At 46.8% G+C, this 115,343-nt stretch carries 108 protein-coding genes and 1 tRNA gene (1 of these 109 running past the window's edge); 22 read left to right on the top strand and 87 right to left on the bottom strand.

What is annotated here, in order from left to right; translation table 11 throughout:
• Nucleotides 1–957, bottom strand: partial view of a HEAT repeat domain-containing protein gene (locus AC1DE7_RS20525; protein WP_036614555.1) — the 5' portion only. It extends 252 nt beyond the left edge of the window; 957 of the gene's 1,209 nt are visible here — the first part of the coding sequence; the start codon lies at nt 955–957; its stop codon lies off the left edge, out of view.
• A gap of 35 nt (nt 958–992) precedes the next feature.
• A complete protein-coding gene (locus AC1DE7_RS20520; protein WP_477535067.1) occupies nt 993–3,212 on the bottom strand; it encodes a hypothetical protein in 2,220 nt (739 codons plus the stop codon).
• A 172-nt stretch (nt 3,213–3,384) separates the two neighbouring features.
• On the opposite strand from AC1DE7_RS20520, the gene AC1DE7_RS20515 reads away from it, so the two are divergent.
• The 3 genes from AC1DE7_RS20515 (at nt 3,385) to AC1DE7_RS20505 (ending at nt 5,652) form a co-directional block, all read left to right on the top strand.
• The gene (locus AC1DE7_RS20515; RefSeq protein WP_076250913.1) at nt 3,385–3,576 is read left to right on the top strand and encodes a hypothetical protein; all 192 of its coding nucleotides are present in this window, start codon (nt 3,385–3,387) and stop codon (nt 3,574–3,576) included.
• A 493-nt stretch (nt 3,577–4,069) separates the two neighbouring features.
• Nucleotides 4,070–5,314, top strand: a complete 1,245-nt coding sequence (locus AC1DE7_RS20510; RefSeq protein WP_036614560.1) for a DNA polymerase IV — start codon at nt 4,070–4,072, stop codon at nt 5,312–5,314.
• Complete coding sequence (locus AC1DE7_RS20505) at nt 5,311–5,652, top strand: YolD-like family protein (protein ID WP_036614562.1); 342 nt, start codon at nt 5,311–5,313, stop codon at nt 5,650–5,652. Before AC1DE7_RS20510 ends, AC1DE7_RS20505 begins: the two co-directional genes overlap by 4 nt.
• Before the next feature lie 216 nt (nt 5,653–5,868).
• Here the strand turns inward: AC1DE7_RS20505 and glsA are convergent, their stop codons facing one another.
• The 10 genes from glsA to AC1DE7_RS20455 form a co-directional block, all read right to left on the bottom strand.
• Nucleotides 5,869–6,810 (bottom strand): glutaminase A, encoded by a 942-nt coding sequence (gene glsA, locus AC1DE7_RS20500; protein ID WP_076250906.1) that lies wholly within the window; start codon nt 6,808–6,810, stop codon nt 5,869–5,871.
• A gap of 143 nt (nt 6,811–6,953) precedes the next feature.
• Nucleotides 6,954–7,436, bottom strand: coding sequence for a GNAT family N-acetyltransferase (locus AC1DE7_RS20495; RefSeq protein ID WP_477535066.1), 483 nt, complete (start codon nt 7,434–7,436; stop codon nt 6,954–6,956).
• 261 nt (nt 7,437–7,697) lie between these two features.
• Nucleotides 7,698–8,933: an L-lactate MFS transporter gene (locus AC1DE7_RS20490; protein ID WP_036675050.1), complete on the bottom strand. Its 1,236-nt coding sequence runs from the start codon at nt 8,931–8,933 to the stop codon at nt 7,698–7,700.
• 180 nt (nt 8,934–9,113) lie between these two features.
• Complete coding sequence (locus AC1DE7_RS20485) at nt 9,114–9,914, bottom strand: LytR/AlgR family response regulator transcription factor (RefSeq protein WP_047843671.1); 801 nt, start codon at nt 9,912–9,914, stop codon at nt 9,114–9,116.
• A 10-nt stretch (nt 9,915–9,924) separates the two neighbouring features.
• Nucleotides 9,925–11,577: a sensor histidine kinase gene (locus AC1DE7_RS20480; protein WP_036614944.1), complete on the bottom strand. Its 1,653-nt coding sequence runs from the start codon at nt 11,575–11,577 to the stop codon at nt 9,925–9,927.
• Nucleotides 11,578–11,931: 354 nt separating this feature from the next.
• Nucleotides 11,932–12,123 carry a hypothetical protein gene (locus AC1DE7_RS20475; RefSeq protein WP_477535065.1) on the bottom strand — a complete coding sequence of 64 codons (192 nt, stop codon included), beginning with the start codon at nt 12,121–12,123 and terminating at the stop codon, nt 11,932–11,934.
• Nucleotides 12,120–13,673 (bottom strand): alpha-L-rhamnosidase-related protein, encoded by a 1,554-nt coding sequence (locus AC1DE7_RS20470; RefSeq protein ID WP_477535064.1) that lies wholly within the window; start codon nt 13,671–13,673, stop codon nt 12,120–12,122. The genes AC1DE7_RS20475 and AC1DE7_RS20470 overlap by 4 nt, the downstream gene beginning before the upstream one ends.
• A gap of 13 nt (nt 13,674–13,686) precedes the next feature.
• Nucleotides 13,687–14,523: a carbohydrate ABC transporter permease gene (locus AC1DE7_RS20465; protein WP_127545475.1), complete on the bottom strand. Its 837-nt coding sequence runs from the start codon at nt 14,521–14,523 to the stop codon at nt 13,687–13,689.
• Nucleotides 14,520–15,398 (bottom strand): carbohydrate ABC transporter permease, encoded by an 879-nt coding sequence (locus tag AC1DE7_RS20460; protein ID WP_036614579.1) that lies wholly within the window; start codon nt 15,396–15,398, stop codon nt 14,520–14,522. Before AC1DE7_RS20460 ends, AC1DE7_RS20465 begins: the two co-directional genes overlap by 4 nt.
• An 84-nt stretch (nt 15,399–15,482) precedes the next feature.
• Nucleotides 15,483–16,814, bottom strand: a complete 1,332-nt coding sequence (locus AC1DE7_RS20455; protein WP_127545472.1) for an ABC transporter substrate-binding protein — start codon at nt 16,812–16,814, stop codon at nt 15,483–15,485.
• 131 nt (nt 16,815–16,945) lie between these two features.
• Here AC1DE7_RS20455 and AC1DE7_RS20450 point away from each other — a divergent pair, with 131 nt between their 5' ends.
• A complete protein-coding gene (locus tag AC1DE7_RS20450) occupies nt 16,946–18,754 on the top strand; it encodes a sensor histidine kinase (protein ID WP_127545469.1) in 1,809 nt (602 codons plus the stop codon).
• A 7-nt stretch (nt 18,755–18,761) separates the two neighbouring features.
• Nucleotides 18,762–20,342: a response regulator transcription factor gene (locus AC1DE7_RS20445; RefSeq protein ID WP_477535063.1), complete on the top strand. Its 1,581-nt coding sequence runs from the start codon at nt 18,762–18,764 to the stop codon at nt 20,340–20,342.
• 522 nt (nt 20,343–20,864) lie between these two features.
• Here AC1DE7_RS20445 and AC1DE7_RS20440 read toward each other — a convergent pair.
• The 5 genes from AC1DE7_RS20440 to AC1DE7_RS20420 form a co-directional block, all read right to left on the bottom strand.
• Nucleotides 20,865–21,152, bottom strand: coding sequence for a stage VI sporulation protein F (locus AC1DE7_RS20440; protein WP_036614589.1), 288 nt, complete (start codon nt 21,150–21,152; stop codon nt 20,865–20,867).
• A 115-nt stretch (nt 21,153–21,267) separates the two neighbouring features.
• Nucleotides 21,268–23,313 (bottom strand): ATP-dependent DNA helicase RecG, encoded by a 2,046-nt coding sequence (gene recG / locus AC1DE7_RS20435; RefSeq protein ID WP_477535062.1) that lies wholly within the window; start codon nt 23,311–23,313, stop codon nt 21,268–21,270.
• 10 nt (nt 23,314–23,323) lie between these two features.
• Nucleotides 23,324–24,187, bottom strand: coding sequence for a DegV family protein (locus tag AC1DE7_RS20430; protein WP_076250889.1), 864 nt, complete (start codon nt 24,185–24,187; stop codon nt 23,324–23,326).
• A gap of 28 nt (nt 24,188–24,215) precedes the next feature.
• A complete protein-coding gene (locus AC1DE7_RS20425; protein WP_282320821.1) occupies nt 24,216–26,027 on the bottom strand; it encodes a DAK2 domain-containing protein in 1,812 nt (603 codons plus the stop codon).
• A gap of 62 nt (nt 26,028–26,089) precedes the next feature.
• Complete coding sequence (locus tag AC1DE7_RS20420; RefSeq protein WP_155985128.1) at nt 26,090–26,263, bottom strand: hypothetical protein; 174 nt, start codon at nt 26,261–26,263, stop codon at nt 26,090–26,092.
• A 401-nt stretch (nt 26,264–26,664) separates the two neighbouring features.
• Between AC1DE7_RS20420 and rpmB the strand changes: the two genes are divergently transcribed.
• On the top strand, nt 26,665–26,853 hold the full coding sequence (gene rpmB / locus AC1DE7_RS20415) for a 50S ribosomal protein L28 (RefSeq protein ID WP_017687459.1): 189 nt from the start codon (nt 26,665–26,667) through the stop codon (nt 26,851–26,853).
• A gap of 194 nt (nt 26,854–27,047) precedes the next feature.
• Here the strand turns inward: rpmB and spoVM are convergent, their stop codons facing one another.
• From spoVM to AC1DE7_RS20320, 19 genes are all read right to left on the bottom strand, one after another.
• Complete coding sequence (gene spoVM / locus AC1DE7_RS20410) at nt 27,048–27,128, bottom strand: stage V sporulation protein SpoVM (RefSeq protein WP_017687458.1); 81 nt, start codon at nt 27,126–27,128, stop codon at nt 27,048–27,050.
• Between the two features lie 167 nt (nt 27,129–27,295).
• On the bottom strand, nt 27,296–27,547 hold the full coding sequence (locus AC1DE7_RS20405) for a hypothetical protein (protein ID WP_047843680.1): 252 nt from the start codon (nt 27,545–27,547) through the stop codon (nt 27,296–27,298).
• Nucleotides 27,548–27,550: 3 nt separating this feature from the next.
• Nucleotides 27,551–28,210 carry a ribulose-phosphate 3-epimerase gene (gene rpe / locus AC1DE7_RS20400; protein ID WP_017687456.1) on the bottom strand — a complete coding sequence of 220 codons (660 nt, stop codon included), beginning with the start codon at nt 28,208–28,210 and terminating at the stop codon, nt 27,551–27,553.
• A gap of 1 nt (nt 28,211) precedes the next feature.
• The gene (gene rsgA / locus AC1DE7_RS20395) at nt 28,212–29,120 is read right to left on the bottom strand and encodes a ribosome small subunit-dependent GTPase A (protein WP_339283406.1); all 909 of its coding nucleotides are present in this window, start codon (nt 29,118–29,120) and stop codon (nt 28,212–28,214) included.
• 61 nt (nt 29,121–29,181) lie between these two features.
• Entirely contained in the window at nt 29,182–31,392 is a 2,211-nt protein-coding gene (gene pknB, locus AC1DE7_RS20390) for a Stk1 family PASTA domain-containing Ser/Thr kinase (RefSeq protein WP_477535061.1), read from the bottom strand.
• On the bottom strand, nt 31,389–32,165 hold the full coding sequence (locus tag AC1DE7_RS20385; RefSeq protein ID WP_017687453.1) for a Stp1/IreP family PP2C-type Ser/Thr phosphatase: 777 nt from the start codon (nt 32,163–32,165) through the stop codon (nt 31,389–31,391). Before AC1DE7_RS20385 ends, pknB begins: the two co-directional genes overlap by 4 nt.
• A gap of 7 nt (nt 32,166–32,172) precedes the next feature.
• On the bottom strand, nt 32,173–33,213 hold the full coding sequence (gene rlmN, locus AC1DE7_RS20380) for a dual-specificity RNA methyltransferase RlmN (protein WP_017687452.1): 1,041 nt from the start codon (nt 33,211–33,213) through the stop codon (nt 32,173–32,175).
• A gap of 252 nt (nt 33,214–33,465) precedes the next feature.
• A complete protein-coding gene (gene rsmB / locus AC1DE7_RS20375; protein ID WP_477535060.1) occupies nt 33,466–34,944 on the bottom strand; it encodes a 16S rRNA (cytosine(967)-C(5))-methyltransferase RsmB in 1,479 nt (492 codons plus the stop codon).
• On the bottom strand, nt 34,941–35,894 hold the full coding sequence (gene fmt, locus AC1DE7_RS20370) for a methionyl-tRNA formyltransferase (RefSeq protein WP_340028882.1): 954 nt from the start codon (nt 35,892–35,894) through the stop codon (nt 34,941–34,943). Before fmt ends, rsmB begins: the two co-directional genes overlap by 4 nt.
• A 12-nt stretch (nt 35,895–35,906) precedes the next feature.
• Nucleotides 35,907–36,395, bottom strand: coding sequence for a peptide deformylase (gene def / locus AC1DE7_RS20365; RefSeq protein ID WP_017687449.1), 489 nt, complete (start codon nt 36,393–36,395; stop codon nt 35,907–35,909).
• A gap of 116 nt (nt 36,396–36,511) precedes the next feature.
• Complete coding sequence (gene priA, locus AC1DE7_RS20360; protein ID WP_036614614.1) at nt 36,512–39,061, bottom strand: primosomal protein N'; 2,550 nt, start codon at nt 39,059–39,061, stop codon at nt 36,512–36,514.
• A gap of 3 nt (nt 39,062–39,064) precedes the next feature.
• Entirely contained in the window at nt 39,065–40,300 is a 1,236-nt protein-coding gene (gene coaBC, locus AC1DE7_RS20355; RefSeq protein WP_405157559.1) for a bifunctional phosphopantothenoylcysteine decarboxylase/phosphopantothenate--cysteine ligase CoaBC, read from the bottom strand.
• A gap of 300 nt (nt 40,301–40,600) precedes the next feature.
• The gene (gene rpoZ, locus AC1DE7_RS20350; RefSeq protein ID WP_036614619.1) at nt 40,601–40,813 is read right to left on the bottom strand and encodes a DNA-directed RNA polymerase subunit omega; all 213 of its coding nucleotides are present in this window, start codon (nt 40,811–40,813) and stop codon (nt 40,601–40,603) included.
• 157 nt (nt 40,814–40,970) lie between these two features.
• On the bottom strand, nt 40,971–41,543 hold the full coding sequence (gene gmk / locus AC1DE7_RS20345) for a guanylate kinase (protein ID WP_017687445.1): 573 nt from the start codon (nt 41,541–41,543) through the stop codon (nt 40,971–40,973).
• A 13-nt stretch (nt 41,544–41,556) separates the two neighbouring features.
• Nucleotides 41,557–41,817 carry an extracellular matrix/biofilm regulator RemA gene (remA, locus tag AC1DE7_RS20340; protein ID WP_006209218.1) on the bottom strand — a complete coding sequence of 87 codons (261 nt, stop codon included), beginning with the start codon at nt 41,815–41,817 and terminating at the stop codon, nt 41,557–41,559.
• A 51-nt stretch (nt 41,818–41,868) separates the two neighbouring features.
• Entirely contained in the window at nt 41,869–42,768 is a 900-nt protein-coding gene (locus AC1DE7_RS20335) for a YicC/YloC family endoribonuclease (protein WP_076211386.1), read from the bottom strand.
• A 19-nt stretch (nt 42,769–42,787) separates the two neighbouring features.
• A complete protein-coding gene (locus AC1DE7_RS20330) occupies nt 42,788–44,677 on the bottom strand; it encodes a bifunctional homocysteine S-methyltransferase/methylenetetrahydrofolate reductase (RefSeq protein ID WP_047843687.1) in 1,890 nt (629 codons plus the stop codon).
• Between the two features lie 214 nt (nt 44,678–44,891).
• Nucleotides 44,892–45,725, bottom strand: a complete 834-nt coding sequence (gene dapF, locus AC1DE7_RS20325) for a diaminopimelate epimerase (protein WP_340017921.1) — start codon at nt 45,723–45,725, stop codon at nt 44,892–44,894.
• A 182-nt stretch (nt 45,726–45,907) separates the two neighbouring features.
• Nucleotides 45,908–48,766 (bottom strand): calcium-translocating P-type ATPase, SERCA-type, encoded by a 2,859-nt coding sequence (locus AC1DE7_RS20320; protein WP_127545444.1) that lies wholly within the window; start codon nt 48,764–48,766, stop codon nt 45,908–45,910.
• Nucleotides 48,767–49,122: 356 nt separating this feature from the next.
• Here AC1DE7_RS20320 and AC1DE7_RS20315 point away from each other — a divergent pair, with 356 nt between their 5' ends.
• Nucleotides 49,123–50,895 carry an Rqc2 family fibronectin-binding protein gene (locus AC1DE7_RS20315; protein ID WP_282320814.1) on the top strand — a complete coding sequence of 591 codons (1,773 nt, stop codon included), beginning with the start codon at nt 49,123–49,125 and terminating at the stop codon, nt 50,893–50,895.
• 207 nt (nt 50,896–51,102) lie between these two features.
• Entirely contained in the window at nt 51,103–51,549 is a 447-nt protein-coding gene (locus tag AC1DE7_RS20310) for an N-acetyltransferase family protein (RefSeq protein ID WP_477535059.1), read from the top strand.
• Nucleotides 51,550–51,692: 143 nt separating this feature from the next.
• Here the strand turns inward: AC1DE7_RS20310 and AC1DE7_RS20305 are convergent, their stop codons facing one another.
• From AC1DE7_RS20305 to AC1DE7_RS20270, 8 genes are all read right to left on the bottom strand, one after another.
• A complete protein-coding gene (locus AC1DE7_RS20305) occupies nt 51,693–52,562 on the bottom strand; it encodes a PHP domain-containing protein (RefSeq protein WP_338706544.1) in 870 nt (289 codons plus the stop codon).
• A 66-nt stretch (nt 52,563–52,628) separates the two neighbouring features.
• Complete coding sequence (locus AC1DE7_RS20300) at nt 52,629–53,552, bottom strand: selenium metabolism-associated LysR family transcriptional regulator (RefSeq protein WP_036614641.1); 924 nt, start codon at nt 53,550–53,552, stop codon at nt 52,629–52,631.
• Nucleotides 53,553–53,684: 132 nt separating this feature from the next.
• Entirely contained in the window at nt 53,685–54,122 is a 438-nt protein-coding gene (locus AC1DE7_RS20295; protein ID WP_017687436.1) for a hypothetical protein, read from the bottom strand.
• A 165-nt stretch (nt 54,123–54,287) separates the two neighbouring features.
• Complete coding sequence (locus AC1DE7_RS20290) at nt 54,288–54,551, bottom strand: YlbG family protein (RefSeq protein WP_026080981.1); 264 nt, start codon at nt 54,549–54,551, stop codon at nt 54,288–54,290.
• Between the two features lie 30 nt (nt 54,552–54,581).
• Complete coding sequence (locus AC1DE7_RS20285; protein ID WP_036614642.1) at nt 54,582–55,019, bottom strand: YlbF/YmcA family competence regulator; 438 nt, start codon at nt 55,017–55,019, stop codon at nt 54,582–54,584.
• 152 nt (nt 55,020–55,171) lie between these two features.
• On the bottom strand, nt 55,172–56,890 hold the full coding sequence (locus AC1DE7_RS20280) for a helicase-associated domain-containing protein (RefSeq protein ID WP_477535058.1): 1,719 nt from the start codon (nt 56,888–56,890) through the stop codon (nt 55,172–55,174).
• A gap of 36 nt (nt 56,891–56,926) precedes the next feature.
• Nucleotides 56,927–58,621 (bottom strand): DNA repair helicase XPB, encoded by a 1,695-nt coding sequence (locus AC1DE7_RS20275; RefSeq protein WP_477535057.1) that lies wholly within the window; start codon nt 58,619–58,621, stop codon nt 56,927–56,929.
• 193 nt (nt 58,622–58,814) lie between these two features.
• Complete coding sequence (locus tag AC1DE7_RS20270) at nt 58,815–59,984, bottom strand: M20 family metallopeptidase (RefSeq protein WP_076318910.1); 1,170 nt, start codon at nt 59,982–59,984, stop codon at nt 58,815–58,817.
• A 210-nt stretch (nt 59,985–60,194) separates the two neighbouring features.
• Here AC1DE7_RS20270 and AC1DE7_RS20265 point away from each other — a divergent pair, with 210 nt between their 5' ends.
• Nucleotides 60,195–60,542, top strand: coding sequence for a YugN family protein (locus AC1DE7_RS20265; protein WP_036614650.1), 348 nt, complete (start codon nt 60,195–60,197; stop codon nt 60,540–60,542).
• A 13-nt stretch (nt 60,543–60,555) separates the two neighbouring features.
• On the top strand, nt 60,556–61,845 hold the full coding sequence (ftsW, locus tag AC1DE7_RS20260; protein WP_127545425.1) for a putative lipid II flippase FtsW: 1,290 nt from the start codon (nt 60,556–60,558) through the stop codon (nt 61,843–61,845).
• Between the two features lie 128 nt (nt 61,846–61,973).
• On the opposite strand, the gene AC1DE7_RS20255 is transcribed toward ftsW, so the two are convergent.
• Entirely contained in the window at nt 61,974–62,336 is a 363-nt protein-coding gene (locus tag AC1DE7_RS20255) for an Asp23/Gls24 family envelope stress response protein (protein ID WP_017687428.1), read from the bottom strand.
• Between the two features lie 183 nt (nt 62,337–62,519).
• Between AC1DE7_RS20255 and cax the strand changes: the two genes are divergently transcribed.
• Nucleotides 62,520–63,590, top strand: coding sequence for a calcium/proton exchanger (gene cax / locus AC1DE7_RS20250; RefSeq protein WP_036674882.1), 1,071 nt, complete (start codon nt 62,520–62,522; stop codon nt 63,588–63,590).
• A 186-nt stretch (nt 63,591–63,776) separates the two neighbouring features.
• Here the strand turns inward: cax and AC1DE7_RS20245 are convergent, their stop codons facing one another.
• The 5 genes from AC1DE7_RS20245 to AC1DE7_RS20225 form a co-directional block, all read right to left on the bottom strand.
• On the bottom strand, nt 63,777–64,070 hold the full coding sequence (locus tag AC1DE7_RS20245; protein WP_036614657.1) for an Fpa/YlaN family protein: 294 nt from the start codon (nt 64,068–64,070) through the stop codon (nt 63,777–63,779).
• A gap of 225 nt (nt 64,071–64,295) precedes the next feature.
• A complete protein-coding gene (locus tag AC1DE7_RS20240; protein WP_036614658.1) occupies nt 64,296–64,541 on the bottom strand; it encodes an HPr family phosphocarrier protein in 246 nt (81 codons plus the stop codon).
• A gap of 96 nt (nt 64,542–64,637) precedes the next feature.
• Nucleotides 64,638–65,753: an aminopeptidase gene (locus AC1DE7_RS20235; protein ID WP_076328038.1), complete on the bottom strand. Its 1,116-nt coding sequence runs from the start codon at nt 65,751–65,753 to the stop codon at nt 64,638–64,640.
• Nucleotides 65,754–65,864: 111 nt separating this feature from the next.
• Nucleotides 65,865–66,755 carry a hypothetical protein gene (locus AC1DE7_RS20230; protein ID WP_477535056.1) on the bottom strand — a complete coding sequence of 297 codons (891 nt, stop codon included), beginning with the start codon at nt 66,753–66,755 and terminating at the stop codon, nt 65,865–65,867.
• A gap of 102 nt (nt 66,756–66,857) precedes the next feature.
• Nucleotides 66,858–68,849: a sensor domain-containing diguanylate cyclase gene (locus tag AC1DE7_RS20225; RefSeq protein WP_477535055.1), complete on the bottom strand. Its 1,992-nt coding sequence runs from the start codon at nt 68,847–68,849 to the stop codon at nt 66,858–66,860.
• Between the two features lie 465 nt (nt 68,850–69,314).
• Here AC1DE7_RS20225 and rpsD point away from each other — a divergent pair, with 465 nt between their 5' ends.
• The 3 genes from rpsD to AC1DE7_RS20210 all read left to right on the top strand — a co-directional run bounded on the left by rpsD (nt 69,315) and on the right by AC1DE7_RS20210 (nt 75,533).
• On the top strand, nt 69,315–69,914 hold the full coding sequence (gene rpsD / locus AC1DE7_RS20220) for a 30S ribosomal protein S4 (RefSeq protein ID WP_017687421.1): 600 nt from the start codon (nt 69,315–69,317) through the stop codon (nt 69,912–69,914).
• 188 nt (nt 69,915–70,102) lie between these two features.
• Entirely contained in the window at nt 70,103–72,208 is a 2,106-nt protein-coding gene (locus AC1DE7_RS20215; RefSeq protein WP_477535054.1) for a methyl-accepting chemotaxis protein, read from the top strand.
• Between the two features lie 229 nt (nt 72,209–72,437).
• Nucleotides 72,438–75,533 carry a transglycosylase domain-containing protein gene (locus AC1DE7_RS20210; protein WP_477535053.1) on the top strand — a complete coding sequence of 1,032 codons (3,096 nt, stop codon included), beginning with the start codon at nt 72,438–72,440 and terminating at the stop codon, nt 75,531–75,533.
• A gap of 237 nt (nt 75,534–75,770) precedes the next feature.
• On the opposite strand, the gene acsA is transcribed toward AC1DE7_RS20210, so the two are convergent.
• Nucleotides 75,771–77,495, bottom strand: a complete 1,725-nt coding sequence (gene acsA, locus AC1DE7_RS20205) for an acetate--CoA ligase (RefSeq protein WP_477535052.1) — start codon at nt 77,493–77,495, stop codon at nt 75,771–75,773.
• A gap of 298 nt (nt 77,496–77,793) precedes the next feature.
• Here acsA and AC1DE7_RS20200 point away from each other — a divergent pair, with 298 nt between their 5' ends.
• Entirely contained in the window at nt 77,794–78,426 is a 633-nt protein-coding gene (locus AC1DE7_RS20200) for a GNAT family N-acetyltransferase (RefSeq protein ID WP_101313583.1), read from the top strand.
• Between the two features lie 110 nt (nt 78,427–78,536).
• Here the strand turns inward: AC1DE7_RS20200 and AC1DE7_RS20195 are convergent, their stop codons facing one another.
• From AC1DE7_RS20195 to AC1DE7_RS20180, 4 genes are all read right to left on the bottom strand, one after another.
• A complete protein-coding gene (locus AC1DE7_RS20195) occupies nt 78,537–79,232 on the bottom strand; it encodes a 5'-methylthioadenosine/adenosylhomocysteine nucleosidase (RefSeq protein WP_253501826.1) in 696 nt (231 codons plus the stop codon).
• A gap of 120 nt (nt 79,233–79,352) precedes the next feature.
• On the bottom strand, nt 79,353–80,366 hold the full coding sequence (gene ccpA / locus AC1DE7_RS20190) for a catabolite control protein A (RefSeq protein WP_036614690.1): 1,014 nt from the start codon (nt 80,364–80,366) through the stop codon (nt 79,353–79,355).
• Between the two features lie 92 nt (nt 80,367–80,458).
• Nucleotides 80,459–80,806, bottom strand: a complete 348-nt coding sequence (ytxJ, locus tag AC1DE7_RS20185; protein WP_036674876.1) for a bacillithiol system redox-active protein YtxJ — start codon at nt 80,804–80,806, stop codon at nt 80,459–80,461.
• A 122-nt stretch (nt 80,807–80,928) separates the two neighbouring features.
• Nucleotides 80,929–81,432 (bottom strand): hypothetical protein, encoded by a 504-nt coding sequence (locus AC1DE7_RS20180; protein ID WP_179086481.1) that lies wholly within the window; start codon nt 81,430–81,432, stop codon nt 80,929–80,931.
• 186 nt (nt 81,433–81,618) lie between these two features.
• Between AC1DE7_RS20180 and AC1DE7_RS20175 the strand changes: the two genes are divergently transcribed.
• Entirely contained in the window at nt 81,619–82,143 is a 525-nt protein-coding gene (locus AC1DE7_RS20175; protein ID WP_036674874.1) for a type 1 glutamine amidotransferase domain-containing protein, read from the top strand.
• Between the two features lie 120 nt (nt 82,144–82,263).
• On the opposite strand, the gene ptsP is transcribed toward AC1DE7_RS20175, so the two are convergent.
• The 4 genes from ptsP to aroA form a co-directional block, all read right to left on the bottom strand.
• Entirely contained in the window at nt 82,264–84,024 is a 1,761-nt protein-coding gene (gene ptsP, locus AC1DE7_RS20170; protein WP_036674873.1) for a phosphoenolpyruvate--protein phosphotransferase, read from the bottom strand.
• Complete coding sequence (locus AC1DE7_RS20165) at nt 84,021–85,901, bottom strand: glucose PTS transporter subunit IIA (protein WP_036674872.1); 1,881 nt, start codon at nt 85,899–85,901, stop codon at nt 84,021–84,023. Before AC1DE7_RS20165 ends, ptsP begins: the two co-directional genes overlap by 4 nt.
• 196 nt (nt 85,902–86,097) lie before the next feature.
• Nucleotides 86,098–86,532: a CoA-binding protein gene (locus AC1DE7_RS20160; RefSeq protein ID WP_076250843.1), complete on the bottom strand. Its 435-nt coding sequence runs from the start codon at nt 86,530–86,532 to the stop codon at nt 86,098–86,100.
• 61 nt (nt 86,533–86,593) lie between these two features.
• Complete coding sequence (gene aroA / locus AC1DE7_RS20155; RefSeq protein WP_282320799.1) at nt 86,594–87,889, bottom strand: 3-phosphoshikimate 1-carboxyvinyltransferase; 1,296 nt, start codon at nt 87,887–87,889, stop codon at nt 86,594–86,596.
• Between the two features lie 105 nt (nt 87,890–87,994).
• On the opposite strand from aroA, the gene AC1DE7_RS20150 reads away from it, so the two are divergent.
• Nucleotides 87,995–88,300 carry a rhodanese-like domain-containing protein gene (locus AC1DE7_RS20150; RefSeq protein WP_017687407.1) on the top strand — a complete coding sequence of 102 codons (306 nt, stop codon included), beginning with the start codon at nt 87,995–87,997 and terminating at the stop codon, nt 88,298–88,300.
• A 136-nt stretch (nt 88,301–88,436) separates the two neighbouring features.
• Here the strand turns inward: AC1DE7_RS20150 and AC1DE7_RS20145 are convergent, their stop codons facing one another.
• The 4 genes from AC1DE7_RS20145 to AC1DE7_RS20130 form a co-directional block, all read right to left on the bottom strand.
• A complete protein-coding gene (locus tag AC1DE7_RS20145; protein WP_477535051.1) occupies nt 88,437–88,946 on the bottom strand; it encodes a shikimate kinase in 510 nt (169 codons plus the stop codon).
• A 593-nt stretch (nt 88,947–89,539) separates the two neighbouring features.
• Nucleotides 89,540–90,949, bottom strand: coding sequence for an NADP-dependent phosphogluconate dehydrogenase (gene gndA / locus AC1DE7_RS20140; protein ID WP_036614715.1), 1,410 nt, complete (start codon nt 90,947–90,949; stop codon nt 89,540–89,542).
• A gap of 172 nt (nt 90,950–91,121) precedes the next feature.
• Entirely contained in the window at nt 91,122–91,721 is a 600-nt protein-coding gene (locus AC1DE7_RS20135) for a hypothetical protein (RefSeq protein WP_036614719.1), read from the bottom strand.
• A gap of 253 nt (nt 91,722–91,974) precedes the next feature.
• Nucleotides 91,975–93,267: an MFS transporter gene (locus tag AC1DE7_RS20130; RefSeq protein ID WP_127550832.1), complete on the bottom strand. Its 1,293-nt coding sequence runs from the start codon at nt 93,265–93,267 to the stop codon at nt 91,975–91,977.
• Nucleotides 93,268–93,443: 176 nt separating this feature from the next.
• Here AC1DE7_RS20130 and AC1DE7_RS20125 point away from each other — a divergent pair, with 176 nt between their 5' ends.
• The gene (locus AC1DE7_RS20125; protein WP_026080977.1) at nt 93,444–94,919 is read left to right on the top strand and encodes an aminotransferase class I/II-fold pyridoxal phosphate-dependent enzyme; all 1,476 of its coding nucleotides are present in this window, start codon (nt 93,444–93,446) and stop codon (nt 94,917–94,919) included.
• Between the two features lie 207 nt (nt 94,920–95,126).
• Here the strand turns inward: AC1DE7_RS20125 and AC1DE7_RS20120 are convergent, their stop codons facing one another.
• From AC1DE7_RS20120 to AC1DE7_RS20080, 9 genes are all read right to left on the bottom strand, one after another.
• Nucleotides 95,127–95,444: a DUF1292 domain-containing protein gene (locus AC1DE7_RS20120; RefSeq protein ID WP_036614722.1), complete on the bottom strand. Its 318-nt coding sequence runs from the start codon at nt 95,442–95,444 to the stop codon at nt 95,127–95,129.
• A 97-nt stretch (nt 95,445–95,541) separates the two neighbouring features.
• The gene (locus AC1DE7_RS20115; RefSeq protein WP_036614723.1) at nt 95,542–96,096 is read right to left on the bottom strand and encodes a copper amine oxidase; all 555 of its coding nucleotides are present in this window, start codon (nt 96,094–96,096) and stop codon (nt 95,542–95,544) included.
• Between the two features lie 474 nt (nt 96,097–96,570).
• Nucleotides 96,571–96,750 carry a hypothetical protein gene (locus AC1DE7_RS20110; protein ID WP_017687398.1) on the bottom strand — a complete coding sequence of 60 codons (180 nt, stop codon included), beginning with the start codon at nt 96,748–96,750 and terminating at the stop codon, nt 96,571–96,573.
• A gap of 142 nt (nt 96,751–96,892) precedes the next feature.
• Nucleotides 96,893–97,312, bottom strand: a complete 420-nt coding sequence (locus AC1DE7_RS20105; RefSeq protein WP_017687397.1) for an organic hydroperoxide resistance protein — start codon at nt 97,310–97,312, stop codon at nt 96,893–96,895.
• Nucleotides 97,313–97,726: 414 nt separating this feature from the next.
• Nucleotides 97,727–98,413 carry a hypothetical protein gene (locus AC1DE7_RS20100; RefSeq protein ID WP_127550829.1) on the bottom strand — a complete coding sequence of 229 codons (687 nt, stop codon included), beginning with the start codon at nt 98,411–98,413 and terminating at the stop codon, nt 97,727–97,729.
• 2 nt (nt 98,414–98,415) lie between these two features.
• Nucleotides 98,416–99,414: a glycoside hydrolase family protein gene (locus AC1DE7_RS20095; RefSeq protein ID WP_282320794.1), complete on the bottom strand. Its 999-nt coding sequence runs from the start codon at nt 99,412–99,414 to the stop codon at nt 98,416–98,418.
• Complete coding sequence (locus tag AC1DE7_RS20090) at nt 99,401–99,673, bottom strand: hypothetical protein (RefSeq protein WP_282320793.1); 273 nt, start codon at nt 99,671–99,673, stop codon at nt 99,401–99,403. The genes AC1DE7_RS20095 and AC1DE7_RS20090 overlap by 14 nt, the downstream gene beginning before the upstream one ends.
• 182 nt (nt 99,674–99,855) lie before the next feature.
• Entirely contained in the window at nt 99,856–102,066 is a 2,211-nt protein-coding gene (locus AC1DE7_RS20085; RefSeq protein WP_477535050.1) for a M1 family metallopeptidase, read from the bottom strand.
• Between the two features lie 188 nt (nt 102,067–102,254).
• Nucleotides 102,255–102,327 (bottom strand) — tRNA-Val (locus AC1DE7_RS20080).
• Between the two features lie 640 nt (nt 102,328–102,967).
• Between AC1DE7_RS20080 and AC1DE7_RS20075 the strand changes: the two genes are divergently transcribed.
• The gene (locus AC1DE7_RS20075; protein WP_036614958.1) at nt 102,968–103,411 is read left to right on the top strand and encodes a GNAT family N-acetyltransferase; all 444 of its coding nucleotides are present in this window, start codon (nt 102,968–102,970) and stop codon (nt 103,409–103,411) included.
• Nucleotides 103,412–103,523: 112 nt separating this feature from the next.
• Nucleotides 103,524–103,760: a DUF3892 domain-containing protein gene (locus AC1DE7_RS20070; protein ID WP_017687389.1), complete on the top strand. Its 237-nt coding sequence runs from the start codon at nt 103,524–103,526 to the stop codon at nt 103,758–103,760.
• 75 nt (nt 103,761–103,835) lie between these two features.
• Here the strand turns inward: AC1DE7_RS20070 and AC1DE7_RS20065 are convergent, their stop codons facing one another.
• The 4 genes from AC1DE7_RS20065 to AC1DE7_RS20050 all read right to left on the bottom strand — a co-directional run bounded on the left by AC1DE7_RS20065 (nt 103,836) and on the right by AC1DE7_RS20050 (nt 105,201).
• Entirely contained in the window at nt 103,836–104,117 is a 282-nt protein-coding gene (locus AC1DE7_RS20065; protein WP_282320791.1) for a hypothetical protein, read from the bottom strand.
• Entirely contained in the window at nt 104,101–104,322 is a 222-nt protein-coding gene (locus AC1DE7_RS20060) for a hypothetical protein (protein WP_017687387.1), read from the bottom strand. Before AC1DE7_RS20060 ends, AC1DE7_RS20065 begins: the two co-directional genes overlap by 17 nt.
• Before the next feature lie 193 nt (nt 104,323–104,515).
• On the bottom strand, nt 104,516–104,836 hold the full coding sequence (locus AC1DE7_RS20055) for a DUF3889 domain-containing protein (protein WP_036614744.1): 321 nt from the start codon (nt 104,834–104,836) through the stop codon (nt 104,516–104,518).
• A 56-nt stretch (nt 104,837–104,892) separates the two neighbouring features.
• Nucleotides 104,893–105,201 (bottom strand): hypothetical protein, encoded by a 309-nt coding sequence (locus AC1DE7_RS20050; RefSeq protein ID WP_282320790.1) that lies wholly within the window; start codon nt 105,199–105,201, stop codon nt 104,893–104,895.
• 261 nt (nt 105,202–105,462) lie between these two features.
• On the opposite strand from AC1DE7_RS20050, the gene AC1DE7_RS20045 reads away from it, so the two are divergent.
• Nucleotides 105,463–106,365, top strand: coding sequence for a manganese catalase family protein (locus tag AC1DE7_RS20045; protein WP_036614750.1), 903 nt, complete (start codon nt 105,463–105,465; stop codon nt 106,363–106,365).
• Between the two features lie 139 nt (nt 106,366–106,504).
• On the opposite strand, the gene AC1DE7_RS20040 is transcribed toward AC1DE7_RS20045, so the two are convergent.
• The 8 genes from AC1DE7_RS20040 to AC1DE7_RS20005 all read right to left on the bottom strand — a co-directional run bounded on the left by AC1DE7_RS20040 (nt 106,505) and on the right by AC1DE7_RS20005 (nt 113,642).
• On the bottom strand, nt 106,505–106,942 hold the full coding sequence (locus AC1DE7_RS20040) for an Imm8 family immunity protein (protein ID WP_282320789.1): 438 nt from the start codon (nt 106,940–106,942) through the stop codon (nt 106,505–106,507).
• Between the two features lie 102 nt (nt 106,943–107,044).
• Nucleotides 107,045–107,473, bottom strand: a complete 429-nt coding sequence (locus AC1DE7_RS20035) for a DUF5071 domain-containing protein (protein ID WP_477535049.1) — start codon at nt 107,471–107,473, stop codon at nt 107,045–107,047.
• A 48-nt stretch (nt 107,474–107,521) separates the two neighbouring features.
• Nucleotides 107,522–108,091 (bottom strand): DUF3221 domain-containing protein, encoded by a 570-nt coding sequence (locus AC1DE7_RS20030; RefSeq protein ID WP_127550809.1) that lies wholly within the window; start codon nt 108,089–108,091, stop codon nt 107,522–107,524.
• Nucleotides 108,092–108,216: 125 nt separating this feature from the next.
• Nucleotides 108,217–108,546: a hypothetical protein gene (locus AC1DE7_RS20025; RefSeq protein ID WP_036674865.1), complete on the bottom strand. Its 330-nt coding sequence runs from the start codon at nt 108,544–108,546 to the stop codon at nt 108,217–108,219.
• A 236-nt stretch (nt 108,547–108,782) separates the two neighbouring features.
• Nucleotides 108,783–110,498 (bottom strand): ABC transporter ATP-binding protein, encoded by a 1,716-nt coding sequence (locus tag AC1DE7_RS20020; protein ID WP_076250814.1) that lies wholly within the window; start codon nt 110,496–110,498, stop codon nt 108,783–108,785.
• A gap of 44 nt (nt 110,499–110,542) precedes the next feature.
• Nucleotides 110,543–111,574: a FecCD family ABC transporter permease gene (locus AC1DE7_RS20015; RefSeq protein ID WP_036674863.1), complete on the bottom strand. Its 1,032-nt coding sequence runs from the start codon at nt 111,572–111,574 to the stop codon at nt 110,543–110,545.
• Nucleotides 111,575–111,576: 2 nt separating this feature from the next.
• Nucleotides 111,577–112,632: a FecCD family ABC transporter permease gene (locus AC1DE7_RS20010; RefSeq protein WP_036614761.1), complete on the bottom strand. Its 1,056-nt coding sequence runs from the start codon at nt 112,630–112,632 to the stop codon at nt 111,577–111,579.
• A 272-nt stretch (nt 112,633–112,904) separates the two neighbouring features.
• Nucleotides 112,905–113,642, bottom strand: coding sequence for a glycerophosphodiester phosphodiesterase (locus AC1DE7_RS20005; protein WP_127550803.1), 738 nt, complete (start codon nt 113,640–113,642; stop codon nt 112,905–112,907).
• Between the two features lie 231 nt (nt 113,643–113,873).
• Here AC1DE7_RS20005 and AC1DE7_RS20000 point away from each other — a divergent pair, with 231 nt between their 5' ends.
• A complete protein-coding gene (locus tag AC1DE7_RS20000) occupies nt 113,874–114,140 on the top strand; it encodes a hypothetical protein (protein ID WP_036674861.1) in 267 nt (88 codons plus the stop codon).
• Nucleotides 114,141–114,358: 218 nt separating this feature from the next.
• On the opposite strand, the gene AC1DE7_RS19995 is transcribed toward AC1DE7_RS20000, so the two are convergent.
• From AC1DE7_RS19995 to AC1DE7_RS19985, 3 genes are all read right to left on the bottom strand, one after another.
• A complete protein-coding gene (locus tag AC1DE7_RS19995; RefSeq protein ID WP_255319930.1) occupies nt 114,359–114,487 on the bottom strand; it encodes a hypothetical protein in 129 nt (42 codons plus the stop codon).
• Nucleotides 114,488–114,607: 120 nt separating this feature from the next.
• Nucleotides 114,608–115,192 carry an LOG family protein gene (locus tag AC1DE7_RS19990; RefSeq protein WP_076250810.1) on the bottom strand — a complete coding sequence of 195 codons (585 nt, stop codon included), beginning with the start codon at nt 115,190–115,192 and terminating at the stop codon, nt 114,608–114,610.
• Between the two features lie 51 nt (nt 115,193–115,243).
• On the bottom strand, nt 115,244–115,339 hold the full coding sequence (locus tag AC1DE7_RS19985; protein WP_477535106.1) for an IS3 family transposase: 96 nt from the start codon (nt 115,337–115,339) through the stop codon (nt 115,244–115,246).
• Nucleotides 115,340–115,343 lie beyond the last annotated feature (4 nt).

Genomic DNA, 115,343 nt, shown 5'->3' with positions numbered 1-115,343 from the left:
CTTGCTCAGACTCTCCGCACTGTTATATCGAACTCTCCAGTCTTCATCCCGAAGCGCTTTGCGCAGCAGTGGAATGCTGCCAGATGCATGCTTGTAACCAAGCGCTTGTACCACTTCGGCGCGAACTTCCGGATCGGGGTCCTGGATCAGCTTCAGGATTGTCTCATCCCGGAGTGCCGGACTTGCGCTAAGATACAGCTTCACCGCCTCGGCACGTACATCCTGATGTTCTGCGCCTACCAGTCTGTCGAGTGCAGGCATCACTTCAGGTACAGCCTGTCCCCACATGGCAACCAGTCCGACTTTGACAAAATCAGGATTCCGGTCTTCCAGCAATTCAATTAGAATTCTGCTCGTATCCAGACTCGTTTCGAGCAGAATATCTGCTGCCAGATGGTGAATGGACTTACCTTTGGTTAACAGCAAAGCGAGCATGTCTTTCAGTTCACCTTGCCGAGTCGTACATCTGGAGATGGATCGACCAATCATAATGGCCATCGGGCCCGGTTTCTCATCCTTCAGTAATTCCATCAAACCCGGAACGGCTTCGGGACAACGCATGCCACCCAAGCGATAAGCTGCATCAATCTGGCGACCATAACGCAGACGGCCCAGTTCCTTCAGATCATGCTCTACGAATCCTGCTTCACGGCACAGTGCGATTAATTTGTCGCGATACTCACCCTTGAACTGGTCGATCCATTCAATCAGTCTGTCCTGAATGACTCTGCGTTCCAGCGGAGCCAGTTTGCCTGGTGGCAATCTGAGTGGACTATTCTCAGTCAAGGCTGTTTGCAGATAGGTGAAATAGTCACGCTGCTTCAATTCATAAAATGCCGTCTTACGTCGTTTGCCATTGTGGGACATTTTCATGGCAAACAATACGATGACGCCTACAACAACAAGTGCGATACAGATGTACAAAAACAGATAGGCCAAAGCCAAACTTGGAAACATGTGAAAAGGTCCTCCTTTATACTCATTTATTCGATCTAAAAACTAGGAATTTTTTCATAACTCTTCTTCATTTTTTCGTAGCTTAGCTTCAGGCGTTCACTATACTGCACCTGCTCCCAAGGCTGCCAGCTATATACCGGCAATGTCTTCAGATCCAGGGTCGTCTGTTCCCCCCCAGGCCAAGATACTTTCTTCGTGGCGCGGTCCGTTAACCACGGAATGAGGGTAACGCCTTCCACAGCAACTGTGGAGAACTCACGTCCATTCTTGAGCGGTCCATAGTCGATCGCTTGCAGCGAACTCGGATCACCGAACCCAAGCAGCATCCAGGGAATTCGCATCTCCACCTGATTGCCGTTATACTGCCATGACGTTAATGAATCCGTATCAGGCTGGCCGGGAGCCGTCGTTCCTCGCTTCAATGTTCCGACCTTTTCATTCATGAACGGTTGAGCAGATCGGGTATCCGGCGGTGTCATCCTCAGGCTGACTGCCAGATTCCATGGGTGGAACGGATTATCTGCGGAATCTGACTGCTGATCTGGCAGCATATCGTATCCTTCTTTGCCGTACAGACGCTGATTAAAGTCATAATCCTTGGCAATCTCCACCTGTGATTCTTCATCCTGCCCCAGTGTAATCACTGTCTCAAGACCATCACTGAGTGTCCGGCCCGGGAGTAACTTGTCAGGCTGACTGCCTCCAGCAAGTGTATCTGTGCCAATTCGCAGCACTGTCTTCTCCGGGTCAAACGGTTGATCCAAGGTCAGCCCAATATACAGATAGGCTTCATCATGAGTCATCTTCATTTCCTGAATGCCGTCCACTTGGCCCTGCCAGGTCGTGACCTCTTCAACCTTCAGATCATCCCAGTCATCCAGTGATCCGTCGATGGTCAACTGTTCCTGTTTACCCGGGTCCATGGCAAGCAGACCAAACATCTTCTCGTTTGTCAGTACGTTCAGCCAATATGCACGGCGATCAGCCGGGATTTCCAGTGGCATTGTGTTCCATGTTTTTTTGAACCATTCATCCTGCCACATGAACACAATCGCTCCCGAGTATCCTTCATCATAGATATCCTGCGTCAGTGACGCGTCAATATCTCCCTGCTCTACTTCGTTATGTCCACCCTGATTCCGTCCTCCCATACCCAGATGGGAAATACCAAGAGAAGAGGGTACGCCATACTCTGTAATCATTACAGGCATATCGGAAAACTCGGCTTTCAGCTTGCGCAGATAACTTTTGTACGTGTTGTACTCACCGTTCTCATCCTTGATGGTTTGGAGCGTTTTATCGATATGGAACAGATCCGGGTAATACGGGTACACATGGTAGGCTGCAAAATAACCTCCCTGCCACGCCTCCGGCTGAATATGTCGGGCATCCACACTGACGAGATCCTCTTCATACAGCGGCTCGCCGGGATGATCCAGCACATCGGTAGTTACCCAGTTGGTGAAAGTCATCGGATGCTCCCATCCATACTTCTTCTCCAGGACCGCTGTATGATCCAGCAGTTCTGCGAGCCAGTTCTCGAACGGTGACGCTTCTGGACTCGCCGAGAAATGAACTCCCTTGTACTGCGGCACGTCCGCATGTTTTGCGTTTGTGTTGTCTACCATCGCCGGGTCCCATTCCGTCCCCACATGCCAGGCCATCAGGTATTTTCCTGCATTCGTTTTGTATTTGCCGCTGGACTCTCCCTGCTTGGCAGGAATGTCCGCATCGCCATAGACAGCAGATACGGCCTTTTCAATCTCCTGCTTGAACGTCTGCTCAATATGGGCCGCGTAGGCATCCTGTTTCTCAATCAGCTCTTCTTCAGGTGACCATATGCCCTGTATAAAATATAACGGTTGCTCCCGGCCGCGGTTATATTCGACTAATGCGGAGTAGAAAATCGGTTCGTGAACCGTGTATACCCGGATTACATTGGCTCCCAGATCCTCGATCTGCTGGAACCACCGCAAGTAATCCTCTTTGGTCAGCGGGAATTCTCCCGGGTAATGCCCCGGTGAAGTTGCGCCCAGGTTGACACCTTTGACGAACATCTCCCTCCACGTTCCATCTGGCCCGTATTCCATGAACCGGTCTCCATCGGTCTTGAATTTCATCTCCGTGCCGTTCTCCGCTGTGTACGTAACGAGCTTGGGTTGCATATAGTGCCATCCGGCAAATATTCCACCGGTCACCACCACTGCTCCTGTCAACACCGTTAATAACCAGCGTCTTCGTCTTTGTCTGCTCATGTCTTTAGATTGCTCACCTCTCTAATATGCATCCTGCTTCAACATCGAATGGTCCAACATGAAGTTTACGAATCTTTCCGCTTCGGATGTCCGCTTGGTAGAGATGTCAGCGGTGTAGTTCTCACTATAGCGCTAAGACTCTGCATTTGTAACTAGGCTGATGGAAGCAAACATGAAATGGAACATTCTGCCCATAATTCGTAAAAAGCGCCATCAACTAGCACCCGAAAGCCTCCAGGATACGACTGATTCCCAAACGCTAATATTTGCTGGAATCGCATGGATTAAATGGCCTGCTGATCTTGCACTTCTGGAACCTTTATTGTTATGTGCAACGCGGGTACAGGCAACGTTTGCCGTTTGAACACATACCCCATTAAACGCGAGTCATATGTTAAAGTTGCGGACCTTTTTACAGTATTAACCATAAAGATTACAAAATTGATACTATAGTCCGATAACGCATCAGCGATATTCCGCGTCACATCAAGGTTTTCTGAAAAATGCAGAAAACCAAAAAAGGACGTCAGTCCCCCTCTATAGGACTGTACCCATTTATAAACCTTTTACAAAAACCTAAATGAACGCCCGGTCATCACCCAGAGGTCACAGATCTCTCACATTAAATGTAAAAAAGCACATCTTATTTCCTAATTTCTGCCTCTAATATGGCTAACCCATAATTGTGTCCAATTTGCAAAATAATTCCGGTTGCCGCATTTCGAATTGTCAGATATGCTTATAAAACAAGAACACTTGTTCCATACTGTAAATAAACTGTTAATTATCGATGTTCAAATGAAGATCATTGATGCTTAACAGATGAGCTTAGCATCACGGATAAGGAGAGAAGTCTTATGCCTCGCCAAGACAGACGTGTCATCATGCTGGCAGACTGCCAGTCATTCTATGCCAGTGTGGAGAAGTCTGCACATCCCGAATACAAGGACCGCCCCCTCGTAGTCGCGGGAGATCCGGCGCGCCGTTCGGGTATTATTCTTGCGGCCTGTCCACTCGCCAAGTCCTATGGAATTACGACAGCAGAACGACTGGGCGAAGCGCTCGCCAAATGTCCAGATGTTGTTGTTGTTCGCCCCCGGATGGCCGAGTACATTCGGGTATCCCTTCATATTACGCGTATCCTTCAGTCTTACACCGATCTGGTGGAACCCTATAGTATTGATGAACAGTTTCTCGATGTCACCGGAAGCCTGGATCTGTTCGGCAGTCCCGAGACGATTGCGCGCAGCATTCAATCGAGGGTGATGGATGAGACGGGTGTATACATTCGGATCGGCATCAGTGATACCAAAGTCGTTAGCAAGATGGCCTGCGATCTGTATGCCAAAAAAGTCCCCGGAGGCATCTGCACGTTGCCTCGCAAAGATCTGCCGTCCACCATCTGGCAGAAGCCTGTACGAGACATGTTCATGGTAGGTTCCCGCATGGCGCAGCATCTCTATAAAATGGGGGTCCATACGATTGGTGATCTGGCCCAGACCCCTCTGTCCCGACTGAGAGAACGTTGGGGTGTGAATGGCGAGGTACTGTGGCGTATCGCCCGTGGTATTGACGATTCCCCGGTCAAACCCGGGACCTATGCTCATCAGCAGCAGGGGATCGGACATCAAATGACGCTGCCCCGGGACTATGACTCCTGGGAAGATATCAAAGTGGTACTGCTTGAACTGGCGGAACTCGTCAGTCGACGTTCCCGTGACAAATCACTCATGGGCCATGTGGTCTCGGTTGGATGTCGCGGACAGGATTATGATCGGCCAACCGGTTTCTCCCGCCAGATGAAGGTGAATGAACCCACCAACATTACGGATGAAGTATACGATGCGGCAGCAGCTCTGTTCCTGCGCCATTGGGACGGATTACCCATCCGCCGCATCAGCGTGTCATTGACCGGACTTGTACCCGATTCCGAAGTGCAGCTGTCCTGGTTTGATGACCGCGAACGCAAAAGAGAACTGGAACGTGCCACGGATGATATCAAGCGCAGGTACGGAGATACTGCCATTATGCGGGCATCTTCCCTCTGCTCGTCCGCGCAAGCCCATGAGCGTTCTCATAAAATTGGAGGTCATTATAAATGAGTAAAAAATTGCAGCAAAACGGTATCTTCGAGTCCTCACGCATGATGCTCCCCGAACACCGGGAAGCTTACATTCTTCATCAGGAACAACTTGCTCCTCGTACCCGCCCATCTCTGGATGCCCAGGCCGCGGAAGAAATGTCCCGTTTGCTCAGCAACTCGATGATGCTTGGAGATAGGGTCATTATTACGTTGTTTCACGAACATGATGATATTCGTTACACGGGGCAAGTGCTTCGACTGGACCGTCCGGCTCGTACCCTCAGACTGCTGATGGAAGATGGGTCCCGGGATATTCAGATGAACCTCATTACAGATGTGGCCCTAGCCGATGACTGAAGGGAGATATACCCACCCCGTTGTTGCGGATGTTCCATGAAAGGTGCAGCATTGCCGTTGCCATGCAGGACTGTCTTCCTACACTTCCAGGTGAATACCAAAAGCAGCCGACGAGACATATCCAGACCATTCGCTTCGTTCTAAAGAAGCAAAATATCAGATATGTGATTCATCGGCTACATATAAGGGTAAAGCTTCTTTTTTCTGAAAAACTTCTTAGAAAAAGCTCCAGTCAAATTCCTTTGACAGACGCTCCAGCAGATGCACGCCGGCAATACTGTTGCCTTTGCGATTCAGAGCCGGGCCAACAAGACCTATGCCGAATTGTCCCGGTACAAGGGTCAGAATTCCACCGGATACTCCACTTTTAGCGGGCAATCCAACCTCGATGGCAAATTCGCCTGATGCATTATACATACCACAGGTGGTCATGAAGGTCTTGGCAATCTGAACATAGCGACGAGGGATGAGTTCTTCTCCCGTAATTGGATCTGTTCCATTATAGGCCAAAACGAGTGACATTCGAGACAGATCTGCACACGTCACTTCAATGGAGCAATGACGGAAATACACGGCAAGCACGTCTTCAACGTCATCCTTAATGACCCCGTTGTGCTTCAAAAAGTAGCCAAGTGAACGATTCATATGACCGCTCTCCGATTCGGACTGAAACACCTCTTCGTTATAGCCCAGCTGATCATTATTCGCCAGTTTACGGAAAAACTCCAGAATGCGGCGTGATTTCTCTTCCTTACAGTCTCCTCCAACAAGCGAGGACACCGTAATCGCACCCGCATTGATTAATGGATTAAACGGAATACCGGGTTCGACTAGTTCAAGCTTGATCATCGAATCATAATCGTCGCCTGTGGGTTCTTTTCCTACATTAAAGAAGACTGCTTCTTCACCATGGTCCATTAAGGCCAGAATAAGGGTAAATACTTTGGAGATACTTTGCATCGTAAATGGGACACCGCAATCCCCTGCCGACACATAGTTCCCATCGGCGTCCATGATATGTATACCAAGCTCATCCTGAGAGGCTTTGACAAGCTCCGGGATATAAGAAGCCACCTTACCCTGCCCGGTGTGCAGACGACTGGTCTCCAGCCACTCCGGCAGTAATGCATTCAGACGTTCCATGGTTGAATTGCTCATATGTCATCTCCTCCACATCTCTATATAAGCAAGCATCTTGCATGAAATGTACATGGGTGAACCCATGCACCATGATGATAATGAGCTCCAGCCATCTCATGCAAGATGCCCTGTATTATCTGATTACCCTCAGAATAGTACCTTTACCGCTTCATTTGAAGATTTAACTCCAAAATCTCACCGGGAAGACCATCGTAATCACCTGTCCAGGTGGATACAAAGTTCTGTCTGGTCAAGATCCGCCGGGAAGCAGCGTTACCCGGATCGATAACTGCATAGAGTGATCCAATCCCTGCGGCTTGTGCCTGAATAATCAACCGTGACGCAATGGATGTGCCTTGACCTTTGCCCCAATGTTCAGGCAGGATCATGTAACCTATCTCAGCCTTGGTCGGGTCCTCCTGATCCGGAATCAATTTGGCATACGCCACACCGGCACCATCTTCACTAAATACCCGGTAATGTCCGCAAGTGGAACGCACATTAAAATCCAGCATGGACTCAAATTGCGTTCTCGCCTCTTGCTCAGGTATTGCACGTTCTGTAATCTGTTTCATTACTTCCATATTGGAAACCAATGCATAATAATCATCAAAATCAGGTTGTGTGTATTTAATGAACTTCATGATGTGCCTCCTCTGGGGTACATAACTTATCTTGGTCTTGTTGAATTCACCTAGAGTATAACAGATGCGAATGATGGAATGCACACAAGGCACCACGCTTGCAGGCAGCCAGATGGTCCGATAGGCCAACAGTCCGGCAAATCTGACAACTGTAGATACCAAAAAGCGGCCTCATCTGGAGACCGCTTTGTTTACTTTTTTTTTTAATTTGCTTTTTAAGATGAAGAAATATTCTCTGTTCCGTACTTCCAGTGTATGTTGTTAGCTTGCCCGTGATGAAGGGTTAAGGTTCATCTGTTTTTCACGTTGACGAGCACGACGACCTTCACCTGGAGGGGTGATGATCAGTGCGAGCAACAACGAGACAGCGCAGAGTACAGCAATCACAATGAAGGTCAGATGGAATCCGCCCAGCAGGGCGCTGATGAATGATCCAGCCAAAGCACCAAATCCAAATCCCTGATAGATGACGCCATAGTTTTTGCTCTGATTTTTCAGTCCGAAGTAATCGGCCACAATCGCCGGGAATACCGTAATGTTACCGCCAAAGCAGAATGCAACGGCCGCCACACAGGCGAAGAAGATCCCGAAGGTCAGTGGAACCAGACTAAGTGTCATGACAGCTACGGCTGTAACTAGCAGCGCACCAGCGATGACCTTCATTCGTCCTACTTTATCCGACAGCGCACCGAGAATAATACGTCCTGCCGTGTTAAAGATTGCAACCATGGCCACTGCGTTTGCAGCGGTAGCTACATCAAGTCCAGCGAGTTGTACACCGATATCTTTGACAATACCGATCAGATACAGGCCACTCATACACGCCGTGAAGAAAATAACAAACAGCATGTACGCTTCTTTTGTACGCAGCATCTCTTTCACCGTGTAATCATGACGTGCTACGACTTGTTTGGATCCTTCCTTGCTTGCCGGAGCCTGTTCCCGAACAACCGCTTCGCGGATCAGGAATGATCCCGCAACGACCAGAACCAGAACAATAATGCCCCAATACATAAATGCCTGAGCAGGACCAACAGCACCAATCAATGCTGTGTTCACATATTTGAACAATAAACTACCAGTACCAAAGGCTCCGACCGAGATCCCCGAGATAAGACCTTTACGCTCCGGGAACCATTTGATCAGATTAGACAGCGACGTAATGTACGCCGTACCATCTGCAAAACCAACGACAAATCCAGCCAAAATGTACAGCAGTGTTAGCGAAGTGACTTGGGAACTCAGAATAAGACCCAGTCCAAGCACAACCCCGGCTACACGGATCAGGCGCTGGAGACCCCAACGTTCCTGCAACCGGCCTGCAAACAATGTGGCAAATGCCAAAGCAAAACTGGTAATTGAAAAAGTTATCGCGACCGAGCTGACGTCCCATCCGAAACGATCAGACAACGGTTGATTAAATAAACTCCAAGTATAGATGGTTCCAAGACCCATTTGTACAATGATGGTCCCCAATACAATAAGCCAGCGGTTCATTTTTGTAGGTGCAGATGTTGATTCAGGTGTTGATGAAACGGATGAAATTATTGCTTTCATCGTGATCTCCCCTTTGCCGATGTCATATACATGAATGCGTTCACAAGCTAATCATACATGAAAGGGGATTCATCACACCGTTTTGAGCATGAGTTGCATCAGATGCGGAATGAAATGCTTCTAGATGCGCATGAGTTGCCTGAATTCTTTGACCTTCCCACGACTCACGGGCACTTCAGCTTCCAAATCGCGTAGACGGAGCAGATACGTATTGTTGAACCAAGGTACAATCTCACGGATTTGCGACAGATTTACGACATACGAACGGTGGCAGCGAAAGAACGTATCCTGTGGCAGACGGCTGTGAAAATCCGATATGCTCACTGGCATGGTGAACTCCCCATTTTTGGTATATACCTTCGTCACTTTCTCTTGTGCTTCCGCATAGTAGATATCTGCCGTATCCGTAACAATAATATTGTCATTCCGCAGCAAATTAATTCTTCTGTCTGTATGGGAATTCGTATCTCGTTCTCGTACCAGTTCACCATGCGCAGCAGATCCGTCCGCCGTAGGGGCTGGTCCATCCTCAACATGTTGCTCCACCGGCGCATGATCACGTTTGAATGCGAGCTCCAGCTTATGGAGCATTGCAGCAATTCGTTTCTCGTCATACGGTTTCAGAATATAATCAAACGCCTCCAACTCAAAGGCTTCCGCTGCATGTTCCTTATACGCCGTAGTAAATACAATATAAGGTTTCGTTGCAAATTTCCCAATATGATGGGCCAGCATCATACCGTCCAGCGAGGGAATATTGATATCAAGGAAAATGACATCTACTTCTTGTTCCTGTAAAAATTTCAGTACATCCAGCCCGTCTTCAAGGCGGTCCACCACTTCAATCTGACTATGTTCCTGGATTAAATAATTCAATTCCTCACTCGCCAGAATCTCGTCTTCCACAATAAGAGCTCTCATTGATCCATCATCACCTTGTTACGACATCTCCTTTGGGCACATCAAATAAAATATCCGTTCCTTGTTCCAGCCTTGTAATGGTTACACCTTGTCCGTAGATAAGCTTGACCCGGCGATGCACATTATATAGCCCGATCTGGTTACCAGGCATACGGTCGTGGTAGACCCGTTCAATAATATCTGCACTGATGCCTGCACCTGTATCACTGACACTGATTCGCACAAACTCCGGATAATCCTGTACCCGAATTCGAACAGTCCCGGGTCCTTTGACCTTGAGAATGCCATGAATAATTGCATTTTCGACGAGCGGCTGGATAACAAGACTCGGAATATGCACCGCGACTTCATCAATGTCATAGATCACGTTAAGTCGGCTGCCAAAGCGAGCTTTCTCAATCTCTACATAATTACGGACCTGCTCCAGTTCCTTATGAATATCAATTAACTCATCCGACAGCTCCAGATTGTAACGCATGTACCCGGATAGATTCACAATCAGCTCCCGAGCACGATCCGGTTTGGTTCGGATGGACGATGCAATCGCATTTAGCGCATTAAACAAAAAATGAGGATGAATGGTTGTCTGTAATGCACGCAGCTCTGCTTTGTTGGCAGCAGCCTTGATCTCTTCTACCCGCGATACCTCCATCTGGGTCGAGATGATCTGCGATAGACCTACAGCCATCGTTTGTAATGGATACGTAATTTTGTACGCTTTGCGATAATAAATTTTCAGCGCACCTGTAATGTCTCCTCGTTCTTTGAGCGGAATGATTAACAGCGAGTGGATATCGGGTGTTTTTTCATCAATCACATCATTACTGATCGTAATCTCCCCGCTGGATATCGTCTTCTTGGTCATCTCACTTATAATTTCATTACCGATATGATAGCGTTCCTCGCCAAATCCTACATACGCCAGTACATTCCGGGTATCCGTAATTGCAACCGCATCAGCCTGAATATCCTCCTGAATAATCCGGCAGATTTTGCGTAGAGAATCCTCATCAATCGAACGGAAATAAGGCAAGGTTTTGTTTGCAATCTCCAGTGCCAGCTTCGCCTGACGAGCTGCAATCATTTCCTTTTCCCCTTCAACACTCTGCACCAAGAGCACAATTAGCCCAATGTTGACTTCTCCCAGAATCATAGGCAACGCAATCTTCGAAACAATATCGGCACCCAGTGGATCGGGATAGGAAAATAGCAGGATTAATAACATCGTGAGCGCTTCACAGATCATTCCAGCACCAATACCGATGATCCACCGCTTGGGCTTGGGCGTGTACTTATGTATATATCCGGAGACCAGACCCGCCAGGATACTTGTGATCAGACACGGTATAGCTGTGACTCCATCCATATCAATCAAATACCGATGTACCCCTGAAACAATCCCCGTAATAATACCCACAGGCGCTCCGAACAAAATACCACCCGATAACACGGCGATGATCCGTACATTCACCAGTGAACCTTCAACATTAATGCCCGTATATGTCCCGAAAATGGCAAAAGCACAGAATAACAAGGTAACCGCAATAGACTCCTGCCACCTTAATTTCCCCTTTTGCAGAATCTGCCTAAACCTTGGCACCCTCGACAGAAAGAATAAAAATATAATCAACAGCGCCGCCCGTTCAAATAAACCTAGCAGCATCGTAAACATTTCCAATCCTACTTCCTCCACATCTGTCTGAAATAAAATGCATATCGACACAGCCACGCCTTATGGATTAATATCCAGGACATTAATCCATAAGGCTCGTATGCAACAGTTTACCGCTCCCCCCGGAGGAAAGCAAAGTCCATCCTGTGAAAATACATCAACTATATTGCACCAAGCACACCATAGTTCGTCCCTTAACTTCTATGGAAATGTCCGACTCCAGAAAAACCTATGTTATAATCAGTTGTCATTTTATTCCAATTATTCCCGATCGCTCATCGGCGATTGTCCTGCAAATAATCTTAAACATCTCAACTCTGACACTCATCGTTCAAGTCTACAACCTTAAAGGAAACCCATATACTTTATTTTAATATTCGTATTTATCGCTTCATTAATAGCCACTCGTTCTTTTATCGGTACGAACAAAAACAGATAATAATAAAAACAATAGGCCATGGCAGGCTCTATACGATCTGAAACTAATCCAAAAAGGCCAACCAGACGTACCTGGTTGACCTCAAGTCCAAAATTCATGAAAAATTTCGCCTGATAAAATAACTTGGTGTGCAGCTCCAAGCATGGCAATAACTGTTGACCAAATTGCTGCCATAAGGAGAATACGTTTTGTCGTCCGGGTCGTAGAGCTCCCAGAAAGTGTCCGCCCCATCCTTCAGCATACCGCCCCAATACCTTCGGATCTGTTCCATTGCCTGCTCCTCTTGCCCGCACATAATCAATGCATCAACATAATGATGAACCATGTACGGCGTGGTCATGCCAATAGCTTCTTCGTTACTCATTAACCGATCAAGTAATTGCCGGGCCGCTGGAGCATCCATGATCTCAGCCAGTACCATCCATACTTGCGATGCCCAGGATACCTGTCTTTTTTCACCACTGACGAAAAAGCCCTGTTCACCATCCCACAGATATGTGAGAGCTGCTTGCTCAGCGTCTTTGATGTGTGCGTTAATCCATTCCTCATACTCCGGCAGCCCTAGTTCTTTGGCAATCGACCTTCCCCTTTTCATACTATAGATGAGAACTGCCTGAGCACCCGCCTGTTTATTTAATTCTTCATGCCAGTCCAGAAAACAATACCATGTATCGTCATCCCTTACGATGCCCCGCTCATCAAGTCGTTTAAGCCCAATCTCAATCTGTTCTCTAGCCACCGGCCAAAGTTCTTCCAACGTTTCCCTGTCCTTGGTAGCTTCAAAATAGTCCCATAATGTCGCAATAAAGAACAACGCATAGTCATATAGGTAAATGTCGTCCACGTACGGTTCTGGTTGTTCGTACAAACAGGCTCCTACCTGGCCGCCTTCCAGTCTCGTTCCGGCAAAGAGATACAAACAGCGCTTGACGAGATCATTACAGCCGAATGTTTCATAATTGACGAGGGCCTGAAGGCGAAGATCTCCGATCCATAAACGTCGATCGCGCTTCGGTCCATCTTCGAATACCGTCTGCATGCAATCCCGGAGTGTCTTCACGGACACGCGATCTATTTCCAGCAGCTCCTTGTCGATACCTTCAGGCAATTGAGGTACTGCTCCTATGTCTGCTGAAGTCACCGTCAAGCAATATATATCGTTAATTCGAATATCGTAACGGATCGACGTTTCTACCACCTCGATTTTCAGATACCGAAAGGCATATCGACGGTTCAGTGTTAGCGTGCCAGGTAACACATTCATATTCACGATCTCGTCCTGAAGCCATGAACGGCTAAGCCAGCCCGAATATTCTGCAAAATTCTCACCGACCTCACAGGGCATTTCTCCAAATGTGAGCTTCAACCTGAGAGGTGCATCTGCATTGCTGCGTTCGTTAAGAAGCGACAAGGTCAGATAACCGACGAGATGCTCCCCGAAATCCAGCGTAACACTGTCTCCCTTGCACAACACTTGATCAGATAGTTGTTCTGCTAAGCCGAGTGGTTCGATACGCCACCCCTGAAAAGCCGACGCATCCGGAACTGCGCTCACGATATGTTCCGGATAGACCTTTTGCTGGTGAAGCTCCGGCATTAGACGCTGTGCTTTTTCCAGCCAGGCATTGTTTATCACTTTTTCATTCATTGCAGTGTCCTCCTTAACCTTTGACCGCCCCAACGGTCATACCACCGATAAAATATTTTTGCAGGAACAAGAACGCCAGCAGCAACGGTAGTGCGCACAGAAAGCACGCTGCAAACAGGACATTCCACTGCGTGGGATTTTGCTGATCGCCCAAAAATCCAAGCATGGCCAGTGGTAACGGTGAATCTCCTGCGCTGGAAATAAAGATCATATTGAAGAAATAATCGTTCCAGATCCAGACACCTTGTGTAATAATGACCGAAACCGTTACCGGAATGAGTAAGGGGAACACGACGGTCCAGAACCGTTGGAATAATCCCGCCCCGTCGATGTGCGCCGCTTCTTCTACCTCCTCAGGCACACCGCTTCGAATGAAGCCCGTGTACAGGAAAGTTGAAAACGGCAAACTGCACGTAATGAACATGAAAATAGGCGTATATTGATTTGTTGGAATATGCAGTGCATTGATCATTTGCACGATCGGTATCAATACCATTTGCGCAGGTACCACGAGTCCGGACAAAAAAAACAAATACATGAACTTGCTTAGCTTTGTTTTCAAACGGGCCATCGGGTAGGCCGCCATCGCCGCAAACAGGACAACGAACACGACTGATACGCCGGTTAACACCACGCTGTTCCATAGCGCTTCCGGAAAGTGCATGCGGTCGAAGGCAGCCTTGTAACTTGCAAAGGACATCTCCCGGAACAGGACCAGCGGATTTGTGTTGTTGCTTGGATCTCGGAGTGATGTCGAAAAGGCAATAATTAACGGAATCAGGTTTAACGCCATCACCAACAACACAACGACCTGAACGGACCCTTTCCCCAAAACTTTACGAAGCGTCATGCCGACACCTCCCGTTTGTTCATTTTCAGGACAAAAACAGCGGTAATGACGATAATCACGGCAAAGGAAATAACGCCAAGAGCCGAAGCTTTACCAAAGAGTTGTTCGGTAAATGCCATCTTGTAGATGGTATAAATCAGTGTGTTGGTAGCCGTGCCGGGACCGCCATTCGTCATGATAAACGGGAAGTCGAACGCTTTGAGTCCATTGATCAGACTTAACGTCACGTTAATTGTAATCGCTGTTGCCAGTAATGGAATCTTCACATGTCGCAGCAATCTCCATGAGCCGCAGCCATCAATCCGTCCTGCTTCCAAAAGGTCGCTTGGAACAGTCTGTAGTCCTGCAAGGAAGATAATCATTGTCGTTCCGATCGTCTTCCAGATCTCCACGAAGATAATAGAATACAGTGCGGTCGAGTAGTCACCCAGGAAATTCAGTTCATTTGCGATACCCAGTTTATCGAGAAAGGAAGAAATCAGCCCGTAATCCGGCATATAGACGTAACTCCACAAAAAGCCGACGACAATCGCACTGAACAAAGTGGGAATATACGCCAGGGAACGGTAAATCCCGGTTCCTCTTATTTTCATGTTTAACAGTAATGCCATTGCCAAACCGATGATATTGCCAGCTATGACGGTGACGAATGTATAGATCAGTGTATTTTTTAAAGAAATGCCTAGGATGTCGCTCCGGAACAATTCCTTATAGTTGTCGAAACCGATATAGTTATAGGCTTGGGCGTACCCGTTATAGTCCGTTATACTGTACTGGAACAACCGCAGGATCGGGAAGATCCAGAAGGTCAGGTAGAAGATCAATGCCGGCAAAGCAAACCAGTACATGGACTTTTTCATTACAGTAGAGCTCATCCTGCTCCATCCTTTCCAAGAGGGCCTGCGGCAAGGGAGAAGGACAATCATTCTCCCCTTTACAGCAGACAGCATCGTTTTGTTCTAGTTTTTCCACAGCTCTCTAAACTTGGTTTCCATGGCGTTTGCCACATCTTCTGGTGTTGTTTTCTGTCCAGCAATAATCTCGGCAAACTTTGCTTGCATGACGTCCGATACTCCTGCTGGCCACATCTGGTTGCTGAAGTAGATGGAATTTCCAGTTTGTTGATAATTGTCATTCACTTCCTTGAACAATTCATTTTCAAGTTCTACGTCCTTATAGACGCTGATGGAACTGTTGGCTTCCACAAATGCTTTGAACAGATCGGATTCACCATCAAACAGGTAGTTCAGTACTTCCTTGGCTGCATCCAGGTTTGCCGATTTGGCGTTCAAAGCGTATCCGGCAGATGTTGCAGCAGATACAAACACCGGCTGTTCCGGCTCGTTACCTGGCAATGAAGCGAATCCGCGAGTAAAATCGGTAGCGCCTTTGGACGTCATGGAGGCATAATCCCATGTTCCCGTAAAGGTCATGGCTGCTTTCCCGTCGATAAACAACTGTGCAGATTGGGCACTGCCAATACCAAGCGAGTTTTTGACAACGTAGTTGTTATCATAGAGCTCTTTGTATTTCGATATCGTTTGAACCCACTTTGGATCAGTCAGCGATTTTTCGCCGTTCTGCAGTTTGACATCAAAATCCAGCTCATTCGGATACACGACATTGGCCGCAATCGGATACATACCGAATTGGATCATCCAAGGGTCCTTGTCACCCATCGCAATTGGTGTTACGCCCGCTGCCTGCAACTTTTGGCATAAGTCCAGAAACGAAGGCCAATCCTTCGGAAACTCGGAATATCCCGCTTGTTGTAACAACTCCTTATTGTAGTAAACGCCCAAGAAGTCCAACCCTTCGGCCACCCCGTAAGGTTTACCCTCATAGGACATATCTTCCTTCGCTCCTTGGCTGATGTTGTCCCAGAACTTCAGATCTGACAGATCTGCAGCGAAACCAGCCTTTGCAAAATCAATGACACCGCCAGCCGCATTCTTCGGGAAAATCCAGAAAATGTCCGGTCCCTGTCCAGCCGCAAGCTTGGTTCGAACAGATGTATTGTATTGATCATCAGGCAACTTTTGTACTTCCAAGTTAATGTTCGGGAACTTCTCTTTGACTAGACGCGGCAAGGTCTCCAGCTCGAAATCCTCTCCCTCGGATGCTTTGTTTCCCGAAAGCATCATCGTCAGCGTAATTGGCTTCTCTGACTCATCTGCACTCCCGTTATTCGTATCCGTACCGCTCCCCTCCTCGCTACTGGAGCTGCATGCGCTCAGAAACATCATGAGCAGTACCAAAGTTAGGGACCACAGTCGTTTTCTTTTTTTCATCTTGTCATTCCCCCAATTCATGTTTATTCTTGCTTTGTGCACATTCTCATCATACGGTGGGCAAAAGTGCATTTGCTTTGGCTCGTATGGTGCACTATTTTTAGAATTGACAAATGGCGGGAGGAGCACGTATGATTCTGTTCAACATCAAAACTAAACTTTTTCTGGTCCTCGTCCTCGTATCAATCGTGCCAATTATCGTTGTTTCTGTCAGTTCCTATCGCAGTTACACGAAGCTGGTGAATGAGCAGACCTCTCTCGTGACGTCGACAACTATAGGCAATTCGGTCAAGAGCATGGAGGAAATTTTGCAGAACATCGACCGGATCTCTGTCACACTCCTTCAGCAGTCTTCCAATGCAACCGCTTACAGCACTGTGAGTGATGAACTAATCAAGTTGAACGGTACCAACGATCAATATGAAATCTTCATGATTCGCAGCAAATTGAAATTGATCTTTGAAAACATTCTGCTTGGTTACAATTACATCAATGGTTTGTACCTTTTCACACCTGATGGCAAATGGATAAGCTATGGCAGTAGCGGCACAGACCTACGCCTCGATTATGTCGCACTTCGCGATGAGTGGTATCTGGATACGATCCAGCGCAAAGGCGATTTGTATATTGGTGAAGTTGGCGTCAAACCTTACATCATTAACGCCAAGGAATCCATTGGCTTCTCCAGAGCCCTCTACGATCCCAACAACAACGAGTTCCTAGGCGTGTTTATGCTGGATTGCAGTATGAACATTTTTGATGGTCTAAAACGTAATCCGGCACCAAGCTTGTCCAATCTATATCTGGCGAACGACGCTGGCGAGATCCTGTACTCCAGCGACGGAAGTAGAGTTGGCACTCCTCTCTCCGATACTCTGGCTGCGGCAACGCATCAAGTCGGCAACAGTTCACAGTACAAATCAATCCAAGATAACATGATGACGGTAATCCAGAAAGTTCCCGGCCGCAATTGGAACGTGATTGCCAACATCTCTATGGATCGGCTGTATGAGGAGTACAACATCTCACAAAAGTTGCTGTTATACGTGGCCGTAAGCTGTGCCGTCATTTTCCTTCTACTTTCCTTTTTCTTGTCCAACCTGATCACCAAACCCATCATCGAATTGACCAAACTGATGCGCAAAACCAAATCTCATCGTTTTGTGACCATCAAGCCTCAAGTAACAAGGCAAGTCGACGAGATTGGAATCCTTTACCATGAGTTCAACAAAATGATGAAAGACATCGATACGCATATCCGAGAAAGTTACCAGAATAAAATCCTCATGCTGGACTCCCAGATGAAGGCATTGGAAGCACAGATCAACTCCCATTTCCTCTACAATACGCTGGAGTCGATTAATAGCATTGCCGAGATCGAAGAAGTTGAGAGTATTGTGGTGATGACCAAGTCACTCGGGGACATGTTCCGCTACAGCATCAAAACGGACAGCGAGCTGGTCGTGGTCAGCGAAGAACTTCAGCATGTAGAAAACTACATGGCCATCCAGCAGATTCGGTATGGTGACAAGTTCGCGTTCAACCTGAATGTGGACCCGGAAATTCGGAGTCGTCGCATGCTGAAACTTCTGTTGCAACCACTCGTGGAAAATGCCATCTATCACGGGTTGGAGAACAAACGTGGGAAGGGTACCGTTACCATTACCGGGTTGTTTCAGGGGGACAGCATCGTGTTCGAGATCTGGGATGACGGCGTGGGCATGTCCTCAACACAAGCGGAGGAACTTCGACAATTGCTCCAGCAGCCACCTGAATTCATCGCCGTTGGTCAAAGGCATAAACAAAGCATCGGCATCAAAAACGTGCATTCACGAATTGCTTTGTATTACGGAGAGGGTTACGGCCTTTCGTTTCATACCGTTTTGAATACAGGAACTCGAATTACACTCGAAATTCCGGCCAATTGGGAAAAGAGGTGACCAAGAGATGTACACGTATATCGTTGTGGACGATGAACCCTTGATCCGCAAAGGTTTGTTAAAAAAAATCGGGAATTTTGAGCACTCGCTTGAACTCTTAGGCGAAGCAGATAACGGCGCAGACGCCTTGGCTTTGATTGAATCGTTCAAGCCGGACATTATCTTTACGGACATGCGCATGCCTGAGGTCGACGGCAAGCTGTTGATCAGGACAGTATGCCAGCAATATCCGCGCATTAAGTTAATTGTCATTAGCGGACATACCGATTTTGATTATATGCAGGAGGCAATCTCTGCGAAAGTTGTAAATTACCTGCTGAAGCCTTTTAGCCGGGACGAGATCCACGGTACGCTTCACCAAGCCATCCAAGCCATCGAACAGGAGCGCTCTCTTCAGCGGGAAGTCGTTCTAAGAGAAGTAGAAACGGAGCAGATGAAAAGGGATGCAGACATGCAAGCCTTCCTGAATTACGTGCTGGCTCCCCATTCATCCATCAAAACACCTGTGTTCCGCTCTGCGGAATTTGCCGCCATCATGGCATCTGACCAGTTCATTTTATTGACGATTTATGGTCCTCAACCGCTTACAACACAGCAACTACCTACCTTTTCGAATGGCCTGTACATTCCTCATCCACAAACGGATCAGGTACTGTTTTTCCTGATGCATGATCTGGATTATTCAGGCCAGCTTGATTTGCAGAAAATGGCGGAACAAACTGCGAGTATCATTTTGACCAAATCTGAAACTACGGATTGTTGTGTGGGGATCAGCTTGCCTCATACAGGCATTGGTGGGGTCCGAGAAGCTCATCATCAAACGATCCTTGCGTTGGACGAACGAGCCTTTACCGATTTTGGCAAATGTTACGTATTTTCACGGGAGCAAATTCCACTACATCAACTGAAGTGGGCTCGAACATATGAACTGTTATTTTTTATAGAGAGCGGGAATGTGCCGAAGGTGGAAGAGGTCATCACCGATTTCTTTGCTTTCTACATACGCCAGCCTGACGCTTTGCTTGCCCACCTGAAAGAGCAGTGCAGAGACATTATCACGGAAACCAAACGGCTGCTGAGTAACTATATCCAGAACGGAGGCAACAGTAGCGCCTCTTCCAGCTTGGAGGCCGTCCTGAACGTCTCGTTCGATATGGAGTGCATTAGGCATTACATGGTAAAGGTGCTGACGGAAACAGCTCTTCTGCTTAAGGAAGACAACCCCTACTCATCAGATCAAGTGATCGACAACGTCAGGACATATATCGATAATCACTATACCAAGGATTTAACGCTGGAATGGGTATCGTCCCTGTTCTACCTGAACCCGAGTTACCTCAGTCATTTATTTAAAGAAAAGACATCCGAGAACTTCACTGATTACGTAAACAGACTACGGATCAGGCAAGCCAAGCAGCTTTTAACGAGCACAGACGATAAAATCTACCGGGTTGCCAAACAGTTGGGTTACGACAATCCAAAATATTTTTTTCGGGTGTTTAAAAAATTGACCGGTAGGACTCCAGAGGAATACCGAAAGCAACACAAATCCTTCACCGCAAACAACAAGGAACCAGGCCATGCATGATGGCCCAGTTCCTTGTTTTCGTTGTTGTGGCTCTTATCGATCATTCGGCAGGTACTGGCCTTCTTCCATCAGCCCATATTCCTTGAAGCTCGCAAGTACTAAGATGGTCGATTTAACCAACATAACATACTCAATGAAAATGCGGTAACACAAGCCAGGTCATGGGTCATTTCGATAACTACAACGAATATTCAACCGAGTACTGCCACAAGGCTTGTCCCTGGTTATTCAATCAAAAGGGCGTTCCATAAGTCATCTTCCTGACTTATAGAACGCCCCACCCACTAAAATTACTTCATAAACATTCGATGTAATTTGGTTTTGTAAAATAAATCAATTTACACAACAACGGAGAGGACAGAAATAACCTAAAGAAGCGAAGCGTGCGCCTTTATCACCGGATTTTACCCTTGGAAAGGGTCAATCAGAAAATCCGGGGATAACAGCGCTCGGAAGGTTATTCTGTCATCGTAGTGCCCTCGTGTAAACGAATGTTTTTTCCACCCACATTACATCGAATCCCTACCTAAACATCCCCCACAGCTTAATCAAATGAAACGTATTGTTCGGATCAATCTTCTGTGCAAGCACAAAAGCAACAAACTGCTCCTCCTGCGCCGGAGAGAAATTCTCATTCATAATGACTGCCGAAGACTTGACCAACCTTCTGACCTTGGCCTTATCTTGCAGATCAGACTTGGTCACGCCATCAATCAACTTTTTGATACGCTCTTTGACAGCGGGATTTTTCATCTTTAATTTGATCCGCTCCACCAGCTGCGGACTAATTCCATATTGTTGGTAACCCAAAACGTATAGCACCTCCCAAAAGAATGAACTCACTTCTTATTCATATGTCGGGAGGGCTTGTACACTTGTCTTTTTTTACAAAGGTAATACGAAAAACCCGCTATTATGGCAAGCTTTAGTCAATCAGATCACCCTTGAATACTTGCTGTTGCTGTAGGAAATCACGCAGAGGTGCATAGTCCATAGAGGTCCAGAAGGTCGCATCCTCAATTAAATGGGTCACGTCATCTCTGGCTTGTTCGAGCACAGCAAAATCGGCAACCATATCGGCAAGACGGAACTCGGGTAGTCCGCTCTGTTTGGTACCAAAGAAATCACCCGGACCCCGGAGATCCAGATCCCGACGAGATACCTCGAATCCATCCTCGGTTTCCGTCATGACCTTCATGCGTTCCTGTCCAACCTCCGTCTTGGGATCAGCAATGAGTACACAATAGGAAGCATGCGCACCACGACCGACCCGACCACGAAGCTGATGCAGCTGGGAGAGACCGAAGCGGTCCGCGTCCATAATGACCATCAACGTGGCATTTGGCACATCGACCCCAACCTCGACAACGGTGGTGGAGACAAGCAACTGAATATCATTGCTATAAAAGTCCCGCATCATCTCTTCTTTCTCCGCAGCCGTCATTCGGCCATGCAACAGACCTACACGATATTTTGGAAAGTTCTGCTGCATCTGCACATGCAGATCAATGGCATTCTGCACATCCAGCTTCTCCGACTCTTCAATGAGCGGACAGATCAGATAAGCCTGACGTCCCTGATCCACTTCTCTCGAGATAAAACCGAGCACCCGCTCCATCATATCGTGTTTGACCCAATACGTGGAGATGGGAATCCGCCCTTTCGGACGCTCTGAGATCGTGGATACCTCAATATCCCCAAAAGCTGTAATGGCCAGTGTCCGCGGAATAGGCGTTGCCGTCATCGTTAACACATCCGGATTATATCCTTTGCGTCGTAAAACGCTGCGCTGATTCACCCCGAAGCGATGCTGCTCGTCCGTCACCACAAGACCCAGATCACGGAAGAAAACATCTTCCTGAATCAGGGCGTGTGTACCCACCACAATATCAATCATGCCCATTTGCAATGAGGCGATCAGATCTTTACGTTTGCGTCCATTTACACTGCCCGTTAACAGCCCTACGGTTACCCCAAACGGTTCAAACAGCTTTTGCAGTGAGCGCATATGCTGCTCCGCCAGAATCTCCGTAGGCACCATCAGAGCCCCTTGGAAACCGGATCGAACAGTCGTGTATAGCGCAATTGCCGCAATAACCGTTTTACCCGATCCGACATCACCCTGTAATAACCGATTCATTGCATAGGGCGAAYGCATATCATGCAGAATTTCAAGCTCCACCTTTTTCTGAGCATCTGTCAGTTCAAAAGGTAAACTGCGTACAAACTCACGAATCGTCGTATTGTCCGTGGTATGCACTACACCATCCATGCGATTCCGGTTGAGCGCGCGATACGCCTGCATTTTCAACTGGAACAGAAACAGCTCTTCATACACCATCCGGTGTCTGGCCTGTTGACCTTCCCGGTTGTCCTGTGGACGATGAATTCCCGAAATCGCTTGTTTACGAGGCATCAAGCTGTATTTCTTCATCAAGGACTGAGGCAGAATCTCAGGAATCATATCTCCGAATTGAATTAATCCCTGATTGATCGTTTTCCGCATCCATTGTTGTGTCAGTTTGCCGGTTACCGAATATACAGGTTGCAGTGTACCTGAACGCCCATCGCCTTTATCGGGGAACTCCGAGTCAGTCACGGTCATCTGCATGCGTTTTTGTTCCCATTTTCCCGTAATCACAATCTCCCGATTGGGGGTTAGTTGTTCTTTGAGGAAATGGCGATTGAACCAGGTGGCTGTAATCATCCACTCTTCCGTCATGATCTTACAGGTAAGACGGGACTTTTTACCGTATCGTTGTAATACAGGAATACCCATTACCTGTCCCTGGACCGTAATCTTGTCCCCATCCTTCACTTCACTAAGTGAACGCAGACGATAATCCTCGTAACGGAACGGATAATATTCAAGCAGGTCTTTAACAGTAGAGATGCCAAAGGCGTGAAGCTCTCCCTCTTTGAGAGCACTCACGCCGTTAATTTGCTTAACTGATATTTCTTCCAATTTCATGTCTAATCCCTCATTCCGGAACAGGCCACATAAAGATCGCAATGACACCAGGCCCAACATGGCTGCCTATTACGGCTCCAATATTGGTATAGATCACTTCATTCAGTGTAAAATGACCCCGCAGCTGCTCTGCACAAGCGATCGCTGATCCCGGGTCAGCGGTATGACCTACCGCTAGGTTCACCCGTTTGCCTGCAAGATCCTTCTGGAACAGCTCAATAATGCGTGCCATTGCTTTTTTATGACCTCTGACTTTCTCAACTGCGTAGATAACGCCTTCTTCATCAATAGACAGGATCGGCTTAATGTTAAGCAACGTTCCCAAGATGGCTGAAGCTTTGCCAATCCGACCGCCCTTTTGCAGATACTCCAAAGTATCTACAAGAAAGAACAACTTGCGAGATTGTTGCATCCCTTCAATAGCAGCAGCGATTTCGACTGCTGACTTGCCCTGTTCGGCAAGTTCAGCAGCCTGTACTACCATCAGACCGTATCCATACGAAGCTGACTTCGAATCCAGCACGGTGATGTCACCCTCGCGCTCCAGCAAAGACTTGCCAAGCATGGCCGATTGATAGGTACCACTCATGCCGGATGACAGGTGGATCGATACAATCGGGCGTTCCGGGTTCTCATCAAGAAGTGATTGGTACACATTCATGAAATCGGTTGGAGATGGCTGTGAAGTTGTAGGCAACACAGATACCTTCTTCAACTTTTCGTAGAACTGTTCCGAAGTCAGATCAACGCCATCTGCATAGGTCTCTTCACCGAATAGAACACGTAGCGGAACAATATGAATCCCGTATTTGCGAATGAGTTCTTCGGGAATATCTGCCGTACTGTCTGTTACTATCGTAACCTTGTGGCTCATGACTCTCCTCCTCTTCGCTAGAGTGCTATTAGGACTCTACGGAGAACAGATAATAATACACCGGCTGTCCTCCAAGATGTACCTCTACCTCAGCATCAGGATACTGTTCTTCAAGCCATGCAGCGAGGGCAGCAGTAACCTCAGGGTCAGCTTCGTCCCCTTCAAGGATCGTCACCACTTCATCTCCACTCTCCATCATCTGTTTGAGCAGACCTTCACATGCTTGAAGCATGGTTTCATCCGTCGCTACAATTTTGGAGTTATGAATACCGATATAGTGCCCCGCCTTAATATCTAATTCATCATATTGCGTATCACGAACCGCATGAGTCACTTGACCGGACTGTACCCGGCTGATGGCCTCCAACATTTGGTCACGGTTTGTTTCCGCAGACTCATCTTCCTGGAAAGCAAAAGCAGCAGCCATTCCCTGTGGAATGGTCTTGCTTGGAATAACCGTAATCCGGCGCTCATCTTCAAGCAATTCACGAGCCTGCTCCGCAGCCAGTACAATATTCGAGTTATTCGGGAGTATAAATACCTGCTCCGCAGCAATGGAACGAACGGCTTTTACAAAATCCTCAGTACTCGGATTCATCGTCTGTCCACCGGACAGAACAACATCAACGCCAAGACTTTGGAAAATCTCTGCAATACCGTCACCGGAGGATACCGCAATAAAACCATACGGTGCCATCTCATCTGCAGGAAGCACAGCCTCTTCCATACTGCGCGCAGCCTCAGGTGGAATCTCTGCAAACAATTCAGGTGATGGAGCAATATCCATGCCTGCTGTCAGGAGATCCCGATGCTGTTCACGCATATTGAGAATATGAATCTGTGTAATCTCACCATAATGCAGCGCCAGGTTTAATACATCGCCTGGTGTCTTGGAATGGACATGAACTTTGATGACTTCATCGTCGGCAATGATGATGATCGAATCCCCATTAACTGACAACGCTTTCCGGAATGCTTCATCATCAAATGCCACTCCTGCGTTCTCTCCAAGCTCACGATTAATGAAGAATTCCATATCATACAGGAATTCAATATCTTCCGTTTCCAGTCTCGCCTGAGCAGACAATGGCATCTCCGGTGCAATCACCTGCTGCTGTGCAGGCTTCTTGATATCCACTTCTGTCGGTGCAGCCGGTTTCAAAGCAGATGCTACCACGGATGGGGTTACTTCTTTGTTCAGTGAAGTACGACTCCCTCCGTCACTTTGCAGCAATACTTCCATAAAGCCCTCGTAGATATATACAAGCCCCTGACCACCTGAATCCACAACACCAACCTGTTTCAGTACAGGCAGTAATTCCGGAGTCATTGCCAGTGCTTCTTTTGCTTTTAACAAAACTTCATTCATTAATTCAGTAATATCATTCGTCCGTCTTGCGTAGTAGTTGGCATGTTTCGCCGCTTCCTTGGCTACGGTAAGAATGGTCCCTTCAACGGGCTTTACGACTGCTTTGTAAGCTGCGTCAACACCGTTCTGCAGGGCTGCTGCAAATTGGAGCGTATTCAGTTCCTCATAGGGAGCAGCTGAACGACTAAAACCACGGAACAATTGCGACAGAATAACTCCTGAATTCCCCCGTGCGCCCATAAGCAGGCCTTTCGATAGAATACCGGCAGCTTCGCCGATGGAGGCAGAACTTTTTCTTTTAATCTCTGCGACTCCTGCACTCATTGTCAAATTCATGTTCGTTCCCGTGTCACCATCCGGCACAGGGAAAACATTCAGGGAATTGACGTGCTCTGCATGCTGTCCAAGTTGTTCCGCTCCGGCAAGTACCATTGCGGTGAAATCTGTTCCATTTAAAGAACGTATACTCAAGTGAGAATTCCCCTTCCTAGCTTGATACACGAACACCTTGCACCAAGATGTGTCTGGTCTGTTCATGCGCTAACGCGGACTGCGTTATTCTTCGTCCATACCTTGTCCGGCACAGGCATACAATACAACATGTCAGCCGGATTAACGGTCTGGGCGGCCGGGCTACCAATATCCTGCACTCTCTGCACCCCTAACTTCGGGGCATACGGATATGCACCGGTATCAAGAGCCGGCATGAATGCCGCACGGAGACTGGTGCCAATGATGGAATGCCGCAGCTCACAGCGTTGCCAAAAAGCAGACCACCGACCTCTAAGTACGGTTTATTCTCCGACTTCTTCGCGGCAACAGCCTGTTCACCACTGTATTATGGACTACTCAACATTGTACTATATTAGACAGGAGAAATAAATAAAGTTTTTGGATCAGTTGACGAAGCTTTTTTAATTATGATATTATATTCAAGTATTGTTTTATGCAGGTTAAGTAATGGAAATGATCCGGTTCATGCCGGCTTAAACAACGCCATTAGCTACTGAAACCTGATCTTTATGATCAGGAAGAACAATTTAGTCCTTATGGAATGACTTTTCGTTTCTGAAGGCAACTGGTTATTTTAGGATAGGAGGTGTAATCTATGTCTCGCAAATGTTATGTGACAGGTAAGAAACCGGGCACCGGTAACCACGTATCCCACGCTAACAACCGTAACCGTCGTACTTGGGGCGTAAACGTTCAGAAGGTCCGCATTCTCGTTGACGGCAAACCAAAACGTGTATACGTAAGCACCCGTGCACTGAAAGCCGGTAAAGTGACTCGCGTATAATCACGCAAAGCTACTATAAATCGGGTAAGCAAAAAGCACCTTGTTCCTTGCAGGTGCTTTTTTGGTATTCAAAAAAGGGATTCTTGAATACGCTCATTAAAATGTGAATGGCCGCCGCATGGCGCTTCGCAGGTACGAATTCCAGATAGGACTGAGCCGAAGCGGCGGTATTCCCTGTTACCTTATCAATCGGATCAGTGCTTTTGAAACGTATTAAGAATCGCCTTTACAAACCCTCCCAAAAACTTCGGCAGTTTGAATGTGTAAAATTTCATAATTCACCCTCCCCATCATGCTCATGCGTCCGCCGTATCCTATGCTTCAGGCCTTCTTTACCTCAAACACGACAAAAAAGGCTACATGAGAAACCTGCTCATGTAACCATATTTATGCGGAACCTTCGATCCCTATTCCACAATGACAAGCCCGAAGATCAGGTCATTTACGTTTGGGCAGGAATATATTGATAGGCAGCGATCATGAAAACACTCAGTAAATAATACAGTATGCCGAAAATGACAAAAGTAACCCGATGTCCCGTACGATCAAATTTGCGGAAATACATAATAACAACACCTACCCCGATTAATGACGTAATAGCATTAAACGGGGATTGAATAACCGCAAACAAAGCAAGCACAAGTCCCGTCACGAGACTCGCAGCCATCGTCCACAGTGTCTCCTTGAGGGTCATAGATCAGCCTCCGTAGCTACGGCGAATTTCAGTAATCGCGGCAGCACGATCCTCACGGCCAAATACGGCACTTCCGGCAACGAGCACATCTGCTCCAGCTTCCACCACAAGAGGGGCTGTATCGGCAGCAATTCCGCCATCTACTTCGATATGTACATCATGGCGTCCCTTTTCGTTTAACCAAGTACGAATCTGCTTGATTTTGTTCATCGTACCCGAGATGAATGCCTGTCCGCCAAAGCCAGGATTGACCGTCATGACAAGAACCATGTCCACATCATCCAGAACTTCGAGAATGGCAGATGCTGGCGTTCCTGGATTAAGGGCAACTCCTGCCTTCACTCCTTGCTCCTTAATTAGATGAATAACGCGGTGCAAATGCACACAAGCCTCAGCATGAACGGTAATTACCGCTGCACCCGCTTTGGCAAATTCCTCAACATAACGCTCCGGATTCTCAATCATCAAATGCACATCGAGCGGCAAGCTTGTATGTGGAGCGATTGCCTTCACAATCGCAGGTCCAAGCGTAATATTAGGGACGAAATGACCGTCCATAACGTCAACATGAATCCAGTCTCCTCCTGCAGCTTGAGCTTCTGCAACTTCCGCACCAAGGCGGGCAAAATCAGCTGATAATATCGATGGGGCAATTTTAATCATGTTAATACCTCCGCTTCTTATCTTTCATTTCGTTCAGGAACAGCACATAGTGCTGATATCGGCTTTCGGAGATCAGACCTTCCTCCTTGGCCGCAAGCACACGACAGCCTGGTTCATGTGTATGGGTACAACCTCGGAATTTGCACTGATCTGCAAACTGGGCGAATTCGCGGAAACAAGTGGAGAGTTCCTCCACACCGATCTCCAGAAAGTCCAGTTGGCTGAATCCTGGCGTATCCGCAACAAATCCACCATTATCCAACGGAATAAGCTCCACGTGCCTAGTGGTGTGTTTCCCTCGTCCTAGACGCATGCTGATCGCATTTGTCTCCAGCGTCAAGCCCGGCATCAATGCATTTAACATCGAAGACTTGCCTACACCGGATTGTCCGGAGAATACGCTGATCTTACCAGCCAGTCGGTCTCTGAGCAATTCACTGCCTTCACCGGTACGTGAACTTGTGGAGATCACTTCATAACCAACCTGCTCATACAATGCTTTCACTTCAGCAACAGTGTCTTTGGTTGGATCAGCCAAATCCAGTTTGGTCAACACAATGAGTGCATCCAGCCCCGCCTGCTCGATATGAACAAGGAACTTGTCCAACAGGTTCAGGTTCATATCCGGTTCCTTCACAGAGAACACAAGAACAGCCAAACTTACATTGGCTACAGGAGGACGGATAAGTTCCGTCTCACGCTTCCGAATTTCATCAACCGTTCCTTCTCCATTCTCAGTCAACATGTAGCTGACGCGATCACCTACAAGCGGTGACGTTCCCCGCTTTCTGAAGATACCTCTGGCTCGACATTGAACGGCGGAACCTTCAACCGAAGGAACCCCGTTGTCTTCCACTGGCATGACATAATAGTAACCGCTTAGCGCTTTAACGATGATACCTTCTGGCATAGCTCCGACGCCCTCCTTTAGATGGTGGTACATTTACTCCAGACGCCAGCATAAGCCGCCCTTATGGACGGCTTGATGCGTTAATGACTTCCTTTTTCTTCTCTTTTTCCTTGCCGTGCCCCTTACCATTATTCATGGCAGAAGTGTCCTCATCTACGCTGTCACCCTCACCGTCTGCCGGTGTGGACTCAGGTTCACCTTCCTGATTGGGATCAACACTTCCCTCATCAACGCTACCTTCACCTGGATCAGGCTCATTTTCTGGCGGCGTCTCAGTGCTTTGTTCCGGGTCAATGGAAGGTACGTTTACTGTTCCATTTTTGGCTTCACTGTAGGAGACAAGATACGTATCCAGGAACTGTCCATCACGATATACGGACACAGCCCCATTTTCATTTGGAGCGAGCACAAGTGGAATGGTCAAGGTCTGGGTTGAGTTCACGGTGCGTGTTCCCCATTCCTGATTCTTGCCACGTGCGTCTTCATATGTGATACGGATTTTACTGTTTTTGCCCTCTTCTTTGGGTGAGACATTGATATTAAAAGGATATTCCAGCGCTTCTGGCGGATACCCTGTACTGATAAAGATTGTAATCTTATCGCCAGGACTAACCTCTGCGCCAGCTTCCACAGGCCATTGCTGCGTCACTTTGCCCTGGTCCACCGTATAACTTGATTCTTCCTGCACCTGAGCAAGTACAAGTCCAACTGATTTAAGTTTTTCTTCGGCTTCACTGCGGGTATGATTTTTCAGATCAGGCATTTTGACCGTTTCAGTGCCTTTACTTACGGTTAACTCAATCTGAACTGTCACAGGATCGAATTCCTCATTCACACCCGGTGTCTGGGAAATAACAGAACCTGAAGCCACATCATTGGAGAACTCGTCTTTCCGCTGAATCTGATCTTCCTTAATGCCAAGCGCAGTCAACTTCTTGACAGCCTCATCATAAGTTTCTTTTTTGACATCAATCATCTTCACCAGTTCTTTTTTTGCACCAACACTGATCTGGACCTCGGAGCCTTCTTTGACAACATCGCCTTCTTTTCTGCTCTGGTCAAACACAATACCGGGTTCGACACCTTCCTGGTAAAGACGGATGACCTCATCACTGACGACGAGTCCTTTCTCCTCAAGTAGTTCCCGAGCCTTTTCTTCAGTCTGGGTGATCACGTTAGGTACGGTAACTTCAGGTACAACCAACATACCCTTGACATACCATACAACGCCCACCATGGCGATTAGAATAAGAACGGTTAATGAAATGAGTAGAGCTGGCTTCTTCCAGCTCTTCGATTTCGCTTTACCCTTGCCAGTTTCTTCGTCAGACTCCATCACAGGCACCGCACCCGTCGATGTAACTCCGCGCGGTTCAGGCTTGATGGCTGGCATAACGCGAGTCTGATCTATATCATCCTCATCCGGAAAATCAATCTTCGTTTCATTACGTCTCTCCGGCATCAGGCAAGTTTCCAGATCGGTCTGCATTTCTTTGGCCGACTGATAACGTTCCTGCGGATTTTTACGCATGGATTTTAAGATGACATTTTCCACACTTTGCGGAATCAATGGATTGAATTTGCGTGGTTCATCGAACTCTTCCTGCAAATGCTTCAATGCCACACTGATTGGACTTTCACCCAGAAACGGAAGTTGCCCGGTAAGCATCTGGTAAAGTACGATCCCAAGAGAATATAAGTCCGATTTTTCACCAGTAACGATGCCTTTGGCATGCTCCGGTGAGAAGTAATGTACAGAACCAACTACGGAACCCGTCTGCGTAATCGTTGTAGACGTAACGGCACGGGCAATCCCGAAATCCGTGACTTTCACGCGGCCATTCCGGCCAATTAATATATTGTGGGGTTTGATATCCCGATGAATGATTTGATTATGATGTGCATGATCAAGAGCATCTGCAATCTGGGAAGCGATTCGCACCGATTCGTCCACCTGCAGAGGGGCGCGTTCTTTAATAATTTCATTCAAGTTTTTGCCTTCCACGTACTCCATGACAATATAATGAACGTCATCTTCCTGCCCCACGTCATAAATGCTAACTACATTCGGATGAGACAGCGATGCTGCCGACTGTGCTTCCCTGCGGAAACGGCGAATAAACTCTTCGTCATGCACAAACTGTTGTCTAAGGACTTTGATCGCTACATTCCGGTTCAAGAGAAGATCCTGGGCTTTGTACACAAGAGCCATGCCGCCACCGCCGACACGCTCAATCACTTCATAGCGTCCGCCTAGTTGGTGCCCAATCATGACTCACACCCCGTTTCCGTATCCACGGAACCTTCCCTCTGCAACTCGAACAAAGCAAGCGTGATGTTGTCGTCTCCCCCAGCAAGTAAAGCCAACTGAAGCAGTCGGTCTGCACGATCTTCCAATGCCAGTTCCAGATTGCCGGCAACCTGAATAATCTGCTCATTGCTGACCAGGTTACTGAGACCATCACTGCACAGGAGAAGAACTTCGCCTTCCTCCAGCTTGACGGTATCCAGATCTACCTTCACCTCGGCATCTGTTCCAAGCGCACGAGTTAGTACGTTGCGACGTGGATGATGGGACACATCCTCTTTGCTAATCTGACCATTTTTGAACAATTCATTCACCAGTGTATGGTCCTCGGTTAGCTGGATCACAGCTTTGTTCGCAATTTTGTAGGCTCTGCTATCACCGATGTGTCCAATAACACCTTCCGTATCGTTCAATAAAGCCGCAACCACCGTTGTTCCCATGTTGTGATACTTGTCATCTGTTGATGCCGTGCGGAAGATAACTTCGTTGGCATGCAAAATAGCATCGCTGAGAGCCGCAGACAGAGACGCATGTGACAGACCTGGTTCCAGTGTTCCCAGATCTTTCACCAACGTCTCTACTGCCAAGCGGCTTGCCGTATCCCCTGCAAGATGTCCACCCATGCCATCGGCAACAATACCCAGAATATATCCTGTATCGAGATTACGAATCCAGGCTGAATCTTCATTCACCGAACGCACTCGTCCGATATGGCTCACATGAACTGTTTTGATCAAAACGTTCTCACCTCAACTCCATATGCTTTGCACGAAGCTGACCGCAAGCGGCAGCAATATCATGTCCCTGTTCACGACGAATGGTTACATTAACACCCTGTTCCGAGAGAATCTTCTGAAAATTGAAAATGTCGCTTCTCGATGTTCTAACGTATTTGCGTTCAGGTACATGGTTAACCGGAATCAGATTCACGTGGCACAACATGTTCTTAAGCACACTTGCCAGTTCTGCTGCATGCTCTGGCTGATCGTTTACCCCACCAATAAGTGCATACTCGAACGTAATTCTCCGACCTGTTTTGGCCAGATAATAACGAAGGGACTCCATCACGTCTTCAAAAGGAAAACGACGGTTAACCGGCATCAATTTCGAACGCAGTGCATCATTTGGTGCATGGATCGAAATGGCGAGGTTAATCTGTGTATCTTCATCTGCAAACTTGTAGATGTTCGGAACGATTCCGCTCGTGGATACCGTGATGTGACGCTGACCGATGTTCAGCCCTTTTTCATGAATCATAATGCGCAGGAAAGTCATCGTAGCTTCATAGTTTTCGAAAGGTTCACCCGAACCCATGATTACGATGCTGCTGACACGCTCGTTGCGTTCATCCAGAATTTTCTGAGCCTGCACAACCTGGGCAACAATCTCACCAGCCGTAAGGTTACGCTTGAGACCACCCAATGTGGATGCACAGAACGTACAACCAATACGACAACCAACCTGTGTGGTTACACAGATGCTGTTCCCGTAGTTATGCTTCATAATTACTGTCTCAATGGCATGATCATCATGGAGACCAAAGAGGAATTTAACCGTTCCATCCTTGGATTCAAACTTGGTAATTTCCTTAAGCGTTACGAATTCAAATTGCTCTGTCAGTTTTTCACGCAATGGCTTGGACAGATTGGTCATTTCACTGAAATCATTCACGCGTTTTACATAAATCCAGTCAAAGATTTGGCCACCGCGAAACGCCGGCTCCCCATTCTCAACAGCCCATTGCTGCAGTTGTTCCAGAGAATAATCATATATAAAAGGTTTCATTTTGTTGTCAACACCTATTCCTTCTTTTCTTTTCGTTGGCTTCCTTCTTTTCGTTCCATTCGTCCTATTCTATCACAAAGACCACGTTACATCCATGTATACCCTTGATATCTGTACTTCATGCATTATAACATCTCAATGCCGCCATCGCACCCTGTCATCACATTCTCTGACAATTATATCGAAGTCCCATCACAAAGAAATCCGCCGAAGTTCCCCTCGGCGGTCATACTTCCGTGCTCTATTAAACTGTTATTCCACTGTTTTTGTCAACCGTGCGATGAAAAATCCGTCACTGTGAGCGTATTGTGGCAAAATCTGAATACCACCGTTCACAACCTTCAAGTTCGCTGTCTCCGATTCAGACCAGACGGATGCTTCTGCTGGGCTGTATTCCGGATGTCGATTCAAGAAGTCTGCAACCATATCCTCATTCTCAGCAGGCTCAATCGTACACGTGCTATACACCAGAATACCACCTGGTTTTAACAACGGCGCAACATGATCAAGCAATTCACGCTGCAAGCCTGCGATATCTTCGATATCTTTTACGGTTTTGGTCCATTTCACATCAGGCTTGCGGCGAATAACACCCAGACCTGAACATGGTGCATCCAGCAAAATGCGGTCAAACGACGCTTCCGGATACCGTTCATTCAGGTCTAGCGCATCTCCAGTTACAGCATCGATACAAGTCAGACCGAGACGCTCTGCCTGATCCAGGATCAGCTGGCGCTTGTGAGCATGTACATCATTCGCGACAATACGACCGCGATCCTGCATTTTCTCAGCCATGTGAGCTGTTTTACCACCTGGAGCTGCGCAACAATCCAATACAAGTTGGTCTACTTCTGGCGCAACTGCTTCAGCGACAAGCATGGAACTTTCGTCCTGTACAGAGAACAACCCGTCCCGATACCAGGACGTTAGAGCCATGTTTCCGCCACTACGTACAAGAATTCCATCGGAACTCAGCTGAGAAGCTTCAACGACTGCACCCGTACTGGTCATCTCATGCATCAGTTTCTCCCGTGTGGTCATTGTTGTGTTGACCCGGACACTCACCGCTGGCGGCTCATTATTCGCACGACAGATCGCTTCCGCTGTCTCTTCGCCGTACTGGGCAATCCAGCGTTCAACCATCCATAACGGGTGGGAATGCTCCAGTGAAATACGTTCGGCAACGGGCAGATGTTCTGGAATACGAAGTTCATCCCGATTGCGGATCATATTGCGGAGCACTCCATTCACCATACCCGAGATTCCCTGATGGCCCAGTTTCTTCGCCAGATTAACCGCTTCGCTCACCACGGCATGTTCAGGAATACGATCCAAGTATATCATCTGATATACGCTAATTCGCAGCAGGCTGCGAACCCATGGTTGCAGTTTGGATACTCCTTTGGCGACGTAACGTTCCAGAAAATAATCAAGTGTATTCAATCTGGCGATTGTTCCATACACCAATTCGGTAGCTAGTCCAGCATCTGCGGAGCTTAGATCGGCCTCTTTCAGACGGCGGTTCAACTCCAGATTACTGTATGCTCCATCTTGCTCAACAGCACTCAGAACCTTGACTGCCAATGTACGAGCAGATGTTTTAGGTTGCTGGGAGCGCGATGCACCACCCGATTTACCCGAATTCGGACGACGGTTTCCTTCGCGTCCGGATGAATTTCCATTAGCTTGCTGGCCTTTTCCTGACGAACGACCTGGTATATTACCGCTCATCGCAGCACCGTTCCAGGTTTCAGTGTACCACCGCGAGCAAAGTCAGCGGCCTGCATCACCTTTTTACCTGCTGGCTGCACTTCAGTCAACCAGAGAGATCCATTGCCTGTGCGGACTTCAATCCCTGCCTTATTCAATTGTAGCACCGTTCCCGGCTCTGCTTGTCCAGCATCTGAAGAAGTTTCTAGGTCCACCTGATCGGGATTAGCCGCAGCCCAAACTTTGAAGACCTGATCATCCCACATCGTAAATGCACCGGAGAACGGTACAAGACCACGAATCTGATTGAACAGTTCACGTGAAGTACGACTCCAGTCCATTTTCTCGTCATCCCGAGTCAGATTGCGAGCATACGAAGCCTCAGCATCATCCTGAGGGACCGCCGTTGTCTCGCCTGCAATCAATCGTGGCATTTCTGCCTGAAGCAGTTTGGAACCAGCCTCACTTAATTTATCAAACATCGATCCTGATGTATCTTCATCCGTAATTGGCAGTTCCACACGCGAGATCATATCTCCGGTGTCCAAGCCTTCAGCCATATACATCAATGTGACTCCTGTCACGGATTCCCCGTTAATAATGGAACGTTGAATCGGTGCTCCTCCCCGATATTTCGGTAAAAGAGAGCCATGCACGTTCACACAACCACGAACAGGCATATCCAGCACGGCTTTGGGCAGAATCTGTCCAAAGGCCGCGGTTACGATCAGATCCGGCTTCCATTCAGCCAAGCGGGCTACCGCTTCCGGATCACGCAATTTAACAGGTTGAAACACCGGCAGACCGTGGCGTTCTGCCGCGGCCTTAACCGGTGTTGGCGTAAGTACTTTTTTGCGTCCCTGTGGTTTATCAGGTTGAGTCACCACACCCACCACATTGTACCCCTCTGCCATCAGCATATCTAGAGAAGGAACTGCAAATTCAGGTGTTCCCATAAAAACAATATTCAAATCGATCACTCCTTAATTACGACGCGGTCCCGTTTGATCGGCTGCAATTTCGTACACTTTCTCGGCGACATCCGTAAAGAGTACGCCATCCAGATGATCAATCTCATGCTGGAATGCACGGGACAGCAAGCCACTACCCGTAATAATCAGCTCTTTACCTTCACGATCCAGACCTTTAACTGTAACGGTCTCGAAACGACGAACATCACCATTAATTCCAGGGATACTCAGACAACCTTCAGGTCCAAATTGTTCTCCCTCACTTGCAATGATCTCCGGGTTAATCATCTTGATCAGCCCTTGCTCATCACCTGCGTCGATAACAATCAGACGTTTCAAAATACCGACCTGTGGCGCAGCAAGACCCACACCTTCCGCATCGTACATGGTATCAGCCATATCATCCAGCAATTTTTGTACATTTGGTGTAATTTTGGTTACTTCTTTGGCTCTCTTGTGGAGCACCTCATCTGGTTCTTGCACGATAATGCGAATCGACATGTTGTAAGCACCTTCCTAATCCTCATCATAATTTCAGGACGATATCTGTATTTTTGGGGTATTCATTTTAATCTATGTTTATACCGCTTGTTTACATCCGCATTGCTGCAAAATGCTTACATTAACATTTGCGGGTCTACATCCAGACTAATAAGCAATTTTTGCGCCTGAACATCATCGTCCATGCGCCGGGCCGTAGCCAGAGCGAGTCCTATGGCGTCTACATCCCCCCGCCATTTTATCATACATTGGAATCTGTATCTATTCTTGATCCGAGGAATCGGAGACGCTACCGGCCCCAGTACATCAAAGGCATCATTGCTGAATCGATCCAGACTGCCGAGCCATCCAGCCGCATTAGCCTTCTCTTTCAGTATTCGCGTATAGTTCTCGGCAAGACGAATCAATACCGGAAGTTGCTCATGCGAAAAGGTCACCAGAATCAGGCGACAGTATGGCGGATATTGCAAATTGCGACGGTGCAGCAATTCCTCACGTACAAACGACACATAGTCATGCTGACTCGCATGGCCAATGGAGTAGTGTTCCGGCGTATAGGACTGAACAAACACCTCACCAGGCAATTGGTGCCGACCCGCTCGGCCAGCTACCTGTGTTAGCAACTGAAACGTTTTTTCCGCAGCACGGAAATCAGGCAAATTCAACGCTGAGTCCGCTGTTATCACGCCAACCAGGGTTACATCCGGGAAATCAAGACCCTTCGCAACCATCTGGGTGCCCAGCAATACATCCGCCTTTTTCTCACGAAACTGTTTCAGTAGCTTCTCGTGAGCCCCTTTTTCCGTTGTTGTATCCACATCCATCCGAATGACCCGAATACCCGGGAAGAGCTTGGCAAGCTCTTCCTCGACTCGCTGTGTACCTGTACCAAAGTATCGAATATGCTCACTTCCACAGTCCGGACACACTTCCGGAGCCGCTTCCGCATACCCGCAGTAATGACAACGGAGATTATTCGAGCGCTGATGATACGTCAATGAAATATCACATTCAGGACAACCTGCCACATATCCACAACTTCGGCACATAACAAAGGTCGAATATCCACGGCGATTCAGCAGAAGCACCGTCTGTTCACCACGTTCCAAGCGTTCCTCCAGCCCTTTGTGCAAAGCCCTGCTGAACATGGAGCGGTTGCCATCCTTCAACTCTTCACGCATATCAACAATCCGCACTTCAGGCAGCTTGTTACCTAGTGCTCGCGTTGGCATCTCCAGTAAGAGTGGTGCAAAATCATCATTACTCTGCGAGCGTGCAGCGTAATAACTTTCCAGCGAAGGTGTCGCTGAACCCAGAACAACCACCGCCTGATGCTGCTGTGCTCTTTTTACCGCTACATCACGAGCATGATATTTCGGAGTTTCCTCCTGTTTGTAGGAAGTCTCGTGTTCTTCATCCATAATAATCAACCCAAGCCGACTGAATGGAGCAAATACAGCTGAACGCGCCCCAATTGCAACCTTCACCTGACCCTCACGAATCTTGCGCCATTCATCATAACGTTCACCGCCAGACAGACGACTGTGCATAACAGCAACTTGGTCTCCAAATCGCCCTTTAAAACGTTCTACCATCTGTGGTGTGAGCGCAATCTCGGGCACCAGTACGATAGCCTGCCGATCCTGTTCGATGCATTGTTGAATGGTTTGAAGATAGACTTCCGTCTTGCCACTTCCCGTAACACCATGTAACAAAAACACCCCATGGCGTTGTTCCTGCAATCGGCCATTGATATTGTCGTAGACAAGTTTTTGCTCATCGGTCAGAACCAGCGGTTCAGTCGCTTTGAACGTCCTGCCCTGATAAGGGTCACGGAAGACCTCAACGTCCTCGGTGACAATCAATCCCTTTTCCTCAAGCCCTTTAATCGTTGCGGCCGATACCTGTAGTGTAGATAACACTTCTTTCATCGGCATGGGCAGCAGTTCTTTCATTTCCAGCAAAAAAGTCAGAATCTCCTTCTGCCGCTGTGCTTTCGCCGGGAATGAAGCAAGTGCTTCCTGAGCAGCAGCAATATCTACAGCCAGATCAACGGACTTCATCGTTTTTTTATTTAACTTGTCCTTGATGGCCTGACTTTCCAGCAGTACACCACCAAGCAATAATTTCTTAATTAGTGCAGCATGATTGGGATATTTTCGACTCAGTTGTTGCAGCGGTACCTGACCCCGACTTTTGACAAAACGGATGATATCCTGCTGTACTTTCTCAGTCGTAGACTCTTCTCCCCAAACAAATAACACCTCATCATCCGGTTGTGCACCCGCCATCTGTCCATCAAGTGCATCTCCCAGCGAGATGTATCGCTCTGCTTTCCCTTTCAATGCCGTCGGCACCATGACCTGCAATGACAAAATCCGGTTACTGGCATAACGTCCACTCATCCATTCGGCCAACTCAACCAAATCCTTTGACAACGGGGGAACAATGTCCAGTAACTCCTGAATCTGCTTAAGCTTGAATGTTTCCTCTCCGGTACGCGGCACAAGATCAATCACGAATCCCTGCACCGTCCGATGACCAAAAGGCACACCCACCCGGCTGCCAATCTCGATCCATTCTCTCATCGATTCAGGTACCAGGTAATCAAACGGCCGATCTGTTTCCTTCACGGGAACATCGACTATGACCTTGGCAATCTCCATATCCTAATTCCTCCCGGCAATGCGCTCCGCCGCAATCTGGAGCAACCGATGAGCCACATCGTCCTTGGCCATCACTGGAAGCTCCTCCACCAAACCTTCCCGGTCATAGATATGTACCGCGTTGGTGTCTGTTCCAAATCCTGCACCCGTGCGGGTTACATCATTGGCTACGATCAGATCACAGTTTTTCCGTTCCAATTTCTCACGTGCATACATCTCAACTGACTGAGTCTCCGCAGCAAAACCAATCAAAAACTGATGGGTTTTCTGTTTGCCCAGTGTTTCAAGAATATCTATATTTTTAATAAGTTCGAGCGACAGCGTGTCGCCTTTCTTCTTGATCTTCTCGGTATAAACTTCCTTTGGACGATAATCGGCAACTGCCGCCGCCTTAACCACGATATCAGCATCGTCCCACTCGCGTGTTACCGCTTCATACATATCCTGTGCAGACTGTACAGGGATCAACTCCACGTTCTCCGGTGGCTTGGATTGGGTACTGCCCATAACCAATTTCACATCTGCCCCCAGATCACGCGCAGCTGCGGCTATGGCAAATCCCATTTTGCCAGATGAATCGTTCGTAATGTATCGTACTGGGTCAATGCGCTCAATCGTACCTCCAGCCGTAACAACAACCTTCTTGCCTTGTAACAATGGAGCTTGTCCCTGCCGACTAATGCCTGCAGACTCTCGCTGTTCAAAGAAACGTTCTACCACATCCACAATGCTCTCCGGTTCTTCCAGACGTCCCTTACCCACATATCCACACGCAAGCAGACCTTCACCCGGTTCAATCATCATAGCGCCCCGTTCAACAAGCAGGTTCATATTATGCTTTACAGCTGGATGATCATACATATGTACATTCATCGCTGGTGCAATCATGACAGGGGCTGTCGTCGCAAGAAGAGTTGTTGAGAGCATATCATCTGCCATGCCATGCGCCATCTTGGCAATCACATTGGCTGTTGCCGGAGCAACCAGAACAAGATCCGCCAGATCGGCCAGATGAATATGAGATACAACTGCTGGTTCACGCTCATCAAATGTATCGGTATATACGGTGTTTCTGGTCAACGTTTGCAGCGTCAATTCGGTAATAAACTGTGTAGCGGAAGCTGTCATAATCACATGAACATCCGCTCCCTTTTGCACCAGTCTGCTGCATAATGTTGCCGCTTTGTAAGCGGCTATGCCGCCAGTCACACCAAGCACGATTTTTTTACCGTTCAACATGTTTATTTCCCCCGATATTTATACGACGTCTAGGGCGCGTCTGAAAACTCCGAAGGAAGCAGATTTTCCCGAATTTTCGTTCCAAGCAAGGAAGTTTTCCGCAGGCGTGCCGGGGCACGCCAAGGGAAAGTGACGCAGCAGGGGGCGAAAAGGCGGTAAAAGATGCACTTCAGCGAGTTTTGAGACACGTCCTAAGTAAGATTCCGTTAAAATATGCTTATTCGTAAAAAAATAACAACCTCGCGGTTGTCAATTAATCCGGCTTGCGCCGTATGCAGTTGAAGAGCAGCCGCAGGCGGCTTACTCTTCTTCTTCGTCCTGTCCTTTGATGACAACGAGCAGGTCTCCATAGATTTCTTCCAGTGCAACGCCAACTTGTTTATGGGATCTCGCACCTCTTAAATCCGTTTTTTCACCTTCACGTAGCTGTCTAGCCCGGCGGGAAGCAGCAACAACAAGGGAATACTTGCTGTCGACTTTGTTCATCATTTCATCAATAGAAGGATACAGCATATTAACAAACACCTCTTCGCATTAGTATAATCGCAAGTTGCCGCCTGACAGAACTGATGTGGCATGTCTTCACACCCGGGCATTCCGAGAAGGAGTGCTTCAGTATATGATATGACAACTGCCCCACTTATATCGCATTCTGCAGCGGCAAAAGGGATTATTTATTGATCTTACAATGTTCGGCGATTATGATGCTTTCTATTCTCTTGCACGCCAAATCAATTTCATCATTAACAACAGCGTAATCATACTGCTCCAGCAGACTGATCTCATCAACCGCCACGGACATCCGGTGATCAATGGTCGCTTGGCTTTCGGTACCACGGCCCTGAATGCGATCTTTCAGCTCGTCCAATGAAGGAGGAAGCAGGAAAACAAAGATCCCTTCCGGGAATTTCTCTTTCACTTTTAACGCGCCTTGAACCTCAATCTCCAGAATGATGTCGCGGCCTTCGTTAATCGTTTTCTCTACAAAATCACGCGGTGTTCCGTAATAATTACCAACATACTCCGCATGTTCCAACAATTGATCTTCAGCAATCATGTTCTGGAACTCTTCATGACTTCTGAAGAAATAGTTCACACCATGTTCTTCACCAAGACGAGGCTGACGGGTTGTTGCCGATACGGAATAGATCAATTCCGGCACCCGTTTGCGCAAAGCGCTACATACAGTACCCTTCCCGACCCCAGATGGGCCGGACAACACTACCAGTAATCCCTTAGACATATTACACTCCATTTTATTCGTCGTTATCATCATCTTTCGAAGAAAGACGATGGGCGACCGTCTCAGGCTGAACTGCAGACAAAATGACATGATCGCTATCCGTAATAATTACGGCACGAGTACGTCTTCCGTACGTTGCATCAATCAGCATGTGACGATCTCTTGCCTCTTGTATAATTCTCTTGATCGGCGCCGATTCCGGACTCACGATGGATATAATCCGGTTCGCCGATACGATGTTACCGAATCCAATGTTAATGAGTTTGATTGCCATAATCAGGTTCTTCCCCCTATACATGCGACTCTTTTGCCGAAATGTGGCCGTTCATTCGATATTCGCCGCTTGCTCACGAATCTTCTCCAGCTCCGCCTTCATCTCGACAACACGATTCACCAGAGCCAAATGGTTGGCTTTTGATCCAATCGTATTGACTTCCCGATTCATCTCTTGAATTAGAAAGTCCAACTTACGACCTACGGGCTCATCACTCTTCAGCAGTTCCCTGCTCTGTCCAAAGTGACTCTGTAGACGCGTAAGCTCCTCTTCTATGTTAGAACGATCGGCAAACATTGCAATTTCCATACCCAATTTATGCTCATCAAAAGGGAAAGAGCCTTCTTCCTGCATTTCCGTAAGCCTTTGTCTTAGCTTGTTGCGATAATCACTTACCACAGTCGGTGCAAGATCAAGCATTTCGGTATGCAGTGACTCCAGACGGGTAATCCGCCGTTCCAGATCACTGGCCAGATGAAGACCCTCGCGAGCGCGCATCTGTTCAAGGCTGGACAGAGCCTCTTTCAATCCTTCCTGCAGAACTCGCTCCCATTCGTCCTTCTGCTCTTCGGGAATGGAACTTGTCCCATCCGAATGAACCATGACGTCCGGCAGACCAAGCATATCCACAATACTTGGTTTGCCCTGCATTCCATATTGGGTCTCCAGTTGCTCTGCAGCCTGCAGATAGGCCCTGACCGTCTGTTCATTCAGAACAGCGGGAAGAGCCTGGTCTTCCTCTTTTTCTTTCATTACATAAACATCAATCCGCCCACGTTTCAAACGACTCTGTACGATCTTCCTCAAACCGTCTTCATAATACGTCCACTCTCTTGGCAGACGCATCATCACTTCGCAATAACGATGATTAACAGATTTGATCTCTAATTGTACCTTATAGCCGCCAAAATGAAAGGCGGATTGACCGTATCCGGTCATACTGAATGACATCGGCATCACATCCGTTTTACTATTGTAATTGATTATTAGGGTTGAAACAAGTAGGACATTGATGCTCCGACTTCTCCCATACGTATTGAGTCAGTTCGGCCGTCATGCCGTAGAACATAAACGGTGTCATGAGATAGATGCCTTTGAAATGCGCTGTTGCTACGTCCAGCAGTTCTTTGGCAATTTTTACTCCCATCGCACGGCCTTCTTCGCCTTCCAGACCTGCCATACGGGAACGCACTTCATCCGAAAGCTGGATCCCGGGAACCTCGTTGTGTAGATACTCTGCATTCCGTCCACTCGCTAGCGGCATTACACCTACAAAAATGGGCACATCCAGGTGCTTGGTCGCTTCGTGCATTGCTACAATCAACTCAGGATCATAGATCGGTTGTGTCATGATGTAATCAGCGCCAGAGGTAATTTTCTTCTCCAGACGTTGTACAGCTTTCTCCAAATATTTCACATTGGGATTAAATGCTGCTCCGATTACAAAACCAGCTTTTTGCTTCAGTGGTTTACCTGAGAAAGCTACTCCATCGTTCAACTGTTTGATCATGCGTATGATTTCAAAAGAAGTCAGATCGTATACCGAGCTCGAACCAGGCAGATCGCCAAATCTTGCAGGATCTCCTGTTACAGCCAGTACATGATTAATACTCAAAGCATCAAACCCCATCATGTGGGACTGCGTTCCAATCAGATTCCGGTCACGGCAGGCAATATGCACCAGTGGACGAAGGCCCGTGCGATCCTGAACGAGGTGACCCAGCGCCATGTTGCTCATGCGTGTAACCGCGAGTGAATTATCGGCCAGTGTCAGGGCATCGGCTCCGGCTGCTTTCAGTGTCTCGGCACCTTTCATGAACTTGGCAATGTCCAAGTCACGTGGCGGGTCAAGTTCAACGATAACGGTGTGACGATGCTTGACCAGATCAACGATCGTAGGCTGTCCGCCACGTCCGGAACGCTCATCCACATTTTCATGCAACACAATACGCGGTTTGGATTCTGACGGATCAGGCTCCAGAATAGGCGAAGGCACATAGTCAGCAAGCGCCTCTTTCATAGCGGTGATATGATCAGGTGTCGTACCACAGCAACCACCGATAATACGAGCGCCCAGTTCAGCAAATTGCACTGCCGTCTGACCAAAGTACTCCGGAGTCGCACCATAACGGAACTCACCATCTACATAATCTGCTGCACCCGCATTCGGGTAGACGGACATTGGAATACCAATTCGTCCCGAGACGGTTTCCATGGCACGCATAATCCCGTTTGGACCTGAGCGACAGTTAAAACCAATGACATCCGCGCCCTGCTCCCGCATAATCCGGAAGGCTTCAGGCATTGTATATCCGTCCAGTGTGTGTCCTACATCCTCTACCGCGAACTGTCCAATTACGGGCAGATCACTTAGCTTGCGCGCTTGCAAAAGGGCAATATCCATTTCCTCGATATCATAGAAGGTCTCAAGCAAAATGCCATCCACGCCTTCATCTAGCAGTGCAGAGATCTGTTGTTGATAAAAGCGTTTCAGTTCACTCGTTGACACGTTCGTCCGCTTGCCACCTCGAATGGAACCAACTGCACCAAGCACATAACCGGTATCTCCAGCTACCTCTTTGGCGATGCGTACGCCGGCACGGTTCACGTCCTCCACCTTGGACTCCAGACCGAACTTGGACAACTTGTCGTAATTGGCAGAATACGTATTTGTTTCAAATATTTCTGTACCTGCATCCCGATAACGGCGATGTACATCCGCCACTACTTCAGGTGAAATCAAGTTTAATTCTTCATATGAAATCCCCACCGGGAACCCCATTTGGTACAGAAATGTTCCCATGGCCCCATCTCCAACGAGAACCCGTTCCTGCATAACTTTCCGCAAATCCGCCTTCATCCCATTTCCCCCCGCCTAGCTGTGATCATTTACATACTAATGTAACACAAAAAACGCTAAAAAACGAAGAAAAACACAGGTTTTTAATGAGTATCCAGCTCATATGGACTTTCTTGCCATACAGCCCCCAATATGTCTCTGTACAGGAGACACGACCTATCCTTTTTGACAAAAAAAGAGGCCCGCAGGCCCCTTTGGTTAAACCTTTCACTTTTTATGAAGTGATTCCTTTAAAAACAACTTCAGCAGGTCCAGTCATGTACACATGATTGTCAGCTTCATTCCACTCAATGTGGAGATCCCCACCCTTGAGGCTGATGACTGCTGTACGATCTGTATGTCCATTCAGGACAGAGGATACCAGTGTCGCACAAGCTCCGGTTCCACAAGCTAGTGTTGGACCCGCTCCGCGTTCCCATACACGCATGTCCACATATCCACGGTCACGAACTGTGGCGAATTCCACATTGATTTTTTTTGGAAACATAGGGTGCACTTCAAGAAGTGGTCCCCAAGTCGTGAGGTCAAAATTCACAGCGTCATCTACATAGATAACCGCATGCGGGTTACCCATGGATACGGCAGTGAATTTGAACGCATGTCCATTTGCTTCAATGTAGTGATCAACCACTGGGTTGGCATCCACCGTTGTAGGCACTTGAAGACCGTTCAGGATCGGCTCACCCATGTCGACACGTACCGTTTCCACTTTACCATCATGAATGTTGAGACTCACAGGTTGTACCCCTGCACCAATCGTTTCAATGGTGATCTGCTCCTGGCTCACGTGACCATGATCGTATACGTATTTGGATACACAGCGAATGGCATTACCGCACTGTTCTGCTTCCGAACCGTCCGAATTCATGATACGCATCTGAAAGTCCGCCTTCTCCGAAGGCAGTATATAAACCAGGCCGTCCGCACCGATGCCAAAGAAACGGTTGCACCATTTCACAGCCAACTCTGCCGCATCTGCCGGAAGCTCCTTTTCACCAAATACAACGATAAAATCGTTACCAAGTCCATGCATTTTCGTAAATTCCATAATCTTGCCCACTCCTTTTGGCAGTCTGCTGCCAAAGCTATATTCTTGCTCTTCTACAGGATTACCATAGAAATTCATATTCAGCATTTACACAAAAAAGCTATCCTGCAAAATGCCAAAGCTTCCGCTTTGAATCATTTTGAGGATAGCATACCGAAATAGGTAGGGAAAAGGTATTGATTTTATGCCGAAAACTTTGTACTTTTCGGTACGAAGCGGCCAGTACCACCCATACGGCGGCGATTACGACGACCACCCCAGACGCTGCCTGCGCCCATAAGAAACGTTGGAATGCCTGCAGCAACGATACAGATCGCCCATTCACGCAAGCCAAGCGGTACGGTTTTGAAGATCGGCTGTAACGGTTCAACGTACATGACAACCAGCATCAGTACAACCGATGAAATCACCGCAAGAACCAGATATTTGTTCTGTAAAGGATTCCGGTGGAAGATGGACCGCGAACTACGGCAATCAAAGACATGAATAAGCTGCGCCAAAACGAGTGTAGCAAAAGCCACAGACTGTGCCTTGATCAGTTGACCCGGATTATCCGGTGCAGCCTGAAGGGTAAGCCAGAACGCTCCGAGTGTGCATAACCCAATCAACACACCCCGGCTGACGATTTTCCACCCCAGTCTGCGGGCAAAAATGTTTTCCTTGGCGCCACGGGGTTTGTGTTCCATCAGATCTTTCTCAGGCTGATCTACCCCCAGCGCCATTGCAGGCAAACCATCCGTTACGAGGTTAACCCACAGAATCTGAATAGGTACGAGTGGTAGCGGCAGGCCCATCATCATTGCAAAGAACATCGTCAATATTTCGCCCACGTTTGATGCCAGCAAATAACGGATAAACTTGCGAATGTTCTCATAAATATTACGGCCTTCTTCAATGGCAGCCACAATGGTTGAGAAGTTATCATCACTCAGAATGAGCGCCGAAGCTTCCTTCGTGACATCCGTTCCTGTAATGCCCATCGCTATGCCGATATCTGCAGCTTTGATCGCCGGAGCATCATTGACTCCATCACCCGTCATCGCGACGACATGCCCTTTGCGCTGTAACGATTTCACGATGCGAAGCTTGTGTTCCGGAGATACCCTTGAGAACACGTAGATGCCCTCTACCTGTTTATCCAGTTGCTCGTCTGTCATGCCTGCCAGTTGCTGACCACTTAACGAAGCCCCTCCGCGGGGAAGAATCCCCAACTGATGAGCAATGGCTTCTGCCGTTGTTCCATGATCACCTGTGATCATGACAGTTCGTATCCCCGCCTTGCGGCATGTTGCAATCGCATCTCGCACTTCACGACGTGGTGGATCTATCATACCTGCAAGTCCTACGAAGACAAGCTGACTCTCGGCGGCATGTTCATCAGCCACTTTTTCTTCCGGCCGCACTTCACGATAGGCCATTCCAAGGACACGTAGTGCCGCTCCGGCCATGCTCTCGTTAGCTGCCATCACTTTCTGGCGCAGTGTCCCAGTGAAAGGCACGACCTTGCCTTCCCACAAAATATAACTGCAGTGTCCAATCAACACATCCGGTGCACCTTTGGTATAGATCATTCGGCCCCCCTGATGATGAACCAGGACCGACATGCGTTTTCGCTCCGAATCAAACGGGAATTCCTGCTGGCGGGCATACAACTCTTTGAGTCCGGCAGGAGTAAGCCCCATTTTGGAGGCCAGTGTGACGAGTGCCCCTTCCGTCGGATCGCCTTTCAGCTCCCAGAATACATTATCTCGTTGAACGGTTTCTTCTTGGAGTTCACCTTTTTTCGTGTTTTTCTTGCTTTCCTTTTTGGTATCCTTGCCCTTTTTCTTGCTCCCCACCTCGCTTGAAGCACTTTCCACAATACTCGCATTGTTGCAGAGCGCGCTGATCTGAAGCATTCTGCGTAGCGACTGGTCACTCTTCAGTTCCACCGTACGACCGTTCTCCAGCATCTGCCCTTCAGGTGCATAACCATCCCCGGTAACCTTGATGTTACGTCCCTCCAACCACACATCCGTTACCGTCATCTTGTTCTGGGTGAGCGTGCCAGTCTTATCCGAACAGATTACAGATGCACAGCCCAGAGTTTCGACAGAAGGCAGTTTGCGTACAATGGCTTTACGTTTGATCATACGCTGCACGCCTAGTGCGAGTGCAATGGTTACAATAGCCGGCAGACCCTCCGGTATGGCAGCCACCGCGAGGCTGACCCCCGCCAGAAACATGCCAACGGCTGGTTGTCCGTGCAATATACCTGCGACGACAACCATAATGGTTAATCCCAATGCGACAAAAATCAGAATTTTGCCCAATTGCTCCAGCCTGTGCTGTAACGGTGTTTCTTGCTCCTCCGTATTTTGGATCAGATCGGCGATTTTGCCCATCTCCGTCTCCATCCCCGTACGGATAACCACACCTTTGGCTGTACCACGAGTGACCATGGTACCCATAAAACCAATATTCTTCTGATCACCCAGCGGAACGTCCTCGTCCGCAATCGGAAGGCAGTGTTTGCTTACAGGAACCGATTCCCCGGTAAGTGCCGACTCCTCGACATCCAGACTGTTCGTTTGCAGCCAGCGCACATCCGCGGGTATACGGTCCCCACTCTCCACCATGACAATATCTCCGGGGACAAGTTGTTTGGCGGCAAGGTGTACTTCCTGGCCTGAACGAAGCACTTTGGCAAGAGGTGCAGACAACTGTTTCAATGCACGAAGAGATCGTTCAGCCCGGAATTCCTGTACAAACCCCAGAATTGCATTCAGTACGATAATAGCCACAATCGTTACCGCATCCAAATACTCACCCAGTAATCCGGATACCAACGTTGCTCCCATCAACACCAGCACCATAAAATCCTTGAACTGATTCAAGAGCAATGTAATTGGAGAAATGCGTTTCCCCTCGCTCAGCTCATTCGAACCGACCACTTTCCTCTTCTCTGCTACAGCTTCATCCGTCAATCCTTCCTGCGGGCTGACGCCAAGAGTGTTACGAAGCTCTTCATCACTAAGTTGATGCCACTTGGTATGTTCCATGCTTCAAGTTTCCCTCCCAGTCTGTATTTCATCTGCAAAATAAGCTCACATGACTCACCGGCGCGCTGGTCGACAGGCTGTACACTATGCCGGACAAACTACCTGCTCTATATGTATTCGGACAGGTCTGTGATTAGCACCCGGAAGGTGAATCCTTTCCCTGATGGACAGAATAGGCTAAAATAAAAGTCTGCGATGTTCTGCGCAGTACCAATTCCAGCGTTCAACAGGCAAGCAACGAAGAATCTGTAGCCAGTCCTTGTTTTTTTACATACCTGGTTGCACGTTTCAGTTATATAGATGAAGCATTTGGCATGATAAATGCAGATGCTCGATAGAGAGAGGAAGTGGAAAAAATGGCATTGGACGGCATTGTAACACGGGCCATTGTTCATGAACTGCAAGGCTGCATTGGTGGACGTATCAGCAAAATCCATCAACCGAATGGCCATGACGTAGTTCTCACCCTGCGTGCTCAGCGCGGAAATAGTAAATTGCTTGTTTCGGCAAGCCCAACCTATCCCCGTGTGCATTATACGGAAAAGACATTCCTTAACCCTACAGAAGCACCCATGTTCTGTATGTTGCTCCGCAAGCACTGTGAAGGTGCAATCATTGAGGAGATCCGTCAGATTGGCATGGAGCGTATTATCCACATCAATGTGCGCCAGCGCGACGAACTGGGGGATGTTTCGGTTAAACGGATCATCATTGAATTGATGGGGCGTCACAGTAATATTATTTTGCTTGATCCTGTAACTGGAACGATTCTGGATGGCATTCATCATGTGACTCCTTCCATCAGTAGCTACCGGGTAATCATGCCTGGATTCGCGTATACTGCCCCACCCGAGCAACATAAAAGTAATCCGCTCGAAGTGAGTCGTACAGCTTTCGAGGACAGCTATCATGCCACTGAAGAAGATGCATCACGCTGGCTTGTGAACTCCTTTAGTGGTCTTAGCCCGTTAATTGCGGGAGAGATTGCTGCTCGTGGAATTGCTGCTGAAGGCACCGTGAGCACTCCAGCTGTGGTTGAGGGTGAAAGCCGAGTTGAGACTGGTGCACTCTGGAACGCTTTTGAAGCCGTGATGGGACCTGTCAGAGATCATATCTACACACCTGTAACCGGAATGAACGCCAAAGGCAAAATGATTTTCTCAGCCGTTCACCTTCAGAGCATTCAGGATTTGGAGAAAACCTATGACACGATGAGCAAGTGCATGGAAGATTATTACGGAGATAAGGCTGAACGAGACACGGTTAAACAGAGAGTAAGTGATCTGCTCCGTTTTCTGCAGAATGAGCGAAGCAAAAACATCAAAAAGCTGGACAACCTGAACAAGGATCTACTGGAAGCGGATGATGCGGACAAGTTCAGACTATGGGGTGAGTTGCTGTTTGCCTCCCTGCATCTGGTTCACAAAGGGGACAAGAGCGTGGAGCTTGTGAACTTCTACGATGAAGACCAAGCCAACATTACCATTCAGCTTGATCCACTGCTTACACCATCTGACAACGCACAACGTTATTTCAAGCGGTATAACAAATACAAGAACAGTCTGGCTGTCATTCATGAGCAGCTTGGCAAAACCAAAGACGAGATTGACTACCTCGATAACCTGTTACAGCAGCTCTCCATTGCATCGATGAACGATATTGAGGAAATACGGGACGAGCTTGTACAGCAAGGATACCTTCGTGACCGTAATAAAAAGGGTAAAAAGAAGAAGAAAAGTGACCGTCCAACCGTACACCAGTTCACCTCCTCGGAGGGAATTGATATTCTTGTGGGCAAAAACAACCTGCAGAATGAGTATGTGACCAACCGTCTTGCTTCTTCCAACGACACTTGGCTGCATACCAAAGACATTCCAGGTTCACATGTCGTTATTCGCAGTACGGACTTTGGTGAAGCTACATTGGAAGAAGCAGCACAACTTGCTGCCTATTTCAGCCAGGCCAAGGAGTCCAGCAGTGTGCCTGTGGATTACACGTTTATCCGTCATGTGCGCAAACCAAGTGGTGCGAAGCCTGGTTTTGTGATCTATGATCATCAGAAGACGTTGTTTGTCACGCCAAATGATGAATTGATCAAAAGTCTGCCATCCACCATTAAAAATGGATAGTATGCTTAGCTCATAAGGTGCGATGTAACAGTAACAATAGAAAAATCCCCTGACCATTAACGGTTCAGGGGATTTTTGTGGTTGTACTACTTGTTTGAATGATATGTGAAGCTCAGCCTATTTATCATTTCCTTTGAATATTAATTCACTTATAAGTATAATAATTCAATTGTGATTAATAAAATTTGTAGTTAAAGGAAGTGTACCGTGACCATACATATCAGAGAAACTCAACCTGATGATCTGAAACCCCTGATGGCATTAATGCATGACTATGTGGTGGGATTCTACAACAACCCTTGGCCTGGTGATCAATCCATCCAGCTTTTGATCAACAACCTGCTTAATCAGCAGATCGGTGCTCAATTCGTGGCAGAAGAGGACGGGAAGCTTATCGGATTTTCCACCCTGTTCTTTACCTACAGCACGATGAAAGCAGAACGTGTCGCCATCATGAATGACCTATTTGTTACGGAAACATTCAGAGAGGGCGAAGCAGAAGTCAAATTATTTGCACACTGTCAGCAATATACGCGGGACCATGGATGTGCATATATGTCTTGGATCACAGCAGTGACCAATGAGCGGGCACAGCAATTATTCGAACGTCTCGGGGCTACACGTGGCGCTTGGGTAAACTATTCAATAACATAGACTCTTTTGAGAACAAAAAAAGGGACATGCAAACATGAAGGTTCAGCCCTATCATGCTTGCATGTCTCTTACTCCTTCGATCTTAAAATGTATCCAGTAATACAGAATTTATTATAGTCAGATAGAGCGTTGCAACGTCTCGCTTACTCTCCCCTTTGCTGTGAAGCAGCTGCCTTCAGCCTTTCCAACACATCAACCGTTACGGTCTTGCTACCAAGATCCCCGTGGAAAACAACACCTTGCCGTTTACCATGATAATCAGATCCACCTGTTTCAATGAGGTCGTATTCCTTGGCCAGCTTACCATACCTGCGTTCCTCTTCTGGGCCATGGTCCGAATGAAACACCTCAATGCCATCCGGAAGGGCGTCTTCAATGATGCGACGTACCAATTCATCATCATTATAGAGACCCGGATGGGCAATCACAGCGGCTCCACCTGCGGCTCTGATCCACTCACACGCATCCTCTGGTGCAACGCGGGGTACAGATACAAAGCCTGGCTTGCCTTCAGCAAGATACTGATCAAATGCATCCCGCATGTCAACAGCGTAGCCTTTTTTCACCAGCACATCGGCCATATGAGGTCTGCCAATACTCTCATCCGGCTCTAACGGTCGTCCCAGCTCATCCAGTACCTCCTGCCAGCTTATATCAAGCCCGAGTTCTTGCAGCTTGGCGATAATCAGATGATTCCGCTCATCTCGCGCTTCTCGTAATCCGGCCAACCGTTGCAGGAATATCTCATCCTCCGTATTAACGTAATAGCCCAGTACATGAATATCTTTGCCGCCAGCCCGGGTGCTGATCTCCACTCCGGCAACAACATCAATATCGTACTCTTTTCCCGCTTGCTGTGCTTCCGCTACACCAGCTACTGTATCATGGTCCGTTAGGGCAACCGCAGATAGCCCTTTTTGTTTGGCAAGCTTCACATTATCAGCAGGTGGCTGCATTCCATCGGAAGCCTGACTATGCGTATGAAGATCACAGCGTCCTTGGCGCTGATCCATGATCAACAGCTCCTTTGTGTAAATTGATTATGATTTAATCTTATCTACCATTGATGTTGCCAACGATTATGCCTTCCCCGTTTTATGTACCGACTTAGGCTGCTCCTGCTGACGCAGATAATTCAGGAAAGCGACTGCTGACAGGGGCAACAAGGACGATTTTAGATGGATGGCATAGAACTGCCTTTTGAATTCGAGTCCGCGGATATCCACAATATGAACGAGTCCCAGAGCCAGTTCATGCTGCACCGAAGAAGGAGATAACATCGTAATACCTACCCCTGCCTCCACGGCCGATTTTACCGCTCCTGTACTGCCAAGTTCCATCACTACATTCATATCTTGTGGATCAATCTTTTTCTTTTGCAATTGGTCTTCCATCACCTGACGAGTACCCGAGCCCTTCTCACGCAGCACAAAAGGATAATTCATTACATCCTCAATATTCACTTTGCTACGCTTAGCCAAATCATGTCCGGCAGGTACAATCAGTTTCAGCTCGTCCTGCATGACAGGCTCCACAATCATGTCCGGGTGGTGCACTGGCGCTTCAATCAGACCAAAATTAAGCTGGTGCTTCAATATATCATCCATAATTTGCGTTGTATTCATCACTTTCATGACAATTGAAATATCCGGATATTGAAGTGCAAATGGTCCGAGCATGCGTGGAAGCACATATTCCCCGATCGTTAAGCTGGCTCCCAGCTGGAGTCTGCCCTGTAACATCTGAGTAAACGCCGACATCGCTTCGTCCGTCTGTCTGACCAACTCTACACTCCGTTTCGCATGAGGTAATAAAGTTCGGCCAGCCTCGGATAATTCTATTTTTTTGGTGGAACGATGCAATAACTTGGTGCCAAAATAGTCCTCCAATGATTGAATCTGCATCGTTACTGCCGGTTGAGTCATATGTAATGCTTGTGCAGCCGCCGAGAAACTCCCCTTCTCTGCTACCGTATAAAAAATATGCAATTGGTGAAAATTCATATCTTCGCCCCTCTTCGATTACACTCTCTACATTGTAGCCGATTTCCCGCTTGGCAACAAAAAAAGCATGCAGCTTGTCTGCATGCGATAATCCTTGAATCTATGATTTCAACATATTGAATCTACTCAGGCTTACTTATGCTTGCGGCTATTTTTGACCAGCGTCATTCTTCTTGAATGTCTTAACCATGAATAATATGACTTCAGGTCCCTTAATTCAATGGTCTCCGACATACGTCCCAGAAACGTAACTACAATCATTTTGTGCAGCGGGTTGCCCGCAATATCATATTCTCCTTCAAGTTCGGAAAATTCGGCGACCACCACCAGATCCTCATCAATCAGGTAGACGTCCTGTTCATTACGGTAGTATGGTGTTATACGGTCCTGCTTCAGACACTCCCATAACCACGCCGCAATATGGTCATCATCACTACGTGCAGGCTCAATACGGTCTGCATACCGCATCTTGGCATGATGGGTAATGACGATGTCGGCCACTTTCTTGTCTCCAAGAGCCACGAAAAACGGCTCGTAGGTGCTCCAACGTTGCATCACCTTATCACGCATGGGAATCACTCTCCACCAGATAGGACTTTCTATCTATTTATTACCAAATATATTACAACATTAGTCCCGCAACCTCAAGGCGTAAGTTTAACTTTTTTTCACAATAGCCAATTTGTGTATAATTCAAGAAAAGAGCGACCCCAAAGGGTCCCTCCAGTTTCTCTTCTATATTCCGTAAAAGCTCGTTTTGTCCATCGTTTTGCTGGCATACTCGGTTTTGATCTCATTACGATACGAGCGTTCGATCTTGCGCACATAGGAAAGTCGCTTCACATTTTTCATCGTATCATCTGCCCGTTCTGCATTAACATACATGACTACATAATGCATACGGCGGGAGATATAATGCACGGTGCCATATTTTTCGAGATTACGGGCAGCTTTCAAATCACTGACCCAAATAATGAATCCTGTCCTTTCCGCAAACATCATCGTTCCCCGCCCTTCTATAATGATTACTTAACTGCAACCACACTTGCCGCCACTACCGCAGCCGCCCTTCGGATTCGGATCATTGCTCGGTACCTTAATGGTCGTTGACACTGCAAATGCAATGGTCTCTGACATCTGAAATAACATATCATCCAGGGACTTCTCTGCCTGTTTGAAGCGGATTACCGCCTCGAAATTTTCCAACTCCTGTTCCAGAGCCTTCACCTGGTCTTTTGCTGCATGATAATCCGGGTGAAAATGACCGAAACGCTGTGTTTCTTCAAACAATTCCTTCTTGGCATTCAGCTTCCGAATCCCCATCTGAATCTCAGGGGTAGTCTCGACTTGCTGCTTCCAATATAAATAATCCGATACTTCGGCAGATTGGTTAATCATGTCGCCCAGTTCATATGCGCCCGTTAACACTTGGGCCATATCGACCGTGTTCATTTCCGCTACGCTCATGAAATATTCATCCTATCTATATATAAAGTTCTACTTAACGTAGACTACCTCATCATAGCATATCCATGAATAGTTAAGAAGAGTTTTTCCTGCAATTAGAAATAGGGGGAACTCGAAAATTCGCCTTTCAACCTTATATTCACGTGAAATAGTCAGGTTATGACATCATCTGGCAGGATAAGACGCATTGTATTCCACTCTGACGGGGAGAATGTACGCCATTCCGTCTCTGATGTATTTTCACTTGAATCCAACATGCACCAACCGCTTAAAGTCCATTGTTCATGACCCTCTACCTGATGTGGAATGAGGTATTGCGTACGATTTTCCTGTTGTATCCCCAGCTTGGTCTGCCACTCAATGGCTTTGGCAGCAATCTGTCGGGCGGTTGAACTATGATATCGACGCCACTCCTTGTACCAGGTCTCCGGTATCTCCTCAAATCCCAACAGAGAGAACTTCTTCTCAATGACAGAATGATCACGCTCCAACCCATGCAGAGATGCAGGGACATCAACCAGACCTTGATTATCGAGTGTGTAGAAAGAAGAATATACACCGCTCAACATATCTTTTTCTAATAACTTCGGATCATCTGCGGAGCCTGTACTTTCCTCCATTACCTCCATACTTCTATCTACAGTCAATGGTGCAGCATCCGTCTCCTTGCCCCAATCTGCTAACGCAATACGTACATTATCTGGTATGCCTGTCAGCGCATATTGATCCAGAAACTCTATCACTTCATGTAATGCATACCCTCTGGCTATGGCCGAAATGAATCGTTCTCTTGTCAAACGGTAGATGGACATTCGATCACGCGTCACCCGTTCTGCGTATTGCTCCAGCATCCAGATTACATCAGGCCCTGCTTCCGGCGGTACCAACACTTCGAAATCAGGCTGCATGTAAAATCCACACGGCTCCGCCTCACTTACCATCTCTTGTTCTCGATATAACAGGCTATGCGGTTCAATCAGCCAACGGAATGCCAGCCCTCCCGACTGATCTTCTCCTACTTCACCATAACCCCAGCCAGCCAGTGCGTATATCCAGCCCCTGATCCGTGGTTTCAATTCCGAATTCTCTATATGGCACCATATGTTTTTTTCTGGAGCAAACAATGCCAATTGATAACGGAAATGCTGCAACGCGGGTTCAGCTTCTCCGTATCTTTCCATACACGCTTGATATATTTCCCGATGCATCTGTCTCCACGAGAGCTTCAACCATGTTTGTAATCGATGATCTACAATCTGAATTCGTCCATCTGACTTCTGACCCAGATTCAGACTGAGCAGTAGATCGAGAAGGATCGCTACGTGGGTCGGATACAAATCCGAATGTTCATATCGGATACCCAGACCTTCAAAGTCTGTCGAAGATAATACCGTGATCACACTTAATTTTTGAACACTTTTCTTATGTATAGTGCCCTTCCCTGTCAAAGGAAGTCCTTCTCTTTCGATCCACGCGATCAGATGAAGCAGCTCTGCAGCAATATCCGGCTTTCCCTCCTGTAGTACTTGAGCATACTGTGCCATCTGTTCAACGGTTATGCCCACTCTTTGTGCGTAAGCAATCGTCAATGTCTCCATCAGCGAAGCAGGAATATAGAATAATCGCTCCCCCCAACTCTTATATACAGATTCAATCCATTTTTGCTGCCTAAGGCTGGCGAATGAAGAATTGGCTTCTGCGACACTTAGTCCTTCGATGGCCCACTGTTCTCGCGGCAGGAGGGAGGAAAAAGGCTGACCGGCATGTTTGTGAAAAATTGCACCAAGCACTTTTTGTTCCACCAAAGCAAGCTTTGACCATGAATTAAGGTTCAGTACCACAGGCTCATCTATTGGTTCAAATGAAGACATATCCCAATCCCTCCTCTTTTCGCGAGTATAAATGGACTATTCGTTCTCGTGCACAATGGCATATTCATATCCCTGCTCCACCAAGAACATCTGACGGTTTAATGCAAACTCCTGTTCCTTACTATCCTCTGATACCAACGCATAGAAATATGCTTTGTTTTCTCCAGCTTTTGGTCTCAGAATTCTCCCCAAACGCTGTGCCTCTTCCTGCCTTGACCCGAAACTCCCGGATATCTCAAGCGCAACAGCAGCATCAGGCAAATCCACAGCAAAATTAGCAACCTTGGATACCACAATTGTTTTAATCTCTCCATGTCGAAATGCAGCAAACCACTTGATTCGCTCTTGCTGTGACATGGTTCCCGAGATTAGAGGTGCTTCAATTTCCCGGGCAATCAACTCAAGTTGATCCAGATATTGTCCAATCACTAGCGCAGGCAAATCCCGATGACGTTCCAGCAAACGCTTGACTACACGTACCTTCGCCGGATTCTCGGCAGCCAATCGAAATTGGTGCTTAACCTCGGCTTGCAGATAATTTGATCTTAGTTCCGGGGAAAGCGGGATACGTATCTCCTGACATTGTACATCGGCAATCCACCCTTGCTGCTCCAATTGTTTCCAAGGCATATCATAGAGCTTCGGACCAATCAACGAAAACACATCCTGTTCACAGCCATCCTCTCGAACCAAGGTGGCCGTCAATCCCAGCCTTCGCGTAGCTTGAATATCCGCAGTTGCACGAAACACTGGTGCTGGTAGCAAATGTACTTCATCATATATGATCAGCCCCCATTGCCGCTCACTGAGCAGTTTGATGTGGGTAAAATCAGCATCCTTTGATTTCCGGTGTGTAAGAATCTGATATGTAGCTACAGTCACAGGTTTCACCTGTTTTTTCTGACCGGAATACTCACCGATCTGTTCACTGGTAATCGTGGTTTTGTCTTGAATTTCCTGAATCCACTGTCGCACAGACGTTGTATTAGACGTCAAAATAAGGCATTCACATTGAAGCCGCTCCAGCACGGCCATGCCAATGACTGTTTTTCCTGCCCCGCAAGGAAGTACGAGTAAACCGCTTCCTCCCATGCCCTCACTGCCTTCGAATGCATCCACAGCCTCTCTCTGGTAAGAACGCAGCGCAAACCTCTCAGAGTGGTCCCCCGGATCATTAGACCGCCAATCAAATGAAAGCTTGGTTCCCTCCCGATATCCCACGTAATCAAGTACGGGGTAACCCAATCGTGTTAATTCCCTTTTTAATAACCCTCGCTGTTCTCCTGGGAGCAGAAGTTCATGAGCGTCCTTACGTTCCATGCGAAAGGCAGCTATTGTTTTCAATCCACTTAATTCATCCAGCAACCGCTCATCCTCACTGTAAAGGCGCATTCTGGTGTGATCTGCTTCGGAATGTAGCTTTAATTTGCCATACTGATCCATGATTCTCCGAACATCCTGTATCAGTGCAGCAGGCACGTTCCAGCGGGATACCAGCTCCAAACTTGCGATGACCTGATCTGCATTCCATCCCAGCGCAGCCGCATTCCAGAGCGATAACGGAGTGATTCGGTAGGTATGAAACGCTGCTGGTGTCTTAACCAGTTCTGAATACATCCCAAGCTGCTCTCTTGCTCTTTCGAATCCGGGGTGACCAACTTCCAGCAAAACTGTAAAATCTCGCTGAACGATACAAGCATCTGTCCTTACCGTATGTTCTGTTCCTTCCATTTGGAGCCTTCCTCCTATCACAAAAAAAGTCCAGTTCCGGCAGCTTCCGAAAATGAACCTCTATAAAGTGCACGTTCAAAAAGTCTAGTTTTCAATACCGAAAAGTGGACTTTTTGAACAACATCTATAAAATCCACAAAAAAACATCCTGCCCATACCTCGGTATGAACAGGATGCCCAACTGCATCTAAAGTCATTCGGCTGTGTAACCTTTAGCCATGGCGATAAATAATCTCACGGCCGTCTGCATCGCGTCTTCATCAAAATCAAACATCGGATGATGATGCGGATAGATCGCATTTTTATCCGGGTTACCTGCTCCAACAAACATAAAGCACCCTGGAACCTTCTGCAGATAATACGCAAAATCTTCCGCTGGCATCAGCATCGGGGATGCTTGCACTCGTTCTGCCCCAAATAATTCTGTAGCTTCTCTGAAGAAACGTGCTGTCTCCTGTTCATCGTTCACCACAGGCGGATATCCCATAATATATTTCACTTGCGTCTCTGCTCCATATGCTGCCCCTGTCTGGGCTACCATGGTAAGCACGCGCTCTTTCATCCCGTTTCGGGTCTCTTCATCAAACGTTCTTACCGTACCGCTCATTTTGCATTGCTCTGCAATTACATTCTGAGCCGAGCCCGCCTGCATTGTACCAATGGTCAGCACCGCGGGTTGCAATGGATCAACCGAACGACTGACAACGGTCTGAAGCTGCATCACAAGCGCAGAACCCGCGATAAGACTATCTATCGTGGATTGTGGCATCCCGCCATGTCCACCTTTGCCTTTGATCTCAATGTAAAAATCGTCCGCCGCCGCCATCATCGGTCCTGCTTTACTGGCAACAACACCTACAGGCAGCGGAGTCCACAGATGAATGCCATATATGACATCCACGCCTTCAAGCGCACCATCCGCAATGACCTGAACTGCACCACCCGGAAGCAGTTCTTCTGCTGGCTGGAACAAAAAACGAATCTCGCCTTGGATCTCCTGCTTGTGACGGCTGAAATACAATGCCGTACCGAGCAAGATTGAGATGTGACCATCGTGGCCGCATGCATGCATTGCTCCTGCTTGTTGTGATGCATACTCGATATTCTTCTCATCCTGAATTGGCAGTGCGTCCATATCAGCTCGCAGCATGACGACAGGACCCGGCTTGTCCCCACGAATGGTACCGATGACCCCGTGGCCACCAACATGGCGCCTCACTTCAACGCCAAAGCTCTCCAACATATCCGCTACAAAAGAGGATGTCTTCTCCTCATGAAAGGAAACCTCTGGATTGCGATGAAGGTGACGCCGCCATTCCACCATGTGGATCTGCAGATCTTCCCACCATATATTATTAGTCATGTCTCTCCACCCTTTCAATCTTGAACGGGACTTGGATCAAGCCCGAACCTTCCTCTTCAAACCTATTGCTGTATATTGTAGCAGAATTGGAAGAAAACCGATACGAAACGCCTTTGGAAAGCTTGCACGGGAAGGGGAAACATACTATCATGAACTAGAGAAATACTCGAGAAATTATACTCGGAAGCTTATGAGGAGGATCAAACGCTTATGATTTTTGAGAATACAGGCTTGGATGGCTTGAAGAGCGACTTGGCATACCTGGATGAGAGCGCCGAGAAAGTCGGATTTGTCCGGTGGCAATGGGAATATTACCGTGCTACATATGACTACAAAATTGAAGATGAACTAACCAACTCAGAATACTTTGTACGCATTAATACCCGCGCTGTGGAAGGCAAATTGGAAAAACCGGATACCGTTCTTGCTGTTGAAGCAGTATACCTTGGCAAAGCCACTTTCCCTCACGGCCTGGATTATGACTCTTCCGTTCCGCAACCAGTCGTGAAGCTGGCAGCCCAAAAATTACAGCAGCTTAAAGAACTGCTGGAAGCATAGGCTGGGCCAAACGATGAAACAACAAACGGCCCAAACGAAAACGAAGAGAGGCACGCCGGATTTTCAACTGCTAATCCTCACTTTATTGTTGGTGGGCTTTGGACTGGTGATGGTATTCAGCTCCAGTTCCAGCATTGCAATCGCAAGCGAAAAATTTAACAATGATGCCCTTTACTTCACGAAAAAACAACTTATGTGGGCGATTATCGGTCTATTTGGCATGTTTTTTGCCATGAATATCCGCTTCAACAAGTACAAAAAGCTCTATGCACCATTTTTTCTGTTCACTACGGTACTGCTTCTCATTGTGTTGGTCGCAGGTAAGAAGGTAAACGGTGCCCGAAGCTGGATTGAAATTGTCGGCTTCAGTCTTCAGCCTGCCGAGTTTGCCAAAATTGCTATTATTCTGTACCTCTCTGCTCTGATTACCAAAAAAGGCGAGAAATTTAGAGTTCTCAAGACAGGGTATTTTCCCGTCCTGTTCATCGTTGGATTCATCGCAGGACTGATTATGCTGCAACCAGACTTCGGTACCACCTTCATCCTGGTGTCCACCTGTGGTCTCTTGATCTATGCCGGTGGAGCCAGTATGAAACATATCCTGGGTTCGATTCTCTTGGTTGTACTGGGTGGAGCACTGGCGTTCGGAGCGAACTCCCTGTTTTCTTCCATGTCTCCTTCCGACACAACGACTGCTGCAACAGCAGTGACTGCGGAGCAGAACTACAAGATCGGACGTATTCAAGCTTTCTTAAATCCATTATCCGATATTAATGGCGGAAGTCTTAACCTTTACCGTTCCCTTGTTGCCATTGGTGATGGTGGCATGACAGGTTCCGGGATTGGACAAGGTACGATGAAGCTGCACTATTTGCCAAATGCGTATAATGACTTTATTTTCTCCGTAATTGGTGAAGAACTCGGATTCATCGGAAGTGCCTTATTCCTGCTTGTTTACCTGTACTTCATCTGGCGAGGAATCATTGTCTCTCTTCGCTGTCCCGATCCATTCGGAACATTGGTCGGCATAGGTATCATGGGACTGATCGCGATTCAGGCATTTATCAACATTGGTGGTGTAACTCAGACCATTCCGGTGACGGGGGTCACGCTTCCATTTATCAGTTATGGGGGTACCTCACTCTTTGTGATGATGGTTGCTATGGGCATTCTGCTCAGTATCTCACGTACTAACAATCTGGACGTGATCAAGGAAGAGAAAACGAAGTCCGTGACTGTACAGACACAGACTCGTACCTCTCCTGCTCTTCGTTCACGGGAGTCCATCCGTCGGATTCGATAAAAAGCAACTCAAAAAAGGCTGTGCACCCAATGGATGCGCAGCCTTTTTCTGTGTACTAATTACTATTCTGTCTATCAAGATGAAGAACAGGTCAATATGACTCTGTCCTCCATTGCGGATTGCGATTTCTACAGATCGTCGCCTTTGAAAGATACGCCTTCTACCTTTACATTGACTTCAACCACGCGTAATCCGGTCATGGTCTCTACCGCTTCTCTTACATTCTGCTGAAGCATACGGGAAACTTCATGAATCGGGGTTTCGTACAGGACGATGATGCGCAGGTCAATGGCTGCTTCCAGCTGGCCGACCTCAACGCTTACGCCTTTCTGTACGTTTTTACCGCTGAGTCGCTTCGCCCAGCCCTCTGACAATCCTCCAGACATTGCGGCAATTCCGGGTGTTTCCATTGCAGCCATTCCGGCGATTTTTGCAACCACGTCATCGGCAATCCGGATGTTTCCGCTCTCCAGTTGAAGTTGTTCTGCCATGCCACATCCTCCTTCACTTCGTTACTCGTATTTTAAATCCTTTCCACCCCAAAAAGCAAATTAAACTCAAAAAGATGCGTTTACAACCTACCACCATTTGGTTATATTGAAATATGAAAATAATCTCATAAGCGATTTACAGTGTTATTCAAAACAAAATAATTTATAACCGAGGTGTTTGTTGTGAGAAACCGGATTTCATCCATTTTGCTGATTGCGTTCTTTGCACTCAGTGCCATCGCCCACTACTTGAAATGGGATTCGATTCTACAGTTCGTGATATCAGCCATTTCGGTTATTTTTGTGGCCGGTTTTTTAGGCAAAGCCACCGAAAATGTAGCCCACTACGCCGGACAGCGGCTAGGTGGATTCTTGAATGCCACCTTCGGCAATGCTGCCGAATTGATCATCGCCATTTTCCTCGTCAAAGAGGGGCTGTTCGACATGGTCAAAGCTAGTCTGACAGGTTCCATCATCGGAAATCTGCTGTTAGTGCTCGGGTTAAGTATTTTTGCCGGAGGACTCAAGTTCAAAATTCAGAATTATAATGTTTCCCTTGCAGGTCTGAATGGTTCCCTGATGATTGTTGCCATCATTGCCCTGTTTATTCCGGCAGTCTTTCTCAATACACATTCCATTACACAGAAAGACACCAATACACTTAGTCTCATCGTGGCCGGATTGCTCATCCTCGCGTATATTGCGTGGTTGCTATTCTCCATGGTGACACATAAGAACTACCTCGCAGACGTCACTGAGGATCGCGATGAAGAGCTACCTCATGAGCATGCTCCAGCATGGTCCAAGAAAAAATCAATCCTCTATCTGGTGCTCGCAACAGTCATGGTTGCCTTCGTCAGTGAATGGCTGGTGGGCACGCTCGAAGTCTTCACTTCGGAATTTGGACTTAGCGAACTGTTTGTCGGTGCATTCCTTGTGGCCATCATCGGTAATGCGGCCGAACACAGTGCAGCCATCATGCTTGCCATGAAAAATAAAATTGGAGCCGCCGTTGAAATTGCCGTCGGCAGCAGCTTGCAGATCGCACTCTTCGTTGCTCCTGTACTGATTTTTGTCAGCTACTTCACAGGCAGAACCATGGATATCGTATTCACAACGATTGAACTGGTCGCCATCGGCGTATCCGTATTTATTGCGAAGTCCATTACCCAAGATGGTTCAACGAATTGGTACGAAGGTTTACTCCTGCTCGTCGTATATATCATACTCGGTGTATCCTTCTTCCTGGTGTAACTAGGCCCTCACGTAGCCATGATTAAAATATACAAGCCACAAGAGGCAGCCCGAATTTACATCTGGTGCTGTCTCTTTGTTTGTATACGCCTTCCGGCTGGCTTGTATCCCCATCCCGTTCAGACGCACAAAAAAAGCATGCATAAACGCCTGCATGCCTTCTATTCTGACCCGCGCATTTGCAGGCTATTGCTCATTCTTCTTGTTCAAGGCTTCATATAAAATTGCCAAATTCCGCTCAAGCGCGCTAACCAGCTGCTTACCTGCACCTTCTGGAAGGAGCCCTGCACGAACAGCAAAATCAACTTCTTTGGAGAACCCATACATCTGTGTATCCAATACTTCCTCATAGAGAGGGCAGTAGCGGGTAGCCAGATTCTCCATCTGTACTTCAATAAGCTTCTGTATTTTATCTGCATCTTCTTGAAGAAGACTGATCGCTTTCAAACTCAGCTGGTCCTGCAGATCAGATGAAGTCATGCATTTTTCCCCCCTATGTCCCAAAAATCGCGTAAAGACGTTCTACCTCTAATATTAGACGAAATGAAGAGCTAATACAAGAACCTGACCAAAATAAGCCCGCAAAGTTAAGCCTTTTGTTGAAGCTTAATCCACCTGTTCCAGTCACGTCCAGACGAGTATTCAGATCATTCCATGCCAAAAAACACCCCTGCCAAAAAAGGCAAAGGTGCTTCTTGAGAGCTATTACTCAGATGCGATGCTTACATTCAGTCCATGCTTGGCAAATACTTCTGACATGGCTGCTTTTGCTTCAACTGCATCTGGACCATGAACATGCAGTTCATAGCTGTGCGTGCTGATCAGCGTTGTAAACAATCCGAGAATACTTTTTACATCGATATACTTGTTCTCCGAATGAAGCACGATTGAAGAAGTAAACTTGCCTGCTGTTTGAGCAATTTCTACTACAGCCGCGTTATTACTCGACATAGGAATCCCTCCGTCTTTTTACTATTGGTATCATCTATTAATTACCACTACATGATACCGTGAATCCGCTTTCCTAGCAACAGCAAAATCCTGTTCCTACTTCAAACGGTCCGGATTCAAGCATTCCAGCTCAGGAATGACAAAGATACCGTCTTTACGAATCAGCACATCGTCAAAATAAATCTCCCCGCCGCCATAATCCGGACGCTGGATCAATACGAGATCCCAGTGGATAGACGAGCGGTTGCCATTGTCGGTTTCTTCATAAGCCTGACCTGGCGTAAAGTGTAAGCTGCCTGCGATTTTTTCATCAAACAGGATGTCTTTCATCGGATGAAGAATATGCGGGTTAAATCCAATCGCGAATTCACCAATATGACGAGCACCCTCATCCGAATTCAGGATTTCATTCAAACGCTCTGTATCGTTACTTGTCGCTTCAACAATTTTGCCATCCTTGAACGTGAACTTGATATTTTCAAATGTCACTCCGTTATACAGGGTTGGCGAGTTATAACTAATCGTTCCGTTCACGGAATTGCGCACAGGGGCACTGTACACTTCGCCATCCGGGATATTTTTTTGGCCAGAACATTTCTCTGCACCGATATCTTTAATGGAGAAGCTCAGCTCTGTTCCTGGTCCGGTGATACGAACTTTATCCGTCCGCTTCATCAGGTTAGCAAGCGAGTCCTGCGCTTTGTCCATTTTGGCGTAATCCAAGTTACATACGTCGAAGTAGAAATCTTCAAACGCTTCTGTACTTGTATTGGCGAGTTGCGCCATACTTGCGTTAGGGTAACGCAGTACAACCCATTTCGTATGTTTGACACGTTGTTCACTATGTACCGGGTGGGAGTACAATGAATTGTACATTTTCATTTTTTCTTCCGGCACATCGGACAGATCATTCACATTTTCTCCCGCACGAATACCGATATAACAATCCATCTGTTTCATACGGTTCAGATCAATCTCTGCCCATGTTTTCATCATTTCTTCTGTGGCATTTTTCAGCATCGCACGCTGTACGGTTTTATCAGTCAACTGTACAAAGACGTTACCACCTTTTTTGCCTACCTCTTCAATAATGGCGTTAATCAGATCACGTTCCGATCCGATCATTTCAACCAATACATTTTCACCAGGCTGTACATCTACTGAATAACCCACCAGGTTTGCTGCAAGCTTTTGAATTCTTGGGTCTTTCATCTTGGTAAAATCCTCCTGTCATCTGCCATACTTGAATTGAACAACGGTAAATTACGATACTATTGTAGCACGCGAACAGTCATCCCGTCAGCAGGCAGTCCCTCACTTCGTTTATTGATATGACTTGAAGTTAACATCGGTGACAAGGGCTTCTTTGTTACTTTTACGGTTGTTGTCCGTGTAACTCATCTGACTTTCAGAGGATAAGCGAAGAGGTAGACTGCTCTTCCGATCTACCGTGAGATGATATACCGTCTGCACGCTCGCTTGTTTCATCATCTGTTGCATCGTTGTTTCGCCCTGTTTCCAAACTTTGTCCAGATCCTTCTCAAGCTTCTCCTTACGCGCCCCTTTCACCGTTGCTGCCTTATGCATATATTCTGCCCGAATGGCGTTCATTTCGTCGTTCAGCTGGGCTACAGCCCATGTTTTGGCGTCTTCCGGTGCAAGTTCAATCCGTAATATTCTAGTTCGACGACCGGACCCATATTCGGATTTGATGGTTTTGTTCATCTTATCGATTTTCTCCATTTGGGCAATTGGATTAAAACGAGAAAGAGACCCACGCAGCGGCTCATGCTGCGCTGACAATGCCATCCATTGCCCTTGTTTCCGCTCGAAAGAGGCGCTAAACCCACTGGGCTGTCCATTATTTTTTACGGCAGTTGCTTGAATGCCTGTCCCCACAGCAGTTACTTCTCCAGGTAATCGGGTCTGAAGGGTCAGACGATCATGATTCTCCAGCTTGCCTTCGAATTTGAACTGATTCTCAAACAGCCCACTGTTTTCCCGTCGAAGTCCTGCCTCTCCTTCAAAACTCAACGTTTCTTTTCCCGCTATCCCCGATAAAGCCAAGGAAAAGACCTCTTCAGGCGTTTGATCTCGCTGGATTAATCCACAACCCGGAACACCAATAATCACGATGCTCACAAATAACCATAATGTACGTACCGAATGGCGGTTAAACATGTCTATCTTCACCCTTCCATGAACTTTCTCCATAGATTGCCCCGCCCGTATACGCTTATACTTCCTTCTACACACATCTTGATTCTCCCATGCACAAAAAAAAGAGAACGACTCCGCAATTGGAATTGTTCTCTCTTAACGTGTTACATCCTGTTCCTCTACAACGATTCTGTTCCGACCACCATTCTTGGCGCTATACAAAGCCATATCAGCCCGATAAAATAAGGACTCTACACTGACCTTTTCATCCATCCAACTCCACTCTGCGATGCCACTGGATACCGTAACGGGCGGTCTGGTCTCTTCTGCGACTCTCTTTCGAATCACTTCCGCATAATCTAACGCCTGCCTTACACTCACCTGTGGCATATAGATCGCCAGTTCTTCTCCACCCCATCTGGCGCAGACATCCTCCGAGCGAACAGAGCTGGTGACGATCTCACTCACTTGCTTCAATACTTGATCCCCCGTCTGGTGTCCGAATGTGTCATTCACCTGTTTGAACTGATCAATATCCACCACAATGAGGGAGCCACAGAATTCATGAGCCTGTCGCTCGTGAATCACACTGTCCAGATAATGCCTCACGTACAGGCCTGTCAACATATCCAGATTAGCCAAGCGCCGAACCTCGGCATGCAGCGTGGCATTTGACAGGGCAAGCCCGATATGAATAGATAACATCTGCAAGAGCCTATAGTTATCATATGAAAAGTAGTGCTCTCTACTGTGTCCCAGCAAAATGGCACCCTTCACTTCACCATTGACTCTGATCGGTGATGCAATCAGTGACATGGATCCAGTATCTTCCATGAAAAAGGAGGACACTTTATCAAATTGCGCATAATTGGCTATAATAAGAGGTTCCTCTGTTCGATAGACCAAACCTGCGATACCGTAGTCTACAGAAAAGGATCGGTGAAAAACATCTTTCACGTTAGATGACATGACTTCGAAGTCATTGGTACTGTCATTGAGTTGAAGAATGCAACACGTTTCAGCCTGGAATATTTCCTTTAACTCTTGTTCGGATAGTTGATAAATCTCCGAAAGATGCAGACTCTTGTTCAACCGCTGTGTAAGATCATTAATTAAACGAAGTTCCTGAATTAACATATTGGATTGTTCATGCAACTTGGCGTTCTCAAAGGCCGTTCCTGCAGTGTCTACCATCATCGTAATCAATTGCAAGTCCGATTCTTCCATAATCTCTTCATTCATTTCGATATGGAACACACCGTATATGCCTTGTTTGCCTTTCAGCGGAATCCCTACATCTACAATGCGGTTCTCTGCATCATGTGAGCGAGCAACGATCAGCTTACCTTCCATAAATGAACGCACACAAATATCTTCTCCTCGCTCGTGGACAAGCAACGGTTTAATCCGTGGATCAGAGTTGCTCTGATCCTGAGACATATACAATTTGATATAAGTGGCCGGGTACAAGTAATCCATACTGTCAAATACCTCATCCAATATGGCCTCGACATCCATTTTGTCATGCATTCGCTGAACAATCTGAAAGAGGATGGACCTCCGGTGTTCCTCACGAGCTGTTTGTTCATGAGCATGTAACAGGTCCGTCATAAATATGTATTCGAATCTTCGGTAAAAGCAGGTGCGATAATGCAATGCCTCAGATTGAACCACAGCTTCAGACGTTTCATATCCATTGGATTCATAGATCACAGCAGTGAATACGGCAAACATATCCTTGTTAGTTCTGGAGAATAAGGGATGTGTTATTATAAGATATTCTCCGTGTTCGCTTGTCCCTTTAAGGGACAGGGCCTGTCTCTTATCCAAACATTCCAATACCAGCCTGCGTGCATTTACGCCCGGATCAGCTTCATGATCGCTATCGAATCCTATGCAATCACCTTCCGTGTTCCACACGCTGTAAAAGGTTGATGGTCTGGCCAGCCTTGAACCCACTCTGGAGTTCCAGTCACTGTATGCCTGCTCTAGCAAGCTGCCCAAATATGAAAAATCAAAAGGTGTGATATCCATTTTTTGCATCCACAACACATGCTCTTCATGAGAACGAGGAGCGGCAAAAGATGCGGAATCGCCCGAACTTCGTGAATTCAAGCTGGCAGGTAAACTTCTTAGATGTTCTAACATGTCAGGCGCTCCTTTGCACCGTTTTTGCATCCACCAGGATGCATTAATCTGCAGACGTTATCGCAAACCTGCAAATTCGTTGCGATAACCTTGTTACATAAAGATGATTTAAAGTTAAGATACAATCTATTTTACTCTGTTTAAACCATTTTTGCATCCATATTTCAGAAAATTGTCCCATTATTTTAGGCCCAATGACCTATCGACAAATTTAGACGTTTTTTTGCTTTTATTCTGCGCTTGACTTTATTTCTCTTAAACTGTAATATAAATTGTTGATGAAGACTACTAATGGGTCTTTAAATTTGGGCATTACCGGTTGTGTCACCCTCATTCTTTTTGTTGCTTTCAGGACAGCGGCTGAACTTTCCTGATCGTTCTATGCGTGGCCAAGCCCGCATCAACAAATTGGAGCGCAAACAGAGCCCTAATATGAACTTTAACTAAAAAGGAGCTACTTTAAACATGGCACGTTACACTGGTCCTAAATTTAAATTGAGCCGTCGCCTCGGCATTTCCCTTAGCGGAACAGGCAAAGAATTGAAACGTCCTTTCCCTCCAGGTCAGCACGGAGCTAACCAACGCAGAAAAATCAGCAACTACGGTATGCAATTGCAAGAAAAACAAAAATTGCGCCACATGTACGGTTTGGGCGAGAAGCAATTCCGCACACTGTTCTCTAAAGCTCAAAAAATGCAAGGTATTGCCGGTGAGAACTTCATGTTCTTGCTTGAGTGCCGCCTTGACAACCTCGTTTACCGCCTTGGGTTTGCTAACTCCCGCGCTGGAGCGCGTCAGTTGGTAGCACACGGTCACGTAACTGTAAACGGTAAAAAAGTCGATATCGCTTCTTACCAAGTAAGCACTGGCGATGTAATCGGCTTGCGTGAGAAGAGCCGCGCTCTCTCTTCCATTAAAGAAGCTTTGGAAGGCCGTTCGCATCTTCCAGCATACGTTGAATACAACGAAGCAGCTGTAGAAGGTAAATTCATCCGCTTGCCTGAGCGTGCTGAATTGTCCCAAGACATCGATGAAAAACAAATCGTCGAGTTCTACAACCGTTAATCGTTGCAATCACATTAAAGTTTCAACCCAAACAGCTGTCGAGATTTTCTCGACAGCTGTTTTTCTATGCTTTTTTTTAATTATCTTCATTATAGGAACGTAAATAACGATATAAAATATAGACTCCCTTCAGGAGAAGCACACATCCATATATACATCACAAGAATGACATCGAGGGGGATTAAAACATGCATTTTTTTCGCAATCGCAAGCTCGCTGTTAAGCTTGGACTTTTACTCGGGATCGTATTACTCTGTTGTATTGGAGCCCTGATTGCATTTAATACCAAATCCATTTACGACAAAAGCCTCCAGTACGGCGAAACCGTTGCTGGACAGGCAGCAAACCGGGCTACGAATGAGTTTATGACTGACATTAATCAGGTGAAAAACACGTTGGACACCATGAGTACCACGTTATTGGATGCCGCTCAGAACGGATCACTCAACCGTGAAGAAGTCGTCAGACTCCTTGAACAATATCTGAAGAAGGACGAGAAAGTTTTTGGCTTTTATACGGGCTGGGAACCAAATGCCTTTGATGGAGACGATGCGGAGCACATTAACAAAAAAGAATATGATGATGCTACGGGTCGATTCGTTCCATACGTTATACGTGATGGCAACTCCCTGCATTTTGAACCTATGCCTACTTATGAGGGAAGCGGTGAAACTAGTACTTACTATCAGCAGCCAAAGAAAACCAAATCCATCTATTGGTCCGAGCCTGTTACCTACACGGTTGGTGGAAAAGAAACACTGCTCGTTTCGATTGTCCTCCCTCTATTAGATGAAAACAAAACTTTTCTGGGCATTGTGGGGGCCGACTTTACCATTGATCGTTTTCAGCAAAATATAGCATCACTTAATCCGGATCAGGGTTATGCCATGCTTATTACTAGCGAAGGACARATTGCTGCACACGGCTCCAAACCGGAGCTGGCTCATGAAGGAGCCGTAATTCCATCTGAAATGAAGACAGTCATTCAGCGTATACAGTCTGGCGAGTCTCAGTTTTACGCTACAGACCCTGAAGTAGGTGAAGAACTGTTTATTGCCGAGCCTGCCAGGTTACAAGGAACAGATTCCAACTGGTACCTTGTATCGGCGTTGCCAAAGAGCCATATCCTTCAACCCTTCTATGACAGCTTGAACTGGTCCATACTGATTGCCGCAATGGCAGTACTTCTGCTTGCAAGTGTGGTTACCTACACCATCATCTCCATTGTTAGACAGTTGAATCAAGTTAATATCGTCGCTGGACAGCTGGCTGGCGGAGATTTGACACAAAAGTTACCTGTACGATCCAAAGATGAATTTGGCATCATGGCGGGTCATATGAATCAGATGATGGATACCCTACGTCATACCATATCGGTTATATCCGAACATGCTTTATCTGTCGGCTCCACCTCTCAACAGTTGACCGCAGGTGCCGAAGAAACAGGTAAAGCAGCCGAACTGATTGCATTAACAGGAGTCGAACTTGCAGATAAAGCAGGTAAACAGGTGCAGGAGCTGCAAGAGTCCTCCCGTTCCATGAATGAAATATCTGCAGGGATCGGAAGAATTGCAAAGGCCGCCTCCGATGTATCCGATTCATCGCGAACTGTGGCCGAACGAACAACCATCGGAACTGATAAGATTCAGTCCGCTATGCGTATGGTCGATAGTGCCACTTCTTCTGTGCAGACGTCGATGACCGCACTGGAGAATTTCCGCCAACGTTCGGAAGAGATTGGCCATATTACAGGCATGATCACGGAAGTTAGCCGTCAAACCAACCTACTTGCACTTAATGCTTCCATTGAAGCATCGCGAGCAGGTGAACACGGGCGCGGGTTCGGTGTTGTTGCTTCCGAGATTCGTAATCTGGCTGAACAATCCAGAGTATCAGCAGCGCAGATTGCAGCGTTAATTCATAGCGTTCAGCAAGAGGTCCTTTCTCTCGTTGAAAATATGGAACATGGGAATGCCGAGGTGAGCCATATAGCGGAAGTGATTAATGAAAGTGGTGAACTATTCCTCTCGATTTCATCACAGATTTCAGATGTTAATGAGCAGATTGAGCATGTCTCAGCCATTGCGCAGCAGATGTCAGCTGGATCACAACAGGTTGATGCCACGTTAGTGCAACTCAAAACCATTGGTCATGAGACAGCAGATCACGCAACTCATGTCGCCTCTGCCTCTGAGGAACAACTCGCATCCATGGAAGAGATTACGGCGGCATCTGCCTCACTGGCTAATCTTACCCAGGAACTATTAGAGCTGATTCAACGATTCAAAACCTAATGTAGAAGACCTCCATTACGACACATCATTCAGGCCACCCTATGCACCTCAGCATGGAGGTGGCCTGCTTATTATGGCTTACAACTCATGAAATGTGCTTCAATATCGCATGATATATAGCATAATGCATGGCAGAATGGCAAATTTCGACCATTACTTGTATTTCTCAGGCATGCAAACCCGCCTTTTTATGCTATAATAAGTGCTGTTAAAAGGAGGAAGACACTGAATGGTTGATGTTAATAAGAAAAAGCCCGATGAACAGCCTGTACGCAAACGCAGCTTTGCCCGCAGACTGGGAAGTTTCGTCAAATGGATGGTTGTCCTTGGATTTATGGGGGCACTATTTGTAGGCGGTGCTTTGATGGGATACGTCAGTTCCATTGTGAAAGACGAGCCTGTCCGTTCAAGGGCCCTGATTGAACAAAAAGTCAGCGAAAACTCCATCACAGGCTTTGCTTACTTTGCCGACGGCAGTCCGATCGGTCAATTACGTACGGAAGAAGACAGGCGTCCGGTCACTACGGACCAGATCCCACAGAAGGTTATTGATGCTGTCATTTCGATTGAAGACAATCATTTTTACGAACATAAAGGTGTAGACATGAGCGGAACACTGCGTGCCGTGAAACAGAAAGTGCTGAAAGAATCAGTACAAACCGGCGGTAGTACACTGACTCAGCAATTGGCGCGTCGTGTGTTTTTGAATCTGGATCGCACGGAAGATCGGAAAGTGAAAGAAATTTTGCTCTCACTCCGACTCGAACGTTTCCTGACCAAAGACGAGATCATGACAGCCTATCTGAACAAAGTTCCTTTTGGTAATGGTTCCAGCGGATACAACGTTTACGGAATCAAAGCGGCAGCCAAAGGATTGTTCAATATTAACGATCTGGAAAAAATCAACATCGCTCAAGCTGCTTATCTTGCTGGATTGCCACAACTCCCCTCCTCTTACTCCGCTTTTAACGGTAAAGGTGATTTTGTAGAGGAGAATTTTGACCGCGCAATCAACCGTCAGCATCTGGTACTACGCCGTATGCTTGAACTGGGCAAAATCAATCAGACCGAGTATGACAAAGCTCTTGCTTTTGATATCAAAAGCTCTCTCGCTCCGAAGACCATCAAGGCTTACAACACTTATCCATATCTTATGATGGAAACAGAACGACAAGCTGCACAGATTTTGATGAAACAGTTGAATTCCGACACAGCTGAATCTACAGACAAAGCTACGGATGCAGACACACCTCAGAAGGAAAGCAGTGCATTATTAGAGGAAGCTCAGACGCAACTGCGGACAGGTGGATATCGTATATACACGACCATCAACAAAAGTATCTACAAAACGATGCGTACCATTGCGGAAGATGACAGCAATTTCTCAGCAGATGATCCTGTCAAAGGAAAAGAACAAACTGCTGCTATGCTGATTAATCACAAAACCGGTGCAATTCTAGGGATGATTGAGGGACGGGATTTCCAGGATGAACAGATGAACTACGCAACGCAGATGATACGCCAGCCAGGTTCAACGATGAAACCTATAGCCGCTTATCTTCCTGCGCTAGATGAAGGTCTTGTTCAGCCAGCTTCAATTATTGATGACTCACCGATCATTCTCAAAAATGGTCCGAGCGGCTACCACATTGCCAAGAATGCCAACAACCGGTATCAGGGACTCGTCACTGCCCGCAGAGCACTGAATTATTCTCTTAATATACCGGCTCTGAAGTTGTTTAATGAAGAAGTAGGGATCGAGAAGGCTTGGACCTTCGCCAAGAAACTGGGGATTACCACCATTCAGAAGGAAGACTATCAGGCTCAGACCGGTGTTCTCGGTGGTCTCCAATACGGTGTAACCGTTGAAGAATTAACCAGTGCCTATGGTGCTATCGCCAATAATGGTGTATATAACGATTCTTACATGATTAGCAAAATTGTAGATTCCAAAGGAAACATCGTTTATAAACATGATACTGAACCTGTCCAAGCCTTCTCGGAGCAGACAGCATACCTGATGACCGATATGCTGCGGACCGTTATTACAGAAGGAACGGCAGATAAAGTACGTGAAAATTACAAATATTCCAAGAGTGTGCCAATCGTAGGTAAAACAGGTTCCACTCAAAACTACGCAGATGTCTGGTTTGAAGGTTATACACCAGATGTCACACTTGGCGTGTGGGTTGGATACAAACAGCCCGTGAATACGCTGGAAAGTAAATCACAGAGAAAACGTGCGCAGCAACTGTGGTCGAAAATCCTGAACGAAGTGATCGATACGCAAAAAGATCTGTTCGTTACGGATTCATTCAAAAAACCGTCTGGCATCGAAACGCGCACGGTGTCTGCATACAGTGGCAAGTTGCCAACATCCATGACTGATAAATTTGTTACGGATATTTTCAACAGCAAGTTTGTGCCGAAGGATAGCGATGACGGTGTAGCCAAAGCCAGGTACATTACTTACAATGGTGTAAACTATATTCCGCGTGACGGAACACCTTCGGACATGTTGAAGGAAAAAACAGTCATCAAGCGTAAAAAACCAATCTCGGATCTCATCATAGAATTGCAAAATGCATTCTCACGTATGAGTCGACATGAGTCACTTGCTTATTATCTTCCTGAAGATGCTGGTGCAGACATGCCAACACAGATTGATCCAAGGACAGATAACGGCAAAGCTCCTGATGCACCAGGCAACGTACGCATCTCAACCTCAGGTGACAGAGCTGTCATTACATTTAATGCCACACCTGAAAATGATGTCGTGGGTTATCGTTTGTACCGTTCTGTAAACGGTGGAGGATTCCAGAACCAGGGTCAGGTTGTCCTGACTGGTGAATCCAGATCATTCGCTGCATATGCAGCGCAAGGCGGTAACTTCGCCTTCTATGTAACGGCAGTGGATGTTGCCGGCAGAGAGTCTGCTCCTAGCGCTACAGTAAATAGTGCTGGTGTAGCTCCCCCTGTGGAAGAAGAGATTGATGAACCGATTGAAGTTCCAGGTACAGTCGTTACGCCGGGAGAAACGCAGACCGATAATACAACAACGACAGCCCCAGGCACACCTGGTCAAGTCAGCGTATCTGCCCTCACTCAAGGACTGCGTATTCAATGGGCGTCCAGTCCAAACGCAGATAGTTATACTGTATATTACAGTGAAACAGGTTCGGCTCCTTACACCAAAATTGGAACAACAGCGGGAAATACCATGGATTATGGAGTACCCGCATCGACCAGTGGATGGTTCAAGGTATCTGCCAGCAACAGTGCGGGTGAATCCGAACCTTCTGCAGCCCTACATTTTCAACCCTGATTCAGGCATAGCGTTCCAAAACAAGCCGCATCCTCAGACTGTATCTGAGTGTGCGGCTTGTTATTTGTATATACAGCAGCCAAAAAGCCTGCTTCATGCCATTGGCATAAAGCAGGCTTTTACAATCCATTTTAATGGGTAGAATCACCGTATTTGGCTTCGTAGAGTATTAACTCTCCCCACAGTCATTCGTATCACCATCTATACCAACACATTGATGATCCTAGCACTGTCGCGTTAGTCTTCAATGGTGGATAGATCTCCTGTTGGCAGATCAAGTTCCCAGGCTTTCAGGACACGGCGCATGATCTTTCCGGAACGAGTCTTGGGCAGTTTATCCTTAAACTCAATCTCACGCGGAGCAGCGTGGGCAGACAGGCCCTCTTTGACAAAACGATAGATCTCTTCTTTCAGCTCCGGTGTCGCCTCATATCCTTCACGAAGCGCCACAAAGGCCTTGATGATCTCCCCACGTGTCACATCCGGCTTACCGATTACCCCCGCCTCTGCTACCGCAGGATGCTCCACAAGCTTGCTCTCGACCTCAAAGGGGCCGATACGCTCGCCTGACGAATTAATCACATCATCAATACGTCCCTGGAACCAAAAATATCCTTCTTCATCCATATAAGCGGAGTCACCGGATACATACCAGCCCGTAAGCCTGAAATACTCCTCGTATTTCACAGGGTTATTCCAGATCTTCGCCATCATGGATGGCCAAGGTGCCCGTATGGCCAGATTACCCATACTGTACGGCGGTAATTCCTGCCCGCGATCATCAATAATCGCTGCTTCGATTCCAGGCAACGGACGTCCCATGGAGCCAGGCTTAATCGGCATTCCGGGATAGTTACAGATTAGCTGTGCACCTGTTTCCGTCATCCACCATGTATCATGAATCCGCTGACCATAGGCTTTCCATCCCCAACGAACAACCTCCGGATTGAGCGGTTCACCAACAGACATGACATGACGGAGACTGCTCAGATCATGCTGGGCAATGGTCTCTTCTCCCGCTCCCATCAGCATACGAAAGGCCGTTGGTGCACTGTACCAGATCGTGACTTTGTTCTTCTGGATGGTGCTGTACCAATCTTGAGGGCTGAAACGCCCACCCCGTATCACATTGGTCACTCCGTTGAGCCATGGAGCAAAGATACCGTAAGAAGTCCCTGTCACCCAACCTGGGTCAGCAGTGCACCAGTACACATCATCCTCACGTAAATCCAGAACAACCTTACCTGTATAATAGTGCTGAATCATGGCATTTTGAACATGGTACACCCCTTTGGGTTTACCCGTAGAGCCTGAGGTATAATGAATGAGCAAACCATCCTCACGATTTAGCCACTCTACTTCCATCTCATCCGAAGCGGCAGACATCTCTGCATCAAAATCGATGAGTCCTTCTTCAGTCTGCGCGCCCCCACCCACAATAAATATATGTTTGAGTTCGGGCAATTCGGTACGTTTGATGCGCTTCAGTAATTCCGGAGTGGTAACCAGTGCTACTGCTCCGCTATCCTCCAGCCGATCCTTCACAGCCGTTTCCATAAAAGCTTCGAACAACGGGCCCGCGATAGCTCCAGCTTTCAATATGCCTAGAAGACTAAAATACAGCTCAGGACTTCGAGGCATAAAAATAAACACTCGTTCCCCTTTGGCTATGCCATATTTGCGGAGAACATTCCCGAACCGACTCGACTGTTCACTCAGATCAGTAAAAGTATAGGCCTCTTCACGTGAAGCATCGCTATACAATAAAGCGGTTTTCCCGCCCCTTCCTTCCAGTACATGACGATCAATCGCTTCATGCGCCATGTTTACTTTTCCGCTGGCGTGCCACGTAAAGTGCCTTTCCACCGATTCCCAATCGAACCGGCTTCTCGCCTCCGTGTAATCGCCCAGATTAGATTCAGACACAACCGTTTGCAGCATCTCACCATGTGCTTGACTCATGCTTGCCAGCCTCCTTCAACTCGACATTTCGATTCCCGTTAGGGGTCACTTCTCATTGCCTTTGTGTTGACTGAACTTCCAGTTAGCGCTTACATTAGTAGAGAGAACTTCTCATCATGTACTTGCTCGGCCAAACAGATGTTAACTATACTGTATTGAATTGTGAACATTTTTTGTCTACGCAATTATAGCAAATCTTTTCAATTGTCGTCTATGGCTTTTCAATTTTTTGGATTTTTGCTATAGCGTTCTTTTTGAAGAACAACCTCTATAAGTAGGAAAGAGAGGAGCATGAACCATGGAACATATCAAAGAACATCATATGCGTTCCATCTTCAAGTCCGGCCATCGAATTACTGTTGAAGGTCCCGTGCAAGCCGAGGAGATAACCCGTCTTGCCTTCCATCCAGATCTGGATGCCTTTCGGCGCCCAACGGAGCAGCAGGAAGCTCTGGCCGAGATCGCAGCATTGCCTGAAGGGCGAATTATCATTGCACACGAAAATGAAACGATTATCGGTTATGTAACCTTTCACTATGCGGATGATTGTGAACGCTGGTCCGAGGGTAATATGACTGATCTGATTGAGCTTGGGGCAATCGAGGTTGCGGACGACTATCGCTCGCTTGGCATTGGACGTGAGATGTTGCTTACCGCTCTGGAAGATAAATACATGGAGAACTACATTATTTTCACCACAGAATATTATTGGCATTGGGATCTGAAGGGTAGCGGACTAAACGTATGGGATTATCGCAAAATGATGGAGAGGCTGATGGAAACGATCGACATGACCTGGTATGCAACAGACGACCCCGAAATCTGTTCACATCCTGCGAACTGTTTGATGGTACGTATCGGAAGTCAGGTGCCCATCACATCGGAAGAACAGTTTGATCGGGTACGCTTCCGCCATCGGTTCATGTACTAATTCGATGATCTGTTCGAAAAACGATATACATAACAAAAACCGCCTCTCGCAGCGTTGCTCCATACCTCATGGAACAGCTAATCGAAGGGCGGTTTTTTAAGTTACTACCATTACATATTTTCTAACATATGCTCCACAATACGATGTGAACGCTGCGAAGATTCCACGGTAAATTCAGCAAAGTTAACATGCGCCGAACCATCCGCTTTATCTGACATCCCACGCAGGACAACAAACGGTACTCGATTCATGTAACAGACCTGGGCAACTGCTGCCCCTTCCATCTCGGCACATGCACCGTCCATTTCAGTATATAACATGTTAACCGTATCTTTATTCGCAATAAATTGGTCTCCAGATAACACTTTACCGACCAGGTAATTGGCTCCCTGAGCTTTACACGCTTCTTCAGCCAGTGTAATAAGCGAAGCCTCGGCAGGGAATGCAGATGTCTCCTGGTAAGGAATAACCCCGCGTGCGAACCCCAGTGGCGTTACATCCATGTCGTGCTGAACACATACAGACGATATAACCATATCTCCAATGTTCAACTCCGGGTTAACTGCACCCGCAACACCTGTAAAGATAATGCGATTAACTTGAAAACGATCAATCAAGATCTGCGTTGTAACCGCTGCATTTACTTTACCTACGCCGGATTTGCACACGACAATTTGCTTGCCCAGCCACTCGCCTGCAACGTATGTAATGCCGGTTTGTTTAACCGTCTCAAGCTGCTTCATACCTGCCAGCAAAAGCTCGACTTCCTCATCCATCGCTCCGATAATCCCAATCGTTTCACGCATCTTCCGAATACCTCCTGTTTTCACTTTTAACCTCATTCAGCACAAAAGCTCCGTCTCCGGAGCTTTCGCATATCCACTATGTAGAGAGAATGACTTCTCCCTTACTGTATATAATCCCGATTAAACTACATCTGCGTGACTTACAGACAGACGAAGAATCGTTTCATGCGGCAAAATAACCCGTGGGTTCTCCACATTTTCTTTCTTCATCAACTTGGTCAGCAAACGCATCGCTACTGCGCCAAGGTCGTACATTGGCTGAGCCACTGTTGTCAACTGAGGACGCACCATGGAAGCCATACGGATGTTATCCACACTAATAATGGAGAAGTCATCCGGTACTTTCAGACCGTCATCCTGAATGCTGTGAATGGCACCAATGGCCATTTCATCTGTAGCAGCAAAGATAGCTGATGGTTTTTTCTTGAGTCCAAGGAAATATTTCATTGCTTCCACACCGGATTCATATCGATAGTTACCGATTCGAACAAGATCCTCCTGGTATTCAATCCCCGCTGCTTCCAGTGCTTTTTTGTATCCTTGGAAACGGGCATATCCATTCGCCGGATCTTGCAGTGTACCACTGATCATCGCAATTTCCTTGTGTCCATGACGAATCAGGGTGTTTACCGCGTCAAACGCAGCCGCCTCATGGTCAATATCCACTGAAGGGAATGTGCCCTTCTCATCACTTGTTGCACAAAGTACGATCGGCACAGCCGCAGACTGGAACGCCTGAATGTGTTCGTCCGTTACTGTCCCACCCATGAAGAGCAGTCCGTCTACTTGCTTTTCGAGCAACGTGTTAATAACACGAATTTCTTTTTCTTTCTTCTTGTCTGCATTACACAAAATAATATTGTAGTGATACATATTCGCAATATCTTCAATTCCGCGGGCAATCTCCGCGAAGGTTGAGTTCGAAATATCTGGAATAACGACCCCGACCGTGGTTGTCTTCTTACTTGCCAGACCTCTGGCTACCGCATTCGGACGATATCCCAACCGCTCGATGGCTTCATATACTTTTTTCCGCGTTTGCGGTTTGACATTAGGGTTATTATTAACTACCCGTGATACCGTTGCCATAGACACTCCAGCTTCACGTGCCACATCATAAATGGTTACCGTCACAGTACTTCTCTCCATTACCAGTAAATTTTCATACCATTTTCATTAAGATTTATATTACGACAAATTTTTGCATTAATCAATTAAAATAGGCTTTAGGACTCACTCAAAACATTCGTAAGTGTGGTTCTAGTAATATCTGAATGGGAAGTATGCCATACAGGAATTCCCTTTTTAATCAGGATCGCCTGTGGAGATTCGTGCTTAACACCTAGCTTGTCTGCTGCTTCATTGGATACCGGGCGATCTTCCACAACATAGATGATGCCATATTTCACTTGTTCATTAGCATTGTTAAGCAAATAATCGTTCATCTCCTGATAAGCGTTCGAGCTGATCGGACAGCGCGTGCTATGCTTAAACAGAAGCAAGGGTTGATCCTTGGTAGCCTCCACTGCGGAGTTTAGCTGTTCAATACTTGTCATTTTAGTCATGTCAGCCATTAGATATACATCCCCCTTTACCAGGAATACCGCTATGTTGAGCGTTTTCACTCTTCGATATCTTAACAAAAAGTGAGCGAAAAAGCCAATTTTCATGAAAACAAGCATTTTACACGTCAAAATTAGACAGCATTTGAGAAGTACTCCTGCCACACAAATCCGGATAATTGACTTAATCTACGCTCCGTGGTCTCCATCCACGCTGCATCACCAGACTTCGTTGCGTAACCCATAATGTCCAGTAACAGATTGATACGCTCCTCCACTGCTTGCTGCATACGATGTTCCATCTCCCGATCGGTCGCATCCGGCCAGGCCAGCAGTAGCTCATGAAACAGGTCCGCCAGTTCATTACGTTCACCAAAAGATACGTCTTGCTTCACGGGCTGTTCACCCAATGTGTTTATACATTCTGTTAAGTCCGGCTTGACCGGCGGAAGCACTTCATATGATACACAGTCAGTACACGCAAATACGGGTACGTTTCGAATCTCCACTTTTTTGGCGTACACCACTGTTCTTAATTCCAACTCCATTACATGTCCACATCTGCACGACTTGCGCACAACCATCACCTCATTCGTTCTATACTCTATATAAGTACCATTCGACCTATTTCGGCTCAAATCCTGCTATAAACGAAAGGTTGCACAAATTACCACTCCCTCCAGATGAAGGTTGTCGAATGCAGGCAGTTACTGACTTGTAATCGCTTCCTCCAAACTGAATATGCACTTCCATGAAGTCCCTTGGAGAATCTGTTACAATTAAAGACGAAACAGATCTAATCACCGCAAAAAGGAGAGATGGACATGAGATTAACTGGTAAAAAAGTCATCGCTCTGGTCGATGAAGAATTCGAAGATTTGGAATTGTGGTACCCTGTACATCGGGTTCGTGAAGAAGGTGCAGAAGTGCATCTTGCCGGAGAGAAAAAAGGAAAAACCTATATTGGCAAATATGGTGTGCCTGCTGAAGCCGAATACAGTTTCGATGAACTCGACAGTTCAGATTACGATGGCATTCTCGTGCCAGGCGGTTGGGCGCCGGACAAGCTGCGTCGTTATCCCAAAGTACTGGAGCTTGTGAAGGAAATGAATGCAGACCGGAAACCGATTGGACAGATCTGTCATGCGGGCTGGGTGCTGATTTCTGCCAAAATTCTGGACGGAGTTACAGTAACCTCTACACCAGGCATTCGGGATGACATGGAAAATGCAGGTGCCATCTGGAAAGATGAAGCCGTTGTTGTTGATGGACATATCATCTCAGCACGTCGTCCGCCTGACCTTCCCCCTTATGGCAAGGCATTCTGTGATGCACTCGCTGACAAGTAAAAATAACCCCATTGTGCTCTCATGCACAGTGGGGTTATTTTATATAACAAGGTTTACAACAAATAATTATCACAAATGTAAATATATTAATTTAAAGGTATTTATATCCAGTTTCCCTAATTACGATGCGTTCGAACCACTTTGTTCATCCGGACTTCCCGTGGAGTCATTAAAGACTTGCAGTCGCTCCTCAATATCTCCGCTGGTCCGTAAGGCGAAGCACTTTCGCGCTTCTTCTTTGGCGGTAGATGCTGTTGTGTTCAGCACTCTGTGCTTCACACGTAACAAGGATTGTGGAGACATACTCAAGTGACGAATGCCAAGCTCCAACCAAAGCGGAATGGCACGTTCGTCCCCTGCCATCTCTCCGCACACACTGACATCAATTCCAGCCGTATGAGCCGCATCTGCTGTCGCACGAAGCATCCGCAGAACAGCCGGATGATAGGGGTGATACATATGAGCAATCTGCTCATTCATTCGATCTACTGCCAGTACATATTGAACCAGGTCATTCGTACCAATACTGAAGAAATCAGCTTCCTCTGCGAGCAGATCAGCAATCATCACCGCTGCAGGAACTTCGATCATAATTCCCACCTGAATGTGAGGGTCGTATGATAATCCCCGCTCGTCCAGATCGGACATCGCCTCACGAAGAATCTCATTGGCCTGCTGAAGTTCTTCCACCGAAGAGATCATCGGATACATGATTTTGACATTTCCGGCCGCGCTGGCACGCAGAATGGCTGTAAGCTGTGTTTTGAACAGATCCTTGCGGTCGAGACTAATCCGAATGGCACGGTAACCCAGAAACGGATTGTCTTCCTCCGGCAATTCAAAGTAATCGAGTTGCTTGTCACCACCGATATCCAGTGTACGAATAACAACCGATTGTCCTGCTGTTTTCTCTGCCACAAGACGGTACACCTCATACTGTTCTTGCTCACCAGGGAAAGTTGCACGGTCCATATACAAAAACTCTGTTCGGAACAAGCCCACACCTTTGGCTCCTTGTTTCAAAGCAAGGTCCAATTCCTTCACCGAACTGATATTGGAAGCCAAGTGCAAAACGGCCCCATCTTTGGTTACGGCATCCACGGTAGCAAGGACTTGAAGTTGTTCCTTTTTCTTCAGTTGTTTGCTGCGAAGCATGGTATACCGTTCAATTGTCTTGCGATCCGGGTCTGTAAATACCAAGCCATTGTCACCATCCACCACAAGCATATCCCCTGTCTCTACCGGCATGCCAAGACTCGCTTCCAGACCGGAAACGAGAGGAATGCCAAGGGCACGAGCCATAATCGCAGAATGTGATGTTTTCCCGCCAATCAAGGTCACAATGCCTAGTACATGGGTGGGATTCAGATGCGCCAGTTGAGATGGCGACAGTTCTTTGGCAACGAGTACATACGGCTGGGTATCCGAAGGAAGTGTAATCTCCGGTGCACCGAGCAAATGCTTGAGCAGACGGTTACCCACATCCTTGATGTCAATGGCCCGCTCCTTCATATACTCGTCTTCCAGCAAGTCAAACATCGTGACAAAATGGTCTATGGCTTCTTTGACCGCCACTTCTGCTGCCTTATATTGACGCTCAATAATGCCGCGAATTTCGTTCATGAATACCGGATCTTCTAGGATTGCCAGATGTGCATCAAAGATACTGGACTCCTCTGGACCAACAACTTCCTTGAACTCATTTTTGATATATTCGATCTCATCCTTTGATGTCCGTATGCCCTCATACAGCCGTTCGAACTCTTGGGCGAGATCCACCGAATCCATCTTCTGATCCGGCAGATCCCATTCCCAACTGGGCAGGACAAATGCTTTGCCGATGGCTATGCCTGCAGCTCCGTTGATGCCTTGTATCTTCATTCTACCCCTCCAACGTTCCTGTCATAGAGCACCACGGACATAACGGATGCCTGACCTTTCTTAACTTGCTTAAATGGAGCAAAACTCCATGATTTTACACGATCTGGATTCGTAATTACCATTGGTGTTGTTAGTGACGCCGCTTGCTCGCGGAGTACTGCCAGATCAAACTTGATCAACAACTGCCCCGGCTCCACCGTATCGCCCTCCTGAACAAAAGCTTCAAAATGGCCTTTCAACTGAGAGGTATCGATGCCGATATGCAGTAACACTTCAAGCCCCTCACGGGTAGATATACCCAAGGCATGCATGGTCGGGTACAAGTGCATAATCGTTCCGTACACGGGTGAGACCAGCTCTCCCTTTTCCGGAACAAAGGCTACACCATCACCGACAAGCTTGGCTGCAAAGATCTGATCCGGCACCTCTTCAATCGGGAGCATTTTACCCTGAACGGGGGCACAGAACAGAACCTGTTGCAGATCTCTTTCCAGCAGCTTCGCGATTTCTTCCCGAATCAATTCCGAGTAAGTCCCGAATACCACCTGTACGTTACCGCCACCCAGCTTAATCAGTCCAGCGGACCCCATACTCTTCATGGCACCCGTGTCAATCAGGCGGTCATCATGCACAGTCAGGCGAAGACGTGTAATACATGCTTCAACCTGTACAATGTTACTCTTCCCGCCCAATGCTTCGAGGATTAAAGGTGCCTGATAAGGAATGTTACCTACCCAATCTTCCAGCATGGAGCCCTCTTCACGTCCTGGTGTTGGAATCTTGAACGTACGAATCGCCCATCGGAACAGGAAGTAGTAAACCAGCCCATATAGTATGCCAATCGGAATGAGCTTCCAAGCATTCTCCGATAGATGGAAATTGAGTATGTAATCAATAATACCTGCGGAGTAAGAAAATCCATGCCGGATATCAAGCCAGTAACTAATCCACATGGCAACGCCGGACATCACTGCATGCACGATGAACAGATAAGGTGCTGCGAACAAAAAAGCAAACTCAATCTGTTCCGATACCCCGGTTAGAAAACAAACGAGTGCCGATGTCAGAAAAGTTTTCTTGATTTTTGGTTTCAGATCTTCCCTGGCTTCCTGAATAATAGCAAAGGCTATTGCCGGAATGGCAAACATCATGATGGGAAACAAACCCGCCATAAAGAATCCTGCTGTTGGATCACCTGCAAAAAATCGGGGCAAATCCCCTTGCACAATGTTACCATCAGGCGTTTCAAACGTCCCTAACTGGAACCAAAACACATTGTTAAGCAGGTGATGAAGCCCGAAAGCAACCAGCACCCTGTATAACACCCCGTAGATGAACAGTCCAAAACCCCCGAGACTGTATTCCCAGGTAGCAATGCCGTTCAATCCATGCTGTAGGATCGGAGCGAGCCATAACATAAAACAGGAGAACAATGCCGAACAGAGTCCAACAATGAGCAAAACAAACCTTGAACCTCCAAAAAATTGTAAAATTTCAGGCAGTTTAATGCTTTTAAATCGATTATGCATCCCACCGGCAAGCGCGCCGAGTATGATTCCGATTAAGGAAGCGGGCTGGACGGTGCCATCCCCGAAGTTCCGAGTCACCTGATCATATATCACGATACCAGCCAGAGCAGCAAGTCCCGCTTGTCCGGCCTGGTTGGAGAGTCCCAGTGCTACACCGACAGCGAACAGATACGGTAAGAAATAAAAAATACCGTGTCCGGCCACGGTAGACACTTCACCGACAATATCCAATCCCCAGGCGTCCCAAGGCAGACTGCCAACACTGAGCAAAATTGCGGCGGCGGGCAGGACCATTGTAGGCAGCATTACCGCTCGTCCGAGCTGCTGCAAGGATCCGAGCCAATTCATGGCGACCTCTCCTTTCTATCCTAGATGGTAAGCTTTACGCAACGTTTTGTCAAAGCAAAACAGTAACCAATTGGTAATTAATACGGCAAAAATAGAACAGAAAAAATCCCGTCAACTTCAAGTTAACGGGATTCATCCTATAATCATTCAATTGGTTCAGATCAGGAGATCATTCGATCACAGGTGAACGAGCCTCTCAGCCGCGTCCAGCGCCGCGCAGAACGATGGAATCCTCTACCTTGATACAACGATTCGTTACCGCTGTCATGCCGTTCTCTGCAGCAATCTGGACCGCTTCATCACTATGGATGCCAAGTTGTAGCCACAGCACATTTGCTTTGATGGCAACGGCGTCACGAGCGACATCCGCGCAAAACTCTTCGCGACGAAACACATTGACAATGTCTACCGGCTCTGGAATATCCGCGAGTGTGGCATATACCGTCTCGCCAAGGATTTCACCTTGCACCTGTGGATTAACCGGGATGATGCGATAACCTCTGCTCTGCATGGCTTCTGCCACCATATAGGAAGTGCGATCTGATTTGTCTGATAAGCCGACGACTGCGATGTTGCCTGCCTTGCGCAAAAGTTGTCCAATTTCTTCACGAGTAGGGTTGTTAAATTCCATGTTCAAGCACCATCCTTTTCTGATTAAAGTGCGTGTTCAAAAAAACAGGTTTTCAGTTATTTTACTCTTTTACCCATTGAACCGAGGCGCCAAGCGCCTGCAAATGATCGAAATATTGCGGATAAGACTTGGCTACATGGTGTGCATCCCGAATACGAAGCGGTTCCTTGGAACGCAGACCAACGACAGTGAGCGCCATAATTACGCGATGATCATAGTGAGCGTTAATCTCAACGCCGCCTTCAACGCCTTCTGGACGTCCATGTACGATAATCTCAGCTTGACGCTCTTCAACGTTCGCTCCTGCCTTCCGCAGTTCGTTCAAATAATCGGTGATTCGGTCACATTCCTTGTAACGCAGGTTCTCTACATTATAGAACCGTGACGTGCCTTCCGCAAACACAGCTGCGGCTACCATAGCCAAAACGGCGTCCGTCGCGGCATCCCCGTCGAATTCGATCGCTTTCAGTCTGCCATTACCTTGAACATGTACAACATCGTTCTCATGTGTCAATGGCACTTCCATCATGCGCAGCACGTCAACGATGGCACGTTCACCCTGTTTGCTCTGCTCCATCAGGCGCAGAATCTTCACATCAGACTGTGTAACCGCTGCTGCGGCAAGAACCGCTGCTGAGCCGGGATAATCCCCTTGAACTGTGTAAGTCGTTGGTTGGTAAGCCTGTCTACCTGGTACACGGAAGGACATATAATCATCACTTGCATGGATAACGATACCTGCCTGCTCCAGCACTTCCAGGGTCTGTCCGATAACGACCTTGGACTTCAGGTCATTCAGTACTTCAATGTTGCTGTCTTCTGCAAGCAACGGAGTTACAAACAACAACGCACTCAGATATTGGGAGCTGACGGAGCCGGATACACGAATGTGTCCACCCTTGGCATTGCCACCCTTGATTGTAATCGGCAGGCGTCCTTGTTCATGCTGTACATCTACACCCAATTGACCAAGCGCATCGATCAGGTCATCATGTGGACGTTTGCCCAGTGAATCCGGGTACGTATTCACAAATGTAACGTCAGGGCAGAGCGCTGTAACGCCCATCAGGAAACGAAGTACAGCACCCGCATTCCCTACATTCAATTCACGCACATCACGGGGATGACTGCCAAAACCCTGGATCACAATCTTGCTGTCGTCTTCTTCAAGTACTGCCCCCAGATCACGAATACATCTGCGCATGGCGTCACTGTCTTCACTGTGTGCCGGGAAATGAATGGTACTTGTGCCTTCCGCCAGCGCAGCAGCCAGCAAATAGCGAGTCGTGTAGTTTTTAGAGGACAGAGCCCCGATTTCCCCGTTCAGAGTGGGGGTTGGTTTAACAATAACGTCCATGGATGAAATTCTCCTTCATTGATTATATTGTGGCCAAATTGACATTCCGTGCATCGCTTGGGTATCATTATAGCGTTAAGTCCATACAGAAAAGAGGACCTGAATATGACACAAATAGCTGAAATTGAAACGTCTGAGCTGCGCCGCCGTTTACAGGCGGGAGAGAAGCTGCAGATGATAGACGTCCGTGAGGACGATGAAGTCGCGCAAGGCATGATCGAAGGAGCCAAGCATATTCCGCTTGGACAGATTCCGGACCGACTGTCTGAGATTGAGAAATCAGGCGAGATCGTGATCATCTGTCGTAGCGGTTACCGCAGTGAGCGTGCATGTGAATATCTGCAGCAACTGGGATATGAAGGCTGTACAAACATGGTCGGCGGTATGCTTCAGTGGCAACAGGAAGACTAGAGAAACCCGGAGAGAAGCGAAGTCATTTGTAACCTTGTGACCTCAGCTCTGCTCCACTCCCAGAAACGGGCCTATACGGCCCGTTTTGTTATATCTGCCACCACCTATCAACCATCAAACTTCGGTGATAACAAGCTTAGACGCGGTAATGCGCTAAAATTAAACGAGTCACTTCAGCAGCGGATAACTCCGTTGTATCCACCGTATAATGTGCGAACCGATATGCGTCTTTCCGTTCTTCCATAATCGTCTTGATGCGTTCCTCTGCATTGCCTGCAAGAAGCGGACGATTGTCACAGCCGCTAACACGTTCTACAATCACTGCCGGGTCAGCAGTCAGGGCAACAACCCAACCATTCTTGGACATCACGTCACAATTATCCGAACGCAACACCACGCCACCTCCGGTCGCTATGACCTGTGACTTCTTCTCCAGCACCGAGCATAACATGCGGCTCTCGGCATCACGGAAATACATCTCTCCCTTGCCAGTGAACAATTCTGGAATCGTACAGCCTTCCTCTTTTTCCACCGCGGCGTCTACATCAATCAATCGATAACCAAGCTCACGTGCAAGCATGTCAGCGACGGTTGATTTGCCGGTTCCCATCATACCAATGAGAATAATATTGTTAGACTTGCTCAAGGTGTACACTCCTTTAATTCAAGCAATTCGTGAGCACTTTTGTCCTATCATAACACAGCCCTGCGGACTGGGAAAGACCATCTCCTTACCGACTTCCTTTCGACCATCCGCAAGTACTTCCAAGACAGATTAAGTAACTCCCGGCATCTAAGCCTACGGCAGATCACCCTCAAGCAGTTTTGAGCCCCCAAACATCTCAATCAGTAATCATCCAGCAACCTAACGAACTCCAATGAGCTTATTTACCTAAAATAGGAGCAGTTAAACTTCTAACGAATCTCAGTAAACTTATTTCAAAAAATCACCGTCAAAACCTCGACATCTCGCTGCGAATTATCGAAATAGGGCCATCTGAGTTCGTTAAAAAATAGAACCGGCTCATTTTGCCAAAATAGAGTGTCTCATGTTCATAAGGTCTAGAACCAGCTACATATCTTCTCCATCAACACTATTACTGTATAACACAGTAAAAAAAGAGGCTCAGCGTAAACCGGCAATCACCGGAACGCCAAACCTCTTTTGAGCCCCTTAGCAGGCCATAGCTCCTGATTAAAGGCGCTTTGGCCAAATCTAATAGACTTGTATATGTGGTACTACTCCATCCAGTTGTGGTGGAAGCTGCCTTCTTTGTCCACACGTTTGAACGTGTGAGCACCGAAGTAGTCACGTTGAGCTTGCAGCAAGTTTGCTGGCAGACGCTCTGTACGGTAGCTGTCGTAGTAAGAAAGAGCGCTGGAGAAGCCAGGTACCGGAACACCTTGTTTTACAGCAGCCGCTACAACTTCACGCCATGCGCCTTGATAAGACTCAACGATGTTTTGGAAGTAAGGATCCAAGAGCAAGTTTTTCAGAGCTGCGTCTTTATCATAAGCTTCTTTGATGTTTTGCAGGAACTGCGAACGGATGATGCAACCACCGCGGAAGATCATGGCAATGTTGCCGTATTTCAGATCCCAGCCATACTCATCGGAAGCTGCACGCATTTGTGCAAATCCTTGTGCGTAGGATACGATTTTACTTGCAAAGAGGGCTTTACGCACGCTCTCGATGAACGCTTTTTTGTCGCCGGAGAACGCTTCAGTCGCTGGTCCATTCAGGATTTTGCTAGCTGCTACACGCTCGTCCTTCATGGCAGACAGGAAACGGGAGAATACGGATTCTGTAATCATGGACAATGGAACGCCGAGATCCAGCGCACTTTGGCTTGTCCATTTACCTGTTCCTTTTTGTCCAGCCGCGTCCAGAATAACGTCAACCATTGGTTTGCCGGTTTCCGGATCGTATTTAGAGAAGATATCTGCCGTGATTTCGATCAGGTAGCTATCCAGCTCTCCTTGATTCCATTCCGTAAAGATCGCATGCAGCTCTTCAACGGAAACGTTCAATACGGATTTGAGCAAATGGTACGCTTCACCAATCAACTGCATATCTCCGTACTCGATACCGTTATGCACCATTTTCACATAGTGTCCGGCACCGTCTGGTCCAATATATGTACAACATGGATCGTCACCGACTTTGGCCGAGATTGCCGTCAGGATCGGTTCAACCAGTTTATAAGCACTTTCCTGTCCACCTGGCATGATGGAAGGGCCTTTCAGTGCGCCTTCTTCACCACCGGATACACCTGTACCGATGAAACGAATGCCTTTGTCTTCCAACTCTTTGCTGCGACGTTGCGTGTCAGGGAAGTATGCGTTCCCTCCATCAATGATGATGTCGCCCTCATCCAGGTGAGGAAGCAGTTGTTCAATGGTAGCGTCGGTCGCTTTACCAGCTTGTACCATGATCAAAATTTTGCGCGGGGATTCCAGGGATGCTACGAACTCTTCAATGGAGAATGAGCCTGTCAGGTTTTTACCTTCAGCTTCTTTCAGAAGATCATTGGTTTTCTCCGGGGAACGGTTAAATACCGATACTGAGAAACCTTTGCTTTCAATGTTAAGGGCCAAATTTTTGCCCATGACAGCCAGGCCAATTACGCCAATTTGTTGTTTTGTCATCTGGTCCTCCATCCTTTGCTCCAATTAATTTTATTGAAATAAATTCTCAACAATACTCCCATTTTAACGGTTTTATGTATAGAAGTGAACCCCGTGGCACAGCTACGCAACGAGAAAACACCCCAATCTGCTGAGGTGTTCATCGTATTTTCATAAATACGGCCTTATCTTGTCATCCTTCCAACATTAACAGATGTCCAGACAACTGTTTTAAGACTTGACGGCAAGCATTTGCTTTTTCGATATTATCCATCTGCATGGCCGTGTAGAGGCGCTCCAGTTCATCGTCTACTTCCATGCGCAACAACATGAGCCTTTCCTCGCCTTCACGCGAGAGGAACATTTCTTCCATCTCTTCCGCCGTCGGCGCAGGTTCCTTTTGAAAAATGACACGCTGTTTGAACCCAGACACTTCCACGAGCCGAATGACTTCACCGAATAAAATGTTCTCCACGGTCATCTGTTGATCCTTAAATCGCTTCACAACCGCATGCCCGCGTGTATCCCCAATCAGCTTCTCCAGCCACTCTGCAAGTTTTGCATCCTTAATGATATAATCTCCAGTCATCTTGTAGTTCCCCGTGCGTGTCTGTTGAAAGCGGAGCTTTACCAGCTTGCGGCCGGTCCGGACTGACAGGATAAAAAAGGATTCGTCCTCGCTCCAATATAGTGAATATCCCTCACGAATAAGGTCTCTGATCAAATTTTGGATATGCCGACGGTTGAACCGCAGCTCCAGATTGCAATATTCAACTTCATAACTCTTATTCACGGCACTCCCTCCATCTGTACCGGATCAACTCCGGCCCTCGTCTTCAATCGCTTCTACTCAATCGGCTTACCCTATTTTATACTTCATTTTATGTAAGGGTACTTGGTTATTTGACTATTTTTCACCGAAAGGACCGCCGGATTGCAGCTTTCCGCAGACGCACAGGGGCAAGCCCCCGATTATCGTGATATATTGGACGCGAAAAAGGGAGCCCCACAACCAAGACGGTTGGTGGAACTCCCTTTTCTTTTGCTTATTTGGCCGGAGCGGTGCGAAACGGATTGCGGGATAACACAAAGTGCACAACGGCAAGTCCTGCCATGACGATGGCACTGCCGATGAATGGAGCCGGATGGCTCACGTGGTCCCACAGCAGTCCAGAAACAATAGGTCCTACAACCATGCCTGATCCCTGCAATGTAAGGAAGAATCCCCAGATCGCTCCCCGCTCTCCTTTGGGAATCAGCGTGGCTACAAAAGCATTCCAGGCGGGTAAAATCATGGCATAACTGATGCCCACCAGCATGACAACACCAAACACCACCGGAATGGATGTTATGGAGGAGAATGCAAACAGACTCGCTGCCGCCATCAAAAAACCAACGTTCAGGAACGGTTTCGTGCCAAACCTGTCTACCATTTTACCAACAGGTAGCAAGGCAATGACTGTTATTCCACCACCTGCAATCAGCAACAAACTGTATAGATTCGGTGAGATGTGCAGGTCTGTGCGTGTATATAGCGTGATTACTGGACTGAGCAGCCCGATGACAAACGACTGCATAAACAGGGCAGGATACACCAGTGGATTAACATTAAGTGTGCTGCGTACCCGTTGCAGTGTGTCCTTCACACTCTTTTGCAGCCGGATGAACGGCGTGAGCAGATTTGGTTTGGCTGGATATTTCACATCACTATTCTTCGCTACTTGCTCGGCATGCTCTCCTTCAACAATGACACGTCCAGGAAGAATCATGGCCACCAGAATAACGAGAATGGCACAACCCATCAGCACGAGGAATATGGTGCGATAATCATGATGCGTGCGCTCCAGTAGCCAGTTCATGCCTATAGGTCCAAGCCCAGTTCCGCCGAGAGCAGCCATCTCCAGCGCCCCCATTGCTGTACCATTCTTGTTCTGTGGGCCTGACATCGCCGTCACGCCTGTCATGGCGCAAGGCCAGAGTGGTGACGTACCAATGCCAAGAATCAGACAGGCCATGGCCAGTCCAACGGCACTTTTGAGAAAAAGGATCATAATAACAGCGATTAAGGTACAGATTAATGCTGTAACCATCGTTGTGCGGAACCCGATCCGTTCTGCTGCCCAGCCGGAAGGCGCCCGGAACAGATTATCTCCCAAATATTGAAGAGCAAATGCCACACCAATAACGCCTGCGGACAGACCCAGAATATTGTCCATATACACGGGCAAAACAGCTACCAACAGAGCCCCTTTGATAATTTCAACTAGAAAAAGTGTCAGCCACATCGCGATAAAAAATGGTGATCGCAAAATTTTGGCTGGTTTTGTATCGGTTTGCATTCTTTTTCCCCTTTCGGCGTTCATTTGCCTATTCCCTATCCTTAGTGTAACCGTGGGGAATGTGTCCAAATCTCGGCAATTCAAAAAATTGTCGATTATACTGTTGCATTCGGTTCTTAATTTGCTATACTCATCTTTGTTTACCAATTTTATTAGGAAGGGTTGTGACAGCACTGATGAATCACCACCGTACGCCGCTGTTTACCGCTTTAAAAAATCATGCGGCACTCAATCCGGTACAGTTTCATATTCCGGGCCATAAAAAAGGATTGGGAGCGGATACCGAATTCCGTGAATTTATTGGCGATAATGCCTTCTCCATAGATTTGATTAACATCGCACCGTTGGATGACTTGCATCAGCCAACCGGTGTCATTCAGGAAGCACAGATTTTGGCAGCAGATGCCTTCGGAGCCGATTATACCTATTTTAGTGTACAAGGCACAAGCAGTGCCATTATGACCATGATTCTGTCTGTATGCTCACCGGGTGACAAAATTATTGTGCCCCGTAATGTGCATAAATCGGTTCTGTCCGCGATTATTTTCTCAGGCGCCAAACCCGTATTTGTTTCTCCTTCACAAGATGCCAATCTGGGCATTGACCATGGAGTAACTACACAGTCTATCCGTCGCGCACTTGAGCGTCATCCAGATGCCAAGGCATTGCTTGTAATTAACCCGACCTATTACGGCGTGGTTACCGATCTTAAAGAGATTGTTGAGCTGGCACACAGCTACCAAGTTCCTGTACTTGTTGATGAAGCACATGGCGTACTCATTCATTTCCATGAGGATCTGCCGTTGTCTGCGATGGCAGCAGGTGCCGATATGGCTGCAACCAGTGTCCACAAGCTTGGTGGCTCCATGACACAGAGTTCCGTACTCAACCTGAACACAAAGAATGGGTTCGTGAATCCACAGCGTGTACAGACGATCCTGAGTCTGCTCACCTCAACATCAACTTCATACATTTTGCTTGCTTCACTCGATACATCAAGACGTAACCTGGCACTCCACGGTCGTGAGATTGCACAGAAGGCGATTGAACTAGCTGAGTTTGCCAGACGTTCGATTAACGATATGGATGGCCTGTATTGCTTCGGTAGAGAGCTGCTGGGTACAGAAGCGACCTTCAACTATGATCCAACCAAAGTAACGATCCATGTTCGCCATCTGGGTATTACAGGGTATGAGACAGAGAACTGGCTACGTGAACATTACAACATTGAGGTTGAACTTAGTGATATGTACAATATTCTGTGTCTCATTACGCCAGGAGATACGGATAATAGTGTGGATATCTTGCTGAACGCTTTGCAGGATCTCTCCCGTACCTATTATCAAGTGAATCCGGCCCATGAACTGGTCGTAAAAGTTCCGGATATTCCACAGTTGATGCTGACTCCACGTGATGCATTCTACGGTGATACCGAAGTGATTCCGTTTAAGGAATCCGCAGGACGTATTATCTCGGAATTCATCTATGTCTATCCGCCAGGAATCCCGATCCTGTTACCGGGTGAGGTTATCACCCAGGAAAATATCGACTACATCATCGATCATGTCGAAGTTGGATTACCCGTCAAAGGACCCGAAGATCGCAGCGTAACCAACGTTAAAGTGATCGTGGAAGCCGATGCCATTTTCTAAAACAACCTCCTTGCGCTGTGCAGGGGATAAACTTAAAGGACCAAGCCCTAGCTTGGCCCTTTTTTATTTTATGGGACAAGCGAATTTGCATTTTCCCGTCTATTTCGTCGTTCAAACCGGTGGTGTAAATGCTCGTATACCTCTTAAAAAACAAACAAAAGGCCCCCTGAGATCAAGGAGCCTTCATGTTATGTTCCAAAAGAATGACTATTCTTGTGATGCAACGAGTTCGTTGTAAGCCGCTTCAACGCGGTTCCACTCTTCTTCGTCTTCAATATTGTAGAGCACCATTTCCTCGTCTTCTTCTTCCATACGCAGGATGATGCCGTCAGCTTCAGGATTGTTACGTTCCAGCAGGAGCGCATAAACATGCTTCTCCACGTCAAACGTCTCCACCAAAACCATCTCCACGTCTTGGCCGTTCTCGTCTGTTAATGTGAGAAGGACTTCTTCATGCTCGTGGTCGTGGTCGTGGTCTTGCCCGCATCCGCAGCCATCGCCGTGTTCATGTGTGTGATCGCTCATTGAAATACCTCGCTTTATAAATAGAAATTGTGTAACCTTGCATATCGTAACATGTTCAATGACACAGGTCAATTTAACTCACAGGGTTATTTTTGCTTCAATCGTTCAGCGCTGTAATGATTTTCTCCGCTACCAGGACGTAGCTGCTATTTGCATTTTCTTTAATATGAAAGCCCACCTGATACTTGCCGGCACGACTGAAATCATACGTAAAATCATATGTGCGGAACCAGAAGTTATCCTTCTGGGTCGTAAGCTCCTGTGACTGGATATCCTTCACCTGACCGCTTGGATTGGTAATCGTTACTTTCACCGCAGCTACATCTGCTGTCAGACTGTCCACTTGTGAAAATACATTGAATTTCAGCTTACCTACGTTAACGTTGCCAAATACAGTGTCTCCCTTGAAGAGAAAAATATGTACATTCGGTTTGATCACCGTTACTCTCTTGTTACTGCTGTCCCATTTGACGACGCCTCCGGCTTCCCTGACAGGTACATAGGTCGTTCCATCAATGAGATAACCTCCATCAGCTGCTTCCTTGCCGTTAATGAGAACACGAATCTTCTCGTTCACCGAATCTGCAAACAATAGAGACCCGCCGAGCAAGGAGAATACCGTGACACAAAGCAATATTCGTTTCCATTTCATCCCGTCAATATTCCCTCCCCTGCTGCTAGCTGTTGTACATTTATACTGCAGATTCATCCACAAAGTTGCGCTGTTTTTCATCATTTTTCATTTTTTATCCAGAATTTTTTCCACCCCTTGGAACGCACAAAAAGAGGCGATCCTCATTAAAGGATGCCCCTGATCTATAATTGTTATATATACGGGATTATACGAAGAGTTATGAAGAAGTATGGCGGGTCAATATACTGGGAACGCCCTTGCCTAAAGCCCCTTCAATTCTCATACGTGCAGCGTAATCCATACCTCGTGTACATGGTGTCTTACATCTCTCGCATACATCCGATGTGACCAACTTCATGGATACACGTATTTTATCACTCTTTAATGCGGGAGCTTTCTTACCTTTTGCCTTTGCCATCCCGGATTCCCCATTTCCCCAAGTGCTTACTAATGTAATGCATCATATGGGGATTCGCCCGGTTGTGTGTCTATTTAGAAAACGTATTTAAATAATAAAAATATGACAAGAAGGATACCTCCGAGAATGAGCCAGTTGCTGATTTCATACCAAATGCTCTTGCCTCCGGACAGGTATTTCTGTTCATTCTCCTGATGACGCTGACGGTGGGTATCGGTCTCAGAGCCATGGGGTGGTTTGCTAAAATCCATCATAAGTACATTCCCCTTTCAGCAGTTTTGTGTAAACTTACTACCATTATAACCCACAATTGAGTGCGAAATTGATTTTTATGCATAAAACACCAAAAAACCTCCGATTTCTCGGAGGCTTCTTATCAACAAATAGTATCAGTGATTACGCCAGTTCCACGTTAACATTCACGTTCCCTTTGATTCCTTTCGAATATGGGCAGTAGTCATGGGCAAGTTTCACAAACTTCTGTGCTGTTTCTTCATCTAGACCAAGGATTTTAACTTCCAAATCTACTTGAAGCTTCACGCCGTTATCCTCAGAGTCCGTCACCAACATTACGGTTGCAGCTACCGTACTTCTTTCAATCTCAACTTTGTGTTTCTTCAATTGAAACTCCAGTGCGGAGTTAAAACAAGCACTATACCCTGCTGCAAACAACTGCTCCGGATTGGTAGCTGTCGTCACTTGTCCTCCGAGTTCAGGCGGTGCAGCAACATCCAACATAAACACGTTATCTGGGGATTGTACGATGCCTTGACGTCCACCTGTATTGATTACTGTTGTTTCATATAATGTTTTCATTTGTGAAAACTCCTTTAGTTGATTAGATTTATTTTGACTAAATTTTGATCTCATTTGTATCACCGACAATTACATTGTACACAATTAAATTGTGTATGTAAATAGTTATTATAAAAAAATATAGTTTAAAACACGTTTGGAGAATAATTCATTTCTAACCCCGGACAAGCCCAAACCTAAAGTCAGTGCACTTTCTGAGTTGTTCGCTGTATCCACCAAACTTGGCCTGACTTTATTCTCTAAATAAAAATGGTACCCAAACACTGCACTTCATTTTCAAAGCGTCCGTGTTTAGGTACCAAATTACTGCACGTATATCTTTTTACCGATCCATACAGATAATCTATTTATCCTCGTCCTCATTCCAATTCAAATCATGCACCTTGTTCATCTTCATACGTCTTCCCTGTTTGATTAATTACTCCAGATATCCACTTTCATCTGTGCACATTTGAAATACTTGGCCTCGGCCTTACTTGTAGTCAGTTTCAAAAGACATTGCAGTTCTCCATGTTGGAACAAACCACCGCTAAGGTCAGCAGCAACACCGCCATATTGATCATCCGCACCAAGCCATACGGACGGTCTCTCGAACCCAGCTGAGAACTGTAATCCGGTACAGAGCAACACAGTGAGATTCTTACGGTTCTGTGCTTCATCTCCTGCTACGCCATGTGTGGTGAAGAACACCATGTTTTGATTAAAATCCGTGTACGTTCCATCTGCTTTATAGGCACGGACCATACCATATTTCTGATTTACGTTTTGAAAAAAAGTGATTCCGGCCTTGCTATCCTTTGATTTAATGCCAACCTGAACTGAGATTCCAATGTTCCCGTTTAATTGTAGCGCTTCCAAAGTGATTGCAATTGCGGTTACTTTCGAGCTGTCAATCAGATGTTTCATTTTTAACTCTGCCGTGGCTCCTGCCGTTGTCGGAGTTGTAACGGTAATGGTCCCTCTGTCGGGCAAAGGCTCAAACGTAGGGGTGCCCACCACCTCCACCCAATCCGGTAACGTTCCGTAAAGAAAATCGGCCACAAGCTGTTTGTGAACCTTTCCAAAGGGCACAATCTGACCCGTTGCATCACGTATAACCATCTCTACACCCCCACCGAATAGGCTACACCGATATTATGATCGGTATTGTAATACACGTACACTACACCGTCCATAACGGACACCATCAAGGACTGCATGTTGGTCGTCTCCCAAGTCAATGCCGGAAAATATATATCTGTAGGTTTGTCCAGCAGTTGACGAAAGTCTGCGCTGATCTTGGCAATGGCAGGCCGAGCTACCGTCGTAACCCCACCGGAAGCATAAGCCGATAACATACCCAGCCACCACATGCTCCCTTTGTACATAAATACACCAGCATTGGATCTCGAAATGTTTTCTCCTGCACTTAAAGTGGCATCATTCCCACCCATTAATGGTCTTGGATCAGCTAACCAGCTACGTCCGTCATGTGAATGCCAGATACATTTACGACCAAAGTCCCCACCGCCCATCACTGAGAAACCGATCCATTTGCCACCATTTCTGAAACACGAGAAATATCCGGTATGACCATCACCTGGGAACCCGGGAGGTTTGTCCAAAATCAAACCCACTCTTGTCCAGTTGATCATGTCTACAGAGGTCGCAAGTGCCGTCGATTGATTGATCCCCAGTCCGTTTTGTTGATAATACATAAAGAACAATTGTTCTTCATCGTTCCAGATCACAAATGGAGTTTCCGTCGAATTCCCAACCACAGTATCGAGATACACCTGTCCGTGTTTGGTCCATGGTCCTGTCGGGCTGTTCGAGTAGGCTAGTCCAATTCCTCCGATGTGATTATGGTTGGTAGAATACGTAGCATAATAATCTGCTTTTGCATCAGGGATAAGCCCCTTCACCTTGATCGCCCGAAACCAATAGATAGATTGAAGACCCGCCATTGTAGCGGTGTACATAGGATTGTCCATTTTTTTATCAAATTGAGGCGTGTACATCCGTCTGGTTTCTGCATCGCAATAATCATAAGGCGCAACGGCCCTGTTTGCCTTCATCGCTGCGTCGAGTGCTGTCTGAGCAATATTTTCAGTCATAGACATGGGAACTCAACTCCTTCGTGAGCAGGGTATTACCATTTACCGGTCGCGAATATAAAACATCCGAAGTGTCCTTTAATAGGATTGAATAATCAACAACATTACCCTCATTCGCAGTCGGCTCCTGAGTAATACAAATGATAGGACAAATTCTAGCATTATATGAATACGCTTTCATTTTGTTCATTCCTTTATTTCCTTTACAGTTGTAATCAGCAACTGTCCCTTTCATTGGTACGCCCGGATAATGTTGATCCTTCATATTAATCCCTCCTATTGTTTTCTCCCGATAAGTATATTCATGAAGTTGCCTTTGTGTTAAAGCATTATGCCCATCTTGCAGCCTATTATTCTAAGACTGGTTTTCATATAAAACATAAACAGGCTAACCAATACAAATTGGCTAACCTGTTTGAACGAAGAAACTGCAAAACCAATGACTTATTACTCTGCAAAAAGTGAAGATATGGGATTCGTAACTTTTTTATTGGATTGCTCTTTGCCTTGGTTATCCAATACATAGTACTGATAAAAGTCGTTAGTGAATCCGATAGACTCCTGTATTTTCAGCTTAAAAGCTTCAAATGCCACATCACTCAGATGATCCTCATTCCAGAAATAATGAAGCATCAATCGATTCTGGTTATAGGGATGTTTGATAACATATGCTCCCGCGGCGAGAGGTTGATTCATGGTATTTTTCCAAGTAAAACCCGTCTGTTTCGTTCGATCAATAATGTTAAGTTTTAAAGCCTGCACCAATCCGTTTGACTTGGCATTGCCAATGACAATAAGGTTGCTGTTGCCGATCTCTTTTTTCATCTTTTGCTTCAGTTCCTTGCGATCCCTTATAATGTCGTATTTCATACCAGTCATATCAAGGAATCCGGTCAACTGATTAACCATATCTTCCTGCTGTTTAGTTGCAAGCTTACTCACCTGATCGCTGAGCACAATGGTTAATTCCTCGCCTTGAAGGGCTTTGTCCATCAATCGATTCATCACTTCATAAGGCAGATTAGGAACCATACCCATGACAGCCTGATATTGCACTTGTAAGACATCATGCACATAGGCGGCGGTCTCTTCCTGTGATAATTGGTATTCCGGCTTTAAGACAAAATCAGGCTGATATAGGGCCATCTGCATTTCTGAACGTATTTCTTTACCAAGCACATCTTCAATGGTTTGAAGCAGCCCCTCTACCGTTGCATTTTGGTACACGTAGCGTTTGAAATATGTCCTCATCAACTCGTCAAATTTCTCTTCACCGACGGAACGGTAAAGCTGATAGATCGCTTGTCGCCCCTTCTGATAATATACCAAACTTGCCAAATCCCCAGCTTCATCGTTTGTTGACGCAATCGCCATATCTACGGGCGCAGTATCAAACTGTATGGATCTGAACCCATTTAGCTTGTCTCCCTGTTTCTCGGCAAAATACACCATGGAGAAATCAGCAAAGCCTTCATCCAGGAAGGATTCTGCCTCCGAATTATTACCAATCAATGCATGGAACCACTGATGCGCTATTTCATGAACAAATGTTGTGTCTTCTTCTGGAACAGCACCATTTTGAATCTGTCCCATCTGGATGAGTCTCGCATACTCCACGGCAACGCCTTGTACATACGTCTCGACAATTCGGAACTCTGGATAGGGATACTTGCCATATTTCTCACTATAAAAATCGATGACCTTGAATGCCTGATTAATGTACCGGTCAACTATCTTTTTCTTGGATGGATCATCGTTGTAATAATAGTATTCCACCGTCAGACCGTTACGGGTGACACTCTCCACTTGAAGATTAGGACTTGCAAAGAAAACAAACTCCCTTGTATTCTCGGCCACAGCAGAAACAACTTTACGGCCATGTTCTGTACTGTCTTGAGTGGTGATCGTGCCCGGCATGGCTACCTGATACTCATCAGGAACATTTAAATCAACTTCATAATCTGCTGAGGTATAATAGTCACTTTCGAATGTTTGACTATACGGTGCCTTGTTCCATTGATGCTTAACCTCGTCGTATACAGACATCACCGGGAACCAGTGTGCACCATTGATCATGACCTTGTAGTAGGAAACTCGCTGTGAGCCATAGGGGATATTCAACTGAAACTCCAGTTGGAATGATACCGATTCGCCTGGTTGAACGGGCTCTCTCAACTGCACGGTCAACGCTTGGTTTTCCTTATGGAAATCCAGCGATTGGCTATTTGCGGTTACAGCCTGAATATCGATGCCACCCAGAAAGTCCTCCGCTGTCTTCTCCGGATGTTCTTCACTAATCATCTCATTATGCTGTTGGTACATGCTCGCCTGTGTAGACTTGGAGAGGTTTGCGTCAGCATATGTATGAAGGACCAGCTGCTGGAGTGCATCCTTGCTTGTGTTGCGATACGTTACCTTCTCGCTCCCCTGGATCGTCATTTCCTTCTCATTTAATCGAGCCTGGATCTGGTATTGAATAGGCGTCTGCTCTAGAGAGTCTTTCTGTGTGTTATATATCTTCATAGATACAGGTGCTGGGCCTGCTTCCGCGGCAACAACCCCCATGTTGGCAAGTGGGCTTGCTGCCAGTATTAAAGCCAGTGTACCCGCGATCCCTACTCTGGCTAACTTTGATTTAAATGGACTTGAATAATTCATAAGTTCTCTCCTTCTCCTGTTCTATATTGACCTCAGAACCAAGTATAGAAGACGAACCTTACGCTGAATTTATGTTTTATTTAAGTTTTGTTTAAAAAGAGGAAGAGAAACTGAAACTATCGCAAATCGCATTCATGTCTGTATGTAAAAAAAGAAAAGAAGCCTTACAATGTAAGGCTTCTCATGTATGATCTGTAGTGGGCTCGAACCACTGACCCCTACCCTGTCAAGATAGTGCTCTCCCAGCTGAGCTAACAGATCATGATATATAATTGTTTCCCAATCAAGTAACAGTATCATATCAAGTAACCGTGTTCATTGTCAATGATTTATTTGGTTATAATTCACCCGAAATGGTGCACAATAAAGGAAAGATTACCATTTCTACAACGAGGTGAATTCCCTATGAGAAACATAACAAAACGGTCAAAATCTAATAAACATACATTTACCAAATGCTTCTTTCTCTTTGCTGGGCTTATGATTCTCATTACAACCGTTACTGGTTGCGGCTTAGAGAGGGATGAACATACAGTTCAATTCCAACAATTACAACAGCCCAATGAAAATGGTGAATCTCTGCCCGTTTGGCTGGACGTATACTCCAAATCTGTAATTCAAGATGTGTATTCTCCGCGAGGAAGCAGTGAAGTCTTGCCGTGAAGGTTAACAGGTGAATTACTCATCTTCATCCCACTTGCGTGAGTATGCTTTCTTCGTAACGTAATACAACAGAGTAATCATTCCCGCCGACATTAGCAATGTAATTACCATGATGCCTGTCATGCCCATCACTACCCCCTCCTCTCCCAATATGTTCCAGACTTCACTATACAGGAAAAACATTTTTTTGTATAATTCAGTCTGATATGTCGCGCAAGAGCAGAAAGAAGGAATGGAATTGGCAGCTGAGATTAGTTATGTATCAACAGAAGAACAACTGGAGCAAGCCCTGGGAATTCGCCATCACGTATTTGTTATCGAGCAACAGGTGCCTGCCGAGATTGAGATTGATCAATATGATGTCATCAGTCCGGATGTGCATCATGTATTGTTAAGTACGGATGGCCAAGCTGTAGCCACAGGACGTCTGATCTATTACAGCAAGGATACGGCCAAAATGCAGCGGATCGCAGTGCTTGAATCTCATCGTTCATTTGGTTATGGACGTGTGCTTCTGCTCGCGATGGAGGAGCTGGCACGTGAACTCGGCTTATCCTATTCTGTACTGGATGCACAGTGTCAGGCACAGAAATTCTATGAAAAACTGGGCTATGAAGTGATTTCGGAAGAACCTTTTTATGATGCAGATATTCTGCATGTTCGTATGAGAAAGAGCTTGTAAAACCTCAGCGTTGGCAGGTCTTATCAGCATATGGTGCATACTTCCGATGAATTCGGATAGGCTAATCAGGTAAGCAGATTCCTATCTCGTCATATAAGGAGAGTGTGACATCATGGATCAAACGACACGCGAGAGTTTCACAGCCGTACAGAAAAATGGTGACGGTGACCTGACAGCTTTTCAGACTTCAGCAGGACGTGTACTGGATTATCAGCAGGCACTTGCAGAAGTAAAAGCTGGTGCTATTGCCGGTGTGAATGTATTTAAAGGCAAGGATGGCGAAATGTACATTCGCGGAGATGCCGACGGTGACCCAACCAACAACCTGGACCAACTTCCCCATTTCTAAAATAGATGCACATGTCGTACATGTGACACAGTAAGCGCCGATCCGGATATCCGGGTTGGCGTTTTCTTATTATGATTAGTAGTCCGTAAAATATTTTGCGGAATCACCGGAAGGTTGGCTTTTGCGAATCGGCTGTTGTACCTGTTCCCATGCCTGCAAAATCTGTATCCCTTCAAGAGTAGACCGGTTCTCCCACGCGATGTGCCCGGTGCGTTCAAGCTCCAGCAATGACTCATGAATGTAAGCTCTGCTTCGTCCCGTCTTGTTCTCCAGTTCATCCATACGCGGCAGCCTGCGCCGTTGTCCTGCATAGTTCACCATAATACGCAAAATCTTGCGTTCAAAGTCGTTCAGCATACTTTACCTCCCCATTCAGATCGGTAACAGGACGCCATGCCAGAATACCTTGCTCCAGAAATGTTCTAGGCGAACCTTCTTTTCCCGCTGATGCTCTAATCATCCCGCCACGTACACTGTTAATTCGAATCTGTCGCTGCGTAATCTGCCCTGCACGATCCATGTAGACAAGCTCCACCATCTGGCCAATATATTTCCCTAGCATAATCATCCCTCCGATAAGAACGTTTGTTTGTATTTCATATTATATGCGAACATAAGTTCTTTATTCAATAGTAAAAAAAGGATTTTGTAAAATAAAAAAAACCAGACTTTCACCTTAATGATTAAGGCAGTCTGGTTCAACCCATAGTATAGCTAATATGAAAACATGGCTTGTAATGACCAAGTCCAGCGGATCAGTGTCGATCCGATTCGGAAAATTGTACTTTCTTTAATTGCTGTGTAGATGGATTAAAATCAACATTTACATAGACTGCGAATTGTTTGCCGTCTTTCGCACGAACCCATAGCTTGAACTGTTCCCGTGATTGATCTGCTGTTAGAGAGGTGCGACCGATATGCTTATAGTCCAAAATATCCACATTATACTTGGTCTGTGTTTCTTTGACCGCAATAATTCCCCACTTCGCATAATCAGGGATGGCGGCACCTGTGCCTGATGTAATTCCGGCTAAACTCAGAACTACCGACATGACGGTAACGATGAGCATTCTCATTTCACTCACTCCTTGAGACAATATGTTTCTGTTATATTGCCCGTCCGGGTTTCATTTTACACGAATAAACGAAAGATCCAGGCCAGTGGCCGTAGGGAAAAAGGAACCACATGAACAAGTCGGTCAAACGAATCAGGAGGCTCCGTCCGGAAACTCATTCCCCAGTCACCCGAGAAAAAGTGTTGTTGTGTCTTCGGCTCCTCAGGACGATCCAACCCGTATTTCTTTTCAAGTAACTGCCTCGTTTGTTCATCCACCTGAACCTCGTTCGTAACGTCATATGCTGTGGCAGGCTGGCTGCTTATGTACATCTGAATCATTAGAAACATCACAATCCCAACTATTTGTATCCAACGCTTGTTCATCTCTTACTCCTTTATGGATTCATGACTCTCTTCTCTTGTACGTGAAGACTCGTTTGAATGTTTGATTATACATAAATTTGACCGTATTGGAAATAACAAATGGGAGAAGAGTTGGGGCATGCGTTATGCGATGCTTAAGTCCCATTTGGTTGATTTTTTGTTTAAAAAAACCAATAAACGTGTAATAGGCCATGACAGAGTGACTCCACGATCTGAAACCCTACACGATCTGCAATACCAATATGAGGAGGTTACACCCGAATGTTCAAACGCTTGGATGAAATCCTGATTGAGATTCCCAATGTCGAGAAGCCAGATCCGAATGCTGCGGCAGCCATACAAGAATTACTCGGCGGCAAATTCGGAGAAATGTCAACGTTGAACAACTACCTCTATCAATCATTTAATTTTCGATCCAAAGAAAAGCTGAAGCCCTTCTATGACCTCGTCATGAGTATTACGGCCGAAGAATTGGGTCATGTTGAGCTCGTGTCTCATGGTATTAACAAGTGCCTCAGAGGTTCAACCGAGTACAAAGAACCCGACGATACACCGCTAGGTTCCGTAAAAGATGCTCGTCTGTCGTATCACTACCTGGCAGGTGCACAAGGCGCAATGCCTTTTGACTCTATGGGTAATCCATGGACGGGAGCAAACGTCTTCAACAGTGGCAATCTGGTCGAGGATCTGCTGCATAACTTCTTCCTAGAATGTGGCGCTCGTACCCATAAAATGAAAGTATATGAGATGACGGATCACCCAGCAGCCCGGGAAGTGGTTGGTTTCCTGCTGGTACGTGGCGGCGTGCATGTTGTCGCATATGCAAAAGCACTTGAGATTGCAACTGGCGTAAATGTGACCAAGCTGGTTCCTATCCCTTCACTGAACAACAAAGCCTTCAACGAGGCTCGCAAATATGAAGAAAAAGGGGTACACACTAAGCTGTATACCTATAGTGATAAAGATTTCAATACGATCGGCCAGATCTGGAAAGGAACTCACCCGGAAGATGGACAACCTCTTGAAGTCATTCAAGGGATACCTGAAGGATTCCCGATTCCAGAAGCCCCTGCGGTCGAGGAAGAGTTCGCACCGGGCATCTCACAAGAAGACTTTAAGGAAATTGCGCGTCGTCTGAAAATGGCTGGGAATATTGCGGATTAAAACTAAGATATACAGGAGATGTGCAAATATAATAAAGCCCTTATACTGTCAACGCAGTATTGAGGGCTTTGCTGTCTTCTAATCCATCATCAATCCCTACTAGGTAATTTTGAAGGTAAAATAAACTCGCTTTTTTAAGTTAATCAGCGTCTTCAATTGAATGTCTGTTGATCATCTGCGAGAGCTCTTCCTCACTATTCAATCGTATAGAATCTGTATATTCCCAACTGAAATAAGGGGCAAGATTTTTAGTTATATCTTCCCAGGTTTCTCCTTGATGTTTCAAGAGAATTTGATTTATTTCTTCAGTTATTAATTCGAAATCCAGTTTATTAACAATAAAGTGCCTTGCACCCAATATGATATCTGTTCCAGCTCTAAGTTCTTTTTCTAAAGCTTTCGGAGTTATGATTGTAAAATCAAAATTATCCTCACCTTCAGAATCTTTCGTCCCAATACAGGCTGTACCTGATAAGTAAAAATCGTCTCCAATATCTTCAGTTTCCGTGAATTGTAACTTGCCATAAATATTCGGATTTCCAGTAATAATAAGATCCTTCAAGATCGGTTTAATCACGTTTCGCACCTCTTAGGTATTTAGTGTCTTCCATTAACATCTATTTTTCTTAATGCACAGCTACCATATTTCATTTTTTCTCAGCAAATTAAGTAGCAGTTCCTATGTATCCAAACTTCCATCTCCACCTATCTCTCGTTGGTCTCCCTTCATCTTTTCCAAAAGTTCCATTATAACCTCATCCAACCCCTCTAGTATCTCATCATGTGTAGGAGACTCAAGTATCCTTACCAAATCCGACCGTAATATGCTTAAATGAGGTACAGGCAATCGATCAATTAATCCGACCAAAATGAAATATTCCCACTGTGGATCTTGCGTTTGCAATACATCTTTAATATGAGGAATTAAGTCTTCGCCCAGTCTCAATAGTAGATCCTCTACCGGCTTAGAGATAGGCCAATTCCCGTCTTGCAACCACTCCATAAGCTCTGGGATGATAACTTTTAATTCGACATCACTGAACTCACTTAACTTACGCACCGCTTCATAATCAAACTTATCGCGGGGAAGGCACTCCCTAAAATCCATTTAAACTTCCTTCCTCATCTCAATGTGCAAAATCATAAACTCCCTCTGTTACTCTACTGGCTCTATATCCTCTACTCTGATCTCAATTTCATCTTGATTCTTCGTTGTTGACATCGCGTCTCTTATGCGAATCGCCCACGTTCCTGCATCCTGATAGAATTGTACATCTTCAATCACAGGAACACGTACTTTTTCTCCATCTGGTGAATATAGTCCACCTCGAATAGCGTCCGCCTCACTTAGATGAGCACCGTCTGGAGTATTTGGACAAGATACCGCTATCTTTTCTGCTCTGGCCTCCCCAGGATAGGGTTGATTTTCCGGGCCTCCATCCGTCCAGACTTCAACATAAGAGCCGATCTGAGGATCAGGCGCATTGGAGAACCATTTTGCCGGATAATACCGACTTCCTCCTCCGTTCGCACTGAAATCCTCATATGCAGGATCAACCACAAGAATGGAATTGTCTTTGCGTTCAACCACATAACCAGTGAATCCATCTTCACTTGGTGCATTCGCTTGAGTCTGCACAGAGTTGCATTCGTTTGATCCTGAACATCCCGTAAGGCATACGATTAGGATTGAGAGCAATATGAGGACTCGACGAAGATTGGACATCTGTAAATCCCCCTTTAATAACACCTCTTTCTAAATTTAACGTTCCATATCAGTTTATTGTTACAAATACAGCGGTTAGCTCACCCTTAACTTCCTGACGGGCTCAACACGATCAACCCAAATATTCACTTCTTCATATCCCTTTTATACACGTACCTTCCCCATACCACCAACGCCGCACACAACAAGATCACACAATAAGCCCATACAAAAAACATGGCAAGCCCCAACCCGATGTTGGCATCCAGGCGCTTATCAAAGATCTCTGTGTATAGCGAAAAACCGAGTGGCACGGCGCCAACAACGAAAAGTCCAATGGACCATCCACCCCCTAGTCGGAAACCGGACCCCGCACGAGTACTGGAAAGTTTGCGAATCCCTTGAGTCAGTAGCCACCAAATCAGAATAAATAATAGACAGGTTATAAGAATTTTCAGCATATCGTTCAACTGCATATCGTGTACCTCCTATATCTTGCAAGATGATGAACATATCTTACACGTTAAGTGTTCTCTTTACTATATTACCCGTTTCCACATCCATGATCACAGGCAGATATGAGCACAGTACCCCTGACCCACAATTGATCATGAAAAAGAAAAAAACGCCAACGTCCTGACTCCTTCCAAGTCAAGAACGATGGCGTTACTTCTCGTATTTACATTGTTACATCCACATAGGATAGGTTAGGTTACGCGCCAAACTGCGCATAGTGAAGGCGGCTGTACACCCCACCTGCTGCGAGTAATTCTTCATGACGTCCCTGCTCCGTAATGCCTTGTTCAGCAACGACAATAATGCGGTCTGCATTTTTGATCGTAGCCAATCGGTGAGCAATAACCAGCGTAGTCCGGCCTTCAGACAGCTCAGCAAGGGATTGCTGAATCGCCGCTTCCGTTTCTGTATCCAGCGCGGATGTGGCTTCGTCCAGGATCAGAATTGGTGGGTTTTTCAGGAACATACGGGCAATAGACAAACGCTGTTTCTGTCCACCGGACAGCTTCACACCGCGTTCACCAATTAACGTATCCAATCCTTCCGGCATGGATTGAATCAAAGGTTCCATCTGTGCACGTCTGGCAGCCATCCAGATTTCTTCTTCGGATGCATCCAGCTTACCGTAGGCAATGTTCTCCCGAATGCTTCCATCGAAGAGGAACACGTCCTGTTGTACAATCCCGATATGACTACGCAACGAGTCTAGTGTCATATCCTGTATCTCCTGCCCATCGATTGTGATGCGACCTTCCAGCACATCATAGAACCGCGGCAGCAGACTGCATAGCGTTGTTTTACCTGCCCCCGATGGACCGACAAGCGCTACAGTTTCACCTGCACGTACGTTTAGATCAATACCTTTGAGAACAGGTTCCTGATCGGAATAACCAAAGGTCACTTGCTCATAACGGATATCTCCACGCAAATGGGATACCGTAACGGCTCCTGGACGATCTTCCACATCCGGTTCCATATCGAGTAGCTCCGTATAACGTTTGAAGCCTGCAATCCCTTTTGGATACGTCTCAATAACCGAGTTGATCTTCTGGATCGGTGTCAGGAACACATTGGACAGCATAATAAATGCAATGAACTGACCGTAGGTCATACTGCCTTGAATGACAAACCACGTTCCGCATACCAGGACAAAGAGGGATACCAACTTCATCAGCATATAACTGACAGAGGAGTTCCAGGCCATGATTTTGTATGCGATTAGTTTGGTCTGACGGAAACGACCGTTGTTCACAGCGAATTGTGCTTTTTCATGCTCTTCATTAGCAAAAGCCTGAACAACACGGATACCTGTAATATTGTTCTCTACGCGAGCGTTGAAGTCCGCAATATCACCAAACATTCGGCTGAATGCCTTGGACATTTTGCTACCAAAGTAGAGCGACAGATAAATAATCAGCGGTACGATGATAAAGGTTAACACCGCCAGATTCCCGTTAATACTCATCATGATGCTGAATGCACCAATTAGCGTCATGACCGCGATAAATACATCCTCTGGACCATGATGGGCAATCTCACCGATATCCATCAAGTCGTTAGTCATGCGGGACACGAGGTGTCCTGTTTTTGTATTATCGAAGAAACGGAACGATAACTTCTGCACATGATTGAACAGACTTTTACGCATATCCGTCTCAATGTTAATACCGAGCTTGTGTCCCCAATAAGTAACCACGAAGTTGAGAAATGAATTCAATAAGTAGATGCCGAGCAATGCCAGACACGCCCATAGAATCCAGTCCCAGCGGCCGCCTGGCAGCAGATCATCAACTACCCGGTTGACCGCCAGTGGAAATGCCAGCTCCAGCAGGGCGACTAAAATCGCACAACTGAAGTCAAGAATAAAGAGCTTTTTGTAAGGCCTATAATAGGCAAAGAAACGGCGAAGCATGGACTGAAGTCCTCCTTATGCAATCACACAATGATGATTACGTTCTATTTCGTCTTGCTTAAGAGGTACAGGAAGTATGGCGCACCAATAATGGCAACCAGGATCCCCGCAGGAATCTCCGAAGGCTGCAGGATGACACGACCCAGCGTATCTGCAACCAGCACAAGCAATGAACCAATCAGCGCAGATGCGGGTAACAGGAATTGATGTTTTGGACCCACCAGACGACGTGCCAAATGCGGTCCGATCAGACCTACAAAACCGATCCCCCCACTCACAGATACACATGAGCCGGCAAGTCCTACAGCAGCCGCAAGCAAAATCAGTCGCTCACGCTCAACCGGAGTCCCGAGTCCGCTTGCAGTCTGGTCCCCCAGATTCAGTACGTTCAATACACGTGCCTTATACAGAACAAGCGGGACAAGAATAATAAGAAACGGTAGCAATGCCGTTACAAATTTCCAGTTCGAACCCCAGATGCTGCCTGCCATCCAGGTAGCTACAAATTGATACTTTTCCGGACTAAGCCGTAACGTAAGTACGATCATGGCAGAACTGATTCCCGCCGCTACCCCGATCCCCGTAAGTAACATACGAGTAGGCATAATGCCCTCTCCTTTTTTGTAAGAGAGAACATAGATCAGAAATGCAGCAAAACCGGAACCGATCAGGGCCAGAATTGGCAAAAGAAATACCGGCGCTGCTGTCGTTGTCGGGAAAAAGGAAACAAATAACATGACGACCAGACCAGCACCTGCATTAATCCCCAGGATCCCCGGATCTGCCAATGCATTCCGAGATACTCCCTGCAAAATACAACCAGATAACGCAAGTCCGGCCCCGACCAGCACCGAAATCACAATACGTGGCAGACGGAATTCAAACAGGATCAATTCCTGTTTCGCCGTGCCTCCACCAAACAGGGTTCGCAACACCTCAAGCGGCGAAAGCTTGGTAAAACCTGTGTTCATGCTCACCACAAAAGCCGTAATAATTAATAGGGCAAGCACAATGAGGACAATCGTACTCTTGGTTCTCTTCTTGCGCTCTGCTCCAACAATTGTTGAGGATTCCATCGTTACAGAGTCCTCCTTTCTTTACGCGCCAGATACAGGAAGAATGGTACCCCGATGAGGGCAACCAAAGCGCCAATTGGCGTCTCGTACGGCGGGTTAATCATACGTGCAGCCAGATCCGCAAATACAAGCAACAGACTGCCCATCACAGCGGAACATGGAATAATCCAGCGATAATCTACCCCAACCAGCTTCCGCGTGAGATGGGGAATAATGAGTCCAACAAAACCGACCGCACCCACCACGGACACAGCTGTACCCGCGAGAATCAGTACAACAATCAGGCCTATGAGCTTGATCAGCCCAGTACGTTGCCCCAAGCCCACCGCAATATCTTCTCCGAGACTAAGCAGAGTAATGGAACGGGAGATGAGAAGACCTGCGATCAGTGCCGCGAGTACCCAGGGGAACATGACCTCAAGTTGAGACCACTTCGTTCCGGCTACACCACCAGCTGTCCAGAAAGCCAAATCTTGTCCAATTCTGAAATATAATGCAATCCCTTCACTGAGTGCCGACAACATCGCAGATACAGCCGCACCTGCAAGCACAAGGCGTAGTGGTGTAAGGCCTGATTTAGAAGCTGCACCAAAACCATACACCAACAGGACACCAAGCCCCGCACCAAGGAAGGAATACATGATGATATACATAAATGGCAAGCCAGGGAAGAAGGCAAAACAAACTGCAAGCGCAAATCCAGCTCCTGCATTTAACCCAAGCAGACCTGAATCGGCCAGCGGGTTACGAGTCATGCCCTGCATGATCGCACCAGCTACAGCGAAACATGCACCTACCATTGCTCCTCCAAGGATACGTGGCAACCGAATCTCCCATATGATCTGATGTGGAGTCAGCTCAGGATTGAAGTCAAAGATGGCCTTCCAGACTACACTAAGCTTAATATCAGCAGCGCCAAAAGAAATGGACAACGCCATACCCAGAGCGAGTAGCAAAACTCCCCCTGTAAGAATAAGTGTGGCCGCCCACGGACGAGTGTGTATCTTCGCTGTGGGTGAATCCGGATTATGTTTTTCTGGTGAAGCTTGTGAACTCATACGCGCCCACCCTCGTTATGAGTGGAGCTGCTCAAACCTATGTACATAACAATCACCTCTCTATGAATACCGAACTTTAATGATATTGATTCTCATTCCCATAGACCATTGTAAGTGAATCCACCGGCTCTGGCAATGGACAAATAGGACATGTTTATTGCATATATGAATATTTGCACACAATTTCACACGCAAAAAGGCTGCGCAAGAGCCAAAAAGCTCGTACACAGCCTTATCATTGCATATGTAGAACATGTAAAATACAGACTCATTTAACGGGCATGTACCGTAAGTAAGGATGCCAGGACATCCGGAACATCGGTAATGATCCCTTGCACACCCATGTCAATCATGGCCTGCATCTCAGCAGGATCATTCACCGTAAATGGATAGGTAACAACGCCATGTGCAAGTGCAGCAGCAACATCTTCCTGTGTGACTGCCAGCTTGTAGGGATGAAGGCCGGTAGCTTCGAGTTTGGCGGCATAATCATAGGGTCGATATAACTTTTCCATATATAGAAGTGCTGTACGAATCTCCGGGGCAAGACGTTTACATCTCACAAGCGAAGCATGGTTGAAGCTGGACAGCACGACCTGTTGCTCCAAATTCCAGTCCCGGATTGCCTGTATAACCTTCTCTTCCATCCCCTTATAACTCACAATACCATTTTTCAATTCCAGATTAAGCAGTGTTCCTTTCCCCTGTACCAGCTTGAATAACTCCTCCAGAGAAGGAATACGTTCCCCGGTAAAATCAGCATGGAACCAGGACCCCGCATCCCGTGTGCGCAATTGATCGTAAGTCGTATCCTTAACCCAGTCTTCTGCGCCGCCAGTTCGGTTTAACGTCTCATCATGAATCAGTACCAGTCTGCCATCACTCGTCATCTGCACGTCGGTTTCAATGCCTGTCGCTCCAAGCTCCAGACTCCGTTCAAAAGCGCTCATCGTATTCTCCGGGCATACGGCAGATGCACCGCGGTGGGCAATAATCTCCAAGTTCCTCATTCCAGCGCCTCCTGTGTTCAAGCTTCACTCTATGATCCTTACTATAAACACCGTTTGTTAGACCTGTATTAACAGAGCGTATAATGGGTTACCTGCTTCGCTGATACTAGCGAACGGGTTCAACATCTAACGGGCTGGGGATTCACTCATTTTTGCGAACTCAATCTGAAAATCGACATAACATAGTATGAACGATGGAAGCACTGAACTCCGTTATAAGGAGGTTGACTATTGAATCCCTCAAAGAAAAAATCGATACCTACGCGTCCTCACACATCCCAGTTACAGTCGGCTTCCAGGCTTTCCAGAACATCTGTCCATATCAAAAACAAATCCGGTAAGACGGCTAATCAGCGTTCTCTTAACTCCAGTTCACCCAACACACTGGATCAGCTGGCTATTGTTGCAGCAATACTCTCCTTAATTGCAGCCGCCATCGGGCTATATATCGCCTGGAAATCGTTAAGTAATCCGGATCAAACTGCTGTTGTGGTGTAAGCTGCTTGTTGTGCAGCTAATGGCTCAGGAGGCTCTCTCCTGCTTCTGACCTTATTCAGGGGCAGGTTTTTGCTTTTTCAATTACTCAACGTATGCTGGAAACGTCAAAAAACCGTTCCCCTGAAACGCCGGCATATACCGGCGTCTCTTTGGAAAGGTCATTTTTTATTCGGGCGCTGCCTCTGCAGCTTAATCCCCGTCCCGGGATACTGACCGAATTACAGAATGAATGTGCGAGAGATAATAACCAACAGAATGAACAATACCAGAATTGCACCTGTTGATGTCCATGCTCCACCACCGAAGCCTCCGCAATATCCGTAACCTGTGCCTTTGAGTTCGCTCATGAGTGACACTCCCCTCTTCATCGAAGTACACTATAGACTATGTCCGATAGCGCAACTTGCTTGGGCAGATCGAAAATTCTCCCGAGGAACGAGTAGATTCAGGCCCGTCTTCTTATGCACTCATTTCCCGTTGAGTTGTGACCACTTCTGAGTCAGCTCTGCAGGAATATAGGATGACATTTGTTTGATCAGTTCAGCCGGATCAGCTTCCAGACTCCATAGACTGAGATGGGAGGTATTGGAGAACCCTTCCTGTACGCTGTGTTCTACCATCTTCATCAGCGGTCCATAATACCCGTTGACATTCAATAAACCGACAGGCTTACGATGAATACCGATCTGTGCCCAGCACAGCACCTCGAATAGTTCTTCAAATGTACCCATACCTCCGGGAAGTGCAATGAATCCATCGGATAATTCAGCCATCGTAGCCTTCCGTTCATGCATGGTTCCCACTTCAATCAGTTGTGTGAGCCCTCCATGAACAACCTCGCCCCGGAACAATCCAGTAGGCATAACCCCGATTACCTCTCCCCCTTGCTCAAGGGCAGCATCGGCTACTGCACCCATCAAGCCCATGCAAGAACCACCATAGACCAGTGCATAACCACTATCAGCAATCTGTTTGCCCAGTTGAATAGCCTTCTCTGTATAATCGGGGTGATTTCCCGGATTGGAGCCTGCAAAAACAGCTATACGTTTCATTGGGTTTGGTCATAGCCCCGTCAAGTAGACAATAAAAAAAGAGAAACTCCATTAAGCGGCGACTTTTTCCCGGAATTCAATTGGGGAGAGGTCGCCGAGTTTGTTTTGGAAACGGTCCTTGTTGTAAAACAACATATACTCTGTAATTTGG

The sequence above is a fragment of the Paenibacillus sp. 10L310 genome, from assembly GCF_056395745.1.
This window is presented reverse-complemented; position numbering and strand designations above follow the sequence as displayed.

Excerpts from the sequence above, each read along its gene's own strand:
- AC1DE7_RS20485 (WP_047843671.1), bottom strand. The coding sequence starts at position 9,914 with ATGAGAGCTCTTATTGTGGAAGACGAGATTCTGGCGAGTGAGGAATTG.
- spoVM (WP_017687458.1), bottom strand. The coding sequence starts at position 27,128 with ATGAAATTTTACACATTCAAACTGCCGAAGTTTTTGGGAGGGTTTGTA.
- AC1DE7_RS20495 (WP_477535066.1), bottom strand. The coding sequence starts at position 7,436 with ATGAAGTTCATTAAATACACACAACCTGATTTTGATGATTATTATGCA.
- AC1DE7_RS20470 (WP_477535064.1), bottom strand. The coding sequence starts at position 13,673 with ATGAATGAAAAAGTGATAAACAATGCCTGGCTGGAAAAAGCACAGCGT.
- AC1DE7_RS20175 (WP_036674874.1), top strand. The coding sequence starts at position 81,619 with ATGAGATTAACTGGTAAAAAAGTCATCGCTCTGGTCGATGAAGAATTC.
- AC1DE7_RS20305 (WP_338706544.1), bottom strand. The coding sequence starts at position 52,562 with ATGGATCAGCGCCAAGGACGCTGTGATCTTCATACGCATAGTCAGGCT.
- rsgA (WP_339283406.1), bottom strand. The coding sequence starts at position 29,120 with ATGCCAGAAGGTATCATCGTTAAAGCGCTAAGCGGTTACTATTATGTC.
- AC1DE7_RS20295 (WP_017687436.1), bottom strand. The coding sequence starts at position 54,122 with ATGCGTGATAAGGTGATGCAACGTTGGAGCACCTACGAGCCGTTTTTC.
- AC1DE7_RS19995 (WP_255319930.1), bottom strand. The coding sequence starts at position 114,487 with ATGAGCGAACTCAAAGGCACAGGTTACGGATATTGCGGAGGCTTCGGT.
- ftsW (WP_127545425.1), top strand. The coding sequence starts at position 60,556 with ATGAAACAACAAACGGCCCAAACGAAAACGAAGAGAGGCACGCCGGAT.
- AC1DE7_RS20240 (WP_036614658.1), bottom strand. The coding sequence starts at position 64,541 with ATGTCGAGTAATAACGCGGCTGTAGTAGAAATTGCTCAAACAGCAGGC.
- AC1DE7_RS20010 (WP_036614761.1), bottom strand. The coding sequence starts at position 112,632 with ATGAGTTCACAAGCTTCACCAGAAAAACATAATCCGGATTCACCCACA.
- AC1DE7_RS20195 (WP_253501826.1), bottom strand. The coding sequence starts at position 79,232 with ATGCGTGAAACGATTGGGATTATCGGAGCGATGGATGAGGAAGTCGAG.
- AC1DE7_RS20085 (WP_477535050.1), bottom strand. The coding sequence starts at position 102,066 with ATGAATTATTCAAGTCCATTTAAATCAAAGTTAGCCAGAGTAGGGATC.
- rlmN (WP_017687452.1), bottom strand. The coding sequence starts at position 33,213 with ATGAAACCTTTTATATATGATTATTCTCTGGAACAACTGCAGCAATGG.
- AC1DE7_RS20005 (WP_127550803.1), bottom strand. The coding sequence starts at position 113,642 with ATGAGGAACTTGGAGATTATTGCCCACCGCGGTGCATCTGCCGTATGC.
- AC1DE7_RS20320 (WP_127545444.1), bottom strand. The coding sequence starts at position 48,766 with ATGGAACATACCAAGTGGCATCAACTTAGTGATGAAGAGCTTCGTAAC.
- AC1DE7_RS20465 (WP_127545475.1), bottom strand. The coding sequence starts at position 14,523 with ATGACGCTTCGTAAAGTTTTGGGGAAAGGGTCCGTTCAGGTCGTTGTG.
- rpoZ (WP_036614619.1), bottom strand. The coding sequence starts at position 40,813 with ATGCTGTATCCTTCTATTGATGAAATGATGAACAAAGTCGACAGCAAG.
- AC1DE7_RS20265 (WP_036614650.1), top strand. The coding sequence starts at position 60,195 with ATGATTTTTGAGAATACAGGCTTGGATGGCTTGAAGAGCGACTTGGCA.
- AC1DE7_RS20095 (WP_282320794.1), bottom strand. The coding sequence starts at position 99,414 with ATGTCTATGACTGAAAATATTGCTCAGACAGCACTCGACGCAGCGATG.
- aroA (WP_282320799.1), bottom strand. The coding sequence starts at position 87,889 with ATGGACGTTATTGTTAAACCAACCCCCACTCTGAACGGGGAAATCGGG.
- rsmB (WP_477535060.1), bottom strand. The coding sequence starts at position 34,944 with ATGAGCGGTAATATACCAGGTCGTTCGTCAGGAAAAGGCCAGCAAGCT.
- AC1DE7_RS20480 (WP_036614944.1), bottom strand. The coding sequence starts at position 11,577 with ATGCTGCTAGGTTTATTTGAACGGGCGGCGCTGTTGATTATATTTTTA.
- AC1DE7_RS20045 (WP_036614750.1), top strand. The coding sequence starts at position 105,463 with ATGTTCAAACGCTTGGATGAAATCCTGATTGAGATTCCCAATGTCGAG.
- AC1DE7_RS20475 (WP_477535065.1), bottom strand. The coding sequence starts at position 12,123 with ATGAATTTTGGACTTGAGGTCAACCAGGTACGTCTGGTTGGCCTTTTT.
- AC1DE7_RS20025 (WP_036674865.1), bottom strand. The coding sequence starts at position 108,546 with ATGCAGTTGAACGATATGCTGAAAATTCTTATAACCTGTCTATTATTT.
- rpmB (WP_017687459.1), top strand. The coding sequence starts at position 26,665 with ATGTCTCGCAAATGTTATGTGACAGGTAAGAAACCGGGCACCGGTAAC.
- priA (WP_036614614.1), bottom strand. The coding sequence starts at position 39,061 with ATGGAGATTGCCAAGGTCATAGTCGATGTTCCCGTGAAGGAAACAGAT.
- glsA (WP_076250906.1), bottom strand. The coding sequence starts at position 6,810 with ATGAGCAATTCAACCATGGAACGTCTGAATGCATTACTGCCGGAGTGG.
- AC1DE7_RS20430 (WP_076250889.1), bottom strand. The coding sequence starts at position 24,187 with ATGAGCCACAAGGTTACGATAGTAACAGACAGTACGGCAGATATTCCC.
- AC1DE7_RS20160 (WP_076250843.1), bottom strand. The coding sequence starts at position 86,532 with ATGGAATTTAACAACCCTACTCGTGAAGAAATTGGACAACTTTTGCGC.
- AC1DE7_RS20200 (WP_101313583.1), top strand. The coding sequence starts at position 77,794 with ATGGAACATATCAAAGAACATCATATGCGTTCCATCTTCAAGTCCGGC.
- gndA (WP_036614715.1), bottom strand. The coding sequence starts at position 90,949 with ATGACAAAACAACAAATTGGCGTAATTGGCCTGGCTGTCATGGGCAAA.
- AC1DE7_RS20015 (WP_036674863.1), bottom strand. The coding sequence starts at position 111,574 with ATGGAATCCTCAACAATTGTTGGAGCAGAGCGCAAGAAGAGAACCAAG.
- AC1DE7_RS20490 (WP_036675050.1), bottom strand. The coding sequence starts at position 8,933 with ATGAACCGCTGGCTTATTGTATTGGGGACCATCATTGTACAAATGGGT.
- AC1DE7_RS20060 (WP_017687387.1), bottom strand. The coding sequence starts at position 104,322 with ATGCTAGGGAAATATATTGGCCAGATGGTGGAGCTTGTCTACATGGAT.
- AC1DE7_RS20065 (WP_282320791.1), bottom strand. The coding sequence starts at position 104,117 with ATGCTGAACGACTTTGAACGCAAGATTTTGCGTATTATGGTGAACTAT.
- AC1DE7_RS20420 (WP_155985128.1), bottom strand. The coding sequence starts at position 26,263 with ATGCCGGCTCTTGATACCGGTGCATATCCGTATGCCCCGAAGTTAGGG.
- AC1DE7_RS20335 (WP_076211386.1), bottom strand. The coding sequence starts at position 42,768 with ATGTCATTCAGTATGACCGGATACGGTCAATCCGCCTTTCATTTTGGC.
- AC1DE7_RS20300 (WP_036614641.1), bottom strand. The coding sequence starts at position 53,552 with ATGAATTTTCACCAATTGCATATTTTTTATACGGTAGCAGAGAAGGGG.
- AC1DE7_RS20280 (WP_477535058.1), bottom strand. The coding sequence starts at position 56,890 with ATGTCTTCATTTGAACCAATAGATGAGCCTGTGGTACTGAACCTTAAT.
- gmk (WP_017687445.1), bottom strand. The coding sequence starts at position 41,543 with ATGTCTAAGGGATTACTGGTAGTGTTGTCCGGCCCATCTGGGGTCGGG.
- rpsD (WP_017687421.1), top strand. The coding sequence starts at position 69,315 with ATGGCACGTTACACTGGTCCTAAATTTAAATTGAGCCGTCGCCTCGGC.
- AC1DE7_RS20130 (WP_127550832.1), bottom strand. The coding sequence starts at position 93,267 with ATGCAAACCGATACAAAACCAGCCAAAATTTTGCGATCACCATTTTTT.
- AC1DE7_RS20230 (WP_477535056.1), bottom strand. The coding sequence starts at position 66,755 with ATGGAGAAAGTTCATGGAAGGGTGAAGATAGACATGTTTAACCGCCAT.
- ptsP (WP_036674873.1), bottom strand. The coding sequence starts at position 84,024 with ATGAAGATACAAGGCATCAACGGAGCTGCAGGCATAGCCATCGGCAAA.
- dapF (WP_340017921.1), bottom strand. The coding sequence starts at position 45,725 with ATGGAATTTACGAAAATGCATGGACTTGGTAACGATTTTATCGTTGTA.
- AC1DE7_RS20020 (WP_076250814.1), bottom strand. The coding sequence starts at position 110,498 with ATGCTTCGCCGTTTCTTTGCCTATTATAGGCCTTACAAAAAGCTCTTT.
- AC1DE7_RS20315 (WP_282320814.1), top strand. The coding sequence starts at position 49,123 with ATGGCATTGGACGGCATTGTAACACGGGCCATTGTTCATGAACTGCAA.
- coaBC (WP_405157559.1), bottom strand. The coding sequence starts at position 40,300 with ATGTTGAACGGTAAAAAAATCGTGCTTGGTGTGACTGGCGGCATAGCC.
- AC1DE7_RS20055 (WP_036614744.1), bottom strand. The coding sequence starts at position 104,836 with ATGAGAATGCTCATCGTTACCGTCATGTCGGTAGTTCTGAGTTTAGCC.
- AC1DE7_RS20245 (WP_036614657.1), bottom strand. The coding sequence starts at position 64,070 with ATGACTTCATCTGATCTGCAGGACCAGCTGAGTTTGAAAGCGATCAGT.
- AC1DE7_RS20165 (WP_036674872.1), bottom strand. The coding sequence starts at position 85,901 with ATGAATTGGCTCGGATCCTTGCAGCAGCTCGGACGAGCGGTAATGCTG.
- AC1DE7_RS20030 (WP_127550809.1), bottom strand. The coding sequence starts at position 108,091 with ATGTCCAATCTTCGTCGAGTCCTCATATTGCTCTCAATCCTAATCGTA.
- AC1DE7_RS20270 (WP_076318910.1), bottom strand. The coding sequence starts at position 59,984 with ATGACTAATAATATATGGTGGGAAGATCTGCAGATCCACATGGTGGAA.
- AC1DE7_RS20330 (WP_047843687.1), bottom strand. The coding sequence starts at position 44,677 with ATGAAGGCGGATTTGCGGAAAGTTATGCAGGAACGGGTTCTCGTTGGA.
- AC1DE7_RS20405 (WP_047843680.1), bottom strand. The coding sequence starts at position 27,547 with ATGACCCTCAAGGAGACACTGTGGACGATGGCTGCGAGTCTCGTGACG.
- AC1DE7_RS20460 (WP_036614579.1), bottom strand. The coding sequence starts at position 15,398 with ATGAGCTCTACTGTAATGAAAAAGTCCATGTACTGGTTTGCTTTGCCG.
- rpe (WP_017687456.1), bottom strand. The coding sequence starts at position 28,210 with ATGATTAAAATTGCCCCATCGATATTATCAGCTGATTTTGCCCGCCTT.
- AC1DE7_RS20285 (WP_036614642.1), bottom strand. The coding sequence starts at position 55,019 with ATGAGCGTAGCGGAAATGAACACGGTCGATATGGCCCAAGTGTTAACG.
- AC1DE7_RS20515 (WP_076250913.1), top strand. The coding sequence starts at position 3,385 with ATGAAATGGAACATTCTGCCCATAATTCGTAAAAAGCGCCATCAACTA.
- AC1DE7_RS20450 (WP_127545469.1), top strand. The coding sequence starts at position 16,946 with ATGATTCTGTTCAACATCAAAACTAAACTTTTTCTGGTCCTCGTCCTC.
- AC1DE7_RS20105 (WP_017687397.1), bottom strand. The coding sequence starts at position 97,312 with ATGAAAACATTATATGAAACAACAGTAATCAATACAGGTGGACGTCAA.
- acsA (WP_477535052.1), bottom strand. The coding sequence starts at position 77,495 with ATGAGTCAAGCACATGGTGAGATGCTGCAAACGGTTGTGTCTGAATCT.
- ytxJ (WP_036674876.1), bottom strand. The coding sequence starts at position 80,806 with ATGGCTGACATGACTAAAATGACAAGTATTGAACAGCTAAACTCCGCA.
- pknB (WP_477535061.1), bottom strand. The coding sequence starts at position 31,392 with ATGATTGGGCACCAACTAGGCGGACGCTATGAAGTGATTGAGCGTGTC.
- AC1DE7_RS20100 (WP_127550829.1), bottom strand. The coding sequence starts at position 98,413 with ATGGTTATACGTGATGCAACGGGTCAGATTGTGCCCTTTGGAAAGGTT.
- AC1DE7_RS20275 (WP_477535057.1), bottom strand. The coding sequence starts at position 58,621 with ATGGAAGGAACAGAACATACGGTAAGGACAGATGCTTGTATCGTTCAG.
- AC1DE7_RS20210 (WP_477535053.1), top strand. The coding sequence starts at position 72,438 with ATGGTTGATGTTAATAAGAAAAAGCCCGATGAACAGCCTGTACGCAAA.
- AC1DE7_RS20150 (WP_017687407.1), top strand. The coding sequence starts at position 87,995 with ATGACACAAATAGCTGAAATTGAAACGTCTGAGCTGCGCCGCCGTTTA.
- AC1DE7_RS20455 (WP_127545472.1), bottom strand. The coding sequence starts at position 16,814 with ATGAAAAAAAGAAAACGACTGTGGTCCCTAACTTTGGTACTGCTCATG.
- AC1DE7_RS20070 (WP_017687389.1), top strand. The coding sequence starts at position 103,524 with ATGGATCAAACGACACGCGAGAGTTTCACAGCCGTACAGAAAAATGGT.
- AC1DE7_RS20050 (WP_282320790.1), bottom strand. The coding sequence starts at position 105,201 with ATGAACAAGCGTTGGATACAAATAGTTGGGATTGTGATGTTTCTAATG.
- AC1DE7_RS20225 (WP_477535055.1), bottom strand. The coding sequence starts at position 68,849 with ATGTTAGAACATCTAAGAAGTTTACCTGCCAGCTTGAATTCACGAAGT.
- AC1DE7_RS20510 (WP_036614560.1), top strand. The coding sequence starts at position 4,070 with ATGCCTCGCCAAGACAGACGTGTCATCATGCTGGCAGACTGCCAGTCA.
- AC1DE7_RS20520 (WP_477535067.1), bottom strand. The coding sequence starts at position 3,212 with ATGAGCAGACAAAGACGAAGACGCTGGTTATTAACGGTGTTGACAGGA.
- AC1DE7_RS20120 (WP_036614722.1), bottom strand. The coding sequence starts at position 95,444 with ATGAGCGATCACACACATGAACACGGCGATGGCTGCGGATGCGGGCAA.
- remA (WP_006209218.1), bottom strand. The coding sequence starts at position 41,817 with ATGGCAATCAAACTCATTAACATTGGATTCGGTAACATCGTATCGGCG.
- AC1DE7_RS20445 (WP_477535063.1), top strand. The coding sequence starts at position 18,762 with ATGTACACGTATATCGTTGTGGACGATGAACCCTTGATCCGCAAAGGT.
- AC1DE7_RS20035 (WP_477535049.1), bottom strand. The coding sequence starts at position 107,473 with ATGGATTTTAGGGAGTGCCTTCCCCGCGATAAGTTTGATTATGAAGCG.
- AC1DE7_RS20125 (WP_026080977.1), top strand. The coding sequence starts at position 93,444 with ATGAATCACCACCGTACGCCGCTGTTTACCGCTTTAAAAAATCATGCG.
- def (WP_017687449.1), bottom strand. The coding sequence starts at position 36,395 with ATGTCGATTCGCATTATCGTGCAAGAACCAGATGAGGTGCTCCACAAG.
- AC1DE7_RS20235 (WP_076328038.1), bottom strand. The coding sequence starts at position 65,753 with ATGAAAGACCCAAGAATTCAAAAGCTTGCAGCAAACCTGGTGGGTTAT.
- AC1DE7_RS20255 (WP_017687428.1), bottom strand. The coding sequence starts at position 62,336 with ATGGCAGAACAACTTCAACTGGAGAGCGGAAACATCCGGATTGCCGAT.
- AC1DE7_RS19990 (WP_076250810.1), bottom strand. The coding sequence starts at position 115,192 with ATGAAACGTATAGCTGTTTTTGCAGGCTCCAATCCGGGAAATCACCCC.
- AC1DE7_RS20115 (WP_036614723.1), bottom strand. The coding sequence starts at position 96,096 with ATGAAATGGAAACGAATATTGCTTTGTGTCACGGTATTCTCCTTGCTC.
- AC1DE7_RS20505 (WP_036614562.1), top strand. The coding sequence starts at position 5,311 with ATGAGTAAAAAATTGCAGCAAAACGGTATCTTCGAGTCCTCACGCATG.
- AC1DE7_RS20290 (WP_026080981.1), bottom strand. The coding sequence starts at position 54,551 with ATGTTTGCGGAAAGGACAGGATTCATTATTTGGGTCAGTGATTTGAAA.
- AC1DE7_RS20110 (WP_017687398.1), bottom strand. The coding sequence starts at position 96,750 with ATGATGGATTTTAGCAAACCACCCCATGGCTCTGAGACCGATACCCAC.
- AC1DE7_RS20090 (WP_282320793.1), bottom strand. The coding sequence starts at position 99,673 with ATGAAGGATCAACATTATCCGGGCGTACCAATGAAAGGGACAGTTGCT.